The sequence below is a fragment of the Delftia acidovorans NBRC 14950 genome (assembly GCF_001598795.1).
Taxonomy (GTDB): Bacteria; Pseudomonadota; Gammaproteobacteria; order Burkholderiales; family Burkholderiaceae_C; genus Comamonas; species Comamonas acidovorans.
In genome coordinates this window covers 57,453-169,595 of sequence record NZ_BCZP01000008.1, presented here as the reverse complement: position 1 = coordinate 169,595, position 112,143 = coordinate 57,453, and the positions used below count along the sequence as shown (strand labels likewise).

At 67.7% G+C, this 112,143-nt stretch carries 104 protein-coding genes and 1 tRNA gene (2 of these 105 running past the window's edge); 43 read left to right on the top strand and 62 right to left on the bottom strand.

Going from position 1 to position 112,143, the window contains the following annotated elements:
* The 3 genes in view from DA1_RS12640 to DA1_RS12630 are tightly spaced (at most 33 nt apart) and all read right to left on the bottom strand, a layout consistent with a single transcriptional unit that may run on beyond the window.
* On the bottom strand, positions 1 to 1,587 hold the 5' portion of the coding sequence (locus tag DA1_RS12640; protein WP_034390690.1) for an acetate--CoA ligase family protein. The gene continues 516 nt to the left of window position 1, outside the view; only the first 1,587 of its 2,103 coding nucleotides appear in the window; its start codon is at positions 1,585 to 1,587; its stop codon lies beyond the left edge, outside the window.
* A gap of 4 nt (positions 1,588 to 1,591) precedes the next feature.
* Positions 1,592 to 2,383: an enoyl-CoA hydratase/isomerase family protein gene (locus DA1_RS12635; protein WP_034390688.1), complete on the bottom strand. Its 792-nt coding sequence runs from the start codon at positions 2,381 to 2,383 to the stop codon at positions 1,592 to 1,594.
* Between the two features lie 33 nt (positions 2,384 to 2,416).
* On the bottom strand, positions 2,417 to 3,394 hold the full coding sequence (locus DA1_RS12630; RefSeq protein WP_012203684.1) for a tripartite tricarboxylate transporter substrate binding protein: 978 nt from the start codon (positions 3,392 to 3,394) through the stop codon (positions 2,417 to 2,419).
* 276 nt (positions 3,395 to 3,670) lie between these two features.
* Between DA1_RS12630 and DA1_RS12625 the strand changes: the two genes are divergently transcribed.
* The 8 genes from DA1_RS12625 (at position 3,671) to DA1_RS12590 (ending at position 12,263) form a co-directional block, all read left to right on the top strand.
* A complete protein-coding gene (locus DA1_RS12625) occupies positions 3,671 to 4,459 on the top strand; it encodes an IclR family transcriptional regulator (protein WP_034390686.1) in 789 nt (262 codons plus the stop codon).
* Positions 4,460 to 4,645: 186 nt separating this feature from the next.
* Positions 4,646 to 5,590: an RNA polymerase sigma factor RpoH gene (rpoH, locus tag DA1_RS12620; protein WP_034390684.1), complete on the top strand. Its 945-nt coding sequence runs from the start codon at positions 4,646 to 4,648 to the stop codon at positions 5,588 to 5,590.
* Between the two features lie 97 nt (positions 5,591 to 5,687).
* Entirely contained in the window at positions 5,688 to 6,680 is a 993-nt protein-coding gene (locus tag DA1_RS12615) for a Bug family tripartite tricarboxylate transporter substrate binding protein (RefSeq protein WP_034390683.1), read from the top strand.
* A gap of 19 nt (positions 6,681 to 6,699) precedes the next feature.
* Positions 6,700 to 7,446: a sterol desaturase family protein gene (locus tag DA1_RS12610; RefSeq protein WP_034390682.1), complete on the top strand. Its 747-nt coding sequence runs from the start codon at positions 6,700 to 6,702 to the stop codon at positions 7,444 to 7,446.
* Positions 7,443 to 8,378 carry a fatty acid desaturase gene (locus DA1_RS12605; protein ID WP_034390681.1) on the top strand — a complete coding sequence of 312 codons (936 nt, stop codon included), beginning with the start codon at positions 7,443 to 7,445 and terminating at the stop codon, positions 8,376 to 8,378. The genes DA1_RS12610 and DA1_RS12605 overlap by 4 nt, the downstream gene beginning before the upstream one ends.
* A 15-nt stretch (positions 8,379 to 8,393) precedes the next feature.
* Positions 8,394 to 10,346 (top strand): StlD/DarB family beta-ketosynthase, encoded by a 1,953-nt coding sequence (locus DA1_RS12600; protein ID WP_034390679.1) that lies wholly within the window; start codon positions 8,394 to 8,396, stop codon positions 10,344 to 10,346.
* Positions 10,346 to 11,332 carry a DUF6999 family protein gene (locus DA1_RS12595; RefSeq protein ID WP_034390678.1) on the top strand — a complete coding sequence of 329 codons (987 nt, stop codon included), beginning with the start codon at positions 10,346 to 10,348 and terminating at the stop codon, positions 11,330 to 11,332. The genes DA1_RS12600 and DA1_RS12595 overlap by 1 nt, the downstream gene beginning before the upstream one ends.
* 235 nt (positions 11,333 to 11,567) lie before the next feature.
* A complete protein-coding gene (locus DA1_RS12590) occupies positions 11,568 to 12,263 on the top strand; it encodes a Crp/Fnr family transcriptional regulator (RefSeq protein WP_034390676.1) in 696 nt (231 codons plus the stop codon).
* On the opposite strand, the gene DA1_RS12585 is transcribed toward DA1_RS12590, so the two are convergent.
* The gene (locus DA1_RS12585) at positions 12,260 to 12,715 is read right to left on the bottom strand and encodes a helix-turn-helix domain-containing protein (RefSeq protein ID WP_034390675.1); all 456 of its coding nucleotides are present in this window, start codon (positions 12,713 to 12,715) and stop codon (positions 12,260 to 12,262) included. The genes DA1_RS12590 and DA1_RS12585 overlap by 4 nt on opposite strands.
* Positions 12,716 to 12,865: 150 nt before the next feature.
* On the opposite strand from DA1_RS12585, the gene DA1_RS12580 reads away from it, so the two are divergent.
* Entirely contained in the window at positions 12,866 to 13,261 is a 396-nt protein-coding gene (locus tag DA1_RS12580; protein ID WP_051940538.1) for a hypothetical protein, read from the top strand.
* Between the two features lie 19 nt (positions 13,262 to 13,280).
* Here DA1_RS12580 and DA1_RS12575 read toward each other — a convergent pair whose 3' ends face one another.
* From DA1_RS12575 to DA1_RS12555, 5 genes are all read right to left on the bottom strand, one after another.
* Positions 13,281 to 15,053, bottom strand: a complete 1,773-nt coding sequence (locus tag DA1_RS12575) for a putative bifunctional diguanylate cyclase/phosphodiesterase (protein WP_034390673.1) — start codon at positions 15,051 to 15,053, stop codon at positions 13,281 to 13,283.
* Complete coding sequence (locus DA1_RS12570) at positions 15,050 to 16,627, bottom strand: methyl-accepting chemotaxis protein (RefSeq protein ID WP_034390672.1); 1,578 nt, start codon at positions 16,625 to 16,627, stop codon at positions 15,050 to 15,052. Before DA1_RS12570 ends, DA1_RS12575 begins: the two co-directional genes overlap by 4 nt.
* A gap of 161 nt (positions 16,628 to 16,788) precedes the next feature.
* On the bottom strand, positions 16,789 to 17,403 hold the full coding sequence (locus DA1_RS12565; protein ID WP_034390671.1) for an SCO family protein: 615 nt from the start codon (positions 17,401 to 17,403) through the stop codon (positions 16,789 to 16,791).
* Between the two features lie 200 nt (positions 17,404 to 17,603).
* On the bottom strand, positions 17,604 to 18,293 hold the full coding sequence (locus DA1_RS12560) for an SCO family protein (protein WP_034390668.1): 690 nt from the start codon (positions 18,291 to 18,293) through the stop codon (positions 17,604 to 17,606).
* Complete coding sequence (locus DA1_RS12555) at positions 18,280 to 19,053, bottom strand: SURF1 family protein (protein ID WP_012203609.1); 774 nt, start codon at positions 19,051 to 19,053, stop codon at positions 18,280 to 18,282. The genes DA1_RS12560 and DA1_RS12555 overlap by 14 nt, the downstream gene beginning before the upstream one ends.
* A gap of 29 nt (positions 19,054 to 19,082) precedes the next feature.
* Between DA1_RS12555 and DA1_RS12550 the strand changes: the two genes are divergently transcribed.
* On the top strand, positions 19,083 to 19,325 hold the full coding sequence (locus tag DA1_RS12550) for a twin transmembrane helix small protein (RefSeq protein ID WP_034390667.1): 243 nt from the start codon (positions 19,083 to 19,085) through the stop codon (positions 19,323 to 19,325).
* A gap of 70 nt (positions 19,326 to 19,395) precedes the next feature.
* Here DA1_RS12550 and DA1_RS12545 read toward each other — a convergent pair whose 3' ends face one another.
* The 7 genes from DA1_RS12545 to DA1_RS12520 all read right to left on the bottom strand — a co-directional run bounded on the left by DA1_RS12545 (position 19,396) and on the right by DA1_RS12520 (position 25,787).
* Positions 19,396 to 20,277, bottom strand: a complete 882-nt coding sequence (locus tag DA1_RS12545) for a cytochrome c oxidase subunit 3 (RefSeq protein WP_012203607.1) — start codon at positions 20,275 to 20,277, stop codon at positions 19,396 to 19,398.
* A gap of 70 nt (positions 20,278 to 20,347) precedes the next feature.
* A complete protein-coding gene (locus DA1_RS12540) occupies positions 20,348 to 20,560 on the bottom strand; it encodes a DUF2970 domain-containing protein (RefSeq protein ID WP_013803984.1) in 213 nt (70 codons plus the stop codon).
* The gene (locus DA1_RS12535; RefSeq protein ID WP_080736797.1) at positions 20,557 to 21,177 is read right to left on the bottom strand and encodes a cytochrome c oxidase assembly protein; all 621 of its coding nucleotides are present in this window, start codon (positions 21,175 to 21,177) and stop codon (positions 20,557 to 20,559) included. Before DA1_RS12535 ends, DA1_RS12540 begins: the two co-directional genes overlap by 4 nt.
* A gap of 24 nt (positions 21,178 to 21,201) precedes the next feature.
* A complete protein-coding gene (locus DA1_RS31175) occupies positions 21,202 to 21,309 on the bottom strand; it encodes a cytochrome oxidase small assembly protein (protein ID WP_012203604.1) in 108 nt (35 codons plus the stop codon).
* A 23-nt stretch (positions 21,310 to 21,332) separates the two neighbouring features.
* Positions 21,333 to 23,003, bottom strand: coding sequence for a cytochrome c oxidase subunit I (gene ctaD, locus DA1_RS12530; RefSeq protein ID WP_012203603.1), 1,671 nt, complete (start codon positions 23,001 to 23,003; stop codon positions 21,333 to 21,335).
* 35 nt (positions 23,004 to 23,038) lie between these two features.
* Positions 23,039 to 24,220, bottom strand: a complete 1,182-nt coding sequence (gene coxB / locus DA1_RS12525; RefSeq protein ID WP_034390666.1) for a cytochrome c oxidase subunit II — start codon at positions 24,218 to 24,220, stop codon at positions 23,039 to 23,041.
* Between the two features lie 664 nt (positions 24,221 to 24,884).
* A complete protein-coding gene (locus DA1_RS12520) occupies positions 24,885 to 25,787 on the bottom strand; it encodes a class I SAM-dependent methyltransferase (protein WP_012203600.1) in 903 nt (300 codons plus the stop codon).
* A gap of 89 nt (positions 25,788 to 25,876) precedes the next feature.
* On the opposite strand from DA1_RS12520, the gene DA1_RS12515 reads away from it, so the two are divergent.
* From DA1_RS12515 to DA1_RS12505, 3 genes are all read left to right on the top strand, one after another.
* A complete protein-coding gene (locus DA1_RS12515; protein WP_034390664.1) occupies positions 25,877 to 26,611 on the top strand; it encodes a phosphoribosyltransferase family protein in 735 nt (244 codons plus the stop codon).
* Positions 26,612 to 26,663: 52 nt separating this feature from the next.
* Positions 26,664 to 27,161 (top strand): tRNA (uridine(34)/cytosine(34)/5-carboxymethylaminomethyluridine(34)-2'-O)-methyltransferase TrmL, encoded by a 498-nt coding sequence (gene trmL, locus DA1_RS12510; protein ID WP_034390663.1) that lies wholly within the window; start codon positions 26,664 to 26,666, stop codon positions 27,159 to 27,161.
* Positions 27,162 to 27,344: 183 nt separating this feature from the next.
* Positions 27,345 to 27,650 (top strand): DUF4148 domain-containing protein, encoded by a 306-nt coding sequence (locus DA1_RS12505; protein WP_013803990.1) that lies wholly within the window; start codon positions 27,345 to 27,347, stop codon positions 27,648 to 27,650.
* Positions 27,651 to 27,804: 154 nt separating this feature from the next.
* Here the strand turns inward: DA1_RS12505 and DA1_RS12500 are convergent, their stop codons facing one another.
* Together DA1_RS12500 and DA1_RS12495 are read right to left on the bottom strand one after the other, a co-directional pair.
* Entirely contained in the window at positions 27,805 to 28,269 is a 465-nt protein-coding gene (locus DA1_RS12500; protein ID WP_034390662.1) for a MaoC family dehydratase, read from the bottom strand.
* A gap of 76 nt (positions 28,270 to 28,345) precedes the next feature.
* Complete coding sequence (locus DA1_RS12495; RefSeq protein WP_012203595.1) at positions 28,346 to 28,975, bottom strand: LysE family transporter; 630 nt, start codon at positions 28,973 to 28,975, stop codon at positions 28,346 to 28,348.
* A gap of 297 nt (positions 28,976 to 29,272) precedes the next feature.
* On the opposite strand from DA1_RS12495, the gene kefC reads away from it, so the two are divergent.
* On the top strand, positions 29,273 to 31,138 hold the full coding sequence (gene kefC / locus DA1_RS12490; protein WP_034390660.1) for a glutathione-regulated potassium-efflux system protein KefC: 1,866 nt from the start codon (positions 29,273 to 29,275) through the stop codon (positions 31,136 to 31,138).
* A gap of 10 nt (positions 31,139 to 31,148) precedes the next feature.
* Here the strand turns inward: kefC and DA1_RS12485 are convergent, their stop codons facing one another.
* Entirely contained in the window at positions 31,149 to 32,039 is an 891-nt protein-coding gene (locus tag DA1_RS12485) for a LysR family transcriptional regulator (RefSeq protein WP_034390658.1), read from the bottom strand.
* Between the two features lie 106 nt (positions 32,040 to 32,145).
* On the opposite strand from DA1_RS12485, the gene DA1_RS12480 reads away from it, so the two are divergent.
* Together DA1_RS12480 and DA1_RS12475 are read left to right on the top strand one after the other, a co-directional pair.
* Positions 32,146 to 32,745 carry a short chain dehydrogenase gene (locus tag DA1_RS12480; protein WP_034390656.1) on the top strand — a complete coding sequence of 200 codons (600 nt, stop codon included), beginning with the start codon at positions 32,146 to 32,148 and terminating at the stop codon, positions 32,743 to 32,745.
* Positions 32,746 to 32,822: 77 nt separating this feature from the next.
* Complete coding sequence (locus tag DA1_RS12475) at positions 32,823 to 33,281, top strand: DUF1841 family protein (RefSeq protein WP_012203591.1); 459 nt, start codon at positions 32,823 to 32,825, stop codon at positions 33,279 to 33,281.
* A 104-nt stretch (positions 33,282 to 33,385) separates the two neighbouring features.
* On the opposite strand, the gene DA1_RS12470 is transcribed toward DA1_RS12475, so the two are convergent.
* A complete protein-coding gene (locus tag DA1_RS12470) occupies positions 33,386 to 34,060 on the bottom strand; it encodes a c-type cytochrome (RefSeq protein ID WP_012203590.1) in 675 nt (224 codons plus the stop codon).
* Between the two features lie 116 nt (positions 34,061 to 34,176).
* On the opposite strand from DA1_RS12470, the gene DA1_RS12465 reads away from it, so the two are divergent.
* From DA1_RS12465 to DA1_RS12430, 8 genes are all read left to right on the top strand, one after another.
* Positions 34,177 to 35,031 (top strand): AAA family ATPase, encoded by an 855-nt coding sequence (locus tag DA1_RS12465; protein WP_012203589.1) that lies wholly within the window; start codon positions 34,177 to 34,179, stop codon positions 35,029 to 35,031.
* An 11-nt stretch (positions 35,032 to 35,042) separates the two neighbouring features.
* A complete protein-coding gene (locus DA1_RS12460) occupies positions 35,043 to 35,753 on the top strand; it encodes a GNAT family N-acetyltransferase (RefSeq protein ID WP_034390655.1) in 711 nt (236 codons plus the stop codon).
* A gap of 31 nt (positions 35,754 to 35,784) precedes the next feature.
* A complete protein-coding gene (locus DA1_RS12455; protein WP_012203587.1) occupies positions 35,785 to 36,972 on the top strand; it encodes a vWA domain-containing protein in 1,188 nt (395 codons plus the stop codon).
* Positions 36,973 to 36,976: 4 nt separating this feature from the next.
* Positions 36,977 to 38,899 carry an autotransporter assembly complex protein TamA gene (locus DA1_RS12450; RefSeq protein WP_174549388.1) on the top strand — a complete coding sequence of 641 codons (1,923 nt, stop codon included), beginning with the start codon at positions 36,977 to 36,979 and terminating at the stop codon, positions 38,897 to 38,899.
* A gap of 2 nt (positions 38,900 to 38,901) precedes the next feature.
* Positions 38,902 to 43,236: a translocation/assembly module TamB domain-containing protein gene (locus tag DA1_RS12445; RefSeq protein ID WP_034390652.1), complete on the top strand. Its 4,335-nt coding sequence runs from the start codon at positions 38,902 to 38,904 to the stop codon at positions 43,234 to 43,236.
* 78 nt (positions 43,237 to 43,314) lie between these two features.
* Positions 43,315 to 43,389: transfer RNA gene (locus tag DA1_RS12440), tRNA-Arg, on the top strand.
* Between the two features lie 373 nt (positions 43,390 to 43,762).
* Entirely contained in the window at positions 43,763 to 45,244 is a 1,482-nt protein-coding gene (locus tag DA1_RS12435) for a tyrosinase family protein (protein ID WP_034398200.1), read from the top strand.
* Positions 45,245 to 45,253: 9 nt separating this feature from the next.
* The gene (locus tag DA1_RS12430) at positions 45,254 to 46,012 is read left to right on the top strand and encodes a copper chaperone (protein ID WP_016447904.1); all 759 of its coding nucleotides are present in this window, start codon (positions 45,254 to 45,256) and stop codon (positions 46,010 to 46,012) included.
* 19 nt (positions 46,013 to 46,031) lie between these two features.
* Here the strand turns inward: DA1_RS12430 and DA1_RS12425 are convergent, their stop codons facing one another.
* The gene (locus DA1_RS12425) at positions 46,032 to 46,484 is read right to left on the bottom strand and encodes a helix-turn-helix domain-containing protein (protein ID WP_230590714.1); all 453 of its coding nucleotides are present in this window, start codon (positions 46,482 to 46,484) and stop codon (positions 46,032 to 46,034) included.
* A 223-nt stretch (positions 46,485 to 46,707) separates the two neighbouring features.
* On the opposite strand from DA1_RS12425, the gene DA1_RS12420 reads away from it, so the two are divergent.
* Complete coding sequence (locus tag DA1_RS12420; RefSeq protein ID WP_034390650.1) at positions 46,708 to 47,367, top strand: hypothetical protein; 660 nt, start codon at positions 46,708 to 46,710, stop codon at positions 47,365 to 47,367.
* 12 nt (positions 47,368 to 47,379) lie between these two features.
* On the opposite strand, the gene DA1_RS31550 is transcribed toward DA1_RS12420, so the two are convergent.
* A complete protein-coding gene (locus DA1_RS31550) occupies positions 47,380 to 47,598 on the bottom strand; it encodes a hypothetical protein (RefSeq protein ID WP_373861022.1) in 219 nt (72 codons plus the stop codon).
* Between the two features lie 92 nt (positions 47,599 to 47,690).
* Here DA1_RS31550 and DA1_RS31545 point away from each other — a divergent pair, with 92 nt between their 5' ends.
* Complete coding sequence (locus tag DA1_RS31545) at positions 47,691 to 47,972, top strand: integrase core domain-containing protein (RefSeq protein WP_373861049.1); 282 nt, start codon at positions 47,691 to 47,693, stop codon at positions 47,970 to 47,972.
* A gap of 31 nt (positions 47,973 to 48,003) precedes the next feature.
* Here DA1_RS31545 and DA1_RS30385 read toward each other — a convergent pair whose 3' ends face one another.
* Positions 48,004 to 48,642 (bottom strand): hypothetical protein, encoded by a 639-nt coding sequence (locus DA1_RS30385; RefSeq protein ID WP_155294177.1) that lies wholly within the window; start codon positions 48,640 to 48,642, stop codon positions 48,004 to 48,006.
* 566 nt (positions 48,643 to 49,208) lie between these two features.
* On the opposite strand from DA1_RS30385, the gene yfcF reads away from it, so the two are divergent.
* The gene (gene yfcF / locus DA1_RS12415) at positions 49,209 to 49,832 is read left to right on the top strand and encodes a glutathione transferase (protein WP_034390649.1); all 624 of its coding nucleotides are present in this window, start codon (positions 49,209 to 49,211) and stop codon (positions 49,830 to 49,832) included.
* Between the two features lie 21 nt (positions 49,833 to 49,853).
* Positions 49,854 to 50,078, top strand: coding sequence for a hypothetical protein (locus tag DA1_RS12410; RefSeq protein WP_034390648.1), 225 nt, complete (start codon positions 49,854 to 49,856; stop codon positions 50,076 to 50,078).
* A 33-nt stretch (positions 50,079 to 50,111) separates the two neighbouring features.
* On the opposite strand, the gene DA1_RS12405 is transcribed toward DA1_RS12410, so the two are convergent.
* The gene (locus DA1_RS12405) at positions 50,112 to 50,645 is read right to left on the bottom strand and encodes a DUF2939 domain-containing protein (RefSeq protein ID WP_034390646.1); all 534 of its coding nucleotides are present in this window, start codon (positions 50,643 to 50,645) and stop codon (positions 50,112 to 50,114) included.
* Between the two features lie 476 nt (positions 50,646 to 51,121).
* On the opposite strand from DA1_RS12405, the gene DA1_RS12400 reads away from it, so the two are divergent.
* Entirely contained in the window at positions 51,122 to 52,729 is a 1,608-nt protein-coding gene (locus DA1_RS12400) for a methyl-accepting chemotaxis protein (RefSeq protein ID WP_034390644.1), read from the top strand.
* 95 nt (positions 52,730 to 52,824) lie between these two features.
* Here the strand turns inward: DA1_RS12400 and DA1_RS12395 are convergent, their stop codons facing one another.
* From DA1_RS12395 to DA1_RS12345, 11 genes are all read right to left on the bottom strand, one after another.
* The gene (locus tag DA1_RS12395; protein ID WP_034390642.1) at positions 52,825 to 53,856 is read right to left on the bottom strand and encodes a GGDEF domain-containing protein; all 1,032 of its coding nucleotides are present in this window, start codon (positions 53,854 to 53,856) and stop codon (positions 52,825 to 52,827) included.
* A gap of 169 nt (positions 53,857 to 54,025) precedes the next feature.
* Positions 54,026 to 55,489: an ATP-binding protein gene (locus DA1_RS12390; RefSeq protein WP_034390640.1), complete on the bottom strand. Its 1,464-nt coding sequence runs from the start codon at positions 55,487 to 55,489 to the stop codon at positions 54,026 to 54,028.
* The gene (locus DA1_RS12385; protein ID WP_034390638.1) at positions 55,486 to 56,160 is read right to left on the bottom strand and encodes a response regulator; all 675 of its coding nucleotides are present in this window, start codon (positions 56,158 to 56,160) and stop codon (positions 55,486 to 55,488) included. The genes DA1_RS12390 and DA1_RS12385 overlap by 4 nt, the downstream gene beginning before the upstream one ends.
* Before the next feature lie 60 nt (positions 56,161 to 56,220).
* Positions 56,221 to 56,625, bottom strand: coding sequence for a hypothetical protein (locus tag DA1_RS12380; RefSeq protein ID WP_012203525.1), 405 nt, complete (start codon positions 56,623 to 56,625; stop codon positions 56,221 to 56,223).
* Between the two features lie 36 nt (positions 56,626 to 56,661).
* The gene (locus tag DA1_RS12375; RefSeq protein ID WP_034390637.1) at positions 56,662 to 58,179 is read right to left on the bottom strand and encodes a phosphatase domain-containing putative toxin; all 1,518 of its coding nucleotides are present in this window, start codon (positions 58,177 to 58,179) and stop codon (positions 56,662 to 56,664) included.
* A 308-nt stretch (positions 58,180 to 58,487) separates the two neighbouring features.
* Complete coding sequence (locus DA1_RS12370; protein WP_034390635.1) at positions 58,488 to 60,050, bottom strand: Do family serine endopeptidase; 1,563 nt, start codon at positions 60,048 to 60,050, stop codon at positions 58,488 to 58,490.
* 95 nt (positions 60,051 to 60,145) lie between these two features.
* Complete coding sequence (arsC, locus tag DA1_RS12365; protein WP_034390633.1) at positions 60,146 to 60,514, bottom strand: arsenate reductase (glutaredoxin); 369 nt, start codon at positions 60,512 to 60,514, stop codon at positions 60,146 to 60,148.
* Between the two features lie 31 nt (positions 60,515 to 60,545).
* Positions 60,546 to 61,862 carry a nucleobase:cation symporter-2 family protein gene (locus DA1_RS12360; RefSeq protein ID WP_034390631.1) on the bottom strand — a complete coding sequence of 439 codons (1,317 nt, stop codon included), beginning with the start codon at positions 61,860 to 61,862 and terminating at the stop codon, positions 60,546 to 60,548.
* Positions 61,863 to 62,068: 206 nt separating this feature from the next.
* On the bottom strand, positions 62,069 to 63,454 hold the full coding sequence (locus DA1_RS12355) for an 8-oxoguanine deaminase (RefSeq protein WP_034390628.1): 1,386 nt from the start codon (positions 63,452 to 63,454) through the stop codon (positions 62,069 to 62,071).
* A gap of 111 nt (positions 63,455 to 63,565) precedes the next feature.
* A complete protein-coding gene (locus DA1_RS12350) occupies positions 63,566 to 64,474 on the bottom strand; it encodes a LysR family transcriptional regulator (RefSeq protein ID WP_012203519.1) in 909 nt (302 codons plus the stop codon).
* Positions 64,475 to 64,531: 57 nt separating this feature from the next.
* The gene (locus tag DA1_RS12345) at positions 64,532 to 66,178 is read right to left on the bottom strand and encodes an ABC transporter permease (RefSeq protein WP_034390626.1); all 1,647 of its coding nucleotides are present in this window, start codon (positions 66,176 to 66,178) and stop codon (positions 64,532 to 64,534) included.
* A 212-nt stretch (positions 66,179 to 66,390) separates the two neighbouring features.
* On the opposite strand from DA1_RS12345, the gene DA1_RS12340 reads away from it, so the two are divergent.
* From DA1_RS12340 to DA1_RS12325, 4 genes are all read left to right on the top strand, one after another.
* Positions 66,391 to 67,488 carry an ABC transporter ATP-binding protein gene (locus DA1_RS12340; protein WP_034398197.1) on the top strand — a complete coding sequence of 366 codons (1,098 nt, stop codon included), beginning with the start codon at positions 66,391 to 66,393 and terminating at the stop codon, positions 67,486 to 67,488.
* 97 nt (positions 67,489 to 67,585) lie between these two features.
* Entirely contained in the window at positions 67,586 to 68,965 is a 1,380-nt protein-coding gene (locus tag DA1_RS12335; protein ID WP_062794121.1) for a SpoIIE family protein phosphatase, read from the top strand.
* A complete protein-coding gene (locus tag DA1_RS12330; protein ID WP_034390625.1) occupies positions 68,962 to 69,594 on the top strand; it encodes a DUF6272 family protein in 633 nt (210 codons plus the stop codon). Before DA1_RS12335 ends, DA1_RS12330 begins: the two co-directional genes overlap by 4 nt.
* Before the next feature lie 37 nt (positions 69,595 to 69,631).
* Positions 69,632 to 70,018 carry a DUF1987 domain-containing protein gene (locus tag DA1_RS12325; RefSeq protein ID WP_034390623.1) on the top strand — a complete coding sequence of 129 codons (387 nt, stop codon included), beginning with the start codon at positions 69,632 to 69,634 and terminating at the stop codon, positions 70,016 to 70,018.
* A 12-nt stretch (positions 70,019 to 70,030) separates the two neighbouring features.
* Here the strand turns inward: DA1_RS12325 and DA1_RS12320 are convergent, their stop codons facing one another.
* From DA1_RS12320 to DA1_RS12290, 7 genes are all read right to left on the bottom strand, one after another.
* The gene (locus DA1_RS12320; RefSeq protein WP_034390621.1) at positions 70,031 to 70,507 is read right to left on the bottom strand and encodes a GNAT family N-acetyltransferase; all 477 of its coding nucleotides are present in this window, start codon (positions 70,505 to 70,507) and stop codon (positions 70,031 to 70,033) included.
* A gap of 14 nt (positions 70,508 to 70,521) precedes the next feature.
* Positions 70,522 to 71,271, bottom strand: a complete 750-nt coding sequence (locus DA1_RS12315; protein WP_034390619.1) for a lysophospholipid acyltransferase family protein — start codon at positions 71,269 to 71,271, stop codon at positions 70,522 to 70,524.
* A gap of 2 nt (positions 71,272 to 71,273) precedes the next feature.
* Positions 71,274 to 72,569 carry a dihydroorotase gene (locus DA1_RS12310; RefSeq protein ID WP_034390617.1) on the bottom strand — a complete coding sequence of 432 codons (1,296 nt, stop codon included), beginning with the start codon at positions 72,567 to 72,569 and terminating at the stop codon, positions 71,274 to 71,276.
* Positions 72,570 to 72,798: 229 nt separating this feature from the next.
* A complete protein-coding gene (locus DA1_RS12305) occupies positions 72,799 to 73,761 on the bottom strand; it encodes an aspartate carbamoyltransferase catalytic subunit (RefSeq protein ID WP_012203510.1) in 963 nt (320 codons plus the stop codon).
* Positions 73,762 to 73,763: 2 nt separating this feature from the next.
* On the bottom strand, positions 73,764 to 74,282 hold the full coding sequence (pyrR, locus tag DA1_RS12300; RefSeq protein ID WP_013804027.1) for a bifunctional pyr operon transcriptional regulator/uracil phosphoribosyltransferase PyrR: 519 nt from the start codon (positions 74,280 to 74,282) through the stop codon (positions 73,764 to 73,766).
* On the bottom strand, positions 74,279 to 74,737 hold the full coding sequence (ruvX, locus tag DA1_RS12295; protein ID WP_012203508.1) for a Holliday junction resolvase RuvX: 459 nt from the start codon (positions 74,735 to 74,737) through the stop codon (positions 74,279 to 74,281). The genes pyrR and ruvX overlap by 4 nt, the downstream gene beginning before the upstream one ends.
* Positions 74,734 to 75,333 (bottom strand): YqgE/AlgH family protein, encoded by a 600-nt coding sequence (locus tag DA1_RS12290; protein ID WP_012203507.1) that lies wholly within the window; start codon positions 75,331 to 75,333, stop codon positions 74,734 to 74,736. Before DA1_RS12290 ends, ruvX begins: the two co-directional genes overlap by 4 nt.
* Positions 75,334 to 75,357: 24 nt before the next feature.
* On the opposite strand from DA1_RS12290, the gene DA1_RS12285 reads away from it, so the two are divergent.
* On the top strand, positions 75,358 to 76,839 hold the full coding sequence (locus DA1_RS12285; protein ID WP_034390615.1) for a cryptochrome/photolyase family protein: 1,482 nt from the start codon (positions 75,358 to 75,360) through the stop codon (positions 76,837 to 76,839).
* 63 nt (positions 76,840 to 76,902) lie between these two features.
* On the opposite strand, the gene DA1_RS12280 is transcribed toward DA1_RS12285, so the two are convergent.
* The 6 genes from DA1_RS12280 to DA1_RS29620 are packed head-to-tail and all read right to left on the bottom strand — an operon-like array spanning position 76,903 to position 87,126.
* Positions 76,903 to 83,301, bottom strand: a complete 6,399-nt coding sequence (locus DA1_RS12280; RefSeq protein ID WP_034390613.1) for an Hpt domain-containing protein — start codon at positions 83,299 to 83,301, stop codon at positions 76,903 to 76,905.
* Positions 83,302 to 83,351: 50 nt separating this feature from the next.
* Positions 83,352 to 85,601, bottom strand: a complete 2,250-nt coding sequence (locus DA1_RS12275; RefSeq protein WP_034390611.1) for a methyl-accepting chemotaxis protein — start codon at positions 85,599 to 85,601, stop codon at positions 83,352 to 83,354.
* Between the two features lie 18 nt (positions 85,602 to 85,619).
* Positions 85,620 to 86,147, bottom strand: a complete 528-nt coding sequence (locus DA1_RS12270) for a chemotaxis protein CheW (protein ID WP_012203503.1) — start codon at positions 86,145 to 86,147, stop codon at positions 85,620 to 85,622.
* Between the two features lie 15 nt (positions 86,148 to 86,162).
* Positions 86,163 to 86,528, bottom strand: a complete 366-nt coding sequence (locus DA1_RS12265) for a response regulator (protein ID WP_013804030.1) — start codon at positions 86,526 to 86,528, stop codon at positions 86,163 to 86,165.
* Positions 86,528 to 86,926, bottom strand: coding sequence for a response regulator (locus DA1_RS12260; RefSeq protein ID WP_012203501.1), 399 nt, complete (start codon positions 86,924 to 86,926; stop codon positions 86,528 to 86,530). The genes DA1_RS12265 and DA1_RS12260 overlap by 1 nt, the downstream gene beginning before the upstream one ends.
* Positions 86,927 to 86,973: 47 nt before the next feature.
* Complete coding sequence (locus tag DA1_RS29620; protein WP_013804031.1) at positions 86,974 to 87,126, bottom strand: rubredoxin; 153 nt, start codon at positions 87,124 to 87,126, stop codon at positions 86,974 to 86,976.
* Between the two features lie 115 nt (positions 87,127 to 87,241).
* On the opposite strand from DA1_RS29620, the gene thiD reads away from it, so the two are divergent.
* Together thiD and hemL are read left to right on the top strand one after the other, a co-directional pair.
* The gene (thiD, locus tag DA1_RS12255; protein WP_012203499.1) at positions 87,242 to 88,198 is read left to right on the top strand and encodes a bifunctional hydroxymethylpyrimidine kinase/phosphomethylpyrimidine kinase; all 957 of its coding nucleotides are present in this window, start codon (positions 87,242 to 87,244) and stop codon (positions 88,196 to 88,198) included.
* A 60-nt stretch (positions 88,199 to 88,258) separates the two neighbouring features.
* A complete protein-coding gene (hemL, locus tag DA1_RS12250) occupies positions 88,259 to 89,575 on the top strand; it encodes a glutamate-1-semialdehyde 2,1-aminomutase (RefSeq protein ID WP_373681038.1) in 1,317 nt (438 codons plus the stop codon).
* A 71-nt stretch (positions 89,576 to 89,646) separates the two neighbouring features.
* Here hemL and DA1_RS12245 read toward each other — a convergent pair whose 3' ends face one another.
* The 7 genes from DA1_RS12245 to DA1_RS12215 all read right to left on the bottom strand — a co-directional run bounded on the left by DA1_RS12245 (position 89,647) and on the right by DA1_RS12215 (position 95,413).
* Positions 89,647 to 90,045, bottom strand: a complete 399-nt coding sequence (locus DA1_RS12245) for a hypothetical protein (RefSeq protein WP_034390608.1) — start codon at positions 90,043 to 90,045, stop codon at positions 89,647 to 89,649.
* A gap of 615 nt (positions 90,046 to 90,660) precedes the next feature.
* Positions 90,661 to 91,263, bottom strand: a complete 603-nt coding sequence (locus DA1_RS12240) for a DNA-3-methyladenine glycosylase I (protein ID WP_034390606.1) — start codon at positions 91,261 to 91,263, stop codon at positions 90,661 to 90,663.
* Positions 91,264 to 91,265: 2 nt separating this feature from the next.
* On the bottom strand, positions 91,266 to 91,757 hold the full coding sequence (locus DA1_RS12235; RefSeq protein ID WP_034390604.1) for a c-type cytochrome: 492 nt from the start codon (positions 91,755 to 91,757) through the stop codon (positions 91,266 to 91,268).
* The gene (gene purH, locus DA1_RS12230; RefSeq protein WP_034390602.1) at positions 91,757 to 93,355 is read right to left on the bottom strand and encodes a bifunctional phosphoribosylaminoimidazolecarboxamide formyltransferase/IMP cyclohydrolase; all 1,599 of its coding nucleotides are present in this window, start codon (positions 93,353 to 93,355) and stop codon (positions 91,757 to 91,759) included. The genes DA1_RS12235 and purH overlap by 1 nt, the downstream gene beginning before the upstream one ends.
* Positions 93,356 to 93,399: 44 nt before the next feature.
* The gene (locus DA1_RS12225; RefSeq protein WP_013804037.1) at positions 93,400 to 93,633 is read right to left on the bottom strand and encodes a Fis family transcriptional regulator; all 234 of its coding nucleotides are present in this window, start codon (positions 93,631 to 93,633) and stop codon (positions 93,400 to 93,402) included.
* The gene (gene dusB, locus DA1_RS12220) at positions 93,630 to 94,700 is read right to left on the bottom strand and encodes a tRNA dihydrouridine synthase DusB (RefSeq protein ID WP_034390600.1); all 1,071 of its coding nucleotides are present in this window, start codon (positions 94,698 to 94,700) and stop codon (positions 93,630 to 93,632) included. Before dusB ends, DA1_RS12225 begins: the two co-directional genes overlap by 4 nt.
* 143 nt (positions 94,701 to 94,843) lie before the next feature.
* Entirely contained in the window at positions 94,844 to 95,413 is a 570-nt protein-coding gene (locus tag DA1_RS12215; protein WP_230590712.1) for a hypothetical protein, read from the bottom strand.
* A 155-nt stretch (positions 95,414 to 95,568) separates the two neighbouring features.
* On the opposite strand from DA1_RS12215, the gene DA1_RS12210 reads away from it, so the two are divergent.
* On the top strand, positions 95,569 to 96,093 hold the full coding sequence (locus DA1_RS12210; protein WP_013804040.1) for a YqaA family protein: 525 nt from the start codon (positions 95,569 to 95,571) through the stop codon (positions 96,091 to 96,093).
* A 40-nt stretch (positions 96,094 to 96,133) separates the two neighbouring features.
* Here DA1_RS12210 and DA1_RS12205 read toward each other — a convergent pair whose 3' ends face one another.
* Positions 96,134 to 97,057, bottom strand: a complete 924-nt coding sequence (locus DA1_RS12205; protein WP_034390596.1) for a LysR family transcriptional regulator — start codon at positions 97,055 to 97,057, stop codon at positions 96,134 to 96,136.
* A 102-nt stretch (positions 97,058 to 97,159) separates the two neighbouring features.
* On the opposite strand from DA1_RS12205, the gene DA1_RS12200 reads away from it, so the two are divergent.
* From DA1_RS12200 to DA1_RS12175, 6 genes are all read left to right on the top strand, one after another.
* The gene (locus DA1_RS12200; protein ID WP_012203489.1) at positions 97,160 to 97,864 is read left to right on the top strand and encodes a pirin family protein; all 705 of its coding nucleotides are present in this window, start codon (positions 97,160 to 97,162) and stop codon (positions 97,862 to 97,864) included.
* 69 nt (positions 97,865 to 97,933) lie between these two features.
* Positions 97,934 to 98,632, top strand: coding sequence for a hydrolase (locus DA1_RS12195; RefSeq protein ID WP_034390594.1), 699 nt, complete (start codon positions 97,934 to 97,936; stop codon positions 98,630 to 98,632).
* 40 nt (positions 98,633 to 98,672) lie between these two features.
* Positions 98,673 to 98,945: a XapX domain-containing protein gene (locus DA1_RS12190; protein ID WP_012203487.1), complete on the top strand. Its 273-nt coding sequence runs from the start codon at positions 98,673 to 98,675 to the stop codon at positions 98,943 to 98,945.
* 124 nt (positions 98,946 to 99,069) lie between these two features.
* Entirely contained in the window at positions 99,070 to 100,968 is a 1,899-nt protein-coding gene (locus tag DA1_RS12185) for an amidohydrolase (protein WP_034390592.1), read from the top strand.
* Between the two features lie 23 nt (positions 100,969 to 100,991).
* A complete protein-coding gene (locus DA1_RS12180; RefSeq protein ID WP_174549386.1) occupies positions 100,992 to 101,435 on the top strand; it encodes a DoxX family protein in 444 nt (147 codons plus the stop codon).
* Complete coding sequence (locus DA1_RS12175; RefSeq protein WP_034398193.1) at positions 101,425 to 103,086, top strand: MFS transporter; 1,662 nt, start codon at positions 101,425 to 101,427, stop codon at positions 103,084 to 103,086. Before DA1_RS12180 ends, DA1_RS12175 begins: the two co-directional genes overlap by 11 nt.
* Before the next feature lie 50 nt (positions 103,087 to 103,136).
* Here DA1_RS12175 and DA1_RS12170 read toward each other — a convergent pair whose 3' ends face one another.
* The 6 genes from DA1_RS12170 to DA1_RS12145 form a co-directional block, all read right to left on the bottom strand.
* Positions 103,137 to 103,775 (bottom strand): response regulator transcription factor, encoded by a 639-nt coding sequence (locus tag DA1_RS12170; protein WP_034390589.1) that lies wholly within the window; start codon positions 103,773 to 103,775, stop codon positions 103,137 to 103,139.
* Complete coding sequence (locus DA1_RS12165; RefSeq protein WP_034390588.1) at positions 103,768 to 104,868, bottom strand: sensor histidine kinase; 1,101 nt, start codon at positions 104,866 to 104,868, stop codon at positions 103,768 to 103,770. The genes DA1_RS12170 and DA1_RS12165 overlap by 8 nt, the downstream gene beginning before the upstream one ends.
* Positions 104,869 to 104,930: 62 nt before the next feature.
* A complete protein-coding gene (locus DA1_RS12160) occupies positions 104,931 to 106,364 on the bottom strand; it encodes a TolC family protein (protein ID WP_034390586.1) in 1,434 nt (477 codons plus the stop codon).
* Positions 106,365 to 106,375: 11 nt separating this feature from the next.
* Positions 106,376 to 109,549: an efflux RND transporter permease subunit gene (locus tag DA1_RS12155; protein ID WP_034390584.1), complete on the bottom strand. Its 3,174-nt coding sequence runs from the start codon at positions 109,547 to 109,549 to the stop codon at positions 106,376 to 106,378.
* The gene (locus DA1_RS12150) at positions 109,546 to 110,631 is read right to left on the bottom strand and encodes an efflux RND transporter periplasmic adaptor subunit (protein ID WP_230590711.1); all 1,086 of its coding nucleotides are present in this window, start codon (positions 110,629 to 110,631) and stop codon (positions 109,546 to 109,548) included. Before DA1_RS12150 ends, DA1_RS12155 begins: the two co-directional genes overlap by 4 nt.
* 590 nt (positions 110,632 to 111,221) lie before the next feature.
* On the bottom strand, positions 111,222 to 112,143 hold the 3' portion of the coding sequence (locus DA1_RS12145; protein ID WP_034390581.1) for a Bug family tripartite tricarboxylate transporter substrate binding protein. Its footprint extends 77 nt past the window's final position; 922 of the gene's 999 nt are visible here — the last part of the coding sequence; its start codon lies beyond the right edge, outside the window — the gene reads right to left on this strand; its stop codon occupies positions 111,222 to 111,224.

The window sequence follows — 112,143 nt, the reverse complement described above, 5'->3', positions numbered from 1 at the left end:
CGTGATCTGGGACGAAAGGATCTTGAGCACCACCCGGCCGCCCAGTTCGCGCGCGGCGGCTTCGGCCTCTTCGGCGGTGCGCACCACACGCTCGGCCGCGCACGGCACGCCGAAACGGCGGAAAACGGCCTTGGCCTGCGCTTCATCGAGGCAGCCAACGGGCAGGTCCTGGTCATGCAGGGAGCCTTTTCCTACGACCAGCTCGGAAGGCGCACCCTGGAAGCCGTTGACGCGCAGCATGCCCGCCAGCGCGGCCGTGCAGCTTTCCGCCGCAGCGAAGGCCGGCACGCCGCGTTGCGTGAGCAGCGCGCCGATTTCCGGCGCATGCGGGCTGACGTAGGCCAGCACCGGCTTGTCGGAGTGGGGCAGGCAGTCCTGGATGGCACCGGCCAGCAGCTCGGGCATGGCCAGGCTGGAGGAGCCGACGATGATCACCAGCGCGTCGTAGCTGGGGCTTGCCAGCAAGGCATTGATGGCGCCGCGCAGCAGGTCGGGACGCAGGCCCGCCAGGGTCACGTCGATGGGGTTGCGGTCCAGCACGGCCTCGCTGCCGGTCTGCAGCGCGCGCAGTGCGTCGGCCGTCGCCTGGTCAGGGGCCGGCGTGTCGAATCCGGCCACGCCCAGATCGTCCGACACCAGGGTGCCCGCACCGCCGGTGGACGTCAGGATGGCGATGCGCCTGCCGCGCAGCCTGCGGCCCGTGGCCAGCGCAGCGGGCACGTCCAGCAGGTCGGCAAAGCTTTGCGCACGGATCACGCCGACCTGCCGGAACAGCGCGTCGTACATGCGATCCGCACCGGCCATGGCCCCCGTGTGCGATACGGCAGCCTTGGCGCCAGCCTCGGAGCGGCCGATCTTGAAGGCCACCACGGGCTTGCCGGCACGCGCGGCCTTCAGGCAGGCGGCACGGAACCTGGCGGGATGGCGCACCGTCTCCACATACAGCGCGATCACCTTGGTGGCCGGGTCATCGGCCAGGTGGTCGATGAAATCGGCCAGTTCCAGATCGACTTCGTTGCTGGTGGAGATGAGCTTGGACAGGCCGATGCCACGCGCGGCGGCGCGCGACAGCAGCGAGCCCAGGATGCCGCCGCTTTGCGAGACGACACCGATGCCTCCGACGGGGAACTCGTCCATCTCCAGCGCGCCCGAGGGCGACAGCACGATCCGGTCGGTCAGGTTGACCAGCCCGATGGTGTTGGGCCCCAGCAGGCGCATGCTGCCGGCCGCCTCGACCAATTGCCGCTGGCGCAGTGCGCCCTCCTCGCCCGTTTCCGTATAGCCGCTGGCCAGCACGATGGCTGCCGCGCAGCCCAGCGCCGACAGCTCCCTGACGGCCTGGTGCGCACGCTCGGCGCCCAGCAGCACGACGGCCACATCAGGCACTTCAGGCAACGAGGCCACATCGGGATAGCAGGCCAGATCGCCGATGCGCTCCACGCGCGGATTGACGGGAAGAATGCGGCCGGCAAACCCGTGCTTTTGCAGGTAGGCCACCGGACGGCCCGTGGTCTTTTTCAGGTCGGCAGAGGCGCCTATGACGGCGACGCTGCGCGGCGACAGCAGCTTGGCAATGGCTTCGCTCATGGCATCACTCCTTGCCGGCTGTCTTGGCCAGGAAGGCCTCCACCGATGCGCGGTGTTCACTGCTGGTGTAGCAGATGCCCTGGGCCTGGCTGCCCTGGGCGAAGACATCGTGCGAAGACAGCTCGAAGCTCTGGTTCAGGATGGTCTTGGTCAATGCCAGCGCGGTGGAAGAAGCCGAGGACAGCTCGCGCGCCCAGGCCTGGGCCTCTGCCACCAAGGTCTCGGCACTGGCCTGGCGGTCCACGATGCCCAGGGCCAGGGCTTCCGGCAGCTTGACCTGGCGCCCCGTGAAGATCAGCTCCTTGGCCTTGGCCAGGCCCACACGGCGCGGCAGGAAGTACATGCCGCCGCCGTCCGGGATGATGCCGCGCAGCACATAGCTCCACGCGAAGCTGGCCCATTCGCTGGCGATCACGAAGTCGCAGGCCAGCGCCGTGTCCGCCCCCAGGCCCGACGCTGCGCCGTTGACGGCGGCGATCACGGGCTTGGGCATGGTATGCAGCAGGGCCTGGACATGGTGCACGCGCTGCTGGCGCTGCCAGCCGTTGAAGCCCACCTCGCCCGCGGGAGCATTCATGCGCCTTTGCATTCCGGCAATGTCACCGCCTGCGCAAAATCCCTTGCCCGCGCCTGTCAGCACCAGGGCCTTGATGGCCTTGTCTGCCGCCACGCGCTCCAGGGCATCAATGAACTCGGTGCGCATGTCGTCACTCATGGCGTTGCGCTTGTCGGGGCGGTTCAGGGTCACGGTCGCCACCGCATCGGCGACATTCAGTTGGATCAGTTCGTAGTTCATGGCGTGCTTTGAAAGCGATCGCAGCCAGTGCGATCAATCGGGATGGATGTTGTTTTGCTTGACGATCTGCGCCCAGCGCTTTTCCTCGGCCTGCACATAGGTGTCCAGTTCCGCGGCAGGTCCTGCATTGACCATCAGGCCCTCGTGCTCCAGCTTGCGAACGAACTCCGGCGAGCGGGCCGCCTTGCGGGCCGCGGCGTTCAGGCGATCGATCACGGCGGCAGGTGTGGCTGCCGGCGCGTACAGGCCGTACCAGCTCTCGACGCGGTAGCCCGGGACGGTGACGGCGATGGGTGGCACGTTCTTGAAGGCCGCTGACGGCTCGGCCGTGGTGACACCCAGTACGCGCAGCTTGCCGTTGTCGATGAAGGTGGATACCGCCGCCGCCGTGGCGAACATCATGTCCACCTGCCCGCCCATGAGATCGGTGAGCGCCGGGCCTGCGCCGCGGTAGGGCACATGGGTGAGCCTGACCTTGGCAAGGTTGGCAAACAGCTCACCCGCCAGATGCGCCGAAGTCCCGGCGCCCTGCGAGGCATAGGTCAGCTTGTCGGGACTGGCCTTGGCGGCGGCCATCACGTCCGCCACCGTCTTGTACGGGCTGGCGGCGGGCACCACCAGCACGTTGGGGCCGCGGCCGATCAGGATCACCGGAGCAAAGGCCTTGTTGCTCCCGTACGGCAGCTTGGCCTGCAACGCCGGATTGACGGCGTGCGCGAACGAAGCCACGACCACGGAGTAACCGTCCGGCGCACTCTTGGCAACGTTGTCGGTGCCGATGATCGTGCCGGCACCGGGCTTGTTGTCCACGATGACGGGCTGGCCCAGGTCCTTGGCCATCTCGGCCCCCAGCGTGCGGGCGATCAGGTCCGTTCCACCGCCTGGCGCAAAGGGCACGACGAGGCGCACGGGCTTTTCCGGGAAGGCTGCAGATGCTGCGCTGCAGACAGTCGCGAGCACGGCAATGAACGCAATGGCCCTTGCACAACGGCGGGCGGCGAAACTGGGCATGGTGTGTCTCCTGGTTCTATGGACAGAGGTCCGGTCACTGCGCCAGCGTTGCGATGACGCTGGCGACTGGCTTGTGAAAGCTTAGGGAAACGCACCGCACTTGTGACCCCCCATATTCCAACCAGTGAAATTCCAAAGCGGGCGCGCCAGAGCCTGCGGCTGCATTTCCCTTGCATTCGGTGGAATACTTGGCTTCCATCAGGCGCCCGTACCCGGGCAGGAAGAACACAGCTTTCGACACCGGGGCAAGCGCGGTCCCCCACCAGCGGCAGCAGCATGACGAACAGGCGATCCCCCATCCTCCATGACAAGCCGGGACAGTCCCCGAGCAACCGCTCCCTGGAAAGAGGCGTCGAAATACTCCGTGCGTTCAGGCCCGGCTCGGAACTGCTGGGCAACAGCGACCTGGCGGAACGCACCGGCCTGTCCAAGGCCACGGTCACCCGGCTGACGCAGACCCTGGTCGGCTGCGGCATGCTGCAGGCCGACCACCCAAGCCGGGCCTTTCGCCTGGCCCCGGCGGTCCTGAGCCTGGCGCACGCCATGCGCACGGGCTCGACGGTGCTGTCGATTGCGGCGCCCCTGATGCGCACCCTCGCCGAGACACGCAGGATCAACGTGGGCCTGGCATGTCCCGACCGGGACGAGATGGTCTACCTGGAATCCATACGCTACAACCGCCGGATCGTGCTCAGGCATGTGGTCTCGGGGCAGCGCGTTCCCATGGAGCTGACGTCGCTGGGGCGCGCCTACCTGGCGGCGGCGCCATCGGCCAGGCGCAAGGCCTTGCTCGACAGCTTCAGGCTCAAGAGGGGCGCCCAATGGCCTGCGCTGGAGCAGCAGATCCAGGCGGCGATCAAGTCCGTGAAAAGCCAAGGCTTCTGCGCCGCATCGTGGCAGCCGGAAGTGGTTGCGCTGGCCACGCCGCTGGTGACACCCGATGCCATCTATGTCCTGAACTGCAGCGTCTCCACCACGGAGCCTTTGCCGGCCATCGTGCAGGAGCTGCACCCGGCCTTGCTGCAACTGGGCCGGCAGATTGAAAGCCTGCTGGAAAAACTGTAATGCTCTCCCAGCAATATGCGCCCACCGCTGGCAAGCAGGGTTTCCAAAAATCGCTCAGACTAGGCACAAACGACTTTTGGCACTCCAAAAATGAGTGCAACCGTCTGAAAAACCCACGGAACTTTGGCTTTAGCACTCGGTCATAACGAGTGCTAATATGAAGGAATGGAAGAAAGGAACTCTGCAATGACAAACGCCTCCGGCTCCATTGCGACCACCTTGGCACCCGCTAACCCCTGGGCCCTGGTGCCGCCTCTGGGCAATCTGGATGCCTACATTTCCGCGGTCAACCGCCTGCCCATGCTCACCCTTGAGGAAGAGCAGGACTACGCCCGCAAGCTCAAAGAACACAGCGATCTGGACGCCGCAGGGCGTCTGGTGATGTCCCACCTGCGCCTGGTGGTGTCCATCTCGCGCCAGTACCTGGGCTACGGCCTGCCGCACGGCGACCTGATCCAGGAAGGCAACGTGGGCCTGATGAAGGCCGTCAAGCGCTTCGACCCCGATCAGAACGTGCGCCTGGTGAGCTACGCCATGCACTGGATCAAGGCCGAGATCCACGAGTACATCCTGAAGAACTGGCGCATGGTCAAGGTCGCCACGACCAAGGCCCAGCGCAAGCTGTTCTTCAACCTGCGTTCCATGAAGCAGGGCCTGAAGTCCGACGCCGCCATGGCCGAGGACGGCGCCATGCTGCGTGACACGCTGACCTCGGGCGAGATCGACGCCGTGGCAGAGAAGCTCAACGTCAAGCGCGAAGACGTCATGGAGATGGAAACGCGCCTGGCAGGTGGCGACGTGCTGCTGGACCCCTCGCCCAGCGACGATGGCGAGCAGGCCTTCGGCCCCATCGCCTACCTGGCCGATGGCGCACACGAACCCACGGCCATGATCGAGTCGCGCCAGCGCGACCACCTGGCCACCGACGGCATTGCCATGGCGCTGGATTCGCTGGACGACCGCAGCCGCCGCATCGTCGAGGAGCGCTGGCTCAAGGTCAACGACGACGGCTCGGGCGGCATGACGCTGCATGAGCTGGCCGCCGTGTATGGCGTGAGCGCCGAGCGCATCCGCCAGATCGAGGTGGCTGCCATGAAGAAGATGAAGAAGGCCCTGGCCGAGTTCGCCTGACAGCCTGACGACCTGGGCTGACAGGCCGCTTCACGACAAACCCGGATAATCTCCGGGTTTTTTATTGTCCGCAGCCTTTGCGGCCCCCACGTACCCCATGCCCGCCAGCGCCATCTCGCCACTACGCCGCCTCTTCGCCAATGCCTTGGCCACCGCCCTGGCCTCGGCCCTGCTGCCTTGCGCTGCCGTGGCGGGCGACAACTGGCCCAGCAAGCCGCTGCACCTGATCGTCGGCTTTCCCGCAGGATCTTCCCCGGACCTCACGGCGCGCGCACTGGCCGAGCCGCTGGAAAAGCGTCTGGGCCAGCCCGTCATCGTCGAGAACAAGGTGGGCGCAGGCGGCAACATCGCAGGCGAGCAGGTGGCCCGTGCGCGCGACGGCCATACCTTCAGCGTGATGATCAACGGCAACCTGACGATTGCCCGCCTGCTCAACCCCGCCGTGCGCTACGACCCTGTGAAGGACCTGCAGCCCGTCAGCCTGATCGGCGTGGCGCCCCTGGTGCTGGTGGCTCCGGCTGGCGCGCCCGAAGGCCGGGCCTTCCTGGAGGCCGCTGCCCAGGCCGGCAGCCGCTGGAGCTACGGTTCCCCAGGCGTGGGCACGGTGGGCCACCTGGGCATGGAGCTGCTCAAGAGCCGCTCCGCGCTCAGGCCCGAACACATTCCCTACCCCGGCTATCCGCAGGTGTTCAACGCCATCCAGGGCGGCGACCTGCAGCTGTCCATGCTGCCGCCCGCACTGGCCATGGCCCAGGTGCAGGCCGGCAAGCTGCGCGGCGTGGCCGTGACGTCGGCCGCGCGCAGCCCGCTGGCGCCGGGACTGCCCAGCCTCAAGGAGCTGGGCGTGGGGGATTTCGATCTGGAGATCTGGAACGCCGTGGCCGCGCCCAAGGCCATGCCCGCCGCCCATGTGCAGAAGCTGGCCGAAGCGGTCAGCGAGATCGTGCGCTCGCCCGAGATGCGTGCACGCCTGGCCGCCCAGGGCTGGCAGGCTGTCGGCAGCTCACCCGAGGGCCTGGCCCTGCGCATACGCCAGGACGTGACGGCACTGGGCCGCATCATCCGCGAACAGGGAATCCACGCGCAATGACGTGCTCGATCACACTGCCATGACCGCTGCCCAAGCCTTCACCGAACTCAACGCCTGGCAGGTCATGGCCTGGGGCCTGCTCTTCTTCGGCGTGCTGTACACGACCGGCGGCTGGGGCATGACGGCGCTTACGCGCTGGCTGCAGCGGCGCGGCGTGGGCCGCGTGCTGGACACGCGCCCGCTCAAGCCCGATCAGTTGCGCCGCGAATGGCGCCAGTCGCTGCATTCGGTGCTGATCTTCGGCATCGGCATGATCGTGCCCTGGGGCCTTCTGCAATTGGGGTGGGCGCGGCTGGAGCCCGATGCAGGCCCCTGGCGCATTGCCATCGAAATCGCGGTGCTGCTGATCTGGAACGATGTGCATTTCTGGATCAACCACCGCCTGCTGCATACGCGGCTGCTGGGGCGCTTTCATGGTGACCACCACCGCTCCATCGTCACCACGCCGTGGTCCACCTACAGCTTTCATCCCATCGAAGCGCTGATGCTGGGCAACGTCATCCTGCTGCCCATGGTGGTGCATGACTTCAGTTTCTGGTCGCTGGCCTCGGTGCCGGTACTCAGCCTGCTGCTGAACGTCATAGGCCACTCCAACTATGACTTCTTTCCCGGGGTGTCCGACACGCATGCGCTGGCCGCCAGCCGGCGCCACCATCTGCACCATGCCCGGCCCAATGGCAACTACGGCTTTGCGCTGGCCTTCATGGACCGGCTGATGCGAACGCGCGTAGCACTGCCCGCCACGGCCCGGCCCAGGACGGAATGAGCCGACCACCTGCTCGCCACGCCCAGCCATGGCTGCCCCGGCTGCGCCACTGGCGCGACCTGCAGTCGCTGGCCTATCTGGTGGCGCTGCCGCTGATCGTGTGGTGGCAGTGGCAGCACGGCTGGAACCTGTGGCTCTACGGGATCGAGCTGTTCCTCACGCTGGGCGTGGGCGTCATCCACCACAACCACACGCATTTGCGCATGTGGCGCGGGCGCTGGGCCAACCGCTTCACCGACTACTGGCTGACCCTGCTGCAGGGCCACCCGACCTTTGTGTTCTGGCCCGCCCATGTGGCCAACCACCACCGCTTCCGCCACGGCCCGCGCGACATGGCACGCACCTACCGCTTCGGCGGCGACCACAACCATCTGCCGGGCTACCTGCTCCACCCGCTGCAGGCCGGCTGGGTGCTGTACCCGCTGTTCCTGCGCTGGCTGGGCCAGCTGCGGCGGCATTGGCCCGGTGCCTTTCGCTACTGCATGGGCCAGTACCTGCTGTGGCTGGGCAGCTGGGCACTGCTGCTGTCGCTGGATTGGCAAAAGGCCTTGCTGCTGGTGATCGTTCCCCAGTTGCATGGCCTGCACTGGCTGCTGGCCACCAACTACCTGCAGCACGCCCATGCCGATGGCCGGCCGCTGACGCGCGGCCAGCGGATGGACAGCGCCACGCCACTGAACTACGCACGCAATTTCGAGGGCTGGGTCAATCCGCTGCTGTTCAACATCGGCCTGCACACGGCCCACCACGAGCGGCCCCAGGCCCACTGGTCCGAGCTCACGCGCCTGCACAGCGAACACTATCGCCAGCGCGTGACACCTGCGCTCAACGAAGGCGGACTGCTACCCTACATGGCCCGCGTCTTCGTGCTCGGCACGGTCTGGCCGCCGGCGCGCACGCGTGCGCAAATGCCTCCCGGAACATACGACTGATACGACCCTGAACCCATGCCCGTCGCCTATTCCAACGTCTATCTGCATGCCGCAGGCATGTTCCTGCCCGGTGAACCCGTGGACAACGCAGGCATGGATGCCTACGTGGCGCCGCTCAACCGCCTGTCCGAGCGCCTCAAGCGCCGCATCCTGGCCGAGAACGGCATTGTCCAGCGCCACTACGCCATAGACGCCGAAGGCCGCACCGTCCACAGCAACACGGCCATGGCCGCCCAGGCCATCCATGACTGCCTGGCACAGGCCGGGCGTGCGCTGGGCGATGTCGGCTTCCTGGCCAGCGGCTCGTCGGGCGGCGATGCGCTCATGCCCGGCTTTGCCAACATGATCCAGGGCGAGATGGCCGCGCCGCCCATGGAGACCCTGTCCGTGCACGGCGTCTGCGCCGCCAGCGTGGGCGCGCTGCAGGCAGCGGCCCAGGCCGTGGACCGCGCGCCCGACTTGCTGGCCCTGGCCGTGGCCAGCGAAATGCCCTCGCGCCTGTTCAAGCGCTCGCGCTTCGCGGCCCAGGGATACAACACGGATTTCGACGCCCACTTCCTGCGCTGGATGCTGTCCGATGGCGCAGGCGCCGTGCTGCTGGGCGGCCCGCAGGCCCTGCCCCAGGCGCCCGGCCTGCGCCTGAAGCTGCGCTGGACGCACCTGCGCAGCTTTGCGGGCGACTACCCGGTCTGCATGCAGCTGGGCCTGACGCCCGACCGCGCCACCAGCCACCTGGACTTTGCCGCCTGGGGCGATGCCGAGGCCGCAGGCGCGCTGTCGCTGCGCCAGGACATCCGCCTGCTGCCGCACCTGTTCGATGTCTGCATCCACGAATACGCCCACCTGGCCCACACGGGCTGGGTGCCCGGGCGCGGCATCGACCATTTCCTGTGCCACTACTCGTCCGAGCGCTTCATCCCCGTGGTCGATGAGCTGCTGGGCAAGGCCCAGCTCGGCATCCCGCGCGAGCGCTGGTGGAGCAACCTGGCCTGGCGCGGCAACACGGGCGCGGCCTCCATCTTCGTGATGCTGTCCGAGTTCCTGCGCACGGAATCGGCACGCCTGAAGCACGGCGATACCGTGCTGTGCTTCATTCCCGAATCGGGCCGCTTCACGGCCGGCTACATGCTGCTGGAAGTGGAGGATGCGGCCCAGGCTCCCGCCGCCACCCTGGCCAAGGCCACAGCACGCAGTGCCACCGCCGAAGCTCCCGCTGCCCCGGACCTGCTGCCCGATGTCTCCACCATCGCCCCGCCCCACGACCCGAACCAGGCCCCGGCCACGCTGGCGCCGCTGCTGACCGAACTGGCCAGCCTCTGGCAGGACTACCGCTCGCGCGTGTGGCGCACGCCGCTGCTGCAGCGCATACGCACAGGCAGGCTGCAGACCGCCGACTACGTGCGCTGGATGAGCCACTGGGTTCCCCAAGTGCGCGAGGGCAGCCTGTGGATGCGCGAGGGCGCGGCCTCGCTGACCGGCGAGCACGCGGCGCTGGCCGCGCTGATCGACGTGCATGCGGGCGAGGAGCAGAACGACTTCCGCATCCTGCACGAGGACTACCTCAAGGCCGGCGGCACCGAGACCGACCTCACCCGCCTGCGCCGCAACCCCGGCGGCGAGGCGCTCAACGCCTACCTGCACGGCCTGGCCGCCACGCCCAATCCGATCGGCCTGCTGGGCGCCATCTACATCATCGAAGGCACGGGCCAGCGCATCGTGCCCAGCCTGCTGCCGCTGCTGCGCGCCAGCCTGCCGCTGCCGCCCGATGCCTTCCGCTTCCTGGAATACCACGGAGCCAACGACGAACACCACCTGGAGCGCTGGCTCATGGCCGTGCAGATGGTGATGGCGCTGGACGGCACAGACGGCAGCGGGGGCACGGCGGCGCAGGCCATCGTGCGCACCGCGCGCCACACGGCGGCGCTGTACCTGATGCAGTTCGAGCATGTCCTGCCCGAGGAGCACTGATGCAACCACCAGACTTTATCGAACCGCCCCACGACGAGCGCGACCCCAGCCCCTGGCGCGCGCTGTACCTGGACCAGAGCACGCCGCTGCCCGACGACGTCAAGGCCGCCTGGCTGCGTGACTGCAGCAGCGGCTCGCGCCAGTACCTGCTGCCCTTCCTGCGGCCGCTGGCACGCACCAGCATCGTGCTCATCCAGATCCTCAAGGTGCTGCTGCCGCGCAACTGGGCGCACTCCAGGCTGCTGCACCGGTTGCTGGCCTTCAGCATGAACCGCTTCGTCTCGCCCGAGGCCAACTGGCTCATCCTGCGCCATTTCCACCTGGGCTCGCAGATCCTGGCCTTTGTCGCGGCCAACGCGCCCACGCCCGTGTCCACCACACCGCTGGAGCCGGACAGCATCGACGACATCAAGGACGACCTGTTCCTCAGGCACGACCTGAACCTGTTCAACTTCGTCATCCGCCTGAACAACGCGCTGCGCGCCGCAGGCCAGGAACTGCAGCCCGTGGCCGAGCCCGACTTCGCCATGCTGCGCAACCCGCCCCTGCGCCTTGAGGACATGCCGCGCGGGCGCCTGAACCTGCTGGACCTGCAAAGCGCCATCGAGGTCTACACGCCCGTCTACCAGCTGCTGCTGACCGACAACGACTTCTGGCGCGCCAGCAACTCGCTGCAGCTGGACGAGACCGTGGCCATCTATGCGGCCAAGATCCTCGCCTCGCCCGAGCATCTGGTCATGCTCAACAACAAGCACCCGCTGGTGCCCCTGTCCACCCTGCGCGCCGGCCACCGCCTGGTGCTGCACGGCCTGTCCACCGAAATGCTGCACTGCCTGCTGATGAAGGTCGCCAGCGGCGACATCCCGCTGCCCGCACGCGAACTGGCACGCATGCGCGAGGCTGCCCGCGCGCACGGCAGTGGCAGCAGTGGCAGCAGTGACAGCAGCGGCAGCGCCAACAACGCCGACAGCACCGCAGCCGTCTGACCCAGGTCAAGAAACAGCGGCAGATGGCCGCCATCCCGCGCGAAACGCGTTACATCGCGTTGCATTCAACGGCATAGCCCGCTAGCCTGCACGGCTTCTCCCGGGGCGCGCCGCCCGGGTCCACTGCCGGTGCCCTGGGTGGCTGTCTGCCCGCCCAGGCAGCGGCGCATCCTAGCCTGCGTGCCCCATGCCATCGTCGTCCTCCACGCCTTCAGCGGTTCGCTGCAGCGAATGCATGCGTTCGTCCCATTGCCTGCTGGGCCAATTGCCCGAGCCCGCATTCCAGCAATGGCTGCCGCATATCCGCGAACGCGGCCTGGCCAAGGGCCAGAAGCTCCAGGCACAGGGCAGCGTCGCCCATGAATTCCAGGTGATCAAGATCGGCTTCGTCCTGGCCATCCGCCGTGGCGGCGACGGCGTGCAGCGGCCCGTGGCGCTGTTCGGCAACGGCCATGCGCTGGGCAGCCCGGGCTGGCTGCAGCAGCCCTCGGCCATGCACTTCGAGGCACTGGGCCCGGGGCGCATCTGCTGCGTGGACATCGCCACCATCACGCGCCGCGGCCTGGTCGATGCCGCCTTCGTGCGCGCGCTGGCCACCAGCTACACCTGCAACAACGCCCTGCTGGCGGAATGGGCCCACATCGTCCGCATCCCCGGCGTGCTGCGCCAGCTGGCCGCCACCCTGATGCAACTGGCCGCGCTGCAGTCAAGCCTGCTCGTGCGCCTGCCCAGCCAGGGCGCACTGGCCGCCCTGCTGGCCACCACGCGCGAAACCATCGCGCGCAGCCTTGTGCGCCTGGTGCAGCTCGGCGCGCTGGAGCGGCCAGATCGATGGCATTGCGTGCTGCAGCCTGCGGTGTTGTTGAGGATCAGTGGGGCGGGTGTGCAGGATGGAGGCGGCGAAGGGCAGACGGCCAGCAAAAAAGACTAGTCTTTTCCAACGTTCTTATGGCCTCCCAACGCCTGCTCCAACCGCTCGATACGGTGAAGAAGTTCTCCGTACCTGGTCTCTGTCTGCGCCTCGAACTCAAGCACCATCCGGCGAAACAGCTGCTCTGGCGCCAGTCCGGTTCTGGCAAGGATTTCCCCCCATCGCCTTGCCGTATCCGCGGTGGCTCGCAAGACCAGATTTGACGCAGGCTCGCCCCCACTGGGCGCTTTTTCATTCTCCGGCGACTCTGTTCCGCTGAGCAACCACTCCAGATCCACAGCGAGCGCGGCAGCCAGGCGCTTGGCAACGTCCGGGCGCGGCTTGGCCCTCCTGGTCTCGTAACGGCTGATCTGTGTGGCGGCAATATCGCTGGCCACGGCCAGTTCGACCTGGGTCAGGTGCAGACGGCTTCGAGCGTCTGCCAGACGGTTCGCGAAATCGGGATTTCCCATGAAGGATTGAAAAAGGCTATCAAAGACTAGTCTTTTGATGTACTATGCATTCACACTCGACAGCAGTCACTGTGCGAGCCCGCTTGCAAGATCCGTATTGCTCAAACACACGGATCTGCTGATTCGCGCCCTTTCAGAAGGAACGAAACCATGTCGGATGATGGCATATCGGCGCCTGCCCGCCAGGCGTGTGCAAGCCCGCCCCCGCAGCCTGTGTTCAACGCCGAGGACCTGGCGTCCGATGCGCTATGCCATATGGAAGCGGCGCTGGCCGTGCTGGAAGTGCACGCGCAGCAGTGCCAGTACCCGGACGTGCATGGCGCGCGCGATTTGCTGCGCAGCTACTACGACACGGCCTATGGCCACATGAACAACGAGCCCCTGCCAGACATGGAGGCTGTGGTACTGCCCAGAATGTCTTCGGACCTGGACCGTGCCGTGGGAATCCTCCAGCGCGTGAACGGCGACGACAGGGATGACCTCATGCTGCACGCCGTCAATCATCTGTTGCGCGCTGCGCGCAGGCATCTCCAAAGGCAGGCCTGAACCAGGTTCTGTTCACACCCTAAGCCACCCCCGCCTGCTGCGCCAGCAGCGTCGCCACGGGCCTGTGGATCAGCGCAGGAATCTGCTCTGCCGGCATGGCGCGGGCGAAGAGCCAGCCCTGGTAGGCGTCGCAGTCCAGGATGCGCAGCAGGCGCAGTTGCTCGGCCGTTTCCACACCTTCGGCGACCACCTGCAGGCCCAGGGTTCGGGCCAGCGCGATCACGGCCTTGACGATCTTGGCGTCGGCCGGGCTGTCGAGCATGGGGCCGATGAAGGTGCGGTCTATCTTCACGCGCGAGACGGGCAGATCGCGCAGGTGGGCCAGCGAGGAGTAGCCGGTGCCGAAATCGTCCAGCACCACGCAGACGCCGGCCGCCAGCAGGCTGCCCAGCAGCTCGCGCGCCTGCAGAGGGTCGGTCATGGCGGCGGACTCGGTGACTTCCAGTTCCAGCAGGTGCGGCGGCACGCCATGCCGGGCCAGGCTGGCCATGAGGCGCTGCTGCAGGTCGGCCTGGCGCAGTTGCTGGGCCGAGAGGTTGACCGCCACGCGCAGCGGCATGCCTGCGCGCAGCCAGTCGCCGGCCTGGCGGCAGGCAGCATCGATCACCCATTCCCCCAGCGCCAGGATCAGCCCCGTGGATTCGGCCACGGGCACGAAGCGTTCGGGCGAGACCCAGCCCATCTGCTCGTCGTTCCAGCGCAGCAGGGCTTCCACGCCCTGGACCTGGCCGCCCAGCACCTGCACCTGGGGCTGGAAGTGCAGGCTCAGCAGGCCCCGGTCCAGGGCACGCTTGAGGCGTTCGTGCAGCAGCACTTTCTCGGCCATGGCCTCGCCCATGGCGCAGGCATAGCGCGCATAGGAGGAGCGGCTGCGCTGCTTGGCGTCGTACATGGCCATGTCGGCATAGCGCATGAGGGTGGCCGCATCGCCCGCGTCCTGGGGATAGAAGGCTGCGCCCACGCTGGCACCGAAGTTCAGCGCGTAGTGGCCTATGGTGCAGGGCCGGCACAGCTCGTGCAGCAGCGCGTCGATGCGCTGGCGCAGATCGGGCTCGTTGCAGGGCTGCAGCAGGGCGGTGAACTCGTCACCGCCCATGCGCGCCAGCGTGGCCGAGCCGCCCAGCGCGACCTGCAGGCGGCGCGCCACCTCCTTGAGGACCTGGTCGCCCACGTCGTGGCCATAACCGTCGTTGATGGCCTTGAAGTTGTCGAGGTCGAGCAGCAGCAGCGCAAAGGACGCGGGGCCGGCGCCCGATTCAGCCTGCGCCTGCGCTTGCGAGATCGCCTGTTCCACCTGCAGCCCGAACTGCCAGCGGTTGAGCAGGCCGGTCAGCGTGTCGTGGGTGGCGTGGTAGTGCATGCAGGCTTCCATCTGGCGCAGCTGCGACAGGTCGCGCACAAAGGCCACGGCCACGCCACTGCCGTGCGGCGAGTGGCCCAGGGCGATGTCCACCGACAGGCGCTTGCCGTCCTTGCGCAGCAGCCACAGGTCCCGCCCCTGGCCCATGGGCCGGCGCGCGGGCTGGGCGAAGTAGGACTGCAGTTGCGGCCCGTGGGCCGCCTGCGCCTCGGCCGGCAGCAGCATCTGCAGCGAGTGGCCCAGCAATTCGGCGGCGCCATAGCCGCTCATGGCCTGCATGGCGGGATTGGCCAGCAGGATGCGGCCGCTGCGGTCCACAAGCAAGATACCGTCGGGCGCGGCCTCCATGGCCACGCGCTTGAGGTCTTCGTCCAGCGCCTCGCCCGGTGCGGCGGGATCACAGGCAACCATGCTCCAGCCCGCCGCCATCATGCGGACGCCCCGTTGCCGTGAAAGACCGATGCCGCCGCCTCCAGCGCCTGCGCCTGTCCGGCCAGCAGCTGTGCGTGCCCGATGGTGTTGCGCGCCAGGGCAGCATTGTGCTGGGTCATCTGTTCGAGCTGCTGCACGGCGGCCTGCACCTGCTGCACGCCGCCGGCCTGGGCTTGGCTGGCGGCCTGCATGCCTTCGGCCAGCACCAGTTGCTCGCGCATATCGGCCTGCACGGCCAGCATGGCCTCGCCCACTTCACGCGCCATGGCGCAGCTTTGCGCCACCTGCTGCTGCGATGCCTCGATCAACGCCTTGATCTGGCGCGCGGCGTGGGCGCTGCGCTGGGACAGGCCGCGCACCTCGTCGGCCACCACGGCAAAGCCCTTGCCGTGTTCCCCCGCGCGTGCCGCCTCCACGGCGGCGTTGAGCGCCAGCAGGTTGGTCTGGAAGGCGATGCCGTCGATGAGCGAGCTGATCTGCCCCACCTGGTCGCTGGTCTGGGCCACGCCGCGCATGCCCTGGTCCAGCTGCACGACCATGCGGCTGCTCCGCCCCGCCATGTCCACGCCGTGCCGCGCGCGGGCGGCGGCCTCGCCGGCCTGGGCGCTGCTGCGCTCGATGGCGCTGGCCAGGGCCTGCATGGCCTGGGCCGACTGCTCCAGGCTTGCGGCCGCGGCCTCGGTGCGGTCGCTCAGTTCGGTACTGCCCTGCTGCACGGCCAGCGCGCAGCGGCGCACCTGGTCGCTCTTGCCCTGGATGTCGCCGACCAGGGAGACCAGGTTGAGCCCGGTCTGCCGCACGGCGCTGCCGATGGCACCGATCTCGTCCGTGCGCTGCAGGAACCGTGCATCGGTCTGCTGCCCGCTGGCCACGGCCTGGGCCTGACCGCGCAGCGCCGCCAGGGGCATGAGCAGCCGGCTGCGCAGCCACTGCCCGGCCGCCACGCAGGCCAGGCTCCAGATCAGCCAGGCCGGCCAGACCTGCGCCAGCGGCACGGCCGATGCCTGCAGCGCGGGTGACCACAGCCCGGCCGACCCCAGCAGCCACAGGCCGGCCACCACGGCCTGCACGCGCCAGGCCAGTGGCCGAAAGCGCCACCACCGCTGCAGTGCGCCCACGGCGCCACGCCCCACGGGAAAGCCCCGGTGCAGGCCAAGCGAGCGCACGCCGGCATTGATCTGTTCATAGAGCGCCGCATGCTGCTGTACCTCGCGCGGCTCGGGCCGGGTGCGCACGGACAGGTAGCCGACCACGGCGCCCGCATGGCGTATGGGACTGGCGTTGGCGCGCACCCAGTAGTGGTCGCCGTTCTTGCGCCGGTTCTTGACCAGGGCGCTCCAGGGAAGCCCGCGCTGGATGGTGGACCACATGTCGGCAAAGGCGGCGGCCGGCATGTCGGGATGGCGCACGATGCTGTGGGCCTTGCCGTAGAGCTCGGCGGCCTCGAAGCCGCTGACGCGGATGAAGGCATCGTTGGCATAGACGATGCGCCCCTTCAGGTCGGTGACGGAAAGAAGCGTCTCTCCTTCGCTCAGAGGGTACTCACGCTGGGTGACGTACACGTTTCGCCGCATGGATCAGGTCTCTCGGAGATGGGCGGGGCGTCGGCATGACACCCCCAGGCGGGGCCCACTCTAAGCAGTCCTGAGGCGATGCACATCAGGGATGGTGTGCTGCAGCGCACCTAAACGCAGTCAATGTGACGGGGGTCACATTGGCTGCGGCGCGCGCAGGATCAGGAACGCTTTTCCTGCAGCAGGGCCTTGACGTCGGCGCCCAGCACCTGCGGGCCGCCGCCGTATCGCTCATACACGCGCAGGCGGCCGGCCGTGTCATAGACATAGCTGCCGGCCGAATGGTCCAGCGTGTAGGTGCCTTCGGTCTTGCCGGGCACTTTCTTGTAGAAGAGCTTGAAGTCCTTGGCCACGGCCGCCGTCTCGTCCGGTGTGCCGTGCAGGCCGACGAAGCCGGGGTCGAAATTGCCCAGGTAGGCCTTGAGCACCTCGGGCGTGTCGCGCTCGGGGTCCAGGGTGACGAAGACGCCCTGCAGCCTGTCGCCATCGGCGCCCAGTTGCTGCTTTACCTCGACCAGCTCCTGCAGGGTGGTGGGGCAGACATCGGGGCATTGCGTGTAGCCGAAGAAGACCACAACGACCTTGCCCGCGAAGTCCTTGATGCTGCGCTGCTTGCCGTCCACATCGCGCAGGGGAATGTCCTTGGCGTACTCGGCGCCCGTGACATCGACACCCTGGAAACTGGTCTTTGCCTCGCGCGAGCATCCGCTCAGCGCCAGGGCGCCCCATGCCATGGCGGTCAAGCCCAGAACGCGCAGCGCTGTCCGTTTGTTCATGCTTCCTCAACAAGGTAGTTGCCGCAGGCTGCGTGGCCGCAAAGGCTGCGCGCCGGCCCGGGCTGGAAAGGGAAAAGGCGAAAGCGTCCGCTGAAGGCGCTTTCGCACAGCCGCAAACCATAACCCATAACCGCAAGACCCCGGCGCTGCGGGGCCTGCCTGCCGGCCTACCAGGGCCTGCCAGGACCTACTGGCCAGCCTTACTCGCCGTCGCCCGGGCGCCCTGCCGTGTCCCAGGAAGCCGATGCACGCAGCAGCCGGTCCAGGTCGCGCTTGGCCTTGCCGGCATCGGCCATGCCAAGGCCCGCGGGCATGCGCATCATCCAGTGGCCCTGCGGGTCCACCACGTACAGGTGGTCCTGCAGCGCATGGCCGGGCGTCGGCTGCAGCCAGCCGCGCAGCACGGCCTCGGGCACGCGCAGCACCGTGGCCTGGGCCAGCGCGGGGCGCAGGTGCGCGGGCACGGGTGCGTCGTCGGAGATGAGCCAGACCCGGTCCAGCCGGTCCTTTTCGCGGCCCAGGGTTTCGCGCAGCTGGCGCTGCAGATAGAGATGGCTCTCGCAGGCGCTGCCGCAGGCACCGCCCGCCACGCTGAGAAGCAGCCACTGGCCCTTGAGCGACTGCAGCGGCAGCGGCGCGCCGTCCAGCGTGGTGGCCGTGGCCGAAGGCAGGGCCGGCTGGGCCGCGATCAGCTCGCCAAAGCTGCGCTGCTGGCCAGGCCGCAGCACGTAGTAGGTGAAATAGGAGGCCACCACGGGCGCGGCGCAGACCGCGAACACGGCCAGCATCTTCCAGCGGCCGCTGCGCGTGCGTTGCGCGCCGGCAAGGGCCGGCTGCAAGGGTGGCAGGCCATGGACAGTCATCTCCAGGGGAGTCTCAGGAGCGGGCATGGCGCGGACGGACAAAGCGTCGGACGATTTGGAACCAGACATACAAAAGCGTGATCAGGGCCGCAAGTCCAAACCATTGGAACGCATAGCCATGGTGTTTCTCGACACCGGCCGTCACAACGGGCCAGTCGCGCCGCAGGCCTTCGCTGGCTTCGCCAGTCTGCAGCAGGCTCCATTCGCGCAGCGGCAGCCCGGAGGCCACGGCCCATTCGGCAATGTCCACATTCTGTCGGATGCGCGACTTTTGCCCATCAGGGTCTGCCCCTGCACGACCGAATTCGTAGAGCCGGGACGGCGCGGCCTCCATGCGCCCCTCAACGGTCACCAGGCCTTCGGGCGTCTGCACCTCGGGCAAGGCCGTGCGGTCCAGGAAGTTGCGCGGCACCCAGCCGCGCTGCACGGCAATCACCACATCCTCATGCGGCGCGGCCAGCCGCAGCGGCGTGAGCACAAAGAAGCCCGGCTGGCCCTGCATCTGGCGGTTGTCCAGGTACAGCGACTGCCCGGCAATCCAGTGGCCCTGCAGTCGCACGGGCCGGTGCAGCCAGGGCGCCGCCTCGGTGTTCAGGGCAGCACCGGGTTGCATGGGCGCCAGCTGCGCGTTGTCCAACGGCGGCAGGCCCTGCTGGCGCTGCACGGCATCGAACAATTGCTGCTTGTAGGCCGCCCGCTGCAGTTGCCAGCGGCCCAGGGACAGTGTGATGGCCACGCCGATCAGCGCGGCCAAGGTGATCAGTACAAACCGCCAGCGGTCTGGCATTCTGGAAACACGCACCGGATAATCCACCCATGAAATTCGTGATCGTTCTCGCCCTGCTGGCCATTGTCGCCAGTCTGGGCAGCGCCTTGTTCTTCATGATGCGCCGCAATCCCGAAGACCAGGAGGGTCCGGGCGACGACAGGCGCCGCAGCCGCGCCATGTTCCGCGCACTGGCGCTGCGCGTGGGCCTGTCCATCGCGCTGTTCCTGTGCGTGCTGCTGGCGGCCAAGCTGGGCTACATCCATCCCACCGGCTGGACCGCCGGGCAATAGACAAGCCCCCTGCCCCCGCAAACAAAAAGAAGCGCCCAGGCGCTTCTTTTTGCATGGGGCGGGCAGGCCCTCACATCCAGTACACGAGGACGTAGAGGAACAGCCAGACCACGTCCACGAAGTGCCAGTACCATGCCGCGCCCTCGAAGCCGAAATGCCGCTCGGACGTGAAGTGCCCCGCATGCAGGCGCATGGTGATGAAGAACAGCATCAGCATGCCCACAAAGACGTGGAAGCCGTGGAATCCCGTGAGAAGGAAGAAGGTCGAGCCGAACACGCCCGAGGACAGCTTGAGGTTCAACTCGGTGTACAGGTGGTAGTACTCGTAGCCCTGCACGCACAGGAAGACGAAGCCCAGGACCACCGTCATCCACATGAAGGCGATGGTGCGGGCGCGGTGGCCGGCCTGCAGCGCATGGTGGGCGATGGTCAGCGTCACGCCCGAGGTCAGCAACAGCGCCGTGTTGATGGTGGGCAGCCAGAACGGGCCCACGGTCTGGAAGGGCTCGACGCTGTTGGCCGGCGAGGCCGTGGCGCCCGCTGCCATGCTGGGCCAGACGGCTTTGAAGTCGGGCCACAGCAAGGCGTTGTCCAGGCTGCCCAGCGCGGGCACCGAATGCGAGCGCGCCCACCACAGGGCGGTGAAGAAGGCGCCGAAGAACATCACCTCGGAGAAGATGAACCAGCTCATGCTCCAGCGGAAGGACAGGTCGATCTTGCGCCCGTACTTGCCCGACTCGCTTTCATGCGCGGCTTCCCGGAACCAGAAAAAGAGCACGGCCAGCCACCAGACCAGGCCAAGGCCCAGGCTGTACATGCCCCATTCATGCCCATTGATCCAGTTGCCCGCGCCCAGGATCACGAAGAACAGCCCCGCCGCCGCCATGACGGGGTGGCTGGACTCGGCCGGCACGTAGTAGTAAGGCGTTTTGCCGTGGGTGGTTGCACTCATTGCTCAGCTCCTGAAATTCTTGGTTCTCGGTTTCCCGTCTATCACTCTCTGTCCCCGATGGCCGCGCCGCTCAGACCACGAGCTTGACCAGCGCGATCAATCCCAGCACCAGCACGAAGATGGCCGCCAGCCCCACTGCAATCACATGCAGCGGCGTGATGCGCTCCCCGTCCTGCTGGTACTCGCTTCCCCTGCGCACGCCGAAGAGCGACCAGGCCACGGCGCGCACCGTGCGCCACACGCTGGGCGGGCGGCGCGGCTCCCGTGGCTGCGGCGCATTCATGAGGCGGGCTCCTGCTTCGGCCCTGCCGCCACCGGCGCCCCGCCCGTGGGTGCGGCCGGCGTCCTGCCGCCCACCTCGAAGAAGGTATAGGACAGCGTGATCGTGGTCACATCCTTGGAGATGCGCGGATCGATCACGAAGGCCACCGGCCACTCGCGCTTTTCCCCTGGCTCCAGCGTGTACTGCGAAAAGCAAAAGCACTCCAGCTTGTTGAAATGCGCGGCCGCCTGGCGTGGCGCATAGCTCGGTATCGCCTGGGCCGCCATGCGGCGGTCCTGCACATTCTGGAATTCGTACATGACCGTGGCCAGCTCGCCCGGATGGACCTGGATGGAGCGCTGCGCCGGCTTGAAGTCCCAGGGCCCGCGCGCATTGGCGTCGAACTCCACGGTGATGGTGCGGCTCTTGTCCACCTGCGAGTTGGCGGGCAGCTTCACATCGCGCCCGGCCGTGCCGTTGCCCGGCACCTGGCGCTCGGACAACGACAGGATGTTGATGCCCGTGAGCTCGCAGATGTGCTTGTAGATGGGAATCAGCACGTAGCCGAAGGCAAACATGCCCAGCGCCACCACGGCCAGCTTGCCCACCATCTTCGCGTTTTCACTGCGCACGCTCACGGACGTCCCTCCTGTTGCCTGCCCTCAATGGAGCACGGTGATCTTGATCACGAAGCCGGCCAGAAAGACCAGCGCCACCGATACCAGGATCAGCGCCAGCCGCAGGTTGGCTTTTCGTTGCTGTGCGTCCATGTGCATCTCCCTTGGGGCTTGCATCAACCGATGATGCGGGTGGCGGTGGCATCGAGCTTGGGCGGCGTCTCGAAGGTATGGAACGGCGCCGGCGAAGGCACTTCCCACTCCAGGCCCTCGGCGGCCTCCCAGGGCTTTTGCGGCGCCTTCTCGCCCTTGCCGCGCATGGCGGGCACGACGACGAAGAGGAAGAAATACACCTGCATCAGGCCAAAGCCCAGCGCGCCCAGCGAGGCCACCATGTTGAAGTCGGCGAACTGCATGGGGTAGTCGGCATAGCGGCGCGGCATGCCGGCCAGGCCCAGGAAGTGCATGGGGAAGAAGGTGACGTTGAAGAAGATCAGCGAGCCCCAGAAGTGGATCTGGCCGCGCGTCTCCGAATACATCACGCCGGTCCACTTGGGGGCCCAGTAGTAGTAGGCCGCGAACATGGAGAACAGCGATCCGGCCACCAGCACGTAGTGAAAGTGGGCCACCACGTAGTAGGTGTCCTGCAGCTGGATGTCGATGGGCGCCATCGACAGGATCAGGCCCGTGAAGCCGCCCATGGTGAACACGAAGATGAAGCCCACCGAGAACAGCATGGGCGTCTCGAAGGTCATGGAGCCGCGCCACATGGTGGCCACCCAGTTGAAGATCTTCACGGCCGTGGGCACCGAGATCAGCATGGTGGCGTACATGAAGAACAGCTGGCCCGTGACGGGCATGCCGGTCGTGAACATGTGGTGCGCCCACACGATGAAGGACAGGATGGCGATGGACGAGGTCGCATACACCATGGAGGCATAGCCGAACAGCTTCTTGCGGCTGAAGGCCGGCACGATCTGGCTGATGATGCCGAAGGCCGGCAAGATCATGATGTAGACCTCGGGGTGGCCGAAGAACCAGAAGATGTGCTGGTACATCACCGGGTCGCCGCCGCCTGCGGGGTTGAAGAAGCTGGTGCCGAAATGGCGGTCCGTCAGCGTCATGGTGATGGCGCCGGCCAGCACGGGCATGACGGCGATCAGCAGGTAGGCCGTGATCAGCCAGGTCCAGGCGAACATGGGCATCTTCATCAGCGTCATGCCGGGCGCGCGCATGTTGAGCACGGTGACGATGATGTTGATGGCGCCCATGATGGAGCTGGCGCCCATGATGTGCATGGCCAGGATGGAGGTGTCCATGGACGGGCCCATCTGCAGCGTCAGCGGCGCATACAGCGTCCAGCCTGCGGCGGGGGCACCACCGGGCATGAAGAACGAGCCCACCAGCATCAGGCCGGCCGGGATCAGCAGCCAGAAGCTGAAGTTGTTCATGCGCGCGAAGGCCATGTCGGAGGCGCCGATCTGCAGCGGCAGCATCCAGTTCGCAAAGCCCACGAAGGCCGGCATGATGGCGCCGAACACCATGATCAGGCCGTGCATGGTGGTCAGCTGGTTGAACAGCTCGGGGTTGACGATCTGCAGCCCGGGCTGGAACAGCTCGGCGCGGATCAGCAGCGCCAGCACCCCGCCCACCATCAGCATGGTGAACGAGAACAGCAGGTACAGCGTGCCGATGTCCTTGTGGTTGGTGGCGAACATCCAGCGCCGCCAGCCCGTGGGCGTGGCGTGGTGGTGATGGTCGTCATGCCCGTGTCCATGCTCGTGCTCATGCGCATGTTCGTGGCCCTCGCCCGCAGGGCTGTGGATGGGGGGAAGTACGGCGCTCATGCTGTTATCTCCAATCGCTCATCTGTCTTGCGGGCTCACTGGCCGGGGAACTTGCCGGTGCGGGCGGCCACGAACTCGGCCGGCTGCACCAGCTGGCCGGTCTTGTTGGACCAGTGGTTCTTGGCAAAGGTGACCACGGCGGCCAGCTCGGTATCGCTCAGCTGCTTCCAGGCGGGCATGGCGCCGTTGGCACGGCCTTCCAGCACCACATGCATCATCTCGGCCGTGGGACCCAGGACCACGGGGCTGCCGTCCAGCGCCTTGATGGGACCGGCGCCCTTGCCGTTGGCCTGGTGGCAGGCCGCGCAGTTGGCCGCATAGACCTTCTCGCCGCGAGCGATCAGGTCTTGCAGGGACCAGACCTTGCTGGGATCGTCCTTCTTGGCGGCGGCGATCTTCTTTTGCTCGTCCACCCAGGCCTTGTAGCCGTCGCTCGACAGCACCTTCACGTGGATGGGCATGTAGGCATGCTCCTTGCCGCACAGCTCGGCACACTGGCCGTAGTAGTCGCCGGTCTTTTCTGCACGGAACCAGGTGTCGCGCACAAAGCCCGGGATCGCATCCTGCTTGATGCCGAAGGACGGCACCATGAAGGAGTGGATCACGTCATTGGCCGTGGTGATGATGCGCACCTTGCGGTCCACGGGCACGACCAGCGGGTTGTCCACCTTGAGCAGGTAGTCGTTGGGTGCCTTGGAGACATCGCCGCTGTCGGACAGCGCGCGGTGGCTGCTGTCCAGCGTGGAGATGAAGCTCAGGCCCTCGCCTTCGCCGTTGATGTAGTCGTAGCCCCATTTCCACTGGTAGCCCGTGGCCTTGATGGTGACATCGGCGTTGGTGGTGTCCTTCTGCGCCACCAGCACCTTGGTGGCCGGTAGCGCCATGAGCACGACGATGATGAAGGGCACGATGGTCCAGACCACCTCGACCGTGGCCGATTCGTGGAAGTTCGCCGCCTTGGCGCCGCGCGATTTGCGGTGCTTCCAGATCGAATAGAACATCACGGCGAACACGCCGATGAAGATCACCGTGCAGATGATCAGCATCATCCAGTGCAGGTAATGCTGCTCATGCGCGATGCGCGTGACCGCCGGATGAAGGTTGAGCTGATTGACGGCCGGGCCGCCTGGCAGATCTGTCGTCGCATGCGCAAGGGAGCCTCCCCCTGCCACACTCATCAAGCCCCAGAGAACCAGCTTGGTGGAAATGCTTTTCATAGTTTTCACTTACATCTAAGCCTCGGGTTATCCACTCGCTCCGCTGCGCCGGCGTGGGGGCCGCGCAGCCAGACCGTTCAACGCCTGCCCAAAGGGCAACTCCCGGCCTCAACTGTCCGAGCATGCATGAAAGCGCCGCAGATGTGCCTGCGCGCAATCACCAATAGCGTGCCAGCCGGCATCAACGGCAGCTCGGACGTGGGACCAGGATTCGGGCGTACAGCCATCCCCGCCTGCGCCTGCAGGCGCATGAATTCGGAGGACAGCAGCAAGGTGGACGGAAGAATGCGCGCACGCCGGCCATTCAGGGCATGTGTGCCATGGGGGCCGGGAGCGGATTGGAAAAGGGGGCGCATGCGGCCCGGCATGCGGCACAGAAGAGGGGACAGCAGGGACAGAAAGACCAGTGCCCGCTCCCAGAGGAACAGGCACTGCTGCAGCCGGTGATGATCAAACTCGTGGGCGGGCCGCTCCTGGATGGGTCGGCCCGTTCTCGTTCCCGTGGCAAAACGAAACACCAAATCGTCTCCCCTTTCGGCCTGCGGACCGCTGGTCTTTTCCCGGCCCGGGAAAGCGAGCCCAGGGAAAAGCTGTTGTCTCTGTCAGCTCGGGAAAAGTGTAGACGTTTTTGTTTTCGATCAATGACCGGAAAGCGACATTGGGGCTATCGCAAACCCGTGTTGCGCGGCTGGCGCAGCATGCTGCGCATGTCCTCCAGCGATACGGCGCTGCTGGACTCCAGGCGCACGCGCGGCTGCGGCTTGTAGGCGTGGCCGTAGACGATCTCGAAGGTCAGCGCCAGCTGCCCGTCGGGGCCGGCCAGGCGCTCGCGCAGGGCATCGTGCAGGCGCTGCTGCCAGCGGCGGCCGCGCAGGGCGGCAAAGCGCTGCGGATGGAAGTTGCGGCCCAGCTCGCGCAGCTCCTGCAGCAGCCGCTCGGGCGTGGCAAAGGTCAGCGTGATGTGCTCCATGTCCATCACCGGCTCGCTGAAGCCTGCGTGCACCAGCATGTCGCCCCAGTCATGCATGTCGGTGAAGGCCTGGCCGGCGGGCGGCCAGCCGAGCTGGGCGTAGATGGCGTGCAGCTCGCGCAGCGTATCGGGCCCCAGGCAGGAGAACATCACATAGCCGTCCACGGACAGCGCCTGGTGCCAGCGCGTGATCAGCGCCTGCGGGTCGGCCTGCTGGTGCAGGGCCATGTTGGCCCACAGCATGTCCACGCCGGCAGGTTCGGGCTCGCCGAAGCGCGTGGCGCCCCCGGTCCAGCGCGCGGGCTGCCACCAGCGCGCGCCCAGCTGCTCGCGGGCGGCGGCCTCATGCAGCGGCGAGGCTTCATAGACCAGGCATTCGGACTGCGCATAGCGCTGGCGCAGCAGCGCATGGGCCTGCAGGCCGCCGCGCACGGGCTGCCAGTGGCACCAGCGCTGGGGCGGCTTGACGATCCAGTCCAGCCGCTCCTGCATGCGGCGCGCCACCTCCTCATGCAGCCACGGCGAGGCCGCAGGCGCGGCCTGCTGCCAGCGCAATGCGGCGGCCGGATCGATGGTGGGGGGCAATTCGTGGGACATGGCTGGGCGGGGAATCCGGGCTCCTCGAAAGACAGGCGCCCGGCCCCGGAGCAAAGGGGTGGCGGACGCGGCGCGAGTATATTGACTCCATGCCCAACCTGCCTGCGTCATGGCTTTCGCACTGGCATGCCGGCCTGCCCAGCCAGTGCGCCGTCTGCCGCCGCTGGCCGGCGCAGCGCCTGTGCCAGGACTGCCGCTTGCGCTGGGTCAGGCCGCTGGCGCGCTGCGGGCTTTGTGCCATGCCGCTGCCAGCGGGGCACGGCGCCAGCGGCGGCCAGCAGGTCTGCGGCGCCTGCCTGGTCAAGCCCCCGCCACTGACGCACTGCCTTGCCGCGCTGGACTACGCCTATCCCTGGCACACGGTGATCGGCGACTTCAAATTCCGGGGAGACACCGGCCTGGCACGCAGCCTGGCCGCCCTGCTGCTGGAGCAGCACGGGGCGCGCGAGCAACTGGAGCAATGCGATCTGCTGCTGCCCATGCCCCTGTCTGCCCAGCGCCTGCGCGAACGCGGCTTTCACCAGGCCCTGGTGCTGGCCCGTGCGCTGTCCGGCCCATCCACCCGCGGCAAGCTGCGGCACCAGGCCGTGCAGCGCGCCCACACGGCACAGGCCCAGCATGACCTGCCGCGCGCCCTGCGCCTGCGCCAGCTGCGCGGGGTCTTCGCGGTGCCGCCGGCGCAACTGCCCCATGTGCGCGGCCGCAAGATCCTGCTGATCGACGATGTAATGACCACGGGCGCCAGCCTGCATGCGCTGGCCACCTGCCTGCGGCGTGCAGGCGCGGCCGAGGTCAGCGCCCTGGTGCTGGCGCGCACGCCCTGATCGTGGGGATTCGGGGCCCGGGGGCATAGGCCGCCGCGAGACAATACGGGCCATGTTCCATATCGTTCTCGTCGCGCCGGAGATCCCGCCCAATACCGGCAATGTGATCCGTCTGGCCGCCAACACCGGCTGCAGCCTGCACCTGATCGAGCCGCTGGGCTTTTCCATGGAAGACCGCCTGATGCGCCGCGCCGGCCTCGACTACCACGAGTACGCGCCCGTGCGCCGCCATGCCGACTGGCAGGCCTTCCTGCAGGACTGCCAGCCGGACCGCCAGCGCATGTTCGCCATGACCACGCACAGCAGCAGTCCCGCCCACGCCATCGGTTTCCAGCCTGGCGACTGGCTGGTGTTCGGCTCCGAAAGCAAGGGCCTGCCCGCCGAGGTGCGCGAGCAGTTCCCGCCGCAGCAGCGCCTGCGCCTGCCCATGCTGCCGCAGCAGCGCAGCCTGAACCTGTCCAATGCCGTGGCCGTGACCGTGTTCGAAGCCTGGCGCCAGCAGCAATTCATGGGCGCTGCCCTGGCCGAGGGAGCAGCCGGCGCGGCCTGAGCGATCGGCCGGACCGGGCGAAAAGTTCCCGGCCGATTGTTTCAACAGCTGAAAAAGCGCATTGCCAATCCAAGGGTTTTTCCCGATTCCAAGCCGTCCTACATTTGAGTCATGGGCTCTACGTTACCAAGCGATTTCCGCAAAGAACGCCCTGTCCCAGAAACAAAACAAAGGACTTGAATCATGAAGAACACCCGCCGTTTTGCCGTCCTGGCCGCCCTCTCCATCTCCGCCATCGCCGCCCAGGCTGCCGGCTTCGACTACGCCGACAACAGCAGCTACCCGCCCGAAGTGAAGACCCAGAGCACGCTGACACGTGCCCAGGTCATGGCCGACCTCAAGGCCGCCCAGGCCAATGGCACCATGCCCTCCGTCGCCGAAGGCTACCTGCCCATCCAGAACACTGCCACCGCCACCGTGAGCCGCGATGAAGTGCGCCGCGAAGCCGCCGCAGCCGAGCGTTCGGGCCAGCTGAACTTCGGCGCCTGAGCCTCAGCCCCCCGCAACCGCTGCCACCACGCAGCCAGCCCGCAGGTGCCCCCTGCGGGCTTTTTTCATCGCCGGGCCGCCCCAAGATGAAAAGCGCCCCCTTGGGGGGCAGCGGACCTTGCGTAGCAAGGGTAGCGTGGGGGTCAGTTTTGATTCAGGCCTTGGCGCCGTAGTTGCGGGCCACGGACTCGGCCACGCAGGCGGGCTTGTCGGCGCCTTCGCGCTCCACGGTCACCAGCCAGGTCATCTGCAGGCCACCGGGCTCGATGGGCTCGGCGGCCTGCAGCGTCAGGCGCGCACGCAGGCGGCTGCCCACGGGCACGGGAGAGGTGAAGCGCACGCGGTTGAGGCCGTAGTTCACGCCCATTTGCGCGCCTTCGATGTGAAAGCAGTTCTGGAAAAACTGGGGGATCAGCGACAGCGTCAGAAAGCCGTGCGCAATCGGCGCGCCGAAGGGGCCCTTGGACGCGCGCTCGGGGTCCACATGGATCCATTGCTGGTCGCCCGTGGCATCGGCGAACAGCTGCACCTGCTGCTGGGTGATGGTGATCCAGTCGCTGACGGCGACTTCCTGCCCCACGCAGGCACGCACTTCGGAATAGGAATGGAAGGTTTTCATGCCCCAAATGGTAGGGGCCGGTGCCGCGCGCTCCATGTCGGGCGCGCGACAGGCTAGGGTTAGCCCAGGGAGGGGCTCAGCGCGAGGCGCGCTGCACGAAGAACAGCCCCGTGCCCACGGCCATCAGCAGCGCGCCGAAGACCCGGTTCTGGCTGCGCACCGCACGCGCGCTGCGCATGAAGCCGCGCAGCGCGCTGGCGCTGGCCGCATAGCCGTGCATGACCATGGTGTCCACGGCCAGCATGGTGGCGGCCAGGATCAGCAACTGCAGCCACAGCGGGCGGCTGGTGGTCATGAACTGGGGCAGCACGGCCACCATGAAGATGATGCCCTTGGGATTGGTGGCATTGGTCAGGAAGCCCGTGAGCACGCGGCGGCGCACGCTGAGCTCGGGCATGGATTCCTGCGTGGCCAGGGGCGCGGCACCCGAGCGCCATTGGCTGATGCCCAGGTAGATCAGATAGCAGGCGCCGACGATCTTCACGGCGTTGAATGCCCATTCGGAGGCCAGCAGCAGCGAGCCCACGCCCGCACCGGCGATCAGCAAGATGGTCAGCAGCCCCAGCTGCAGCCCGAAGATGGTGGCGCTGCTCTTGCGCACGCCATACGACAGGCCATGACTCATGGACAGCACGGCGCCCGAGCCCGGGGAGACCGCAATGATCCAGCAGGCCACAAAGTAAGCGATCCAAGTGTGCCAATCCATGCCAAACACCTTAAAAATACGGAGCAGGCCGGCATCTTAAAACTGTGCAGACGATGTGGCGCACTGCCGCAGCAAAGCCGGATGGGGCGATGAAGCATTCGGTGGCATTTTTCATCGCCGGGCCGCCCCAAGATGAAAACGGCCCCCTCGGGGGGCGCCCGGCCAGGGGCAGCGGACCTTGCGCAGCAAGGGGAGCGTGGGGGGCATTTTTAACCCTGTCAGAAAGCTGACCCAGCTGTGAGAGTGACACAATCAATCACCCCAGGGTAAACACCAAATCCAAGATCCCAAGCTCCCATGGAACACAGCGCCCCCATCTGGCTGACCTACGGCTTTCTCTATCTCACCGCCGCCGTGCTGGCCGTGCCCATTGCGCGTGCCCTGGGCCTGGGCGCCATCATTGGCTACCTGGGTGCCGGCATTGCCATGGGCCCCTGGGGACTGTCGCTTGTCAGCAATGTGGATGACATTCTTCATTTCGCCGAGTTCGGCGTGGTGCTGATGCTCTTCGTGATCGGGCTGGAGCTGCAGCCCAGCCGCCTGTGGGAGCTGCGCCGGCCCATCCTGGGATGGGGGCTGGCGCAGATGCTGGCCTGCACGGGCGTGCTGTTCCTGGCGGCCTGGGCCTTCGGCTTTTCCTGGCGCGTGAGCCTGATCGCGGGCATGGGCCTGGCCCTGTCGTCCACGGCCATCTGCCTGCAGGTCATGGCCGAGCGCAACCTCATGCGCACGCCCAGCGGCCAGGCCAGCTTCTCCATCCTGCTGTTCCAGGACGTGGCCGCCATTCCCATCCTGGCGCTGATCCCCATCCTGGGCGCGGTCAAGGCTGCCAATGCCACGCACACCGACAGCCACCTGTGGCTGCAGGTGCTCAAGACCGTAGGCACCATCGCCGCCGTGGTGGTGGGCGGCCGCCTGCTGCTGCGCCCCCTGCTGCGCTGGATAGCGCGCAGCCGCACGCCCGAGATCTTCACGGCCACCTCGCTGCTGCTGGTGGTGGGCATTGCCATGCTGATGGTGCAGGTGGGCCTGTCCATGGCGCTGGGAGCCTTCCTGGCCGGCGTGCTGCTGGCCGACAGCGAGTACCGCAGCGAGCTGGAGACCAACATCGAGCCCTTCAAGGGCCTGCTGCTGGGCCTGTTCTTCATGGCCGTGGGCATGAGCATCGACTTCGGCGTGCTGCTGCGCGCGCCCTGGGCCATGGCGGCCATGGTGCTGGGCTTTCTGGCGCTCAAGGGCGCCGTGCTCTACACCCTGGCCCGCGTGCTGAAGCTGCCCTGGCGCGAGCGCCCGGTGTTCACCCTGCTGCTGGCCCAGGGCGGGGAGTTCGCCTTCGTGGTGTTCCAGACGGCGGCGCAGTACAAGGTGTTCCACCACAGCATCTCGTCCATGCTGGTGGCCGCCGTGGCCCTGTCCATGCTGATCGGCCCGCTGGTGCTGGTGCTGATGGACAAGCTGCTGCTCAAGCGCTTTGCCGACATGAAGGATTGCCAGGTCGACGGCGCGGGCCAGACTGCCAGGCCCCATGAAATATCGGAGCCGCAGGACGCGCAAATCATCATTGCGGGCTTTGGCCGCTACGGCCAGATCGTGGCACGCGTGCTGCTGACCCAGGGCGTGCCGGCCACCATCCTCGACCACAGCGTGGAGATGCTGGAAGTGGCCCACACCTTCGGCTACCGCGTGTTCTTCGGCGATGCCACGCGCATGGACCTGCTGCGCATTGCCGGCGCGGACAAGGCGCGGGTGCTGGTCATCGCGGTGGACTCTTCCGAGCAATCGCTGAAGATCGCCGCCCGCGTTCGCAAGCGCTTTCCGCATCTGGAGATCGTGGCCCGCGCGCGCGATATGGCCCACTGGTACCAGTTGCGCGACCTGGGCGTGCACCATGTCGAGCGGGAAGTCTTCGAGTCCAGCCTGGTCTCGGCGCGCACCGTGCTGGAACTCGCAGGCCACAGCCCTGCCGAGGCCCAGCGCACCACCACGCGCTTTCGGGAGCACAACCTGGAGCTGATCGAGCGCATGTACCCCCACCACAAGGACCAGGCCCAGCTCATTGCCGTGGCCAAACAGGGCCGCCAGCAACTGGTCGAGCAGATGGCCAAGGAACGGCAGGAGGCCCAGGCGCAGCAGGAGAAGGACCAGGCGCCGCCCGGCCCCTGAAAACCGGGCCTCAGGCCGCGCCCAGCGTCCGCACCATGTGGTCCACGAACTGCGCCAGCTTGGGCAGCTGGCGGCGGTCCGGCAGATAGACCAGGTGCACCGGTCGCGGCAGTGGCACGCAGTCCTGCAGCACGGGCACCAGCCGGCCCGCGGCCAAGTCGGCGGCCAGCAGCACCTCAGGCTGCAGGATCAGGCCCAGGCCGCGCAGCGCCGCATGGCGCAGCCCGTCGCCGCTGTTGCAGCGCAGGCGGGCGTCTTCGGGCCACTGCACCGAACCCGAGCCGTCGCCGCGCAGAATCCATTCCGATCGGCGCTGCCAGACCGCGTAGCTCAGGCAGTCATGGCGCGCCAGATCGTCCACGCCACGCGGATGCCCGCGCCGCCGCAGGTACGAGGGCGCCGCCGCAATCACCATGCGATAGGGCTGCAGCGGCCGCGCCACCAGGCCTTCGCCGCCCACGGGGCCGATGCGCACGGCCACGTCGATGTTCTCGCCCACCAGGTCGGCCATGCTGTCGCTCAGTTGCAGGTCCACGCGCACCAGCGGATTGGCCAGCTGGTAGTCGGCCACCAGCGGCGCGATCACATGGTTGCCCAGCGTGGTCGGCGCGCTGATGCGCAACAGGCCCTGGGGTGCGCTGCGGCTGCGCTCCACGGCAGACTCGGCCCAGCGCAACTGCTCGAAGACCTGGCGGCTGTCCTCGTAGAAGCTGCGGCCCACCTCGGTCAGGCTGTGGCGCCGCGTGGTGCGCTGCAGCAGGCGTGCGCCCAGGTGGGCTTCCAGTTGCTGCACATGCTTGCCCACCATCACGGCCGAGATGTCCAGGCGCCGCGCGGCCTGGGCAAAGCTGCCGTCCTCGACCACGGCCATGAAGACCTCCATATTGCGCAGCTTGTCCATGGATTGCTAACCAATGCTTAGTAGTACAAAAAGACTTCGCTACTTTATGGCATAGGCAATTTGCAAAACACTGGAGGCCTGTTCACTCCTTCCGAAAGAAAACCGCATGAAGATCCTGCTCATCGGTGCCACCGGCACCATTGGCCGCGCTGTCCACGCCTTGCTGGCCCCGCGCCATGACATCGTCACCGTGGGCCGCAACAGCGGCGACCTGCGCGCCGACTTCACGCAGCCCGAGACGCTGCAGAAAATGTTCGAAGCCGCCGGCCAGGTGGACGCCATCGTCAGCACGGCCGGCAAGCTGCATTTCGGCCCGCTGTCCGAGATGACGGCCGAGCAGTTCAACTCCGGCCTGCAGGACAAGCTGCTGGGCCAGGTGCGGCTAGCCCTGCTGGGCCAGCGCTGGCTGCGCGACGGCGGCTCCATCACGCTGACCAGCGGCGTCGCCGCCACCGAGCCCATCCGCCACGGCGCCAATGCATCGACGGTGAATGCCGCCCTCCACGGCTTCGTCACCGGCGCTGCGGTCGAACTGCAGCGCGGCCTGCGAATCAATGCCGTGAGCCCCACCCTGCTGACCGAATCGGCCCAGGCCTATGGATCTGTTTTCCCCGGCTTCGAGACCGTGCCCGCCGCCCGCGTGGCCCTGGCCTACCAGCGCAGCGTGGAAGGCGCCCAGACCGGCAGGGTCTTCGAGGTGCTCTGACCTCTTCTTGCGGCGGGCTCTCGGCAAAGTCCTTGCGTGCCCGCCCAAAAGGGCTGCGTGCTACGCTGCGCGCCACCATGTTCAACCCCACCCAAGCCGATGTGCGGCGCTTTTTCTGCGGCGTGCGCACCAAGATGCTGAACGGCGCGCCGATGGAGGCCATAGAGACGCTGGCCAGCCTCTGGATTGCCGAGCATCCCGAGTATTTCGATGACCTCGCCGACGTGGACGCCGCCCTGCTGCGCGACTACGACGCCACGCCCGGCGTGACCAATCCTTTCCTGCACCTGTCCATGCACCTGTCCATCAGCGAGCAGTGCAGCATCGACCAGCCGCGCGGCATACGCCAGGCCGTGGAGCTGCTCAGCCGCCGCCTGGACTCGCTGCACGACGCCCACCACGCCACCATGGAATGCCTGGGGCAGATGCTCTGGGAAAGCCAGCGCTCGGGCCGCCCCCCGGATGGAGAGGCCTACATTGCCGCCGTGCAGCGCCGCGCCACCAGCGACGGCGCCAAGGCCACGGGCGGCGCATAGTTCCGGCCGTTCAGCGCCTCAAGACAAAGCCCGAAACAAAGCTCGAAACAAAGCCCGAAAAAAGCCCGCAATTGCGGGCTTTTGCTTTGGAGGAAAGGCGCGACCTACTGCGATTTCTGGCCGAGGCGGAAATGGGGCTGGGGCAGGGTCTGCAGCTCGCCATCGAGGCTGCCGATGTAGTTGGCCAGCGCCTTGAGTTCGCTGTTGGTGAACTGCTTGGCAATGCCGGCCATCACGCCGTTGCTGCGGCCGATGTGGGGGTTGCCTTCGGTCTTGTAGGACTTGAGGGCAGAGTACAGATAGTCCGCATACTGGCCCGCCACCTTCGGGTAGCTGGGGTCGATGGGCTTGGAAAAACCCTGGCCGTGGCAGGAGACGCAGGCCCCTTTTTGCAGCAGCGCGGCAACCTGGGTGCTGGGCTCGCGGACCTTGGCGTCGGCGGCCTTGGCCACGCCATGCTCGGCGTAGTAGGCGGCCACGTCGGCCATGTCCTGCTCGGTCAGCGGATCGGCGATGCCGCGCATGGTGGGGTGCTTGCGCTCGCCCTTCTGGTAGGCCTGCAGCGCGGCCACGATGTAGGGTGCGCCCTGTCCTGAAATCTTGGGGACCTTGTACACCTCGGGGAAGCTGGCCTGGTAGCCCTGGATGCCATGGCAGCCAATGCACATGGCGATCTTCCCCTCCCCTGCCTTTGCGTCACCTTTGCTTTGCTGGGCCTGTGCCACAGGGGTCACAGATGCGACAGTCAGCGCCAATACCGTGGTCAAAGTTTTTATCATTTTGCGCGCACAATCCTTCAAGAGTTCTGACGGATGCCTACTGCTGAGCGGGTAGCGCGAACGATTATGGCAGTCACCGTCAAGCGTCCCCATCAATACTTACGCTGATACCGCCCATGAAATTTCAAGGTTCCGAGAACTACGTCGCCACCCAGGATTTGATGCTCGCGGTGAATGCCGCAGCCACCTTGCAGCGCCCGCTGCTGGTCAAGGGAGAGCCCGGCACGGGCAAGACCATGCTGGCCGAGGAAGTGGCCGCAGCGCTGGACATGCCGCTGCTGCAGTGGCACATCAAGTCCACCACCAAGGCCCAGCAGGGGCTGTACGAATACGACGCCGTCAGCCGCCTGCGCGACTCGCAGCTGTCCGACATCGACGGCGGCGAGCGCGTCAAGGACATCCACAACTACATCATCAAAGGCGTGCTGTGGCAGGCCTTCACGGCAGACCGGCCCGTGGCCCTACTGATCGACGAGATCGACAAGGCCGACATTGAATTCCCGAACGATCTGCTGCGCGAGATCGACCGCATGGAGTTCTACTGCTACGAGACGCGCGAGATGATCCGCGCCAAGCACCGGCCGCTGGTGTTCATCACCTCCAACAACGAAAAGGAGCTGCCCGACGCCTTCCTGCGCCGCTGCTTCTTCCACTACATCAAGTTCCCCGACGCCGACACCATGCGCCAGATCGTGGCCGTGCACTTCCCCAAGCTGCAGGGCGAGCTGCTGACCGCCGCGATGAAGGTGTTCTACGACGTGCGCAACCTGCCCGGCCTCAAGAAGAAGCCCTCCACCAGCGAGCTGATCGACTGGCTCAAGCTGCTGGTGGCCGAGGACATTCCCGTGGAGTCTCTGCAGACCGCCGAGGGCAAGGTCGCCGTGCCGCCGCTGGTGGGCGCCCTGCTCAAGAACGAGCAGGATGTGAGCCTGTTCGAGAAGCTGGTCTTCATGAACCAGCGCAACCGCTGAGGCCTGCGCCCATGCCCCATCCCGAACACACCAACGACACGGGCGTGCCGGCCCTCACCGGCCAGGTGACGACCATTCCCGTGGCCGGCGCGGTGGCGCACCAGGGCTTTGTGCGACCCGTGGTCATGCGCTTCAACGGCGTGCGGCTGGAGCCCCTGGCCCTCGCCCATGAAGCCGGGCTGCGCGAGGCCGTGCAGGACGGCCAGCTGTGGCGCATCCGCGTGACGTCCGCGCCGGAGCCCGGTGATGTGCGTGCCTATATCGAAGCCGCGCTGGAGCAGCGCAGCCAGGGCAAGCGCTTCGCCTTTGCCGTGCTGGACGACGACAGCGGCAAGGTGCTGGGCACCAGCAGCTACCACGACATCCTGCCCGAGGTGCGCCGCGTGGAGATCGGCTACACCTGGTACGCGCGCAGCGTGCAGCGCACCCATGTCAACACCTCGGCCAAGCTCATGCTCATGGGCCATGCGTTCGACACGCTGTCCTGCCATGTGGTGGGCTGGCGCACGGACTGCTTCAACTTCGCCAGCCAGCGCGCCATCGAGCGCCTGGGCGCCAGGAAGGACGGCGTGATCCGCGGCCACGCGCTGCGCCGCGACGGCACCATCCGCGACACCGTGATGTACAGCCTGCGCAGCGGCGAATGGCCCGAGTCGCGCGCCCAGCTGCTGGACCAGTTGCAGCGCCATTCGGACGGCAGCACCGCCGTGGCGCGCACATGAGGGCGCGTACGCCGGGCCTTCGGGAGATGCCATGCTGATCGACTTCTTCTACACCATGCGCGCGGCCAAGCTGCCCGTCTCGGTCAAGGAGTTCCTGACCCTGCTGGAGGCACTGCAGGCTGGCGTGGTCGGCCCCAAGAGCGACGACGCCTGGAGCCTGGACGACTTCTACCACCTGGGCCGCACCGTGCTGGTCAAGGACGAGAAGCACTACGACAAGTACGACCGCGCCTTTGCCGCCTACTTCAAGGGCGTGGAGATGGTGGCCGACCTCACGCGCGAAATTCCCCAGGACTGGCTGAAGAAGCTGCTGGAGCGCGAGCTCTCGCCCGAGGAAAAGGCCGCCATCGAGGCCATGGGCTGGGACGAGCTGATGGAGACGCTCAAGAAGCGGCTCGAAGAGCAAAAGGAGCGGCACGAAGGCGGCAACAAGTGGATAGGCACGGGCGGCACCAGCCCCTTCGGCCACGGCGGCTACAACCCGGCCGGCGTGCGCATCGGCGGGCCGGGCCGCAACAAGAGCGCCGTCAAGGTCTGGGAGCAGCGCGCCTACCGCGACTACGACGACACGCAGGAACTGGGCACGCGCAATATCAAGGTCGCGCTGCGCCGGCTGCGTAAGTTCGCGCGCGAAGGCGGCGAGCTGGAGCTGGACCTGCCCGACACCATCCGCAGCACGGCCGCCAACGCGGGCTACCTGGACATCAAGATGATCCCGGAGCGCCACAACAACGTGAAGGTGCTGCTGCTCATGGACGTGGGCGGCACCATGGACGAGCATGTGCAGCGCGTGGAAGAGCTGTTCTCCGCCGTCAAGAGCGAGTTCAAGCACCTGGAGTTCTACTACTTCCACAACTGCGTCTACGACTTCATGTGGAAGAACAACCGCCGCCGCTTCGCCGAGAAGTTTCCGACCTGGGACATCATCCGCAAGTACAACAAGGACTACAAGCTGATCTTCGTGGGCGACGCCACCATGAGCCCCTACGAGATCCTGCAGCCCGGCGGCAGCGTGGAGTACATGAACGAGGAGCCCGGCGCCGAATGGCTGCAGCGCCTGACGCATGCCTTCCCGCGCTTTGCCTGGATCAACCCCGAGCCGCCCGGCGTCTGGCAGTACCGCCAGAGCATCAGCATCATCCAGCAGCTCACGGGCAACCGCATGTACCCTTTGACACTCAAAGGTCTGGAAGACGCCATGCGCCTGCTGTCAAAATAGGCCGATGCCCAAGCTCCCCCCCGCGACAGCGCCGGCCCGAGGGCCGGCGTTTTTGTTTCTGTTGAGTGCAGCCCTGATGCTCGGTGGCTGCAGCCTCCTGCCGTCCAAGAATGATGACAAGGACACGGACCCGTCGCTGATTGCAGCGACCGGCGACCCGGCCTTCTCGCTCGTCGTCGATGCGCCCAAGGAAGTGCGCGAGCTGCTGGAAAAGCACCTCGAACTGCGCCGCTACCGCTACCAGAGCGATCTGCAGCGGCGCGAACTCACGCGGCTGCTGGGCGCCACCGACGCCAACGTGCGCGACCTGATCGGCACGCTGGGCTACTTCAGCCCCACGGTCACGGTGGAGATCAAGGAAACGCCCGAATCCGAAGAGGCCCCGCTGCAGGTCACCGTCAAGGTGGACCCGGGCGAGCCCGCCACCATTGCGCGCAGCCAGGTACGCTTTGCGGGCGTCAATGCCGATGATCCCGACGGCGCCTCCCAGCGCGCCACCATCGAAGAGGACTGGCCGCTGCAGCCCGGCCAGCGCTTCAGCCAGGCCAACTGGAGCCAGGCCAAGAGCCAGGGCCTGCGCACGCTGCAGTCGCGCCGCTACCCGCTGGCGCGCATCGACTCCAGCCTGGCCGACATCGACGCCGACACGCATGAGGCCGATGTCAGCGTGGCCTATGCGCCCGGCCCGGCCTACACCTTCGGCCCGCTGCGCATCGAAGGCGCCCAGCGCTACGACCCCGTGGGCACGGCCCGCATCGCACGCCTGCCCGAGGGCGAGGAATACGACCAGACCGCCCTGGTCGATGCCCAGCTGCGCCTGGCCAGCAGCGGCTACTACGACTCCGTCTTCCTCACGCTGGCCAACGTGCCCCAGCAGGGAGAAAGCGCCGCCGAGGATGAGGAGGCCATCAAGCGCAAGGGCGCCCAGGTCACCACGCCCGTCATCGCCCAGGTGCGCGAGGCCCAGATGCAGAAATGGGTCTTCGGCGTGGGCATGAGCACCGACACCGGCCCGCGCCTGAGCGTGGACCACATCCACAACCGCCTGCCCTGGCTGGGCTGGCGTGCCGTCACGCGCATGCGCTTCGACCGCAAGAACCCGCTGATCTCCACGCAGTGGACCGCCCTGCCCGATGAAACCCTGTGGCGCTGGTTCACCACGGCCAAGGCCGAGCGCGCGCCCTCGGGCGACTTCGATGTCAACAGCCTGCAGCTGCGCGCCGGCCGCACCAAGTCCGAAGACCACATCGACCGCAACTACTACCTGCAGTACGACTACGCCAAGACCCAGGGCGAGGGCGCGCCCCCGTCCAGCTCGTCGGTCACGGCCAACTACGGCTGGACCGGGCGCTACTTCGACAGCACGCTGGCGCCCTCCTCGGGCTTCGGCTTTGCCTGGGAAGTCGGCGCGGGCACCACGCTCACGCCCCAGCGCACGCCGTTCGGCCGCGTCTCGGGCCGCTGGCTCAGCCTGATTCCCATCGGCGAGGTCGATCCCGAGACCAAGCGCCGCAGCCGCCTGGCGCTGCGCGCCTCCGGCGGCGCCGTGCTGGCCCGCAAGGATGTCGACCTGCCCGTCACCCAGCTGTTCATCACGGGCGGCGACAACACCGTGCGCGGCTACGGCTACCAGAGCATCGGTGCACGCACCGACAGCGGCAAGGTCATCGGCGGGCGCTACATGGCCGTGGGCAGCATCGAGTGGCAGCGGCCCATCGTCATCAAGGGCAACACGCAGGACTGGGAGCACGCCGTCTTCCTGGACGCTGGCACCGTGGGCGATGCGCCCGACTCCATGTACATGCGCGTGGGCGTGGGCACCGGCCTGCGCTGGCGCAGCCCCGTGGGCCCCGTGCAGGCCGACATCGCCTGGGGCGCCCAGGAAAAACAGCTGCGCCTGCACCTGCGCCTGGGCTTCAACTTCTGACCATGGTGGATTCCCGCTTGAATACCCCTGCCTCCTCCGCCGCGCCAGATCAAAGCCCCCAGGCGTCCCCTCCCCAGCCGGCGCCCCCGCCCGTGCCCCAGCGCCGCCGCTGGCTGCGCGCCCTGCTCTGGTTCTGCCTGGTCCTGGTCCTGCTGCTGGCCGCCCTGCTGGGCTCCGCCTGGTGGTGGGCCGGCCGTGCCGATTCGCTGGCCTACACCCTGCAGCGCGTGGCCGGCTGGCTGCCCGCAGGCCAGAGCCTGCAGGCCAAGGAAGTCACCGGCACCGTGCGCCAGGGCGGGCGCATCGGCTGGCTGCAATGGCAAAGCCCCACTATGAAGGTCGAGCTGCGCGACGCCACCATTGGCTGGCAATTGCGCCCCCTGCTGTCGCGCACCGTGCGCCTGGGCGAAGTGCGCATCGCCGAGCTGAACATTGCCAGCACGCCCGACCCCGAGGACAAGAAACCCGTCGAGCCGCTGCAGCAGATCGTGCTGCCCGTGAAGATCGACGTGCCCTTCCATGTGGAACGCATCGTCTGGCAAGGCCCGCCCCAGGCCGAGGTACTGGGCCTGCAAGGCCACTACGTCTATGACGGCAGCGAGCACCAGCTGGACGTGCGCGACCTGCAATGGGCCGATGGCAACTACCAGGCCAGGCTGCGCCTGCAGGCCCGTGCGCCCATGGCCATCCAGGCCCAGCTGCAGGGCGACCTGCAGGCGCCTGCCCTGGCTTCGGACGACGAGGCCTCCACGGCCAAGGCCCCCAAACCTGCACCGCTGGCCGTGCAGGCCAAGGCACAGATCGACGGCACCCTGGCCACCGCCGCTGCGCAACTGGGCATCAAGCTCCAGGTTGATGCCAAGCCCGGGACGGTGTCCGAGGAAGCATCTACCCCTCCCGCTGTACAGAAATCCGCCAAGGCCGATGGCAAGAACGGCAAGGCCAGGGAGCGCAAGGAAGCCGCCCCCGTGTCCGAACCCATGCATGCGGACATCGAGGCCAGCATCCGGCCCTGGCAGCCCCAGCCGCTGCAGACCGCGCGTGCCCAGCTCAGCCAGATCGACATCGCCGCCTTCTGGCCCCAGGGACCGCGCACCCGCATCAGCGGCGAATTGCAGGCCGGGCCGGATGGCAAGGCAGCTGATACAGCCCAGGCACCAGCCACGGAACAGGCATCGGACCAGGCACCAGGCTCGGCCATCGCCACCACCGCCTGGCAGCTGACGACACGCCTGAACAATGCCATGCCCGGTCCCTGGGACCGCCAGCGCCTGCCGCTGGACCAGATCGAGGCCGCGGTGCGCTATGACGGCCAACAGTGGCTGCTGGAGCAGGCGCAGATCGCCATAGGCTCGGGCAGCATCGACGCCCAGGGCCGATTCGAGCCCGCCACCAAGGTCTTCGAAGGCCAGGCCAAGGTCCAGCGCCTGGATCCCGCCGCGCTCTACAGCATCCTGGAAGCCGCACCGCTGCAGGGCGAGCTGCGCGCCAGCACCACGGCAGAGCAGCAGGTGGACTTCAGCGTGGACATCCAGGCCGCAGCTGCGCCCGCAGGCGGCAAGCGCCAGCCCCTGCGCATCGAGAAACTCGCCACCAAGGGCCGCTGGGCCCAGCCCGTGCTCTCGCTGGAGAACCTGCAGCTTGATGCGCTGCAGGCCTCGGTGCGCAGCCGCAGCCTGCAGTTCGACACCGAACAGCAAAAACTGCAGACCGTGCTGAAGGCCGAGCTGCCCGGCGCCGAGCTCTCGCTGGACGGCCACATCAGCCCCGCCGCAGGCCAGGGCAGCAGCCAGCTCAAGCTGTCGTCACTCACCGCCCTCACGCAATGGCTGCGCAAGCTGCCCGGCATGAAGGACCCGCTGGCCGGCGCCCTGATCGAAGGCCAGGCCCAGCTGGACGCCAGCTGGCGCGGCGGATGGGGCGCACTGCAAAAGCGCATGAAGGCTGCCGTGGGCGACCCGCTGCCCGCCAGCGGCCTGCAACTGCAGGCCGACCTGCAGGCCGCCAAGCTGCGCTACCTGCCCGCCAACACGCCGCCCGAGCAGGCGCTGGAGCTGCCCGAACTGCACCTGGCCCTCAAGGGCTCGCCCGAGCAGGCCAGCCTGACCCTCACCGGCCAGGCGAAGCGCGGCACGCAGACCGCGCAGATCGACACGGCCCTGCAGGCAGGCCTTGCCACGGCGCGCGGTGCGGCGCCCCTGGACTGGCAGGCCAGCATCGACAAACTGCAGGCCCGGTTGAATCCGGGCCAGGACCTGCCCGGCCCGTGGCAGGTGCAACTGGCGGGCAAACAGCCCGTGCAGATCGCCCAGCGCACCACGGGCCGTACCGTGCTGTCCACCACCTTCACGGCATCGGCCGGCAGCCTGCAGGTCACGCCGCCCACGCTGGCCCAGCGCCGCGCCAATGCCGAGGCGCCGCAGCCCGTGCTGCTGGCCTGGGACGACACCCGCGCCACCCAGGGCGGCGACGGCCGCTGGGCCCTGCGCAGCACCGGCCGCGCCCAGGCCCTGCCGCTGGCCTGGGTTGATGCCCTGTCCATGGCCGAGGAGCCCCCGCTGGCCGCCATGGGCCTGAGCGGCGACCTGAGCTTCAACGCCCGCTGGGACCTGGACACCACCGGTCCCGCGCTCAAGGCCGAACTGCTGGTCGAGCGTGCCGCCGGCGACCTGCGCCTGGCCGTGGAAGACGGCTCGGGCACCACCGTCATCCACACCACCGGCCCGCGCTCCAGCAAGCCCGGTGAGGTGCGCACCCGTACCGTGCGCGGCGCCGGCATGCGCGCCCACATCAAGCAGGCCCGCCTGAGCGTGCGCGCCCAAGGCGACGACGTGCAGGCCAAGCTCGATTGGGACAGCGAACGCGCCGGCACCCTGACCGCCCAGCTGGGCACGCGCCTGGCCCAGCAAAACGGCACCTGGACCTGGCCCGAGAAGGCCCCGCTGTCCGGCCAGATCGACGCCCGCATGCCCGACATCGGCATCTGGGCGCTGTTCGCCCCGCCCGGCTGGCGCGTCACCGGCTCGCTGCAGGCCAAGGCCGAGATCAGCGGTGACCGCCAGAACCCGCAGTGGCAGGGCAATCTCTCGGCCGACGGCCTGAGCATCCTGTCCGCGCTGGACGGCATCGACCTGCAAAACGGCGTGCTGCGCGCCCGCCTGCAAGGCAACCGGCTGGACCTGACCGAACTGCGCATGCAGGGCGGGCGCGGCAGCAATGCGCGCATCCTGGGCTACAGCGGCAACCTCACCACGGCACCGCGCGAAGGCGGCGAACTCACGGGCTCGGGCTTCGTGCGCTGGGACCCGCCCAATGCCGATGGCAGCAACTCCGGCCTGAGCATGGACCTGCGCGCCCAGGCCACCCGGTTGCAGGTGCTGGTGCGCGCAGACCGCCAGGTCAGCATCTCCGGCGGCCTGCAGGCCAAGCTGGAGCAAGGGCAGTTCACGCTGCGCGGCGACCTCACCACCGACCGCGCCACCATCATCCTGCCCGAGGAATCCGCCCCCTCGCTGGACTCCGACGTGGTCGTGCACTCGGCCGCCTCGCGCAAGGCCGAGCAGGAAGCGGCGCGCAAGCAGCAGCAGGCCGACCGCAAGGCCCAGGCCCGCGCGGAAACCATCAAGCTGCCCGACATCCTCGTCAAGCTCGACCTGGGCCGCGACTTCGCGCTGCAGGGCTACGGCATCACCACCCGCCTGGAAGGTGCGCTGGAAGTTCAAGGCCCCACCGTGGCGGGCGGCCCGCCGCGCATCACCGGCGAGATCCGCACCGTGCAGGGCCGCTACCGCGCCTGGGGCCAGTCGCTGGACGTGGAGACCGGCCTCATCCGCTTCAACGGCCCCTACGCCAACCCCTCGCTGGACATCCTGGCGCTGCGCCCCAACATCGCCGTGCGCGCAGGCGTGCAGGTGCAGGGCACGGCCAATGCCCCGCGCGTGCGCCTGTACTCCGACCCCGAAATGCCCGATGCCGAAAAGCTCTCCTGGGTGGTCATGGGCCGCGACCCCGCCACGGGCGGCGCCGAAAGCGCCCTGCTCCAGCAGGCCGCGCTGTCCCTGCTCAGCGGCGGGCGCAACAACAGCGGCAAGATCGCCAGCAACCTGGGCCTGGACGAAATCGGCTTCAAGGGACCGGGCGGCGAAGGCTCCACCGGCGCCGCCCTCACCCTGGGCAAGCGCCTGTCCAGCGATCTCTACGTCACCTACGAGCAAAGCCTCTCGGGCGCCATGGGCACGCTGTACATCTTCTACGACCTCTCGCGCCGCCTCACCCTGCGCGGCCAGACCGGGGAAACCAGCGCGCTGGACCTGATCTACACCGTGCGCAAGGACTGACGCCCCAGCGCCCCGCATGCCGCCCTCCCGGCGGTACGCGGGGCGGGTCCGGCGTGGGTTTACAATCGCCGTTTGCTCCTCTCCGTAGTTCAATGGATAGAACGGGCGCCTCCTAAGCGCCAGATACAGGTTCGATTCCTGTCGGAGGGACCAACCGGACGTCGTGAAGACGCTCAGGACATCACAAACCCGCATGCTCACCGGCATGCGGGTTTTTTGTTGCCCGGCGGGGTCCAAGCCTGCCGTCTTCTGCAGTTTCTCAGTCCATCCTTGACGATTCCATGCAAGAAAACGGAAATCCAGTCTCCATTGCAAAAGCACAAATCCAGTCAATTAGACCAACACACGTCATTGGTCAATACCTGAAATCAGTCAATTCCCAACCATTGCGGCATCCGCAATGGAAAACGCACTCTCAATATCAAGAAACCCCACTCAGGCAAACCCAATAAAAAGAAACAATATCTTGCAAAACCCAATCCGCCTTCATACACTCCAGTCTCCAACTTTCATGGAGGAGAACGCAATGACTGGAATTCGTCGTGATGTCAATCAAGGTGGAACTGTCTGGAATGAAACTCTGATCTGGTATTCCAAGGCCGTGGGGCATCTTTACTCTCTCCCCATTACGGACAGGACCAGCTGGAGATATCTTGCCGCCATTCATGGCATCAACAAGAGTGGCTGGATCAGTGCCGGCGTGCTTTCGGCAAAGGACCCTTTGCCGCCCACCTCCGAAACCGAGGAGATGTGGGACCAATGCCAGCATGGCACCTGGTACTTTCTTCCCTGGCATCGCGGCTATCTCGCCGCATTCGAAGCCATTGTGGCGAAGACCGTCAAGGAGCTTGGCGGCCCTGCGGACTGGGCGCTTCCCTATTGGAACTACCTGAATTCCAGCAATCAGGCCGCACGCAACATACCCCAGGCTTTCCTGGAAGAGAAATTGCCGGATGGTTCTCCCAATTTCCTGGCCAAGGCCAGGCGCAATGGGTCAAAGCGCCTGGGACCAACGCCTGACATTCCCCGTGATATCACGCTGGGTTGCCAGGACTACCACCGCTTCACCAGCGCTCCCGGCACCTTGGAATACGGCGGAGGCATCACCGCCTTTTCCCATGACGGCAGCGACACTGGCGCCATTGAATCCAATCCGCACAATCTGGTTCACATCATGGTCGGCGGACTGCAGGAGCCCTATGGATTCATGTCAGACCCCGACTATGCCGCTCTGGACCCGATTTTCTGGGTGCACCATTGCAATGTGGACCGGCTTTGGGCCGCCTGGCTGACCCAGCCCGGCAATATCCAGGACAACAGCGCCGCCTGGAGCAACGGCCCTGCCGGCCGCGGCTTCGTCATGCCGGACACCGACGGAAAGCTGGCCTCCTATGATCCGGGTGAAACCCTGCCGGGCGGTGCGCTGGCCCCTGACTATGACAATCTGACCAGCGGCACGGGCGCCACCATGCTCACCGCCAGCACGGCAGGCCTCACACCGCAGGAGATCGACATGCCCGCAGAATTCTCGACGGTCCCGCCACCCGCGCCGCGTGTACTGGGCTCCAATGCGGAACGGGTCATCGTGGGCCGCACGCCGCAGCTGACCACCGTATCGATCGCGGACCCCGGTGCAGCAAAGGTCGAGTTGCTGCAGGCAGGCGCCGCGCTGCCGCGGCCACAGCGCTACTTTCTTCACCTGGAAGGCATTCGCGGCAATGCGCCCAGCGGCGTGCTGACGGTATCCATCGGCTCGCCCGGAGCGGCGGCACGGCATGCCGACACCGTGGCGCTGTTCGGATTGGCCAAAGCCTCGGCCAGCGATGGACCGCATGGAGGCAACGGACTGGGTGCCACCATCGACATCACCGATGCCACGCAGGCCATCCTGGACGCAGGCGGCAGTCTGGACCAGTTGAACGTGGCCATCGAACAGCCCGAAGCCGATCCCGGGCGTGAAATCACCGTGGACCGCGTGAGCGTGGTCGCACAGGACGCCACCCGCTAAGGCCCGCGTATGGACGCGCTGCTGAGAGACCTGCGGACCGCTCCCGCGCCAGCACTGATGGCCGTGTCGGGGGCAGGCTTCATCAGCCTGGCCATCAGCCCGCCTGCCACGCCCGGCCTGTCGCTGTGCGGCTCGCTGTCCTCGGTCACGCTGGCCGACCTGTCGCCGCTGGTGCTGGACGGGCACACGCTCGGCATCCTCGGTGTGGCATGGCTGGCCATGGTTCTGGCCATGATGCCGCTGCTGGCACTGCGGCAGGTGCGCCACGCCATGCGATCGAGCGTGGCCCGCCGGCGCCTGCTGGCGGCGGGCCTGCTGCTTGCGGGCTATGCGCTGGTGTGGATGGCGGCCGGGCTGGTCATGGTGCCGCTTGCCGCCCTCTTGCACGCAGCAGCGCATCCCGCGCTCATTCTTGCCTGCATTGCCGTGGCGGTCCTGTGGAGTTCATCGCCCGCAGGAACGCGCGCCCACAATGCCTGCCACAGGCTGTACCCCGTGGCCGCCAGCGGCCCGACGGCCAACCGGGACAGCCTGCAGCACGGACTGCGAACCGGCGTGGCATGCGCCACGGCATGCTGGCCGTGGATGCTGGCGCCCTTCGCCTTTCCCGCGGCCTGGCACCTGCCGGCCATGGCTGTTGCAGCGGTTTTGCTCTTTGTGGAGCGCACCGGCCCATCGCTGCGGCCTGCCTGGCGCCTGCCCTATGTGTTGCGGCGCCTTCTGCACGGCAAGCCGCGCACGTCGCTGGGCCGGGCGACAAGACACTGAACCTTGTGGAGGGTGAGCCTCACCCCCGCCCGGCCAGCTCCGCCACCCCTCGCACCAGCGCACGCCCAGCGTCCGTCGCCTTGCCGTAATGCGCCAGCAGTGCCTGCACATCGGCGTCGGGCGCATGGGAGCGCAGGGACAGCAGCACGTAGCCGATATCGACGCCGGCAAGGTGCAGTTGCTGCAGCGCCATGGCGTCGGGGACGAGGGCGCCGGACTCGAATTGCTGCAGGACCTGTTTGGCTTGGCCAGCCTTGCGGGCGAGTTCGGCTTCGCTGAGGTTCAGGCGCTGGCGCTCCTGTTGCAGGCGGGCGGCGAGGGTGGGTTCAGGGCGCTCATGCTGGATGGCGTTCGGGTCAAACAAACGTTGACCTGTCAGCAGGTAGGCGACGTCCACTCCCTGCTCGGCGACCGCCATGAGGTAACCCGCATCTGGCTTTCTGACGCCCTTCTCATAGTTGAGCTGAGACATCTTTGACACTCCCGCGATAGCGCCAAACGCCTCCTGACTGAGGCCGAGCCTATTCCTTTCCTCCGTCAGGCGCGCAGAGAAGTCAAACATTTTTTATATAAACTATTGACGATCAAATTTTTGTTTGATAATCTATGGAGCGTTGTCACTACAAGCGCCAAATACTACCTGACCACTCAGGCGGCTCCTTTGCTGCGCCCTGTACGTTGCTCGAAGGAGGTCCATGAAGCACGCTGCCGCAAAACCATCGCGCAAGAAGCTCGCCAAGGCGGACCGCGCGCTGTTCCTGCAGGCCGCTGAAGCACTCAAGCAGGCCGCGATGACCGACGAGAAGCACCGGCACAGCGGGGAATCCGACCGCCTGCTGCGCATTGCCAGCGATGTGGCACGCCACGCGGCGCAGCCCGGCTCGACGTGCGATCTGCAGAACACGGCGTTTGATGTGGCCGCCTGCATCAATTCGGCGCGGCTGGTGCCCGGCGATGCGGAGTCCGGCCCACGCACTCGCCTGCTGGCAGAAGCGGCCCAGGCGCTGGCGCAGATATCAGAGACGCCGGTGGACGGGATCGTGTTTCCGCGCACCACGCTGTATGAATTGCAAGCCAGGCTGGACACCGGCGCAACGCCATCGCAGTGGCGCGAACTGGCCCGCGAGGCCAACTACGAGGTCCAGCAGTTGGCGCAGGTGCTGATGCAAATGGGCGACCACCAGAACACGGAGAGCCATATCGTGGCGCACGGCATGGCGGCACGCATCTCGCAGTTGTCGGAGATCGTTTACGTGGCAGCCGCCCTGCATGGCGAGCACCGTGATGAATGGGGCTCGCAGACCCTTCGTGACGTGCGCGATGTCTTTGAAGGCGGCATGGGCCGCCTGGGATGAGCGGGGCGCAGCTCAGCTCTGGACGACGACGTTCTCCAGCCTCAACACGGCTTCGCGCACCTCGCCCAGGCGCGTGTCCTGCGCTTCAGGCGCATCGTCAGGGCCAGACACCGAGTGACTGGCAACCAGCGCGACTCGTTCAATGGAGCAGGCCGGGAGACGTTGTTCGTGGCTATCGACGCCCACGCGCGCATCGCCCGCACCGCCATACATCCCGACGAGAAGAAGCACGAAACCATCGCGTTCCTGCACAGCACGGTGGCGCACTAGGCGCAACTGGGAGTGCTCCTCAAACGATTGCTAATTGACAACGGCGCAGCTTTCTGGTCCAAGGATTTTCCTGCGGCCTGTATAGCCTTGGGTGCGCCGCACAAGTTCACCAAGCCGTATCGGCCGTAACCAATGGCAAGGCCGAGCGGTTCATCCAATCGGCGCTGCGCGAGTGGGCCTATGGGTGGACGTATCAGAACTCAGCCGAGCGAGCCAATGCCCTGGCGAGCTGTCAGCACTACTACCACAGGCACAGGTCGCACAGCGGTATCGTTCACATCGCTTCGATGTCCAGGTTCAAATTTGCAAATAACCTCTTGACGGTTTGCAACTAGATAGTGGATGATTTTTTCAAACTATCTTTGCTTAATACTGAGGTGGATAACAGCAGCAATCATTAGCAATATCATGCTGCCACGCAGGATAGCTATCTGGATCCCTGAGACAGCACATAATTGCGCCACAACAAGTTCCATTAACTGATTGGCAGCGGATATCACAACAGCCATAAGTTCCTGATGCAGTCTGAGACTTCAGGAGCTTAGGACTTTCCAAGCTCAAATCGCAAATTTTTCTAGGCATATTTTTCAAATATTCCTCTTCTTCACGGATATCGGCGATGGTCACCTCGACCTGCATCTCGTCAGATGAATCATCCAATTTGAAAAAGGCAGGAACTGATTTTTCAACAACCGCAAAAACATCACGCCTGGACAACCAGGCTTCAGCGCTCTCCACACCCGAATATAAAGTCGCAGATATGCTGTAATTTTTAAGACCATTCACTTGAATAGTTCTTATTACATATTCTATGGCGACAATCATTCCTCCTTGACTGGATGTGAGCTTTATCGATTCTCCCAAACCTACGACGGCACTTCTTTTCACCACCTCACCTTTGAAATTGGTGGATATTTTCACCTGCACGACCTCTTCATTTGCAAGGACGGCACCGGGAAAAATCGCAATCAATAATGTAAAGAAAAAAGCAAGCAAACCTTTCATAATATCCTCCAAGAAATATTAACAATCACGGAAATATTGCCTATCAGCCCACAGAAATAAAAGAAAATTCTTATTTAAATGAACTGCAAGCATGAGCCCATCAGCCTTCAAGAGGGAAAATGGGCCAAGCAATCTGACCCTGAAAATCCGGATTAAAAAAGTTGAGAGCCAGAGAATCAAATTCACCAAAATCCAAATCCCAGGATAGGCGGCTTTTTTCTGGCATGACTATCCGCAGAGAGCGGAACGGCGCAGCTGGAGTCAGCGCATGGCTACTGATGGTTTTGAGGGGCGAACCCCAATGTGTTATGCGCAAATTCTATAGATCAATTAAATCCATGTAAATAAGCTATCGTAAGTTTAAGAGTTTTCCTAGCCTTCCGACCGATGCTGCCTTGCCATGTGCAGTACACGTCAACTGTCAAAGCTCATGGCGTGGGACAGTCGGCGAAGCTGGCTTGGACAACCGGAGTCACAAGGGGACAGACTGCCTACTGAGCCATAGACCCGGGCACTCGGCTACCATCAGTGCCCCAATCACTGATGCAGTCTCCCGAAAGGCCCTCATGCTGCTTTACGCCGATTCGCAATTCGCCTCTCCCTATGCCATGTCCGTGTTCGTTGCGCTGAAGGTCAAGGGGATTGACTTCGAGCTGCGCACGCTGGACCTTTCGGCGGGACAGAACATCGGGGCGGACTATGTGGCTGCATCGCTCACTGCGCGCGTTCCCACGCTGGTGGATGGCGACTTCAGCCTGTCGGAGTCGTCGGCGATTTCCGAGTATCTGCAAGAGCGCTTTGGCGGCGCCCCGCTCTACCCCCAGGATGCGCAGGCGCGCGCCCGTGTGCGCCAGGTCCAGGCCTGGCTGCGCAGCGATCTGATGGCACTGCGCTCGGAGCGCAGCACCGAAGTGGTGTTCTACCGCCCCACGCCCACGCCGCTGTCGGATGCGGGCCAGGCCGCGGCGCGCAAGCTGTTCTCGGTGGCCGGTGCCTTCATCCGCGCGGAAGATGACCACATTGCCGGCCCATGGTCGATTGCCGATGTGGACCTGGCGCTGATGCTCAACCGCCTGGTGCTCAACGGCGATGCCGTGCCCGCGCCGCTGGCCGCCTATGCGCGCCGGCAGTGGCAGCACCCCGCCGTCCAGCAGTGGCTGGCCCTGCCCCGCCCGCCCCTGGCAGGCTGATCCGAACGGATACGCCAGGCCATGGACAGCCTTTTCTACATGGGCGTGCGGATCACGCCCGCATCACTTCCCAGCGATGCCTCGCCAGGCGCCTGGCTGCCGCGCGCCACCTTGCTGGAGGTGGCCAGCGGCAAGGCCCTGGAGGCCATCACCGATGACCAGCCCTGCGATACGCAGCCAGAGGCCGATGCCCGCGCGCTGCGGCTGGGCAAGCGCCATGTGATGAAGGTGCTGCATCAAGGCTGAGGGACCGGGGTGCAGGCGGCCTGCCCGCGCCCCTCAATCCATCTTCACGGCCACCAGCCGCCATCCCATCAGGCCTTCTCGCCGGAAGATGAAGCCGCCCGGCTCGCCGCGCGGGTGCACGAAGACCTTGGACCAACCCTGGTACTCCACTGAGTAGTCCTTGCGCGGCGGCCCGCCCTGGGTGTCCACGCCCACGCCTGCGGCGGCCACGTCCGTGGGTTTGCCGGGCTTGCCTTTTTCCAGCATGAGCATGACGCCGTCGGGCGAGACCAGCGCCTCGGTGAACTGGCTGACCAGGCCCTGGGCCAGTTGCTGGCCAAAGCCGGCCAGGGGGTTGGAGGCGCTGTCGCCCGAGCCGCCCATCTGGGATTGCAGCCTGGCCATCATCTGGCCCTTGATGCTTTCGCGCAGCGCGGGAAAGTCCACGTAGCCGGACAGGGCCTGGGCATCGCGGCGCTCCACGGCCTTGCCGATCTGGTGCAGGGCGATGTAGGGCGATGCGTAGAGCAGTCCGGCCGCAGCCACGCAGAGGGCGGCCAGCGCGCGGGCAAGGGTTTTGGGTTTCATGGATCTCTTTCGTGAAGGCAGGCCAGGGGCCTCGCGCAAGCGCGGATGAACGCGCATGCACAGCGCATAAAGGCGGATTCTAGGCGGGCCGTTCGGCGCCGCAGCCACTGCCAGGGCCGTTGCCGCCTGTATTTTTCATAGCGAAACAATAGCGAAGCAATGCGCAGAGAACCCCTATCAGGCCAAGGCCAATGCCTGAAAAACTGGTATTGCCTGGCCCATTCGATTCATACTATAGTTTGTAACAAATAGTTTACAAACCAATACAACATGGATCGCCATTGGCCACGCTGGCCATCAGCAAGCCAGCATCGCCGTTTCCGGATGCCTGTGAGCATTTGTGCAGACCGGGCATTTCCCGTTAATGAAATCTCATTTTCATTACCGATTCCGTTGTGAGAGATGCGAGTCATCACGGGGCGGCCTGACAACGCAAGTACCCACCAACCATCCGCAATGCATGCAAAGGACGCAGTATGAATAATTTCAAGTTATCGACTCGCCTAACCGCCTTGATTGGTTTTCTCTCACTGCTCATGATCGTGATCGGCGCTTTTGGGCTATATGGAATCAGCGAGTCCAACCGCCGATTCAAGGTGGTCTATGAAGAGCGCCTGGTCGCACTGGGCGATCTGCTGGAAGTGCAGCGCCTGCTACTGCGCAACCGCAATGCGGTCTCGGGCGCCATTGCCGTGCACCTGCCCGAGTACACGCAGCAAAAGCAGCAGGAGATACAGACCAACATCAACGACGTGAACAAGTTCTGGACCTCGTTCCGCCAGACCCGGATGACGGAGCAAGAGGCGCAGCTGGCCGACCGCTTCGAGGCCGTGCGCGCGCTGTTCCTGCAGGGCTTTCTGAAGCCGGCCCAGCAGGCGCTGCAGTCCGGGGACCTGGCGCTGGCCCGGCAACTGCTGATCGACAAGGACGAGGCGCTGTACGCGCCGCTGCGTGATGTGATCGTGCAGCTGACCGCCCTGCAGACCCGCATCGCCAAGGAGGAGTACGAGGCCGCGCAGTCGCTGTACCAGATGATCTTTGCCGTGGCCGTGGGCTCCATCATCGCGGGCGTGCTGCTCGGGGTGCTGCTGGGCTGGTCCATCATCCGCAACATGGCGCGGTCGCTGCGCCTGGCCATCCATACGGCCGATGCCGTGGCGGCGGGCGACCTGACACGGCACATCGATGTGCGCGGCAAGGACGAGGTGTCCATGCTGCTGCGCGCGCTGCAGACCATGCAGGAGGGGCTGCGCGGCGTGGTACGCCAGGTGCACCAGGGATCGGTCAGCGTGGCAGCGGCCAGCGGGCAGATCGCGCAGGCCAACCAGGACCTGTCCTCGCGCACCGAAAGCCAGGCCAGCGCCCTGCAGCAGACGGCCGCCTCCATGGAGCAGCTCAGCTCCACCGTGCGCCAGAACGCCGACAACGCGCAGATGGCCAACCAGCTGGCGCTGGGTGCCTCCACCGTGGCCGAGCAGGGCGGCGAGGTCGTTCGGCAGGTGGTGGACACCATGCGCGGCATCAGTGATTCCAGCCGGCAGATCGCCGACATCATCAATGTGATCGACGGCATTGCCTTCCAGACCAATATCCTCGCGCTGAACGCGGCCGTGGAAGCCGCGCGTGCGGGCGAACAGGGCCGGGGCTTTGCGGTGGTGGCCACCGAGGTGCGCGGCCTGGCCAGCCGCAGTGCCGAGGCCGCCAAGCAGATCAAGCAACTGATCACCGACAGCGCCAGCCGCGTGCACAACGGCAGCGCGCTGGCCGACCAGGCCGGCACGACCATGGCCGAGGTGGTGGACGCCATACGCCGCGTAACGGATCTGATGGGCGAGATCAGCGCCGCCAGTTCCGAGCAAAGCTCGGGCGTGGCGCAGATCGGCCAGGCGGTCACGCAGATGGACCAGGCCACCCAGCAGAACTCGGCACTGGTGGAGGAGATGGCCGCCGCCGCCTCCAGCCTGCGCGGCCAGGCCGGCGACCTGGTGCGCACGGTGGGCGCCTTCAAGCTGGAGGCGGCAAGCGGCCATCAGCATGCCGCCGTGGAGCTGCAGCGCAGGCAGCCCATGCTGGCAGCAGGTTGAGACGGAAAGAAAAAAGAGCGCGCGCGAGAAGCAGCGAGACAGGCCGGAGCAAGGCAGCAACAGGTCTTGGCCGCCGGGCCAGGCCTGCGGCTGGCTCAATGCAGCGCGTTGCCCCTGGCTTCGCGGCTGCGCGCCATCTTGACGCGGTACATGGCCGCATCGGCCTTTTGCAGCGCGTCGTCGGCGTCAATGGAGTCCGGCCGCAGGCAGACCACGCCCACGCTGGCGCCGCCGTAGTCCAGCGTCTTGCCATCGGGCAGATCGACCTGGAAGGCCGAGGCATCCGACAGGCGCTGCTGCAGTTCACGCGCCACGGCATCGGCCTCGCTGCCGAACAAGGGCCCCACGCCGATGAAGACGAACTCGTCCCCGCCAAAGCGAGCCAGCATGTCGGCGCTGCGCAGGTGGGCGGACAGGCGTTCGCCCATGGCACGCAGCAGCGCGTCGCCGGCCTCGTGGCCGTACTCGTCGTTGACGTTCTTGAAGCGGTCCAGGTCGATGAAGCCCACCACCACGCATTCCTGGCTGCGGGCGCAGCGTGCAATGAGCCGGCCCAGCTCGTCGGTGAGGCAGCGCCGGTTGGGCAGGCCGGTCAGCGGGTCCAGCAAGGCCAGCGCCGCCAGCTCCCGGTTGGTCCGGTTCAGGCTGGCGATGAGCTGCTCGCGCTCCACGCGCTCGGCAATCAGGTTGGCGAACAGGCGCAGCATGCCTTCGGCCTCGCTGCTCAGGGCCTGCGAGGATTTGCTGGCCGCGCACAGCGTGCCATAGAGCTGGCCATCCGAAAAACGCACGGGCGCGCTGGCGTAGGTGCGTATGCCCAGTTCACGCGCGGCCTCGGAGTCTCCCCAGCAGTCGCCCACATCGGGCGTGTACATGCGGCCCTCGTCCAGGGCGCGCTTGCACAGCGTGTCGCCCCAAGGAACGACCAGGCCCTCGGGAATCTGCATCTCGCTCGCGTTACGTGCGTAGAGCACGCGCTGCTGGCCCTGTTCTTCGTTGATGGTGGTGAGATAGGTGGACTCCAGATGCGTGCTCTCTTCGAGCATTTGCAGCAGGGGCCGCGTCAACTCTTCCAACGAATGCGCCTGGGTCACGGACTGGGACAGGCGCTGGACAAGGGACTCCATGAAATACCTCTCGAAATAACTACGGATGCAGACTGCCCGCGCGCCTGATGAGGGAATGGGAAGGCAGGCGGGCCGGCACCAATTTGGGGATTGTGACCCGGCCGGACGCAAGCGGGAAGCATTCCCGCCGCGCGCTACATGCTGATACGTCTGCGCGCCACGGCCGCTGTCAGCGGCCCGACACGGGCGGCCACATCACCTGCACGCGCAGGCCGCCCAGCGTGGGCGAGCGGTCCAGCAGCAGGCGAGCACCGTGGCGCTCGGCAATGGTCTGCACAATGGCCAGGCCCAGGCCGCTGCCCTGCGCCTGCTGGCCCGCAGAAGCCGCTGAAGGTCCACGCACAAAGCGCCGCAGCACCAGTTCGCGCTCGCTTTCGGCAATGCCGGGGCCCGAGTCCTCGACCACCAGCGCGCGGCCCTGGGCATCGCTGCGCCAGCCGACATCGACGCGGCCGCCTTGCGGAACGTACTTGACGGCGTTGTCCAGCAGGTTGCGCACCAGCATCTGCAAGGACTGTGCGTCGCCCGCCACGGCAAAGGACTGCCGCAGTTGCGGGGACTCGCTCAGGCCCATGTCCAGGCCGTGCTGCTGGGCGGCCACGGCCTGGTCTGCCAGGGCCTGCTCCACCACTTCGCGCAGGTCCACGTCGGCAGGTGCGGCCGCGGCAGCGTCGTGCTGCCCCTGCATGCCTTGCACGCCTTGTGCCGTGCCTTGTACCGTGCCTTGGGCTTCCTGCCGCGCCAATGTCAACAATTGTTCGACGAGCCGTGTGGCCCGGTCTATGCCGGCCGAAAGACGCTGCACGGCCTCGTCATGCGCGGCCGCATCGGGCGCGCGCTGCAAGGCCACCAGTTGCAGCTTGAGCGCGGCCAGCGGAGAGCGCAGCTCGTGCGCGGCGTCGGCCACGAAGTGCTGCTGCGCCTCGAAGGCCTGGCCCACGCGCTGCAGCAGCGCGTTGAGCTCGGCCACCAGGGGCCGCACCTCGTCGGGCAGGCCCTCGGCAGGCACGGGGGCCAGGTCCTGCGGGCGGCGCGTGGCCAGCTCGCGGCGCACGCGCTGCACGGGCGCCAGCGAACTGCGCACCACCCACCACACGGCCAGCGCCAGCACGGGCGCCAGCAAGGCGATGGGCAGCAGGCTTTGCCAGGCGGCATCGCGCGCCAGGGTGCGGCGCACGCGCATGTCCTGCGCCACCTGGATCACCTGCGAGCGCGTCTGCAGCGAGAACACGCGGTATACGGTGCCGCGCGCGGGCACATCGGCAAAGCCCAGCACGGCCATCTGCGGCAGCGCGGCGCCCAGGGCGGATTCAAAAATGCGCAGGCCTTCGTTGGTCCAGACCTGGACGATGAATTCGTGGTTCTCGTCCTCCGGCGGCGTGCCCTGGGGCCTGCCGCGCGCATCCACCGGCAGGCCGGCGCGCAGCGCAAAGGCGGTCTGCTGCATCTGGTAGTCGAACAGGGTGTCGGTCTGCAGCAGCGCATTGCGGTAGGCCAGCAGGCCCTGCAGCAGCGCCGTGAGCACGATGGCCGCGCCCAGGAACAGGAGCAGCCGCGTGCCCAGTGCACCGGGCAGGCGGCTGCGCGCCCGGGCGATAAGGGAGGAAACAAGGGAGGAAGCCGGCGCCTTCATGGCTTGGGCACCATGTAGCCCACACCGCGCACATTGAGGATCAGCCCCGCGCCCAGCTTCTTGCGCAGGCCGTGGATGTAGACCTCGATGGCATTGCTGCTGACCTCGTCGCCCCAGCCGTAGAGCTTGTCCTCGATCTGCTGGCGCGACAGCGTGCTGCCCGGGCGTGCCAGCAGCGTCTCCAGCACCGCCCATTCGCGGCCCGAGAGCACCACGTCGCGCCCATCGACGCTGGCCTCGCGCGTGGCGGGATTGAGCCGCACGCCCTCGCGCTCGTACAGCGGGTCGGACCCGCCAGAGGCACGCCGCGCCAACGCGCGCAGGCGCGCGAGCAGCTCGTCCAGGTCATAGGGTTTGACCACGTAGTCATCGGCCCCCGCATCCAGCCCGGCAATGCGGTCGCGCACGGCATCGCGCGCCGTGGCCACCAGCACCGGCGTGCGGTCGCGGCGCCCGCGCAGGCGGCGCAGCACCTGCAGGCCATCCTGCCCCGGCAGGCCCAGGTCCAGCAGCACCATGTCATAGCCATGGCCGCCACCCGGGCCGGGGCACAGGGCCGCATCGGCCTGCAGGCCGTCACGGACCCAGTCCACCGCATGGCCCTCGCCGCGCAGCAGGGTCTGCACGGCCTCGCCGATCATGGCGTCATCTTCAACAAGCAGTAAGCGCATGGTTGAAGAATAGCTCCCTGGAAGGCTGGCTCAGTTGGCGACTCAGGGGGTGAGCGGCGGCTACACCGCCGCTTCAATCTTAGGCATGGCCATCCGGGCCTTGGTCAGCGCCATGCCCAGGTTGGCCGTGCGCCGGCAAACGAAGACGGCCACGTAGTCGGGCATGAGCTTGCCGCGCAGGAAGACGTGGATGAGGTTGTCGCTGTTGACGATGAGCTCCTGGAAGTAGTGGTGGCCGTCGTCCTTGAGGCCGCGCGACTTCTTGAACAGGCTCTCGATCATCGAGACATTGGGGCCGTTGAACAGGTCGGCCGTGGCGGCGGCCACCAGGTCGATGACTTCGCGCGGATGCGAGTCCACCGTGCGGATGGCCAGCAGCATGCCGGAGGCGGCATCCACGTAGCCGATGGCCAGGCACTCGGGCACGGACCCGGCCACCTCGCTCAAAACGTTATCCAGGCTCATTGCAGCTTTCCTTTTTTTGTGAATGGATGTGATCGGTCAGCCCATCTTCAGCAGCAGTGCCACTTCGTACGCGTAGAGCAGGTCCTCCTGGGCCTGGGACTGCACGTACTGGGCGTCGATGAGGCGCACGCGGCGCAGCGCCTCGTCGGCGGTGAGGCCCTCGCGCACCAGCCATGCGGCCAGCACCGTGCCCGTGCGGCCCAGGCCGGCCAGGCAGTGCACGGCCAGCACCTCGCCCGCGCGCAGCATGGCCGACATGCGCGCCAGCAGCATCTGGATCTGGGCCACCGTGGGTGATTCGTGGTCGCGCACCGGCAGGTGCAGGTTGCGCAGGCCGTGCTGCTGCAGCGGCTCTTGTGGCAGGTCGTTTTCGGTCAGCGTGATCAGCACGGTGACGCCGCAGCCGCGCAGGGCCTTCAGGTCAAAGTCCATGGACTGCACCACGCCGGGCTGCGGCGCACCGGCCAGCCGGCCCGGCACCAGCCAGGCAAAACCGTTGGGGCCGCGGCTGGCGGGCACGGCCTGCGGGTCGGCGGCCAGCGGCTGCCAGTCCACCAGCACGGCGGGATTGACGGCGCGCGGCCGGGCAGCGGCAGCGGCAGTGGGTGTCGGTGCGGGTGCGGGTACCGGCGCAGGCATGGATGCAGGCACGGGCACGGGCACAGGCTCAGGTGCAGGCATGGGCTCGGACGCAGGCTCGGCGGCCACTGCATCCGACAGAAACTCGGAGATCGCGGCCACGGCCGCTGCAGGCAGCGGAGGAGGCAGGGGCACGCCCTCCTCCAGGTCTTCGGCCCGCGCATCGGGAGAGGCCACGGCACAGCTGCCGGTGCGCAAGAACTGCTGGCCCGCCAGCGACAGCGGTGCACGCAGAAAGGCTTCCATGGATTGCGCCTCGGCGATGCGGCCGCCGGCCAGCAGCAGCATGTCCTGCGCCACGGCCTGTGCGTGCTGCTGGTGGTGCGTGCTCATCAGCACGGCGGTGCGCTGACCCACCTGGCGCAGCAGTTCCAGCAGCACGAAGGCCTCGTAGCCCTCCAGCTCGGCCGTGGGCTCGTCCACCATCAGCAGCGCCGGCTCGGCCAGCGCCTCGCGCAGGATGGCCACGGCCCGCTGCTGCACGGCAGACAGCTCCAGCGCGGGCTGGTCCAGCATCAATCCCAGCTCGGGGAAGCCAAAGGCCTGCACCTGGGAGCGGCACCAGTCGCGCAGCTCATGCGGCACCAGCTTGAGACGGGGGCGCGCCAGCTCCACGATGGCATCGAAGGTGCTGGCCATCATCAGCCTGGCCTGCTGCTGCACCAGGCGCGGCGCCTGCATGCCGCTGCTCCATGGCTGGCCCGCGTAGCGCGTGCTGCCCCAGCGGCGAAAACGCGGATTGGCGGCATTGAGATCGGCCAGCGTGCGCAGCAGGGTGGATTTGCCCGATCCCGAAGGCCCCAGCAGAACGGTGACGCCCCGGGCGGGCAGTGCGAAGTCCACCTCAGCCAGGATGACGCGCGCACCGAACGATGCGCCCAAACCCGCCACCTGCAAGCTGTAGTCCTGATTCAAAGCCGTGCCTTTCCTGTGATGCGTTGCGCCCCCAGGGGCCGTATTCCGTGAATCAAGACGGTCAGCGCACGCCTCGATGGGCCGGCAGTCTAAGCGGTTTCCCTTACATCAATCCGTCACAAAAAGAAACATTACTAACGCAAACGGGCGTTATTTCACACGATACAACCATCACATTGGCATACCGATCCTTGGACCGCTGGCATTTTTCTCTGGGTTTTCCCAAAGCGATAGCCCCGGCGCATTCACGCCGGGGCCGTGCGATCAATCAAGTGTGTGGATGCTTCTGGTCCCTTACCTCCTTTCACTTACCCGAGACGTACGGGGACAAAGATCCTGTTGCCATCGCGCCAGATCAGCACGGCCACGGTCTTGCCGGCCTTGGCCATGGCGGCACGCACGGCCTCGATATCACCGGCAGGCGTGCCATTGATGGACAGCAGCACATCGCCCTGCGTGATGCCGGCCTCGGCCGCCGGGCCTGCGGCGTCGGCCACAACCAGGCCGTCCTTCACGCCGATCTGCTGCTTTTCCTCGGGCTGCAGCGGGCGCAGGGCCAGGCCCAGCTTGCCCTTGCCGGCGTCGGGCTTGTCCTTGGCCACCTTGGCGGCCTTGTCGCTGGCATCGCCCAGCACGGCGCTGAGCGTGCGGGCCTCGCCGTTGCGCCATATCTCCAGCGTGACCTTCTGGCCCGGCAGCGCCTGGCCCACAAAGGCCGGCAGATCGCCCGATCCCACGATGGGCTGGCCATCGATCTTGCGCACCACGTCGCCGGGCTCCAGGCCCGCCTTGGCGGCGGGGCCGCTCTTGTCCACGCTGGACACCAGGGCGCCTTCGGGACGGTCGAGCTTGAAGGAATCGGCAAAGGCCTGGTTCACCTCCTGCACGGCCACGCCCAGCCGCGCATGCTGCACCTTGCCCGTGGCCACGATCTGCTGCTGCACGCGCGTGGCCACCTCGATGGGAATGGCGAAGGACACGCCCTGGTAGCCGCCCGAGCGCGAGTAGATCTGGCTGTTGATGCCCACCACCTCGCCGCGCGCATTGAACAGCGGGCCGCCCGAGTTGCCGGGGTTGATGGCCACGTCGGTCTGCAGGAAGGGCACGAAGGAGTCGTCAGGCAGGGTGCGGCCCTTGGCGCTGACCACACCGGCCGTCACGCTGCTCTCGAAGCCGAAGGGCGAGCCGATGGCCAGCACCCAGTCGCCCACGCGCAGGTCGGCCGTCTTGCCCAGCGATACGGTGGGCAGGTTCTTCGCCTCGATGCGCAGCACGGCCACGTCGGTCTTGGGATCGGCGCCCAGCACCTTGGCGCTGAACTCGCGCCGGTCGGTGAGCTTGACAGTGACTTCCTTGGCGCCGCGCACCACGTGGGCGTTGGTCAGGATCAGGCCGTCGCTGGAGACGATGAAGCCCGAGCCTTCGCCGCGCGTGGGCACATCGCGCTGGGGCTGGCCCTGGCCCATGCCCGGCATGCCGGGCACGCCGAAGCGGCGGAAGAATTCAAAGAACGGATCGTTGGGGTCCATGCCCTGCAGGCCCTGACCTTGGCCCTGGCCTTGCCGTGCAGCGGCCTCGTCGCCATCCTCGCCCATGGCACGCGAGCTGCCGACCACGCTGATGTTGACCACGGCCGCGCCGTTGCGCGCCGTGATGTCGGCAAAGTTGGGCGCCGCCACGGCGGCGGCGGGGGAAGCTGGAGAAGCGGTAGAAGCAGGCTGTGCTGCAGGCGCAAACAGCGACGTGGCGGCACGCGCATCGCCATGCACCACACCAACCAGACCGGCGCCCGTGGCGCCCAGGGCGCCGATGGCACCTGCGGCCACCAGGGCCAGCACCAGACGGCGGGGAGTGGACAGAATCTTGTTCATCGCAGACCTTTCCTCAAAAGCAGCGTTCCTTGCTGCGTTGGGGAGAAGTCTGAAGGGGCAGACTTAGGCGAGGCTTAGAACCCTCGCCGTGCATCTCAGATCAGCGCCAGCACCTTCTCCGGCGGACGGCACAGCGCCGCGCCCTTGGGCGTGACGACGATGGGGCGGTTGAGCAGCACGGGGTGCTCGGCCACGGCGGCGATGAGCTGCGCATCGCTGACGGATGCATCGCCCAGGCCCAGCTCGGTGTAGACGGCTTCCTTGCTGCGCAGCAGCTCGCGCACGGGCACGCCCAGCCGCCGGACCAGGGCCTGCAGTTGCTCAGCGTCCAGGGGCTGGGCGATGTAGTCGACGATGGTCGGCTCCACGCCGTTGTCGCGCAGCAGGGCCAGCGCGCCGCGCGAGTTGCTGCAGCGGTTGTTGTGGTAGATGGTGATGTCGGTGCGGGGTGCGGTGGTGTTCATGGGCCGCAGTGTAGGCCCATGAAAATGCGCATCAGGCCACGGCTTCCTCGGGATGGGCATCGACCTCGCGGCCGGGCAGCAGCAGGTTCAGCCCCACCGCGACCAGGGCGCCGACGGTTATGCCCGAGCCGAAGACTTCGCGCACGAAGGCAGGCATGCGGGACAGCAGGTCCGGGCGCACCGTGACCGCCAGGCCGCAGCCCAGCGAGACCGCGATGATCAGGCTGGCGCGCCGCGAGTGCTCGGCGCCGCTGAGCATGCGGATGCCGGCAGAAATGATCATGGCAAACATCATCAGCCCCGCGCCGCCGAGCACGGGCTGCGGAATCGTCACCACCAGTGCGCCCAGCACGGGAAAGAGTCCGGCCAGCAGCAGCATGACGCCCGTCAGCATGACCACGTGGCGGCTGGCCACGCCGGTCAGCGAGACTACGCCCACGTTCTGGGCGAAGGTGGACAGCGGAGGGCTGGACATCACGGCGGCGAAGGCCGAGCCCACGCCATCGCACAGCATGCCGCTGGACAGGCGCTTGCCGTCGATGCGCGTCTGCGTGGCCGCGCCCAGGGCCATGAAGGTGCCCGTGGTCTCGACGATGGTCACCAGAAAGGCGATGGACATGGCGACGATGCCGGCCACCGGGAACGTCATGCCGAAGGTCAGCGGTTGCGGGATGGCGAAGACCGCGGCCTCGCTCACCTGGGTGAAGTCGATAAGGCCCAGCGCCAGGCACAGCACATAGCCGCAGGCGATGCCCAGCACCACGGCCGAGGCAGAGACGATGCCCCTGCCCCACTGCACGAAGCCGATCACCAGCACCAGCACGAAGCCGGCGATGGCCAGGTGGCCGATCGCGCCGTAGTCGCTGCGGCCCATGCCGCCCGCAGCCCAGTCCACGGCGACGGGGGTCAGCGACAGGCCGATCATGGTCACGACCACGCTGGTCACGGTGTGCGGAAAGAAGCGGCGGATCACGGGCATGAAGTAGCTGCCCACGATCATCACCAGCGACCCTACCAGCGAGGAGCCCAGGATGCCGGCCACGCCATGCTCCAGCCCCACGCTGATGCCCGCGCCCACGAAGGCGAAGCTTGTGCCCATGACGCAGGGCAGCCGTATGCCCACGGGCCCCACCCCCCTGCACTGGACGATGGTGACCACGCCCGAGCCCAGCAGCGCTGCATTCACCAGCGCCACGATCTGGTCGGCCGGCAGCTTGAGCGCCCCGCCGAAGACCAGGGGCACGGCGATGATGCCGCCCAGCGCCGCCAGCAGGTGCTGCAGCGACAGAAGCACCGTGGTGATGAGCATTGGCGGACGGTCTTCCACCTTGTAAAGCAGTTGTTCCATTGTCTTGTCTCCTTGTGTCCTGGCCGTCGGCCTCTTCAGAGGCGCTTGTATGTATGTCGGGGCAGTGGTGCCGGAAAAGGGTGGGGGTCCTGAAAGTGCTGTCCGGGTCTTCGAGCCTCCTGGAGATGCTTCGGGGAAATGGCGCAGGGCGGCAGGTCGGCACCCGCGATGGCCTGGGTGCCGGCCTGCCGCGCTGCAGGGATATGTCAGTGGCCCGCTGCGCGCTCGAACAGCGTGCGGGCCAGTTCGCGGTGGCGTGTCAGCACGCGCGGCAGGTCGGCCGTGAGCAGGTGGCCGTCGCGGACCACGACGCGGCCGTTGATGACGCTGGTGGACACGTCGGTGGGCGTGCAGAACACCAGCGCGGCCACGGGGTCATGGCCTGCGCCCGCGTAACCCACGCCCGACATGTCGAAGGCCACGAAGTCGGCCGACATGCCCGGCGCCAGCGCGCCGATGTCGTCGCGCCCCAGCACGCGCGCGCCGCCCAGCGTGGCGATCTCCAGCGCCTCGCGCGCGCCCATGGCGGCAGGGCCGTGGCCCACGCGCTGCAGCAGCAGGGCCTGACGCGCCTCGCCCAGCATGTGGGCGCCGTCGTTGGAGGCGCTGCCGTCCACGCCCAGGCCCACCGGCACGCCCGCATCGCGCATGGTGCGCACGGGTGCGATGCCCGAGGCCAGGCGCATGTTGGAGCACGGGCAATGCGCCACGCCCGTGCCCGTGCGCGCGAACAGCGCAATGCCCTCGGCATCGAGCTTGACGCAGTGGGCATGCCAGACATCGGGGCCGACCCAGCCCAGGCTTTCTGCGTACTGCGCGGGAGTGAGGCCGAATTTCTCGCGCGAGAAGGCGACGTCGTTGTCGTTCTCGGCCAGGTGGGTGTGCAGCGACACGCCGTGCGCACGCGCCAGCACGGCGGACTCGCGCATCAGCTCGCGCGTCACCGAGAACGGCGAGCACGGCGCCAGCACCACGCGCAGCATGGAGTGGCGTGCGCTGTCGTGGTACTGCTGGATCAGGCGCAGGCTGTCGCGCAGGATGGCTTCCTCCTCCTCCACCACCGCGTCAGGCGGCAGGCCGCCCTTGCTGCGGCCCAGGCTCATGGAGCCGCGCGCCGCATGAAAGCGCATGCCCATCTGCTGCGCCGCGGCGATGGAGTCATCCAGCCGAGCGCCATTCGGATACAGGTACAGGTGGTCGCTGGTGGTGGTGCAGCCCGACAGCATCAGCTCGGCCATGGCGGTCTGGGTGGAGACGTGGATCATCTCCGGCGTGAGGTGCGACCACAGCATGTACAGGTTGGTCAGCCACGAGAACAGCTCCGCATCCTGCGCGGCCGGCACGGCGCGCGTGAGGCTCTGGTACATGTGGTGGTGCGTGTTGACCAGGCCCGGCATGACCACGCGGCCGCGCATGTCCAGCACCTGGGCAGTGCCGTCGTCCACCATGCGGCGGTACTGCGGCGGCAGATCGGCCGTGGTGCCCACCCATTGCACGGCCGGGCCGTCGGCCACCAGGGCGCCGTCGCGGATCTCGCGGCGCTGCGCATCCATGGTGACGAGTACATCGGCGTTCAGTGCGATCAAGGTCATGGCGTTCTCTTCTTCGAAATGGAAAAGCCGCCAGTCTAGGAAGGACAAGCCATTGCCGATAGCGCTGAATTCCGCCCGATGTGTCCACAAAAAGTGGACAGTGCCGAAGACTTACCGCCCCCCGGCAAACAGCCTTGCCAGCGCCTGGCCGATGGACTGGGCCATCAGCTCCCCCGCCGCGCTCAACTGCCCCCTGGCCCGGCCGGTCAGCACCAGCGTCTGCCGCCGCAGATGCGCATCGCGCAAAGGCACGAAGACCAGGGCATTGCGGCTGCGCTCTTCCATCACGTCCAGCGGGTTGAGCAGGGCAATGCCCTCGCCCAGCATGACCAGGCGCTGGATCAGCGCCATGGAGGTGGACTCGGCCACGGGCGTGACCTCGATGGCGTTGCGCGCAAAGGCTTCGTCCAGCAGGCTGCGGATGGACAGCGGCGGCGCGGGCAGGATGAGCGGATGGCCTATGCACTCGCTAAGCAGCACCGACGATTGGCGCGCCAGCGCATGCCGCGGCGGCACGATGGCGCCGATCTGCCATTCGCTGGTGGCCAGCGCGCGCAGCGCGGGGCGTTCGGACAGGTCGTAGGCCAGGCCCAGGTCGGCGTCGCCGCCTTCCACGGCGGCCGCGATGTCGCTCAGGGGCAGGTCGATGATGCGCACCACGATGCCCGGGTGGCGCTGGCGGAATTCATGCACCAGCGAGGGCAGCAGCGAGCCGGCCAGCCCCGTGGTCGCGGCCACGGTGATCTCGCCGCTGCGCGCGCCCTGCAGTTCGGCAATGCGCTCGCGCAGCGCAGCATGCTCGCGCAGCGTGGCGCGCACATGGGCCAGCACCATCTCGCCCGTCGGGGTGAGGCGCAGGCGCTTGTGGATGCGCTCGAACAGGGGCGTGCCCAGCTCGGCCTCCAGGTCGAGGATCTGGCGGTTGACGGCCGTGGGGGCCACGTGCAGATGTTCGGCCGCCTTGCGGATGGAACCGCGGCGGACCACTTCGTCGAGATAGCGCAGGACTCTGGCGTGCATGGCGCGAGCGTAGCCGGCTTTGCCAGGCCGCGCTTTGCAGCACCCGGCAGCGCAGGCTCAGCGGGCAGTGCCCGGGCGCTCGGCGCGCAGCGTGCGGCTGAGCATGATCACGGGGATCAGGCCCACCAGCACCAGGGCCAGCGACGGCAGGGCGGCCTCGCCCAGGCGTTCGTCGCGCGCGAGCTGGTAGGCCACGACGGCCAGGGTGTCGCTGTTGAAGGGGCGCAGCACCATGGTGGCGGGCAGCTCCTTCATCACATCGACGAAGACCAGCAGCGCCGCCGCCGCCGTGGAGCGCCTGAGCAGCGGCCAGTGCACGCGCGACAGCATGCCCCAGGCGCCCGTGCCCAGCATGCGGGCCGAGTCGTCCAGGCTGGGCGCGATGCGCGCATAGCCGCTTTGCATGGACTGCAGGGCCACGGCGCAAAAGCGCACCAGGTAGGCCCAGACAATGCCCACGGCGGTGGCCGTGACCAGGCCGGCAACGCCCCATTCGGGCCGCACCTGCTGCACCCAGCCCACGGGCAGCAGCAGGCCGACGACGACGACGGCGCCCGGCACCGCATAGCCCAGGCTGGCCAGTTGCACCACGCCGCGCGTGACGGCCGACTCCTTGTGGCGGCGCACGGCAAATGCCAGGGCCACGGCGATGATCACGGCCAGCACCGAGGTGATGGTGCCCAGGCGCACGCTGTTGAGCGCCCAATCGAGGAAGCGGTCCCAGGGCAGCACCGACCAGTCGGCCGCCAGCGGGCGCAGCATGAAGAACACGGGCGCCACAAAGCCCATGAGCACGGGCAGCAGGCACACCAGCCAGGCCAGCGCGCAGCGCCAGCCGCGCAGGCGCAGCGGCTGCGCCTCGGCCGAGCTGGCGCGGCCCGTGCTGCCGGTGACGAAGCGCATGCGCCGCTGGGCGCGCAGCTCCAGCTGCAGCAGCAGCACCACCAGCACCAGCAAAAAGGTCGCCAGCTGCGCGGCGGCAATGCGGTTGTCCATGGACAGCCAGGCCTTGTAGATGCCCGTGGTGAAGGTCTGTATGCCGAAGTAGCTGACCACGCCGAAGTCGGCCAGCGTCTCCATCACCACCAGGGCCACGCCAGCGGCCACGGCCGGGCGCGCCAGCGGCAGCGCCACCGACCAGATGCGCCGCGACAGCGGCGCGCCCATCAGGCGCGCGGCCTCCATCAGGTGCGCGGCGCGCTCGCCCAGCGCGGTGCGCGCCAGCAGGTAGACATACGGGTAGAGCGAGAAGATGAAGACCCAGACCGCGCCGCCCAGGCTGCGCACCTCGGGCAGGAGCCGGCCTTCCAGGCCATAGGTGTCGCGCAGCCAGGTCTGCAGCGGGCCGCTGAACTGCAGGAAGTCGGTATAGGCATAGGCCGTGACATAGGCCGGCATGGCCAGCGGCAGCAGCAGCAGCCATTCGAGCTGGCGCCGGCCCCGGAAGTCGAACAGCGTCACGGCCGCCGCCGTGCCCGTGCCCACGATGGCCGCGCCCAACGCCACCAGCAGGCCCAGCCAGACCGTGGTCCACAGGTAGCCGGGCAGCACGGTGGCCGCCATCTCGCGCAGGATGGAGCCGGCCAGGGCATCGCCCTGCCCCACGGGCAGCCAGGAGCCGAGCACGGCCAGCACGGGCAGCATCAGCACCAGGGCCAGCAGGAGCAGGGGAAGGGAGCGGAGTACGGACGACAGACGGCGCAAAGCGGAGGTCTCGGCTAGAGGATGAGGGGGAGGATCTGGCTGCCGGGCTATGGAACGGGCCGGGATCCGCGGCTGCCACCGGCCTGTGGGCCGATGTGCCGCCGAGACCGGACGTGCCTGCAGGCTGCTGGAGTCGGCGGGCTCCGGGCATGCCCCTGGCCCGCCAATGCAAATGCGAATTCTATTCATTTGCGCGGTTCTACAATCGCCGCATGTTTTTGACCGTCTCCCAACTCGAGGTGCGCTACCCGGGCCGCGACAGGCCTGCCGTGCAGGGCGTCACGCTGAATCTGGCCGCTGGCGACATCGGCGTGCTCATCGGCCCCTCGGGCTGCGGCAAGACCACGCTGCTGCGTGCCGTGGCGGGCCTGGAGCCCGTGAGCGGCGGCGAGATCCGCATCGACGGCCAGCTCGTGGGCAGCGCGGATTTCTCGCTCCCTCCCGAGCAGCGGCGCATCGGCATGGTGTTCCAGGACTATGCGCTGTTCCCCCATCTGAACGTGGGCCGCAACGTGGCCTTCGGCATCCACCATCTGCCCAAGGCGCGCCAGGCCGAGCGCGTGGCCGAGGTGCTGGAGCTGGTGGGCCTGGCCGGCAGTGCAGGGAGGTTTCCGCATGAGCTGTCGGGCGGCCAGCAGCAGCGCGTGGCGCTGGCCCGCGCGCTGGCGCCCAGCCCGCAGCTGATGCTGCTGGACGAGCCCTTCTCCAACCTCGACGTGGACCTGCGCGAGCGCCTGGCGCATGAGGTGCGCGGCATCCTCAAGGCTGCAGGCGCCACGGCCCTGTTCGTCACGCACGACCAGCTGGAGGCCTTTGCCATCGGCGACATGATCGGCGTGGTCTACCAGGGGCAGCTGCAGCAGTGGGATGACGCCTATTCGCTGTACCACCGCCCTGCCACGCGCTTCGTGGCGGACTTCATCGGCCACGGCGTCTTCGTGCCGGCCACGCTGGCGCCTTCCGGGGCCGGTGGCGTGGTGGCGCGCACGGCGCTGGGCGATCTGGTCGATCCGGCCACCTGCCCGCTGCCTGCGCAGTTTCCGGGCGGCGAATGCGATGTACTGCTGCGCGCCGACGATGTGGTGCACGACGATGCCTCGCCCGTGCAGGCACGCATCCTGCGCAAGGCGTTTCGCGGCTCGGAGTTCCTCTACACGCTGGAGCTGGCCAGCGGCCACAGCGTGATGGCCCATGTGCCCAGCCACCACGACCATGCCGTGGGCGAGTGGGTGGGAATCCGGCTCGACATGAATCACGTGGTCGCCTTCCCGCGAGAAACACAGGGCGCCCCGCAGTCCGCTGCAGCCTGAACCAGCGGCGTCCGCCGCGCCGTCCGGGCTTTGTCATTCGACGGTCACGGGTGGAACCCAGAATCAGTCACATCTTGTGACAATTCAAGGCCACCCCATGTTTGCTCTGGACCCCTCCTCCACGCAGCACCCTGCAGCGGATCAGCTACCTGACCCTGCACCCGTTCCCGCGCTGGCCCCGGCGCCCGCCGCGCCGCGCCTTGTGGCCCGTGCAGGCCAGCTCAGCCAGCCCACGGCACCGATCCCCCCCGAGGCCAGCAACGAGGATGTGCACCGGCTGTTCAGCGAGCAGCCCATGCTCGAAACCCTGGCCGTGGTGGCCGATGACCGGCCGCTGGGCCTGATCAACCGCCAGCGCTTCATGGAGCAGTACGCGCGGCCCTTTGCGCGCGACGTGTTCGGCCGCCGCAGCTGCCTGGTATTCACCGACACCGCGCCCATGGTGGTGGCGGCCGGCCTGCCCATCGACCAGCTGGTGCAGCAGGCGCTGGCCAGCGGCAGCCGCGTGCTCAAGGACGGCTTCATCACCGTGGAGGAAGGCCGCTACGCAGGCATAGGCACGGGCCACGCGCTGATGGCCGCCATGTCCGACATCGAGGCCGACAAGACGCGCCAGCTCATGGCCAGCATCGACTACGCCAGCCTGATCCAGCGCTCGCACCTGCTCGAATCCGACCGCGTGCTCGCCAGCCAGCTGGCCGACCACGGCCTGCTGTGGGAGCCGCGCGACGTGGTGGGCGGCGATGCGTACTTCTTCCGCGCCACACCGCAGGGCCTGCTGGGCTGCATGTTCGACTGCACGGGCCACGGCGTGCCGGGCGCCTTCATGACGCTGATTGCACTGTCCTTTCTCGAACAGGCCGTGGCGCCTGCAGGTATCGGCACCGGCACCGGCGCCGCCATCGACCCCGGCGCCCTGCTGGGCCAGATGAACCGCTACATCAAGCGCGTGCTGCAGCAGCGCAGCCGCGACGTCCAGCCCGCCTGGGGCGCACCGGCAGCGCCCGCCGATGGCCTGCCCGCCGAAAAAGCCTCCAGCGACGGCCTGGACGCCGCGCTGTTCCTGCAGTCGCCCTGCGGCACGCAACTGCGCTTTGCCTCGGCCCGGCTGGACCTGCTGGTGGCGCCGCCCGGCGTGCAGGAGGCGGCCCAGGTGCAGATCCATGCCGGCGACAAGCTGGGCATAGGCTATGCGACCACGCCCGACGACGCGGCCTGGAGCACGCAGGAGCTGGAGGTCGCGCCCGGCTCGCTGCTGATGGTGGCCACCGATGGCGTCATCGACCAATTGGGCGGCCCGCGCCAGATCGCCCACGGCAGAAAGCGCCTGGCGCGCTTCCTGCACGAGCAGCACGACCGCCCCGCCGCCCAGGCCTGCGCCGAATTCCGGCAGGCCTTTGCCCAGTGGCAGGGCACGCAGCGCCGGCGCGACGATGTCTCGCTGCTGGTGTGGCGCAACCAGGCCCTGCAGCCATGAGCCCGTCCGAATTCGCGCACCTGCGCGCCCAGGCCGAGCACAACGGCCTGCTGCTGTACTACGCGGGCACCTTCAACCCCAATGTGATCCAGGCGGCGGCCGACACGCTCAAGTGCCGGCTGGCCAGCGAGGACGGATCGAGCAGCGCCAAACGCAAGCTGTTTTCCACCTTCATCGAAATGGCGCAGAACGTGCTGCACTACGCGGCGCCGCTGCCTGCCTCTGACGCCGGAGCCAGCCAGGCACTCGGCGAACCCGTGGCACAGGGCGCCATCGGCGTGGGCCGCATCGATGCACCGGCCGGCGCCCCGGACGCGGGGGCCGATCAGGCGCAGGCGCGCTTCTGGATTGCCTGCAGCAACGCCGTGCGCCGCGAACATGTGCCGCGCCTGGCCGCCAAGCTGGATGCCGTGCGCGCCATGAGCCACCCCGAAATCAAGGCCGCCTACAAGGCCCAGCTGCACAACACCGACCACAGCGCCAGCGATGACATCAGCCGCGGCGCGGGCCTGGGCTGGCTGACCATTGCGCGCGACGCCTCGGCACCGCTGCAGTACCACATCGCCACGGGAGAGGACGCCGCAGATACCGCGCCCCATGCCGTGTTCCACGTCAAGGCGCTGATCTGAGCGCCGGGACCCCTTCCCGAATCCGAATGACGCCGCCATGCAAGCACTGAAATCCGAACGCACTTCCGTCACGCCCGAAGTGGTCTTCTCGCCGGCCGAGCAGCTTTTGCGCATCGAAGGCGAGTGCTATCCAGAAAACCCGCTGCCCTTCTTCACCCCCCTGCTGGCCATGCTGGGCCAGTACTTAGAGGCCAGCCAGCCCGCACGCTTCGTGGCCGAGGTGAAGCTGCAGTACATCAACAGCGCATCGACCATGGGGCTGCGCTCGCTGTTCGAGCTGCTCGACCATGCAGGCAGCAAGGGCACGGACATCCGCGTGCTCTGGGCCTTCGACGAGGAAGACGACGCCATCGAGGAACTGGGTGCCGACCTGGTGGAGGACTTCGCCAACCTGGTGCTGGAGCGACAGCCCTACAGCAACTGAGGGGCCGGCCTTTCAGGCCAGCGGCTTGCCCATGAGCACCGTGGTCAGGCCGCAGTCCCATTCCTCGTCGGGATAGGTGTCCAGCGTGGCGTAGCCCTGCGCCGTGTAAAAGCCCAGGGCCTGGGTGTTGAAGCTGTCGGTCTCCAGGCGCACCTGGGCGTGGCCGGCGGCGCGCAAAGCCTGCTCGGCATGGGCCAGCAGCGCACGGCCCACGCCGCGCCCCTGCCAGGCCGGCAGCACATGCAGGGCGCCGATGAAGTCATCCACCCAGTCCACGAAGCCGGCGACCACGCCATCGCACTCGGCCACCCGGAAAAGGTGGCCGCGCGACTGCACGTACTGCGCGGTCTTGCCGGAGGCGCAGAACTGCGCATGCTTGTCCGCCGTCAGCTGGGGCTTCCAGGTGCTGTCGTAGGTGGCCCAGAGAACGGCGTTCAGGGCGGGAAGGTCATCAGGCCGCGAGGGCCGGAGCGTGAGAGTGTCAGTCATGTCGCTGGCAGCGTTCAGGCCTGGCGCAGCCGGTCCACCTCGGCATGCAGGTCCTGCGACCAGACGCGGCGGTCGCGGCCTTCGGCCGTCTGCGGCTGGCCATAGTGGACGACGGCCACCAGGTCGTCGGCGCACAGCGTGCGCCAGATGGAGCCCAGCAGGGTTTCATCGCCCTCGTAGCTGGGCGCGTGGCTGATCTGGCCGGTGGCGCCGTCGATGAAGCGCAGGCCCACGGGCAGCACGGGCGCATCGATCTGCACGGCCGCCTGCAGCAGGTTGGCATGAAAGGGCAGCAGCTTGCGGCCGTCGCCCGTCGTGCCTTCGGGGAAGATGGCCAGGATCTCGCGGCGCTGCAGGGATTCCTCCATGCTCTGCACCATGCGCCGGGCATCGCGGCGCGAGGTGCGCTCGATGTACAGCGTGCCCGCCGCCGTGGCCAGCGTGCCGATCAGCGGCCAGCCCTTGACGTCGGACTTGGAGATGAAGCGGCAGTGCCGCGCCGCATGCAGCACGGGAATGTCGAGCCAGGAAATATGGTTGCTGACCATGAGCATGGGGCCCTGGCGCGGCGGCTCGCCCTGGATCTCCAGGCGCACGCCCGCATGGGCCAGCAACTGCAGGGCCCAGGCCTGCACATGGGCGTGCTGGCGCGCCTCGGGCAGCTGCGGAAAGCGCAGGGCCACGATCCACAGCCCCTTGCACACATGGCCGAACAGGCGCGCTGCGCGCAGCGTGGCGCGCCCTCCCCTGCGCAGACGGCTCATGTTCAGCGGCGTTCGAATGCCACGCGGCCATCGACCAGCGTGCAGCGCACGCGGGCCGGCAGCTCGTAGCCGCCGAAGGGCGTGCTCTTGCCCTGGCTGGCCAGTTCCTGGGGCTTCACGGTCCAGGCCGCCTGCGGATCGACGATGCACAGGTCGGCCACGCCGCCCTCGGCCAGACGGCCCAGTTGCTCCTGCAGCTCGCCCAGCGCCGATCCCAGCACCTGCACGGGCGATGCCGTGATGGCGGCCAGTGCGCGGTTCAGGGGCACACCGCTTTCCTGCGACCACTTGACGGCCAGCGACAGCAGCAGCTCCACGCCCGTGGCGCCGGGCTCGGCCTCGGCAAAGGGCAGGACCTTGGCGTCTTCATCGACGGGCGTGTGGTCGGAGACCAGGGCGTCGATGGTGCCATCGGCCAGCGCGGCAGACAGCGCATCGCGGTCGCGCTGCTGGCGCAGCGGCGGCGTGACGCGCGCGCTGCTGTCGAAGTAGCCGATATCGGTATCGGTCAGGTGCAGCGAGTTGATGGACACGTCGGCCGTGACCTGCAGGCCTTCGGCCTTGGCACGGCGCACCAGTTCCACGCCTGCGGCGCTGGACAGGCGGCACAGGTGCACGCGCGCCTGGGTGCCGCGCATCAGCTCGAAGATGGTGTGCAGGGCAATCGTCTCGGCCGCCACGGGCACGCCGGACAGGCCCATGCGCGTGGCCAGCGGGCCGCTGGCGGCCACGCCCTTGCCCAGGTACAGCTCCTGCGGGCGCAGCCACACGGTGTAGCCGTAGGTGGCCGCATACGCCAGCGCGCGCTGCAGGGTCTGGGTGCTGGTCATGGGCACTTCGGCCTGGCTGAAGCCGATGCAGCCGGACTCGGTCAGCTCGGCCATCTCGGTCAGCACTTCGCCCTTGAGACCCAGCGTCAGCGCGCCCAGTGGGAACAGGCGCGACTGGTGCAGCTTCTCGGCGCGGAACTTGAGCATCTCCACCAGGCCCTGCTCGTCGAGAACGGGGTCGGTGTCGGGCGGGCAGACCAGGCTGGTCACGCCACCGGCCACCGATGCAGCCATCTCAGACTGCAGCATGCCTTCGTGCTCGTGGCCGGGCTCGCGCAGGCGCACGGCCAGATCGACCAGGCCCGGCAGCACCCAGCAGCCGGCGGCATCGATCTCGCGTTCTGCGGCAAATCCCTCGGGCGCCTTGCCGATGGCCAGCACCTTGCCGCCATCGATGGCCACGTCGGCCTGCTGGTCCAGGCCCCGTGCCGGGTCCATCACTCGGCCGTTGCGGATGAGTATCTTCATGGTTTGCTACCCCGTAGACCGCAGGCGGCGCATGGGCTGCGGCCTGCGGCGATCAAAAACATTTGCATTCACAAAAAGCGCCTGGACTCAGTCCAGGACACCGGGCATGGAAAAAGCATGGCCCATCTCAGGGACGCCGAGCAAAGGCCGCCCTGCAGCGAGGGCGTCGTCCCCCTCCCGCGTAGCGAGAGAGGGGGAAGCGACGCAGTCGCTCAGGGGGTGCTTCATTTCAAGCCTCGTTGCCGGCCACTATCGACATGACGGCCATGCGCACGGCGATGCCGAACGAGACCTGCGACAGGATCACGGCCTGCGGGCCATCGACCACTTCGGAGTCGATCTCCACGCCGCGGTTGATGGGGCCCGGGTGCATGACGATGGCGTCCGGCTTGGCCAGGCGCAGCTTCTCGGCCGTGAGGCCGAAGCTCTTGAAGTATTCCTGGCTGGACGGCAGCAGGGCGCCGCTCATGCGCTCGTTCTGCAGGCGCAGCATGATGATCACGTCGCAGTCCCGGATGCCCTCTTCCAGCGTGTGGAAGACGCGCACGCCCATCTGCGCCAGGTCCGGCGGCACCAAGGTGCGCGGGCCGACGACGCGCACTTCGGCCGCGCCCAGCGTGGTCAGCGCATGGATGTCGGAGCGCGCCACGCGCGAGTGCAGCACATCGCCCACGATGGCCACGCGCAGGTTGGCGAAGTCCTTCTTGTAGTGGCGGATGGTGTACATGTCCAGCAGCCCCTGCGTGGGGTGGGCGTGGCGGCCGTCGCCGGCATTGACCACGTGGACATGGGGCGCCACATGCTGGGCGATGAGGTAGGGCGCACCCGACTCGCTGTGGCGCACGACGAAGATGTCGGCGGCCATGGCCGAGAGGTTGGCGATGGTGTCCAGCAGCGATTCGCCCTTGCTGGCCGAGCTGCGCGCGATGTCCAGGTTGAACACGTCGGCCGACAGGCGCTTGGCCGCGATCTCGAACGTGGTGCGCGTGCGCGTGCTGTTCTCGAAGAACAGGTTGAACACGCTCTTGCCGCGCAGCAGCGGCACCTTCTTGACCTCGCGGTCATTGACGCTGACGAAGTTGGCCGCCGTGTCCAGGATGTGGGTGAGGATGTCCTTGGACAGTCCTTCGGTGGACAGCAGGTGGATCAGTTCGCCGTTCTTGTTGAGCTGGGGATTGCGCTTGTACAGCACGGTCAGGCCTCTTGGATGCGGAATTGGAAGACGCCGGCGTCATCGCGCGCCAGCGACAGCAGGCGGTCGGCCGGCAGCGCGATGCGCGCGGCGGCAAAGTCGGCCTGGAAGGGCAACTCGCGCCCGCCCCGGTCCACCAGCACCGCCAGGCGCACGCAGGCCGGGCGGCCGTAGTCATAGAGTTCGTTGAGCACGGCGCGCACGGTGCGGCCGGTGTAGAGCACGTCGTCCAGCACCAGGATGTCGGCGCCGTTGACGTCAAAGTCGATCTGCGTCTGGGCGCTGGTGGCCATGCCGCGCTGCGCGAAGTCGTCGCGGTGCAGGGCCGAGGACAGCACGCTGGGGTTGCCGGGCAGGTTCAGGTCCTTGTGCAGCCGCTCCACCAGCCAGGCGCCGCCCGAGGTGATGCCGGCCAGGCGGGTTTCAGGCCCCATGAGGCTGCGCACGCCGCGCAGCAGTTCGCGGTACAGGGCCTCGGCGTCCAGCACCAGGCTGCCGGCTCCCGCAATGGATTCACTCATGGAAGACTCCTCAAAAACTGTTCAAGAATGATGCAGGCCGAGGCCGCATCGGCATCCCTTGCGCCACCGGCCAGGGCCTCGGTGGTGCTGTAGCGCTCGTCCACCTCATAGACAGGCAGGCCGAAGCGGCTCTTGAGCTGGCGGCCGAATTTCTTCGCCCGCGCCGTGTTCTCGTGCGCATTGCCGTCGGGGTGGTAGGGAACGCCGATGACCAGCGCATCGGGCTGCCACTCCTTGATGCGCTCGCCGGCCTGGGCCAGGCGGGCCTCGCCAGCCTCGGCGCGGATGGTGGGCAGCGGGTTGGCCGAGCGCAGCATGCGCGTGCCCACGGCACAGCCCGTGCGCTTGGCCCCGAAATCGAAGGCCACGAAACTCTGGAAATGGGAGGGAACGGTGGGCGGCACGGCCGTGCCGGCTGCCGCTGCTGCCTGGGACTCGGGAGCGGGCAGGCTCATGCACGCCCCGCTTCGGGCGAGATCATCCAGCGCTGCAGGCCCAGCAGGCCCAGGGCGCGGTCATAGCGGTCGTCGACCGGGGTGTCGAAGATGACGTTGGCGTCGGCACCCACCGTGAGCCAGGCGTTTTCGGCCAGCTCCGACTCCAGCTGTCCCTCGCCCCAGGACGCGTAGCCCAGGGTGACCAGCAGGCGCTTGGGGCCTGCGCCGTCGGACAGGGCTTCGAGCACGTCCTTGGAGGTGGTCATCTCCAAGCCGCCGGGAATGGTCATGGTCGAGGCGTAGGCGGACTCGTCGTCGGGCGCGCCTTCGATGACCATGGGGTCGTGCAGCACAAAGCCGCGATCGGTCTGCACGGGTCCGCCGTTGAAGACACGGTTGCCGCGAAGGTCCTCGCGGCCCAGGGCCAGATCCACCTTTTCCAGCAAGCCTTCCAGCGTAAGCTGCGAGGGCTTGTTGATAATCAGACCGAGCGCACCGCGCTCGCTGTGTTCGCACAGGTAGATCACACTGCGCGAGAACGCTTCGTCTTCCAGGCCAGGCATGGCAATCAGGAAGTGGTGCGTCAGATTGATAGGCGCAGTTTCAGCAGACATAACCACGGATTTTACCGGCGATCCATGCCACCTTCTTACCCTGTGGGCTTGGTCTGGCTGCGGCGCGACCTGCGCCTGGCCGACCACGCCGCCCTCTACCACGCGCTGCGCCAGTGCAGGCAGGTGCATTGCGTGTTCATCTTCGACGACGACATCCTCGCCCCCCTGCCCCGTGCAGACCGGCGCGTGGAGTTCATCTGCCAGAGCCTGAGCGGGCTGGACGATGCGCTGCGCGAGGCCTCGGGCCGCGCCGACACCGGCCTCATCGTGCGCCGTGGCCGGCCCGCTGAGCAGATCCCGGACCTGGCCCGGCAGCTCGGCGCCCAGGCCGTGTTCTGCAACTGGGACGACGAGCCCGACGCCCTGGCCCGCGACGCCCGCGTGCGCCAGGCCCTGGCCGCCGAGGGCGTGGCCCTGCACAGTTTCAAGGACCACATGGTCTTTGCGCGCGACGAGGTGCTGACCCAGGCCGGCGCGCCGTTCTCGGTGTTCACCCCGTACAAGAACGCCTGGCTGCGCCAGATCACACCCTTCTTCCTGTCCGCCTATCCCAGCGAGCGCGACCTGCCCGAGCGCCTGGCCCCGCGCCCCGAAGGCGAACGCCGCCCCGTGCCCACCGCAGCCGACCTGGGCTTTGAGGCCGGCACGCTGGACGGCCTGCGCCTGCCCACGGGCTGCGCCGGCGCCGAGGAACTGCTGGCCGACTTTCTGCCGCGCCTGCCGCGCTACAAGCAGGCGCGAGACTTTCCCGCCGTCAAGGGCCCCAGCTACCTGAGCGTGCACCTGCGCTTCGGCACGGTCTCCATCCGCCGCCTGGCAAGGCTGGCCTGGGAGCAGACGCAGAGCCAGCCCCATGATGCCGAGGGCGCCGCCACCTGGCTGTCCGAGCTGATCTGGCGCGACTTCTATTTCCAGATCCTGGCCCACCATCCGCACGTGGTGCACGCCAGCTTCAAGCCCGCCTACGACGCCATCGTGTGGGATACCGGCCCCGAGGCCGATGCGCTGTATGCCGCCTGGTGCGAGGGCCGCACCGGCTATCCGCTGGTCGATGCCGCCATGCGCCAGCTCAACACCACGGGCTATATGCACAACCGGCTGCGCATGGTGGCGGCCAGCTTTCTGGTCAAGGATCTGGGCATAGACTGGCGCCGGGGCGAGGCCTGGTTTGCGCGCCAGCTCAACGACTTCGACCTGGCGGCCAACAACGGCGGCTGGCAGTGGGCGGCCTCCACGGGCTGCGATGCCCAGCCCTGGTTCCGCATCTTCAACCCCATCACGCAAAGCCAGAAGTTCGATGCCGATGCGCGCTTCATCGAGCGCTACGTGCCCGAACTGGCCCGCCTGCCCGCCGCGCTGCGCCACGCGCCCTGGCAGGCCCGGCCGCTGGAGCTGGCCGAGGCCGGCGTGGTGCTGGGCACGGACTACCCCCATCCCGTGGTGGACCACGCAGCCGCGCGCGAGCGCACGCTGGCCCGCTACGGCGTGGTCAAGCAGGCCAGCTGAAAAACCTGCTGGAATAAAAAAAGAGCAGCGGATGCTGCTCTTTTTTGTTCAGGCCACCAGCCTTCAGGCCCCTTCGCCCAGGGGCTCGTTGTCCACCTGCTGCGCCTGCAGCGACTGCGGCGCCAGCGGGCCGCCGCTGATGCTGCCGCCCTGCAGGGAGTAGTGCTGGATCAGGCCCAGCAGTTCCTCGTCCGAGTAGGGCTTGCCCAGGTAGTGGTTGGCTCCCAGCTGGCGCGCCATCTCGCGGTGCTTCTGGGCGATGCGCGAGGTGATCATGACCACGGGCAGGTCGCGCAGGGCCTCGTCGGCGCGGATGTTGCGCAGCAGGTCGAAGCCGTCCATGCGCGGCATCTCGATGTCGGACAGCACCAGGGTGGGGCGCTCCTCGGCCAGGCGTTCCATGGCCTGCAGGCCGTCGGCCGCCAGGGCCACGCGGTAGCCTTCGCGCTGCAGCAGGCGCTGGGTGACGCGGCGCACGGTGATGGAGTCGTCCACCACCAGCACCAGCGGCACCGAGGCCGGCCCTGCGCTGGCCAGCACGGCTTCGCCGTCGCCCTGGCCTGCGGCGCGCTCGGCCTCTTCGGTCCGGGCGCGCACCTCGTCGCCATAGACGTTGGCCAGCGCCACGGGGTTGTAGATCTGCACCACGGCGCCCGAGGCCAGCACCGACATGCCGGTCAGGCCGGGCAGGCGGGCCAGCTGGGGGCCGAGGTTCTTGATCACCACTTCCTGGTTGCCCAGCACTTCGTCCACGTGCAGCGCGATGCGCTGCGCCGCGCTGCGCAGGATGACCACGGGCCGGGTGCGGCCCACGGTTTCCTCGCTGCGCAGCGAGGACTGCCACAGCGCGCCGGCCCAGTAGAAAGGCAGGGTCTCGCTGCCGTCTTCGAAGCTGTGGCTGGCATAGGCCTGCTGCAGCAGCTCCAGCGGCGCGCGGCGCACGATTTCCACCAGGCTGGCGGGCACGCCGACCAGCAACTGGCCCGCGCGCAGCATGACCACCTGGGTGACGGCGGTCGTCAGCGGCAGCACGAGGCGGAAGGCACTGCCCCGGCCCGCCTCGCTGTGGGTTTCGATGCGGCCGCCCAGCGCGTTGACTTCGGAGCGCACCACGTCCATGCCGATGCCGCGCCCGGCCACGCCGGTCACCTCGGTGGCCGTGGTGAAGCCGGGCTCGAAGATCAGGCGGCCGGCGTCCTGCTCCGTCAGCGTCTGGTCCTCGGGCCACAGGCCCTGGGCCACGGCCTTGTCGCGGATGCGCTGCAGGTTCAGGCCGGCGCCATCGTCCTCCACCGACAGCGCCACGTCGTTGCGCTCCTGGCTCAGGATGATTTCAATGGTGCCCATGGCGGGCTTGCCTGCGGCGGCACGCTGCTCGGGCGACTCGATGCCGTGGGCCACGCAGTTGCGCAGCAAGTGCTCGAAGGCCGGCATCATGCGGTCCAGCATGCCCCGGTCCATTTCAATGGTGCCACCCAGGATGTTCAGCCGCACCTGCTTGCCCATCTCCTTGGAGGTCTGGCGGACCACGGCGTACAGGCGCTCGGCCAGGGAGTCGAACTCCACCATGCGCGTGCGCAGCAGGTCGCGCTGCAACTCGCGGGCCTGGCGGCCCTGGGCGACCAGGTCGTCCTCGGCGCCGGCCATGTCGCGCTGCAGGTTGCGCTGCACGGTGGCCACGTCGTTGACCGACTCGGCCATCATGCGGGTGAGTTCCTGCACGCGCGTGAAGCGGTCGAACTCCAGCGGGTCGAAGCCCACGGCCGAGTCCTTGGACAGGGCCAGGCGCGACTGCATCTGGCTCTCGGCCTGGACCTCGATGTCGCGCAGCTGCATGCGCAGGCGCTCCAGGTTGCCGGCCAGCTCGTCCAGCGAGCCACGGGCCTGGGCCAGGCGCGCATCGACACGCGAGCGCGCAATCAGCACCTCGCCAGCCTGGCTGATCAGGCGGTCCAGCAGCTGGGCGCGCACGCGCACCGTCTGCTGGGCACCGGCGCGCAGCGGCGCAGTGACAGGCGCTGGCACAGGGGCCGCGGCCGCCGGTGATCCAGCCGCTGCCGATGCGTCGGAGGCCGCAGCCGCTGCGGGCTCGTCGTGGGAGATTTCATCGCCCAGGTCCAGCGGCGCTTCCTGCGCCTGCTCACCGGCCACGCGCAGCACGTCGAAGCCGGCCTGCAGCGCGTCGAAGCTGCCCAGCAAGGGCTCGATCTGCTCGGCGGTCGGAGATTCGCCATCGACCCGCTCCACGGCAGATTCAAGGCGGTGGGCCATCTCGCCCAGGCGCATGGCGCCCGCCAGCCGGGCACTGCCCTTGAGCGTGTGCAGGGCGCGCAGGGTTTCGTGGCGCGCCTCGTCCAGCGAGGGCCGGCCATGCCAGCGGCGCAGCGCGGCGCCCAGGCGGGGCAGCAGCTCGATGGCCTCTTCCTCGAAGATGGGGAACAGGTCGGGATCGACCTCGTCCAGCGCATCGATGTCATCGTCCAGGTCGCTGCCCACGGCCACGGCATGGGCGATGGCCTCGTCGATGCGGCGCTGCAGCTCGGCTTCGTGGCGCGCATCGTTGACCAGGGGGCGCATGGAGTAGGCCAGGGGCGCCACCGACGGTGTCTGCGCCTGGGCACCGGCGTCGAGCACGGCGTCCGTGCCATGGCTGGCTTCCTGAGGCTCCAGTTGGTCCAGTTGGTCCAGCTGCTCCAGCGCGTCCAGGCGGCTGTCCGGCGCGTCTGCGGCCTCGATGTCCAGCGCCAGCAGCGCCTGCAGGGCTTCTTCCACGCCCGGCTGGGGCGTCTTGAGGAAACCGGCGGCGAACTGGTGCAGCAGGCGCTGCACTTCGTCGGAGGCCGCCACGCAGGCGGCAACCTGGTCGGGCGTGCCACAGCGCTGCGGCTGCAGATGGGTCAGCGTATGTTCCAGCAGGCGCGCCAGATCCGACAAGGCCTTGAAGCCCACGGTGGCCGAGCTTCCGGCCAGCGAATGCGCAAAGGCGACGGCGTCGTCGGGCACGGGCTCGCCGGGCTCGGTCGCCCATTGCTGCAGCGTCAGGTCCAGGCGGCGCGACCATTCGTCGGCCTCGTTGAGGTAGACGTTGTACAGCGGCGCACTGATGCGCAGGCCATCCACGACCTTGAAGCCATCGGCGTCGATGCCGGACAGATCCTCGTCGCCGGACTCTTCGGCCTGCGGGGTTTCTGCCTCGGGCACCTCGAGCGCCTTGACCGACTCGACTGCGTCGGATGCTTCAACCGCTTCAACCGCTTCTGGCGCTTCAACCGCCTCAACCGTTTCTGGCACCGCGATCATCTCGATCGCTTCGGCGGGTGCCGCTGCCGGTGTCAGGCCCAGATCCAGGTCCAGCCCCTCGAAAGGCGCCAGGGGCACGGCGGCTTGCGGTGCTTCAGTTTCAGTTTCAGTTCCAGCTTCGGCCTCGATGGCTTCGGCTTCGATGGCGACGGCCTCGGGCAACGCGGGCGGGTCGCCCGCGACGACGGCCAGGGCCTCCTGCTCGCTGTCGCGCATGGCAGCTTCGAAGGCCGCAAAGTCCAGTTCCTCGACGGCGTCGGTGGCCAGTTCGGCAGGCGCCTCGGCGGCTTGCGGCGTCAGTGTCTCCAGCGATTCCTGAGGCGCGGCGGCCGAAGGCTGGGGGTCCGGTTCCAGCAGGTCGAAGTCCAGCGCAAAGTCCAGCTCGCCAGAGGTCTGGACGGGCTGGACGGGCTGGGCGGGCGTGGCCTGCTCGGGCACATCCAGGTGTTCTGCCTGCGGCTCCTGGGCCACGGGCGCGAATTCCTCGATTGCGGCGGGTGCGGGTGCGGGCTCGAGTTCGGGTTCGGGCTGTGCGAGGGGCTCGGCACGCGGTGTGCGCGGCACCAGGGCCACGTCGGCGCGCAGGCCTTCCAGGCGCATGGCATCGGCCGCAGCGCGGAAAGGCGTGGCCTGCCAGGCGTCGGCCTGGTGGCGCTCTATGGCCGAAGCCCAGGCGCCAAAGGCGCGCAGCGCATCGCTGGCCAGCTCCTGCATGGGCTGGGGCATGGCCTTTTGCTCGGCCAGCCAGGCGTTGAGCATCTGCTCCATGGCCCAGCCGGCTTCGCCGAATTCATCCAGGCCCACCATGCGCGAACTGCCCTTGAGCGTATGGAAGGCGCGGCGCAGCGTGGTCTGCTCGCTGAGGTTGCCCGGCTCATCGGCCAGGGCGCGCAGGGCCTGCAGGCCGTTGTCCACCACCTCGCGGGCCTCTTCCAGGAAGATGCCCAGCAGTTCGTCGTCCGAGTCTTCTTCCGAGACCGACAGGCCGGCCGGCGGGGGCACGGGCTCGGACACGGATGCAGAGACGGATTCAGAGACGGTTTCAGGCGCAGATTCGGCTGCGGGCTCTGGCTCGGCCAGGGACTGGTCCAGCTGGAAGACCGGCTCGGCCGGCGCTTCGAGGGCCTTGGCGAATTGCGCCAGTTCCGCGGCATCGGCCAGCGCGTCCTGCTCGGCGGCCGCGGGCTGCGCCAGCGGCTCGGTCGCGATGTCCACGGGAGCCGGGGGCGGCGGGGGCGGCGTGGTGGGCGCGGCAAATTGCGGCTCGGCGATGGCGTCCTGCGGCACGGGCAGCGGCTGGGCCACGGCAACGGCTTCGCGCTGCGGCGGCACGGCGGCGGTGTCCAGGGCGGGCAGTTGCTCGGGCGCCTTGCCCGCATCATCGGCCCGGTGGCCGCGACGGCCCATGAGGATGCGCAGGCCGCCTTCGGCCTCGTCATAGACGAAGAGCTTGCGCGCCATGCTGCGCTGGTAGCTCAGCATGTCGATCAGAAAGCCCATGGCGCCCAGGCTGTTGCCCAGTTTCTCGAACACCTGGGGACGTTCTGCGTCGTCGATCTCACCCAGCACCAGCCGTTCCACGGTCTCGCGCATGCGCTGCATGGCCTGCGTGGCCTGGTCCAGGCCCAGCACGGACAGCACGCCGCGCATCTGCGCCATCTGGCCCGAGACGGGTGCCAGCACGGTGGCATCGGCAGGATTGCGGAAATACTGGTCCAGGTGCCGCTCGGCCTCGGCCAGCGTGGCACGCAGCTCGCCCACGACCGAACCCATGGTCTGGTGGTCGCTGGCCTGGCGGTACAGCTCCTCCATCCAGGGCTCCAGCGGACGCGCGGGCGCGCCCTGCAGGGATTCCTCCAGGCGCTGGACCAGGTTGGCGGACTGCTCGGCCAGTTCCTCGTCGCCCATGTCCATGGTGGCAAAGGCCGCCTGCAGGTAGAGCACGGAGGTGGCCACTTCCATGGCCAGTTCGGCCGGTGGCGGCTCGCCGATGCGGGCCACGGTTTCGGCCACCTTGATCAGCATGCGCGCCAGGCCATGGCTGGCCGGGTGCAGCTTGACCAGGGATTCAGCCACCTGGGCGAACTGGTCCACCACGGTCTTGGTGCGGGCACGGTCGCCGCCGGCAAGGGCGGACCAGGTATCGGCTGCCGTGGTGATGCGCTTGCGCGCCTGCACCAGCACCGCCGGGTCGTAGCGGCCAAAGCGTGTCTGCTGGTAGTCCACCTGGGGCTGGGCCTGCATGCCGTAGGCCTGGCGCACCGCCTGCAGGGCGGCGCCAGCCTGCTCGGCAGGGCGGGCCTGGGCGCAGAAGAACAGCAGGTCCTGCAGCAGCCGCGCAGGCGGCGTGCGGTCGCCCTTGGCCATGGCCGCGTACTGCATGAGCACGCGCGAGGCCATGCGCTTGACGTACAGGTCGACCACGATCATCCCGCGCGACTGCGCGTCGAAGAAGCCGGCCGCCACCTTCCAGAAGCTGCGCGCGGTGACATCCTCGGTCTGGCCCACGGCAAAGCGCAGGCACAGGTCGCGCATCTGGGCGGCGGCCTCGCGGTCGTCGCTCTTGACCATGCGCAGCACCACGCCGTCGAGCAGGGCCCGGGCATCGGGGCCGTAGGCCAGCGGCTCGGGCTGGCGCGCCCACTCGGGCTCGCGCGCGCGGCGCTCGGCAGGCCACAGGTCGGCCGGATGCACCTTGTCGTTGCCGGCCAGCGCCTGGGTGTCACGGTATTGGGGAAACAGGGCCACGGCCGAGACGGTCTTGCCGGCCAGCACGGTTTCCAGGTATTCGATGAGCGCGAAGCTGGCACGCTCCAGCGTGGCGGCGGCCTGGTCGGTGCACAGCTCGGGGCGCTGCACAAAGCGCTGCACGGCGCTTTCCATGCCGCGCAGCACCAGGGCCGGAGAGCCCAGCCCCACCATTTCGAGGGCGCCGCAGGCCTGGTGCAGTTGCTGGCGGGCGATGCGCAGGGCCGAGGTGTCAAGCTCCTCAAGGTCCGAGGCGCGTGCCGCATCGGCATCGCGCACGAAACGGGCCACCGCCTTGCTCGCCCCTTCCAGCGACTTGCGCAGCTCATCGAGCACCCAGGCCAGCGGGCCCAGGTCCTGTTCGGTGTGCGCGGCCTGCGCCGCGCCCGTTTGCGATTCGTCAACCACTGACATGGACAGTTCCCCAAGCCCCTAGGGCCTGTGCATAGCTATGTTGGACCGGGTCAGGCAATCTTGAAACGCGCCACCGACTGGCGCAGTTCCTCGGCCATGTGCGAGAGTTCGCGCACCTGCTGTGCCGTGGTGCGCGTGCCTTCGCCCGTCTGCTCGGTCACCGCGAAAATGTGCTGAATGTTCTCGGCCACGTCGTTGGCCAGAACGGCTTCGCGCGAGGTGGACGAGGAGATCAGCTCGATCAGCTCGGCCAGATGGCGCGACACGGAGTCGATCTCGGTCAGCGCGGTGCCGGCGGAGTCGGACAGGCGGGCCCCCTCGACCACACCCTGGGTGGAGCGCTCCATGGCGGCCACGGCATCCTGGGTGTCGGTCTGAATCGCCTTCACCAGCGCCGCGATCTGGCGCGTCGCGTCGGCCGAGCGTTCGGCCAGGCGCTGCACTTCTTCGGCCACCACCGAGAAGCCGCGACCGGCTTCACCGGCCGATGCGGCCTGAATGGCGGCGTTCAGCGCCAGCACGTTGGTCTGCTCGGTAATGTCGGAAATCAGCTCGGTGATTTCGCCGATCTCCTGCGAGGATTCGCCCAGCCGCTTGATGCGCTTGGAGGTTTCCTGGATCTGGTCGCGGATGGAGTTCATGCCGCCGATGGCGTTCTGCACGGCCTTCAGGCCCAGGTCGGCAGCTTCCAGCGACTGGCGCGCCACCTGGGCAGATTCCTGCGCCTGGGTGGAGACCTCGTTGATGCGGCCGGCCATGTCCAGCACGGAGCGGCCGGTTTCGCGGATCTCGCGCAGCTGTTCGGTCGATGCGGCCAGCAGCTCGGTGGAGTTGGCATCCACCTCGGCCGTGGTCTGCGCCACGCGCGTTGCCGTGTTCTGCACGCTGCCCACCAGGGCGCGCAACTCTTCCACCGTGTAGTTCACCGAGTCGGCGATGGCGCCGGTGATGTCCTCGGTCACGGTCGCTTCCTGCGTCAGATCGCCCTCGGCCACCGACTGCAACTCGTTCATCAAACGCAAAATGGCGGCCTGGTTGGCGTCGTTGATGCGCTTGGCTTCATGCTCCTGCACGCGCGACTCTTCCTGGCGGCGTTCGGCAGCTTCCTGGCGCAGGCGGCTGTCGAGCAGCTGCACGCGGGACAGGCCCACACCGCACAGCAGCACCAGCACGGTGGCCAGGGCCAGCAGGCCCATGGGCAGCGAGCCGATGCCGGCGCCGCTTTGCAGCTTGGTCTGCAGGTCTTCCAGCTGGCGGCGCAGCGGTTCGCTGTCGGCGTTGATGGCGGTCTGTGCCTCGCGGGCGGAGACCAGGCCCTGCAGGTTGCCCAGAATGGCGCTGGCCTCGGTGCGGGTCTCTTCGTAGAGCTTGATCAGTGCCTCGATCTGCTCGCGGGTCTGGGCGTCGCGCGTGGGGGGCAGGCGCAGTTCGCTGCTGCCGCCCAGCAGGCTTTCGGAGATTTCCTTGAACGAGTTCAAGTCCTTGCCCAACAGGAACACGGCCTCGGGGCTCACGCCTTCGGCGGTCTGGAATTCGTTGGCCGACTTGCCGATACGCTGGGTCAACATCACCAGCTGGCCTGCGGCCGAGATCTCGGCGGGGCTGGCGCCCTGCTGCAGCTTGAGCGAGGAGATGGTTTCGGCGATCTCCAGCAGGTCCGAGGACTGGCGGTTGATGGTGCGCAGCGCGTCGCCGACCTGGGTCAGGATCTGCTTTTGCTCCATCACCACCTTGGCGCTTTGCTCGGCGCGTTCCATCAGCGGCATGATCTGGCCCAGCTCGTCGGCATAGGCGCCGCCCAGCGGGCGCACGCCCATGGAGTCATCGCCCGCGGTGATGGCGCGCACGTTGCGCGCCAGCACGCCCGCACTGTCTTGCACGTCCGCAAACGAAGGTGCCGCGCCGGTCAGCGCCTGCGACACCGACTTGGCAAGGCGCTGCGACTGCATCAGGGCCTGGCCGGTGGCGGCCAGCTGCTGCGCCGAGCCGTCCGCCTGGCGCAGAGCCCATGCCGCCGCCAGCACCAGGGCCAGCACGGAAACGCCCAGCAGCGTGGACAGCGTGCGCTGGTGGCGCGCGGCAGGCGCGCGGCCCAGCAGCGGCAGGACCACCGTTTCCTGGTCCAGGACTGCGCCGGCGTCGCCCGGCATGGCGTCGGGCGCGCCCTGCACGGTCATGGACGCATCGAGTGCGTACATATCCTGGGAGACGGTGTCTCCGAGCATGCTGTTGTCCGCGCCCGAGCCGGAGTCGGCCGGCTTGCGTTGGAAGCGATTTGCAAGACGTTGCAAGAATGACATGGGACGACCTTCAGAAACTCAGGCGCGAATGCTCAGAAACTCGGAGGTTTGGGACAGGCGCTGCAATTGCAGCTCCTGCCAGCGGTGGCCCGCTTCATCGATATGCACGGGGCCGAAAAAGGCGGGGGATTGCTCGGGCGCGGGCTCGGTGCGCACAAAGGCGTCGGCGCTGCGCAGGCCCTGCAGGCGGTCCACCAGCAGGGAGGCGTTCACCTCCAGCGCGGCATTGAAGGCCAGCAGGCTGGACTCGGCCAGCGCCGGTTCGCTGCGCGCCACGCCATGGCCCAGCAGGCTGGCCAGGTCGATCACCCCGGCCAGGGTGCCGCGCAGGTTGGCAATGCCCAGGAACCAGGGCTTTGTATAGGGCACGGGCTGTACGCCGGCCCAGGGAAAGATCTCGCCGGACTGGCCCAGCGGCATCAGGTAGTTGCGCCCGCCGGCCTGGACGGCCAGCCAGGCCGCCACCTTGACGCCTTCGCTGCGTGCGGCCTGGAGACGGCCGGCCAGACGGGATTGCAGATCGCGCAGTGCTTCACGGTTCGCCATGGCCAGCGCACCGCGTCAGTTCAGCGCCGCGATCTTGGCCTGCAGCTCGCCTGCATCCACCGGCTTGGTGATGTAGTCACGCGCGCCCTGGCGCATGCCCCAGACCCGGTCGGTTTCCTGGTTCTTGCTGGTGCACATGATGATGGGCAGGTCTGCGTACAGCGGGTCGCGCGTGATGGCGCGCGTGAGCTGAAAGCCGTTCTGGCCGGGCATGACCACGTCCATCAGGATCAGGTCGGGCCGGTCTTCGGCCAGGCTGCGCAGGGCTTCCTCGCCGTTCTCGGCCGTACGTACCTGCAGTCCCTGCTTTTGCAGCATGTCGGACAGAAACATCAGTTCGGTCTTGGAATCGTCCACGACCAGGACTTTGCGGATGGGCATCAAAGTGCTCCTATGGTTTGCTTGCCGAACTGCTCCACGGCCTGCAGCAGCTGGTCTTTGGTGAAGGGTTTCGTGAGGTAGTCCTGGCAGCCCACCATGCGCCCGCGCGCCTTGTCGAATACGCCGTCCTTGGACGAGAGCATGACCACGGGCGTATCGGAGAAGCGCGCGTTGCGCTTGATGATGGCGCAGGTCTGGTAGCCGTCCAGCTTGGGCATGAGGATGTCGCAGAAGATCAGCTGGGGCTGATAGTCGTTGACTTTGGACAGTGCGTCGAAGCCGTCGTCGGCCAGGAGCACTTCGTGCCCGCCCTGTTTGAGGAAGATTTCTGCGCTGCGGCGGATGGTATTGCTGTCATCCACCACGAGTACGCGCAAGGGTGCGCCCGATGTCGTCACTGAGAAACCTCCCGGAAATGTATGAGTCGGCGCGGGTGGTCCCGCGCTCAGATTTCGACCATCTCAAAGTCTTCTTTACGTGCACCGCATTCGGGACAGGTCCAATTCATGGGCACGTCATCCCAACGCGTCTGGGGTGCGATGCCATGCTCGGGGCAGCCTTGCGCCTCGTCATAGATCCACCCGCAGATCAAGCACATCCAAGTTTTAGGGTCGGTCACAGCTTAAAGGGCCTTCACATAGAATGCAACGATTGTATCTAGTCATAACCACCCGCCACGGCCTTCGCTGGCGGGGCGCAAACTGGGCTGAGCCATGGCATTGAACCCCTCCAACTCCCCCAGTCCCGACACCGAATTGGTGGACGAAACCGCTCCCGTATGCGTGCTGGTCTTCAACGCCAGCGACCCCAGCGGAGCAGGTGGCCTGTCGGCCGACATCGCCACCATCGCCTCGGTCGGCGGTCATCCGCTGCCCGTGGTCACGGGTGCCTACGCACGCGATTCGGCCAAGATCTTCGAGCATTTTCCCTTTGACGACGAGGCCGTTGCCGAGCAGGCGCGCGCCGTGCTGGAGGACATTCCCGTGTCCGCCATCAAGGTCGGCTTCGTGGGCAGCCCGGGCAACCTGGCGGCGATCGCCGAGATAGCTTCCGACTATCCCGACATCCCCATCGTCTGCTACATGCCGGACCTGTCGTGGTGGGAGGAAGACCCGCTCGACCAGTACATGGACGCCCTCAAGGAGCTTGTGCTGCCGCAAACCTCGGTGTTGGTTGGAAGCCACAGTACGCTGTGCCGCTGGCTGCTGCCCGACTGGAGCAACAGCCGCAGCCCCACGGCGCGCGACATCGCCATGGCGGCCGAGGCCCTGGAAGTGCCCTACGTGCTGGTCACCGGCATCCCCCTGCCCGACCAGTTCGTGGACAACGTGCTGGCCACGGCGCAGTCCGTGCTGGGCAACAGCAAGTACGAGATGTTCGACGCCACGTTCACCGGCTCGGGCGACACCCTGTCGGCCGCGCTGGCGGCCCTGGTGGCCAGCGGCAACGACCTGGGGCTGGCCACGCAGGAGGCGCTGGAGTACCTGGACCGCAGCCTGGACAGCGGCTTTCGCCCCGGCATGGGCCACTTCATCCCGGACCGCATGTTCTGGGCCCAGCCTGAGCCCGAGGACGAAGACGCCGAGGCCGCCGAGCCGCTCACCGAGCTTGACGCCGACACCCAAGCCATCGAAGGCTTCGTGATGCCGCCCCATGACACCAAGCATTGAGGCAGGCCACCCCCTGAGCGGCTGCGCCCTTGCTTGGCGCCTCTGGCTTGTACCCCGCACATGGCAGACTCCTGCACTATGACCACTGACCTGAATATTCCCCTGTTCGAACGCGCCAAGGCCGTGATCCCCGGCGGCGTGAATTCACCCGTGCGCGCCTTCAACGCCGTGGGCGGCACGCCGCGCTTCGTGCGCCGTGCGCAGGGCGCGCATTTCTGGGACGAGAACGCCCAGCAGTTCACCGACTACATCGGCTCCTGGGGTCCGATGATCCTGGGCCACGGCCACCCCGAGGTGATGGCCGCCGTGCAGGCCGCCGCGCTGGAAGGCTTCTCCTTCGGCGCCCCCACGGAGCGCGAGGTCGTGCTGGCCGAGAAGATCCTCTCGCTCATGCCCTCCATGGACATGGTGCGCATGGTCAGCTCGGGCACCGAGGCCGGCATGAGCGCGCTGCGCCTGGCGCGCGGCTTCACGGGCCGCAACAAGATCATCAAGTTCAACGGCTGCTACCACGGCCATGCCGACGCGCTGCTGGTCAAGGCCGGCTCGGGCCTGGCGACCTTTGGCGCCTCCTCCTCGGCCGGCGTGCCGCAGGACGTGGTCAAGGACACCGTGGTGCTGGAATACAACGACGTGGGCCAGCTCGAGGAGGCCTTCGCCCAGTTCGGCGACCAGATCGCCTGCGTGATCATGGAGCCCATTGCCGGCAACATGAACTTCGTGCGCGCCAGCGTGCCCTTCACGCGCCGCATCCGCGAACTCACGCGCGAGCATGGCGCGCTGATGGTCTACGACGAGGTGATGACCGGCTTTCGCGTGGCCCTGGGCAGCGCCCAGAGCCTGTACGCCCAGCAGATCGAAGGCTTTGCGCCCGACATCACCGTGCTGGGCAAGGTCATCGGCGGCGGCATGCCCATGGCGGCCTTCGGCGCGCGCCGCGAGATCATGGAAAAGCTCTCGCCCCTGGGCCCGGTCTACCAGGCCGGCACCCTGTCGGGCAACCCCATTGCCACGGCCTGCGGCCTCAAGACGCTGGAGCTGATCAGCGAGCCGGGATTCCACGACGCCCTGCACGCGAAGACCGGCCGCCTGATGGCCGGCTTCAAGGCCGAAGCCGACGCCGCTGGCGTGCCCTTCAGCGTGGACCACCAGGGCGGCCTGTTCGGCTTCTACCTGCTGCCCGAACTGCCCAGCACCTGGACCGAGGTCATGAAGACCGATGGCGCACGCTTCAACCGCTTCTTCCACGGCATGCTGGAGCGCGGCCACTACTTTGCGCCCGCCCTGTACGAGGCTGGCTTCGTGAGCGCCGCGCACACGGACGCGGACATCGACAAAACCATCGAAGCCGCGCGCGAAGTGTTCAAGACGCTCTGATATCCGCAGATATCTTCCCTTGCACGCCAACGCCACCAACGCCGTGATCCGGCGCTGGCGTGCAGGTCACATCACTCGTCGTCGCCCTGGTCCACGAACTCCACCAGCTCCGGCAGCATCTCCAGCTGCTGGATGGCGTCCTTGAGCCGCAGGCCAAAGCGTGATTCCGGCCGTCCGAAAGCGCCCTGCGCCAGCCGCAGCGCCGCCGTTGCCTTGATCCACTCCACCTCGAAGGCATAGCGGTCCGCATGCTGCTGGACACTCATGCGCTTGATGTGCTCCAGCGCCAGTTCCACGGCGCAGTCCACATCGATTTCACTGTCGTCCCTGTCGGGATCGTCGACCATCAGATCGATCAACTGCTGCAGCGTGCTCTGCACCAGCCCCAGCGAGGCGTGCATGGCCTGCTGCCAGGTGGGCAGAAGGGGTGGTTGGGGAGAGGTCGCCTGTGCGGCGGTGAGAGGGTGCATGTCTTGGTTCCCATATGAATCAAGAGAGCCACTCGTCACCCTACGACAGGCAACGGGTGGACGGGATGTTCGTAACACGGATACGGCCGTGCGACCATCCTTGCGGGTAGGCCCATCCCGTCCAAAACCGTTGGAGACAGGCGCGCACTAACGCATCTGCCCCAGGTATCTGGACATGACAAGACCCCCTTCAAGGTGGGGGCCGCACCTCCGTATCCGTGGTGTTACGACACACCAAGCCTTTCGGCCTGCGACAAGTGTAATGGCTGGGTATTGCAAACAAGGCCGAGCGCAGCGACGGCCCGCCCCCACTCCCCGTATGTCAGCGCCTGCGTCGGGCCGCCTGCGGGGTTGCAGTCCTGCCGAAGGACAGGACTGCCTCGTCATCTGACTCGCCGTGATTGTTTGAACGTAGCGCGCAGCGCGAAGTGAGTTCTGCGGCGAACCCCGCAGGCGGCCCGACGCAGGTTGCCCGCAGCGAAGCGGAGGGTCGCGGACATTCGGGTCGCCTTCTTTGGCCACCTTTCTTGGCGATCAAGAAAGGTGGTCGGCCGCCGGGCCGAGACCCGGCCTCGAAAAACAACCACCCGGCAGGGTCAAAAACCAGACCTCAGCTCAAGCACCAAGCAGAAACGCACCCCGCGCCCGCTCCACCTCATCCCTCACCACACACCCCAAAGCATGGTCATTGACCAACCCCATGGCCTGCATGAACGAGTAGACAGTCGTAGGCCCCACGAACTTCCAACCGAGCTTCTTCAGCTCCTTGGACAGCGCCCGAGATTCGGCCGTCTCGGACACGGGCCCGCCACCGGTCACGGGTGCAGGCGCATGGCGCCAGAAGAAGGCCGACAGCGAGCCTTGCGCCTCCACCATCTCCAGCGCCCGCTGCGCGTTGTTGATCACGGCCTCGATCTTGCCGCGATGCCGCACGATGCCCGCATCGCCCAGCAGCCGCAGCACGTCGTCTTCGGTGAAGCGCGCAACCTGGTGGAAATCGAAGCCCGCAAAGGCCGCGCGGAAGTTCTCGCGCTTGTTGAGGATGGTCAGCCAGCTCAGGCCGGACTGGAAGCCTTCGAGGCTGAGCTTCTCGAACAGGCGCCGGTCGTCGGTGACGGGAAAGCCCCATTCACGGTCGTGGTAGGCCAGGTAGTTGTCCGTGGCGGCGCACCAGTGGCAGCGCGGCCGGCCGTCAGGGGCGGTGAACAGGCGGGACATGGTCAGGACTTCCCGGGTTCGGGAGAGGGGAGGGACAGCAGCCAGGCCGCCATCTGCAGGGATTGCGCCGTATCGAGGTGCGGGTGGCGCGGCATGATGGCGCGGCCCCATTCGCCGGCCCCGCCCTCGCGGATCTTGCGCGCCAGGTAGTCGGCGGCATCTTCGCGGGCCCGGTAGCGCTCGGCGATCTGCTGGAAGGACGGGCCCACGTAGTTGCGCACCAAGCCATGGCAGCGCAGGCAGTCATTGCCTTCCACCAGGGCCTTGCCGGCGGCCAGCTGCGCGTCGGCTGTCACGGCAGCGGCGGCCGGCGCCGCATTGGCCGCCGCCGTGGTGACCCCGACAGCCGGCCCGCGCATGATGCGCCAGCCGATGTTGAAGACACCCAGCGCCACCAGCAGCATGAAGACCACGAGCGCCCAGCCCAGCCAGCGGGGCCGGTGGGGGGCGTCGTCGCCCTCGTCGTCTGCGTCAGGAGGCAGTTGGCCGGCCATCAGTGGCGGAAGTGGCGCACGCCGGTGAAGACCATGGCGACGCCGCGCTCGTTGGCGGCGTCAATGACTTCCTGGTCGCGCATGGAGCCGCCGGGCTGGGCCACGCAGGTGGCGCCTGCGTCAACGACCACGTCCAGGCCGTCGCGGAAGGGGAAGAAGGCATCGCTGGCCACGACCGTGCCCTGCAGGCTCAGCTTGGCGGCCTCGGCCTTGATGGAGGCGATGCGTGCCGAGTCCAGGCGGCTCATCTGGCCTGCGCCCACGCCCATGGTCATGCCGTTCTTGCAGAACACGATGGCATTGCTCTTGACGTACTTGGCGACCTTCCAGGCGAACAGCAGGTCCTGCAGTTCTTCGGGCGTAGGCTGCTTGACGGTGACGACCTTGAGGTCGGCCAGGGCCAGTTCATGGTTGTCGGCGGTCTGCAGCAGCAGGCCCGAGCCGACGCGCTTGGCGTCCATGGCGTTGCGGCCCTGGTCCCAGGCGCGCTCTCCACCGGCCGGCAGGGCGATCTTCATCAGGCGCACATTGACCTTGGGCTTGAAGATTTCCAGCGCCTCGGCCGTGAAGTCGGGGGCCATCAGCACCTCGACGAACTGCTTGACCACGGCCTCGGCCGCCGCCTTGTCCACCGTGCGGTTGAAGGCGATGATGCCGCCGAAGGCGCTGGTGGGGTCGGTCTGGAAGGCCTTGGCATAGGCTTCGTGCGCGTCCTTGCCCACGGCCACGCCGCAGGGGTTGGCGTGCTTGACGATCACGCAGGCCGGCTGCTCGAAGCTCTTGACGCATTCCCAGGCGGCGTCGGCATCGGCGATGTTGTTGTACGACAGCTCCTTGCCCTGCAGTTGCTCGCCCGTGACCAGGGAGCCGGGAGCCGGATACAGGTCGCGGTACAGGGCGGCCTGCTGGTGGCTGTTTTCGCCGTAGCGCAGGTCCTGCACCTTGGTGAAGTGGCCATTGCTCTGGCCGGGGAAGGGGCTGCGCTCGGGCACGTAGGTTTCGGAGAGCTTCTCGTCCTCGAACTTCACGCTGGACAGGTAGTCGCTGATGGCGCCGTCGTACTGGGCGATGCGGTTGAAGGCGGCCACGGACAGCGCAAAGCGCAGCTTGTCGGACAGCTTTCCATTGGCCTTGAGTTCACCCAGCACGGCCTCGTACTGGCCGGCGTCGGTGATCACGCCCACGTCGGCCCAGTTCTTGGCGGCAGAGCGCACCATGGCCGGGCCGCCGATGTCGATGTTCTCGATGGCGTCGGCCAGCGTGCAGCCGGCCTTGGCCACGGTGGCCTCGAAGGGGTAGAGGTTCACCACCAGCAGGTCGATGGTGTCGATGCCGTGCTCCTTGAGGGCCGCCATGTGGGCGGGCAGCTCGCGGCGCGCCAGCAGGCCGCCGTGGACCTTGGGGTGCAGGGTCTTGACGCGGCCGTCCAGCATTTCGGGGAACTGGGTGACTTCGGCCACCTCGGTCACGGGCAGGCCGGCCTCGGCCAGCAGCTTGGCGGTGCCGCCGGTGGACAGCAGCTTGATGCCCAGGGCGTGCAGGCCTTGGGCGAATTCGACGATACCGGTCTTGTCAGAGACGGAGAGCAGGGCGTTCATGGGCGTCAGTGCAGGGAGTTTGAAGAAATGGAGATTCGTGCCGCTCAGAGCATGTCGTGCTCGAGCAGCTTCTTGCGCAGCGTGTTGCGGTTCAGGCCCAGCCAGTCGGCAGCACGCGACTGGTTGTTGTCGGCCTGGGTCATCACCACTTCCAGCAGCGGCTTTTCGACCAGGTGGATCAGCATGTCGTACATGCCGTTGGGCTTTTCGCCGTCGAGATCGCGGAAATACCCCTCCAGGCTTTCACGCACGCATTGTTCGATGTTCTGGTTGCTCATACTGTCATTCCTGCGGGCTCTCCGAATTCGGCGCTTGTGGCGCCGGCATCGATGGCGGCCGGTATCCGGTCCATCTGTGCGCCCAGGGCGTCCAGATAGTCGGCCACGGCCTGCCATTGCACCGCGCAGTCCTCGATGGTGTTGATGTGTTGTCTGAATGCTTCACCGCCCGGCAGGCTGCGCATGTACCAGGCGATGTGCTTGCGCGCGCTGCGCACGCCGGTGCCCTCGCCGTACAGGCTGTAGTGGTCCTGCAGGTGGTCCAGCAGCAGCCGGCGCAGCTCGGCCACCAGCGGCGGGGCCATGTGCTCGCCCGTGGCCATGAAGTGCGCGATCTCGCGGAAGATCCACGGCCGGCCCTGGGCCGCGCGGCCGATCATCACGGCATCGGCGCCCGTGTAGGCGAGCACGTCGCGCGCCTTCTCGGGGCTGGTGATGTCGCCATTGGCCACCACGGGCACGCGCACCGCCGCCTTGACGGCAGCGATGGTGTCGTACTCGGCAAAGCCCTTGTAACCCTGCTCGCGCGTGCGGCCGTGCACGGTGAGCATCTGTATGCCCACATCCTCGAAGCGGCGGGCCAGCACCACGGCGTTCCTGTGCGCGTCGCACCAGCCGGTGCGCATCTTCAGCGTGACGGGCACGCCGTGCGGGGCGCAGGCCTCTACAACAGCCTGGGCAATCTCCACGGCCAGGGCCTCGTTCTGCATCAGGGCCGAGCCGGCCCATTTGTTGCAGACCTTCTTGGCCGGGCAGCCCATGTTGATGTCGATGATCTGGGCGCCGCGGTCCAGGTTGTAGCGCGCGGCCTCGGCCATCATCTCGGCGTCCGTGCCCGCGATCTGCACCGCGATGGGGCCGGGCTCGCCTTCATGGTTGGCGCGGCGCGAGGTCTTGAGGCTGTTCCACAGGTCTTTGCGCGATGTCACCATCTCGCTGACCGCGTAGCCCGCGCCCAGGGCCTTGCACAGCTGGCGGAACGGCCGATCCGTCACCCCGGCCATGGGGGCGACGAACAGGCGATTGGCCAGGGCATGGGGGCCTATGGACAGGGGTGGGGAGGACATCGGAAAAGCCGGAGAAAATGCGCGCGCCGAGCACAAAACGGGCGGCAACAAAGGACCAAGATTGTACCTGCCCAAATTTTCAGCAGGGCTAAAACCGGGCCGTCAAGACGGCCAAGCAGCGAAAACAAGACACCGCGCAGTTTTCATGGTGTGGGCACGAAGGTGCGCACCTGGCCCGGAACGGCTTGCAGCCCGTAGGCACCGAGCCGGCCCTGCCACCAGCGGCGGTTGAATTGCACGTCGGGAGAGACCTGGTCGTCGGGCATGGGTCGCAGGCCGACCTTCTGCAGCCCGGCTTTCGGCTGCCCGGCTGCCTGCAGCCCAGCTGTCTGCGGCCTAGCCTCCAGTCCCAGGTCCAGCGCCTCGCCGTCAGCCAGCGGGCCGCGCACCACGGCCATGGCCTTGCGCCCGTCGGTCACCCAGGCGTCCAGCACCAGGGCCGGGCCGGGCTCGGACCCGGCCAGGCTCACGCAGCCTTGCAGACGCGGCTCCAGGCCCAGCGGCTCCAGCTCGCGCTGCAGTTGCTCCAGCCTGTCGCCCACGGCCGGGTCCGGCAGGGTGCAGCCCTTGGCCTGCAGCGCCTTGCTCCAGGCGGAGGGCGGTGCAGCCTCCTGGGTGGGCGACGCCTGGGCAGCGGCCTGAGCCACCACGGTGGTGTCCTTGCCTGGCGGTGGCTGCAACGCAGCGCAGCCGGCCAGGCCGGCTGCTGCCATTCCCAATGCCGCCCATCCCGCCCATCCTGCAATCCGCCCTGTCTGCATGACGCCCCCTGTTCTTTGTGGTTCTGGAACAGGCCTCACGATAGCTTCAGGCCGACAAGGCGTCAGCCAGCGCAGACCTACACTTGGCAGCACCTATGGAATTCTGGATCCATCAATTGCTGGGCTGGCTGGCGCTGCCGCAGTTCGGCCTCAGCACCGTGTTCATCGTGGCCCTGATTTCGGCCACGCTGCTGCCGCTGGGCTCCGAGCCTGCGGTGGTCGGCCTGCTGCAGCTCAACCCCGATCTGTTCTGGCAAACGGTCTTCGTGGCCACGGCCGGCAATACGCTGGGCGGCGCCATCAGCTGGTGGATGGGCCTGGGTGCGCACAAGGCCTGGCGCGCGGCCCGCGAGCGGCGGCGCGCCGGACTGCCCGAGGATCTGCGGGCCAAGCCGCCCCGCGCCCTGTCCCGCCACGAGCGCCGCGCCCGCGTGTGGCTGCGCCGCCTGGGCGCCAAGGCCTGCCTGCTGAGCTGGCTGCCCGTGGTGGGCGATCCGCTGTGCGCCGTGGCCGGCTGGCTGCGCCTGCCGTTCTGGCCCTGCGTGTTCTACATGGCCATCGGCAAGTTCCTGCGCTATGTGGTGATGACGGTGGTGCTGCTGCAGTTGCTGCCGGCCTCCTGGGCCAGCTGAGGCCGAAGCCCTCCCACCGAAGCCCTCCCCTTTTTGCGATCTACGCCTGCGGCTCACGCGCCCAGGGCGCCAGCGCGAAGTGCGCGGCCAGGAAATCGATCAGCGCCTGCACGCGCGCCGGCCGGGCACGCCCCGGTGGCGTGACGATGTGCAGGGCGATGGAGGGCACCTGCCAGTCATCCATGCAGGTCTGCAGCGCACCCGATTGCAAATCTTCCCAGGCCAGGAACTCGGGCTGCAGGGCCAGGCCCAGCCCGGCGCGCAGGGCCGGCGCCAGGCCCTCGGCATTGTTCACGCGCATGGCCGTGGGAACGACCTGGGCGAACTCGCCGCGGCGCGCATGCACGAAGCGCCAGGCCTCGCCCAGGCGGCTGTGCACATAGCGCAGCGCGCGGTGCTGCGCCAGCTCGCGCGGATGGGTGGGGCGGCCGTGGCGCTCGAAGTATTCGGGTGATCCCACCAGCAGCAGGCGCACCGTGCACAGGCGCCGCGCCAGCAGGCTGGAGTCGGGCAGCGAGGAGATGCGCAGCGCGATGTCGAAGCCCTGGGCCACGACGTCGATCAGCTCGTCGCTGAAGTGCAGGTCCAGCGTGACTTCCGGGTGCTCGGCCATGAAGGCTGGCACGGCCGGCGCCAGGTGCGAGATGCCGAACGACATGGGCGCCGCAATGCGGATGGGGCCGCGCAGGCTTTTGGACTGCTCGCTGATCTCGGCCTCCACGGCCTCGCCCTCGGCCAGGATGCGCGCGGCACGCTCCAGCGAGGCCTGGCCGCTGGCCGTCAGCGACATGCGCCGCGAGGTGCGGTGGAACAGGCTGGTCTTGAGCCGCGTCTCCAGCCGCGTGATGGCCTTGGAGATGGTGGGCTGGGAGACGCCCAGGTCGGCGGCGGCCTTGGCGAAGGAGCCCGTCTCGGCCACCTTGGCGAAGACGGCCCAGGCTTCGAGGTCAGGAAGTCTTGGCATGAAAGTTTTGGAATAGATGTCTTTGCATATTTTCTATTCTCTTCTTGATCGGCAAAACATAAAGTTCATCCATCGCAACACACAACGCAGCAGGAGAACACCATGATCGAACGCCGTCCCTTCCAAGCCCTTGGCGGTGCCAACCACGGCTGGCTCGATGCCAAGCATCACTTTTCCTTCGCCGGCTACCACGATCCGGCCCGCATGGGCTGGGGCGCGCTGCGGGTGTGGAACGACGACACCATCGCCGCCGGCACGGGCTTCCCGCCCCATGCCCACGCCAACATGGAAATCATCACCTATGTCCGTGAAGGCGCCATCACCCACCAGGACAGCCTGGGCAACAAGGGCCGCACCGAAGCGGGAGATGTGCAGGTGATGAGCGCGGGCACCGGCATCCGCCACTCGGAATACAACCAGGAAAAGGACACGACGCGGATCTTCCAGATCTGGATCATGCCCGACGAGCGCGGCCAGCAGCCCCCGTCCTGGGGTGCCAAGCCCTTCCCCAAGGGCGAGCGCTCGGGCAGCTTCGTGGCCCTGGCCAGCGGCCTGCCCGGTGACGAGGACGCCCTGCCCATCCGCACCGCCGCCCGGGTGCTGGGCGCCACGCTGAAGGCCGGCGAGAGCACGGAGTACCGCATCGGCCGCGACCGCCTGGGCTACCTGGTGCCGGCCAGCGGCTCGGTGCAGATCGACGGCGTGACGCTGCAGGAGCGCGACGGCGCCGCCATCAGCGATGTGGACAGCTTCCGTGTGACGGCCCTGGCCGACACCGAGCTGGTGCTCGTCGACACGGCGCGCTGAAGCGCCCTGCCCGCCTCTTCCCAAGAAAACATTTCCCGTACCCCGTCCAACCCCTCACAGGAGATCACCATGACCGACCGCAAGTACCTCGAAGTCCTGACGCCCGCCAACAGCCAGATCATCTTCATCGACCAGCAGCCCCAGATGGCCTTCGGCGTGCAGTCCATCGACCGCCAGGTGCTCAAGAACAATGTGGTGGGCCTGGCCAAGGCGGCCAAGGCCTTCGGCATTCCCGCCACCATCACCACGGTGGAGACGGGCAGCTTCTCCGGCCACACCTATCCCGAACTGCTGGCGGTGTTCCCCGAGCACCAACTGCTGGAGCGCAGCTCCATGAATTCCTGGGACGACCAGAACGTGCGGGACGCACTGGCCAGGAACGCCGCCCAGGGCCGCAAGAAGATCGTGGTCTCCGGCCTGTGGACCGAGGTGTGCAACACCACCTTCGCCCTGTCGGCCCTGCATGACACGGACTACGAGATCTACATGGTGGCCGACGCCTCGGGCGGCACGTCGCTGGACGCGCACAACTACGCCATGGACCGCATGGTGCAGGCCGGCGTGGTGCCCGTGACCTGGCAGCAGGTGCTGCTGGAATGGCAGCGCGACTGGGCCCGCCGCGAGACCTACGACGCGGTGATGGACATCGTGCGCGAGCATTCCGGCGCCTACGGCATGGGCGTGGACTATGCCTACACCATGGTGCACAAGGCGGCCGAGCGCGTGCAGCATGGCGAGACCGTGGGCCCGAACCCCGCCAAGGTCTGAGCACCAGCGCCGCCGCCGGCCCCGTCCACGGAGTGACACCATGAAGCTCTACGCACTTTCCCTTGGGGCCGGCCTGCTGGTCGGTGTGGTCTACAGCCTGCTGCAGGTGCGCTCGCCCGCACCGCCGCTGGTGGCCCTGGTCGGCCTGCTGGGCATCCTGGCCGGCGAGCAGATCGTGCCCGTGGGCCGGCATCTGCTGCAGGGCATGGACCTGCGCAGTGCCTGCAGCAAGACGCAGGCCACCGAGCATGTGCTGGGCCAGCTGCCCGGCCGCAAGAACGCCGATGCCGATGCCGATCGGCACCACGGCTGACCCCTCCCCCTCTCTCCAAGAAAACTGCACCATGACCACGCGCAGAAAAGTCCTGGGCTCCGCTGCCACCCTTGCCATGGGTGGACTGCTGGGTTGCACCACCAACGCTCGCCAAGGAGCCTCCATGTCCGATTCCACGCCCGAAGTCATCTTCCACAACGGCCGCTTCACCACGCTGAACAAGGCCAAGCCCACCGCCACCGCCGTGGCCGTGAAGGACGGCCGGTTCATCGCCGTGGGCTCGGACGCCGAGGTGCTGGCCCTGGCCGGCAGCGGCACGCGCCGCATCGATCTGCAGCGCCGCAGCGTGCTGCCCGGCCTGTTCGACAACCACACGCACGTGATCCGTGGCGGCCTGAACTTCAACCTGGAGCTGCGCTGGGACGGCGTGCGATCGCTGGCCGACGCGCTGGACATGCTCAAGCGCCAGGTGGCCATCACGCCTGCGCCGCAGTGGGTGCGCGTGGTCGGCGGTTTCACCGAGCACCAGTTCGTGGAAAAGCGCCTGCCCACCATCGACGAGATCAACGCCATCGCGCCCGATACGCCGGTCTTCCTGCTGCACCTGTATGACCGCGCCCTGCTCAACGCCGCCGCCCTGCGCGCCGTGGGCTACACCCGCGACACGCCCCAGCCCGCAGGCGGCGAGATCACGCGCGATGCCAACGGCAACCCCACGGGCCTGCTGCTGGCCAAGCCCAACGCCACCATCCTCTACAGCACGCTGGCCAAGGGCCCCAAGCTGCCGCTGGACTACCAGGTCAATTCCACGCGCCACTTCATGCGCGAACTCAACCGCCTGGGCGTGACCGGCGTCATCGATGCGGGCGGGGGCTTTCAGAACTACCCCGACGACTACGACGTGATCCAGAAGCTCAGCGACGCCAACCAGATCACCGTGCGCCTGGCCTACAACCTGTTCACGCAAAAGCCCAAGGAGGAGAAGGCCGACTTCCTCAACTGGACGCAAAGCGTGAAGTACAAGCAGGGCAACGACTATTTCCGCCACAACGGCGCGGGCGAGATGCTGGTGTACTCGGCCGCCGACTTCGAGGACTTCCGCCAGCCGCGCCCCGACATGCCGCCCAGCATGGAAGGCGACCTGGAGGAAGTGGTGCGCGTGCTGGTGCAGAACCAATGGCCGTGGCGCCTGCATGCCACCTATGACGAGACCATCTCGCGCGCGCTCGATGTGTTCGAGAAGGTGCACCGCGACACGCCCATCGACGGCCTGAACTGGTTCTTCGACCATGCCGAGACCATTTCGGACAAGTCCATCGACCGCATTGCGGCGCTGGGCGGCGGCGTGGCCGTGCAGCACCGCATGGCCTACCAGGGCGAGTATTTCACCGAACGCTACGGCGCACGCGCCACCGAGGCCACGCCGCCCGTCAAGAAGATCCTGGAGCGCGGCGTGAAGACCTCGGCCGGCACGGACGCCACGCGCGTGGCCTCCTACAACCCCTGGGTGTCGCTGTCGTGGATGGTGACGGGCAAGACCGTGGGCGGCCTGCAGATGTACCCCCAGCGCAACCTGCTGGACCGCGAGACCGCGCTGCGCATGTGGACCGAGAACGTGGCCTGGTTCTCCAACGAGGAAGGCCTGCGCGGCCGCATCCAGGTGGGCCAGCTGGCCGACATGATCGTGCCCAGCAAGGACTATTTCGCCGTGCCCGAGGACGAGATCTCCTTTCTCACCTCCGACCTCACCGTGGTGGGCGGCCGCGTGGTCTATGGCGCAGGCCCCTTCCAGCAGCATGACGACAACCCGCTGCCGCCGGCCATGCCCGACTGGTCCCCCGTGCGGCGCTTTGGCGGCTACGGTGCCTGGGGCGAGCCCGAGGGCGCGGGCAGGAACTCGCTCAACCCCGCGCGCTACCGCAGCCTGGCGGCGGCCTGCGGCTGCGGCACCAGCTGCGGCATGCACGGCCACAGCCATGCCAACGCCTGGGCATCGAACGTGCCGACCTCGGACCCCCGAAGCTTCTTCGGCGCGCTGGGCTGCTCCTGCTGGATGGCCTGAGGAGCACACGCATGACACCCGCCATGACCCAAGCCAGTACTTTCTCCGGCCGCCTTGCGGCCACCGCACGCCCGGTGTTCGGCAGCCAGGCCGTGCGCCTGGTGGCCTACCTGGGCCTGTGCGCCGCCTATCTGCAGGGCGGCCTGGTCAAGCTCACCGACTTTCCCGGTGCGCTGGGCGAGATGGCCCACTTCGGCCTGTCGCCGGCACCGCTGTTCGCGGTCCTGGTGATCGCGCTGGAGCTGGGCGCCTCGGCCATGATCATCACCGGCCGGCTGCGCTGGCTGGGCGCCCTGGCGCTGGCCGCGTTCACGCTGCTGGCCACCTTCGTCGCGCTGCGCTTCTGGGAGCTTCCTGCAGGGCAGGAGCGCTTCATGGCGGCCAATTCCTTCTTCGAGCATCTGGGCCTGGTCGGCGGCTTTCTGTTCGTCGCCTGGCATGACCTGGGAGAGCGCCATGACCGCTGATTCGTCCCGGCCCGCAGCCACTGCCTCCGGCAGCTTCGCGCCGCTGCGCCAGCCCGTGTTCGCGGTGCTGTGGGCGGCCACGGTGCTGGGCAATATCGGCAGCTTCATGCGCGATGTGGCCAGCTCCTGGATGGTGACCGAGCTGTCGGCCAGCCCGGCCGCCGTGGCCCTGATCCAGACGGCGGCCACGCTGCCCATCTTCCTGCTGGCGATTCCGGCCGGCGTGCTGTCCGACATCCTGGACCGCCGGCGTTTCCTGATCGGCATCCAGATCCTGCTGGCCGCCGTCAGCGCCAGCCTGCTGCTGCTGGCACGCACCAACACGCTGACGGTGGAGTACCTGGTGGCGCTGACCTTCGTGGGCGGCATAGGCGCGGCGCTGATGGGGCCGACCTGGCAATCCATCGTGCCCGAGCTGGTGCCGCGCAGCGACCTCAAGAACGCGGTGGCGCTGAACTCGCTGGGCATCAACATCGCACGCGCCCTGGGCCCTGCGGCCGGCGGCCTGCTGCTGGCCAGCTTCGGCGCGGCGGCGGCCTACGGTGCAGACGTGGCCAGCTATGTGTTCGTGATCGCCGCGCTGGTCTGGTGGAAGCGCCCCAAGGCCGAGGCCTCGGCCCTGAACGAGCAGTTCTTCGGCGCCTTCCGCGCAGGCCTGCGCTATGCCCGCTCCAGCCGCGAGCTGCATGTGGTGCTGCTGCGCGCCGCCGTGTTCTTCCTCTTCGCCAGCTCGGTGTGGGCCCTGCTGCCGCTGGTGGCGCGGCGCATGCTGGGCGGCTCGGCAGGCTTTTACGGCGTGATGCTGGGCGCCGTGGGCGCAGGCGCCATCCTGGGTGCGCTGGTGCTGCCGCGCCTGCGCAAAAGGCTGGATGCCGATGGCCTGGTGCTGCTGTCCTCCGTGCTCAGCGCCGCCGTGATGGCCGCGCTGTCCACCGCGCCGCCGCAATGGGCCGCCGTGCTGCTGATGCTGGTGCTGGGCCTGGGCTGGATCATTGCGCTGACCACGCTCAACGGCGTGGCCCAGGCGGTGCTGCCCAACTGGGTACGCGGCCGCGGGCTGGCCATCTACCTGATGGTGTTCAACGGCGCCATGGCGGGCGGCAGCCTGGCCTGGGGGCTGTTCGCGCAGGGCGTGGGCATTCCCACGGCGCTGCTGATCGGCGCGGCGGGCCTGGTGGCGATCTCGCTGGTGTTCCACCGCATCAAGCTGCCCACGGGCGAGGCGGACCTGCAGGCCTCCAACCACTGGCCCGAGCCGCTGCTGGCCGAACCCGTGGCCCATGACCGTGGCCCGGTGATGATCCAGGTGGAGTACCAGGTGCGCCGCGACGACCTGCCAGCCTTCATCGAGGCCATGCAGCATGTCGCACGCGAACGCCGCCGCGACGGCGCCTATGCCTGGGGCATCGCCGAGCACACGGGCGAGCCGGGCCGGGTGATCGAGTGGTTCCTGGTGGAGTCCTGGGCCGAGCATCTGCGCCAGCACCAGCGCGTGTCCAAGGCCGATGCCGATCTGCAGGCCCAGGCGCTGCGCTTTCATATCGGCCCCGGGCGGCCCGTGGTCCACCACTTCCTGGCGCTGGATGCCGCCAGTGCCGCCAGTGCCGCGAGCGGGCCTGCGCAGGCACCGGCGCACGGCCACGCCCACTGAAGCGTTGCGGCAGGCCTGCCCCTGGCATGCGCCCGGCCTGCCAGGACACCTCAGCGGATATCCAGCCGCTCCAGCGCACGCACCAGGTCGGCCAGCGTGCGCACCTGCATCTTGCGCATGGCCTGGCCACGCCGCACCTTCACCGTGATTTCGCTCACGCCCAGGTCCGCCGCGATCTGCTTGTTCAGCAGGCCGCGCACCACGCCCACGACCACTTCCTGCTCGCCCGGCGACAGCGATTGCCAGCAGGCGCGCAGCGCCTGTTCGCCGGCCTCCAGCGCGCGGCGCTGGCGGTCCAGGGCAATGCCCTGCTGGATGGCGTCCAGCAGGTCCTGGTCGCGGAAGGGCTTGGTCAGGAACTCGATGGCGCCGGTCTTCATGGCCTCCACGCTCATGGGAATGTCGCCATGGCCGGTGATGAAGATGGTGGGCAGCTTCAGGCCCATCTCCAGCATCTGGCGCCGGAAGTCCATGCCGCTTTGGCCCGGCATGCGGATGTCCAGCACCAGGCATGCAGGCCCCGCGGGCGGCTGCCGCTGCCAGTGACCCAGAAACTCGCGCGTGGCGCCGAAGGCACGCACGCACAGCCCTACCGAGGCCAGCAGGTCCTCGATGGCGGCACGCACCGAGGCGTCGTCATCGACGATGTAGACAAGTGCCTCGGCTTCGGCCGTGGAGGGTTCAGCCATGGCGCAATCCCGTGGAAGACCTGTCGCCCGTGGCCGGGGCGCAGGCAATGGTGATGTGAAAGACCGTGCCGCCGCGCATGTCCTCGCGGTCCGTGGCCCAGATGCGGCCGCCGTTGGCCTCGGCCATATGGCGGCAGATGTTCAGGCCCAGGCCCATGCCGTCGGGCTTGGTGGTCCAGAAGGCATCGAACAGGTGGGTGCGGGCCAGGGGCGACAGGCCTTCGCCCGCATCGGCCACGGTCAGCACCAGTTGCTGGCCCAGGCCCTGGGTGGTGACGGTGATGCGCCGCTGCGCGGCCGGCGTGCCCTGCATGGCATCCATGGCGTTGAGCAGCAGGTTGGCCAGCACCTGCTGGATGTGCACGCGGTCGGCCCAGGCCGGCTGCAGCGCGGGCGCCAGTTGCAGGTCCAGGGCCACGCCGCGCCGGTCCAGCTCGGCGTCCGACAGGCGCGCCATCTCGCGCACGGCGTCGTTGAGGTCGAAGGACTGGCGGCTGGGCGCCTCGCCGCGCGCCATGCTGCGGATGCGGGCAATGACATCGCTGGCGCGCTGCGCATCGCCCAGGATGCGCTCCAGCGCCTGGCCGGCCTTGGCCAGATTGGGCGGCTCCTGGGCCAGCCAGCGCTGGCAGGCATTGCCGCTGGTGACGATGGCCGCCAGCGGCTGGTTGACCTCATGGGCGATGGAGGCCGTCAACTGCCCCAGGCTGGTGGTCTGGGTGATGCGCATCAGCTGGGTGCGCGCCTCATGGGCCGCGTTCTGGGCCGCCACCATCTTCAGGCCCAGATAGGCCGTGATGGCAATGGCCAGGATGCTGATCACCATGTTGATCAGTCCGGTGCGATAGGCACCGGCAGGCGTGAGCGCAAAGCTGGCCAGGGTCAGCACGATGCACAGCGCCGTGAGGCCGATGACCACGCGCGGGCTGAACCAGCGCACCGCCACCAGGATGATGGCGGTATGGAACACGGCGGCCGCCACGGCGTAGTCGGTCAGCGTGTCCAGCGCGAAGATCGCGGCCATGGCGACGCCCATGGCCGCCAGGATCAGGGCCCGGGGCCAATGGGGAAAGCGGCGCAGAGCGGTGGTCATGGCGTGCAGGGCTGCGATGAGGGCGTGTCGATTGTGTCGCAAGATGCCCTGCCCTCCCGCGATCAGAGGGCGGGGCGCCGGCCCACGCTCAGTTGGAGCTCCACCGTGGCCTTGGCCAGCTCGGTCTCTGCCTCCAGCGATCCCAGGTAGGCCTCGTCGGCCGAGCGCTGGGCGGACAGCAGCTCCAGCAGCGAAGCCTCGCCATGCCGGTAGGACAGGCGTATGCCCTCGAGCACGCGCTGTGCATCGCGCAGCACGCCGTCGCGGTAGCGCTGCACGTTCTCGCGCGCGGCGGTCAGGCGAAAGCGCGCGCCGCGCACATCGGCCTCTGCCCGGTTCTGGGCCTGCTGCAGGGCCAGCATGGCCTGGGTCACGGCCACCTCGGCCTGCACCAGATCGCCCCGGTCCAGGCGCGACAGCGGCAGCGGCACGCTGACCGAGACCGACAGCGTGCGCGAGCGCCCGCCGCCATCGAAGGGATTGCCCTGGGCATCGGTGCCGGCCGCCGTGGACGGCACGGCGGCCATGCCCACGGCCAGCGTGGGATTGACCCAGCGGTTGGCCCGGGCCAGGCCCGCGTTGTCGCGCGCATGCTCGAGCGCCGCCTGGGCGATGCGCACCTCGGCGCGCGACTGCAGCGCCTGGGCGACCAGGGCATCGGCATCCTCCAGCCCCGAGTCTTCGGCCAATTCCATGAAGCCGCATTGCAGCGTGTCGCTGGCAAAGACTTCGGACAGGCGGCGCCCCAGCGGGACGGACAGCGCCAGCCGCGCGGTCTGCGCCTCGGCGCGCGCCTGCACCACCTCGGCCTGGAAGCGGTCGCGCTCCACGCGCGACTGCAGCCATTCCACGCCGCCGATGTCGCCGGCCTTGCGCCGCAGCTCGTTGGCCTGCACCACATCGCCCAGCGCCTTCAGCGTCTGCTGCTTGCGCTCCAGCGCCAGCGAGTCGCGGCAGGCCTGGGTGTAGTCCTGGGCGGCATCGGAGAACAGCTGGCTGCGCACGCCTTCAAGGCCGGCCTCGGACAGGCGCACCTGGCTGCGTGCGGACTGGATGCGCGCGGCGCGCTTGCCGCCCGTCTCCAGCTCCATGCTGATCTCGTAGTTGCGCGTGGTGGGCCGGGGCTGGCCGGTGCGCACTTGCTCGCGCGAGGCGCCCAGCGTGAGGTTGGGGTCGGGGCGTATGCCGGCGATGCCGATGCCGGCACGCGCGGATTCCACGCCCTGCTCCTCCGAGCGCAGCAGCGGGCTGTGCTGCTCCACGGCGTTGAGGTAGTCGGAAAAGCGCAGGCCGGCAGGTGCCGCCGTTGCAGCTGCAGTTGCTGTTGCTGTTGCTGTTGCTGTTGCTGTTGCTGTTGCTGTTGCTGTTGCTGTTGCTGTTGCTGTTGCAGTTGCTGTGGCTGCAACGGCGGACGGCGCCGTCTGCGCCTGGGCTGCGGCGCCAAGGCACAGCAGCAGGGCCAGGGCCTGCCTGGGGAAGAAAGGGGTCGTTTGCATGGCGACTCGCATCAATGGGGTTGGCTCGTTGCGGTGCGATGCCCACCCTCGTCCTCGGCGGCATCCAGATCGCCGCTCTCACAGCGTTCAGCGGCGCGGCGCTGGCGGCGCTCGGCCGCGCGGGCGGCACGGGCCTCGATCACGTAGTAGAGGTTGGGCAGCAGCAGCAGGGTCAGCAAGGTGGCGCTGAACAGGCCGCAGACCACGACCGTGGCCAGGGGCCGCTGCACGTCGCTGCCCAGGCCCGTGGCCAGCATGGCCGGCGTGAGGCCGAAGGCGGCGACGGTGGCCGTCATCAGCACGGGGCGCATGCGACTGGAGGCGCCTTCGAGCACGGCTTCGCGCAGGCCCAGGCCGTCCTCGCGGCGCAGGCGGTTGATCTGCGAGACCATGAGCACGCCCGAGAGCACGGCCACGCCGAACAGCGCGATGAAGCCCACGGCGCTGGAGACGTTGAGCGTCATGCCGCGCAGGTGCAGGCCCGCAAAGCCGCCGATCATGGCCAACGGCACCACGCCCAGCACCAGCAGCGGCTGGCGCATGTTGCCGAACTCGCCGAACAGCAGCACCAGCATGATGCCCAGCGTCAGCGGCAGGATCATGAGCAGCCGCGCCTCGGCACGCTGCAGGTTCTCGAACTGGCCGCCCCACTCGATGTGCAGCTTCTGGCGGTCGTAGTCCAGGTGCTGGTCGATGGCGGTGTGCGCATCCTTGAGGAAGCCCGCCAGGTCGCGGCCGCGCACATTGAGCTTGACGAGGATGTGGCGCTCCCCGCCCTCGCGCACGATGACGCTCTGGCCCACGGTGGTGGTGATGCGCGCCACGTCGGCCAGCGGCACCTGGGCGCCATTGGCGGCCGACAGGCGCAGCGCGCCGATGGCCTCGGGGCTGCTGCGCGTGTCGGGCGTGAAGCGCACGGCCATGTCGTAGCTGCGCTCGCCCACGTACAGCTGGCCGATGGAGGCCCCGCCCACGCCGGTGGAGATGAGCTGCGCCACGTCGGAGGCATTGATGCCGTAGCGCGCGGCAGCGGCGCGGTCCAGCGCAATGCGCAGGTTGGGCAGCGGCGGCTCCACGTCCACGGCCACGTCGGCCGCGCCGGGCACTTTCTCCAGCACGGCCACCAGGGCATCGGCCACGCGCCGGTCTTCGGCCAGGTCCTGGCCGAAGACCTTCACCGTGAGGTCGCTGTGCGCGCCGGACAGCTTGTCCTGCACGCCGTCGATCATGGGCTGCATGAAGCCCACGGAATAACCGGGCAGCTGGTCGAAGCGCGCGGCCATCTTCGCGATCAGCTGCTGCTTGGTCAGGCCCGACTTCCATTCGCCATAGGGATGCAGGCCCACGCTGGCCTCGATGTGCGAAGGCGTCCAGTAGTCGGTGCCGTCATCGTTGCGCCCGGTCTGGGTGACGATGTAGGAGACCTCGGGGAACTCCAGTGCGGCGCTGCGCAGCGCGTCGGCCATGTCGCGCGCCTTGTCCAGCGTGATGCCGGGCGGCATCTGCACCTGCAGCCAGATGGAGCCTTCGTCCAGGTACGGCAGGAAGTCGCGGCCCATGGTGCCGGCCAGCACGCCCAGCGCCAGCAGCGATGCCGCCACGGCCCCCGCCAGCCAGCGCACGCGGCCCACGGCCACGCCCAGGAAGCGGTCATAGCCCACGCCCAGCCGATGCAGCACGGGGTTGTGGAAGATCCTGCGCGGCCTGCGGAAGGCCAGCCAGGCCAGGGCCGGCGTGAGCAGCAGGGCCACGGCCAGCGCCCCGACCAGGGCCGCGCCCACGGCGCTGGCCATGGGCGAGAACAGCTTGTACTCGATGCGCTCGAAGGCGAACAGCGGCAGGTAGGCGGCCGCGATCACGCACATGCCGAAGAAGATGGGCCGCGCCACCTGCAGCGTGGCCGTGATGGCGTCCCTGGGCGTGAGCGGCCGGTTCTGGTCGGCCTCGCGGCGCCGCAGGATGTTCTCGACCACGACCACGGCCCCATCCACCAGGATGCCGAAGTCGATGGCGCCCAGCGACAGCAGGTTGGCCGGAATCTTCGCGTGGTGCATGAAGATGAAGGCCAGCAGCAGCGCCATGGGAATGGTCAGCGCCACGATCAGCGCCGCGCGCGGGCTGCCCAGGAAGACCAGCAGCACCAGGGTGACGACGATCAGGCCTTCGGCCAGGGTCTTGCCCACGGTGTGGGTGGTGCGCTCGATCAGCGTGGTGCGGTCCAGGTAGGGCACGACCTTCACGTCGGGCGGCAGCAGCTTGCCGTTGAGCTCCTCCACGGCGGCGTGGATGCCCTCCAGCGCCTGCGAGGGGTTGGAGCCTTTGAGCAGCAGCACGATGCCCTGCAGGGTGTCGGAGTTGCCGTCCTTGCCCAGGATGCCGCGCCGCTCCACGTTGCCGTAGGTCAGCCGCCCCAGGTCCTTGACCAGCACGGGCGTGCCGCTGTCCGTGGTCTTGACGACCACGTTGCCCATGTCGTCCAGCGAGCCCAGCAGGCCCACGCCGCGCACCACATAGGAGACATCGCCCCGGTCGATGACGCTGCCGCCGCCGCTGGCGTTGTTGGCATTGATGGCCTCGATCACCTGGGACAGCGCCAGCCCGTACTGCAGCAGCCGCGCCGGGTCCAGCTCCAGCATGAACTGCGTGGTCAGGCCGCCGAAGTTGGTCACGTCCACCACGGACTGGGCCTTCTTCAGGCGCGGGATCACCACCCACTGCTGCAGCTCGGACAGCTCGCGCAGGCTGCGCACGGGGCTTTCCAGCGTGTAGCGGTAGACCTCGCCCGTGGGCGAGCTGTAGGGGTCCAGCCCGGCGCGGGCACCATAGGGCAGCGTGACCTCGTCGATGCGCTCCTTCAGGCGCTGGCGCGCCCAGTAGCCGTCCACGCCGTCCTCGAAGACCACGGTGATCAGCGACAGCGCGAACAGGCTGCGCGAGCGCAGCACGTGCATGCCGGGCGTGGCCAGCAGGGCACGCTCCAGCGGGATGGTGATCTGCTGCTCTATCTCCTCGGCCGCCAGGCCTGGCACCTGGGTGACGATCTGCGAGGTCACGTCGGCAATGTCGGGATAGGCCTCCAGCGGCAGCTGCTTCCAGCTGAACACGCCATACAGGGCCGCGAAGCAAAAGACCAGCCAGACCACGCCGCGGCGCGAAAAGCCGATGTTGACGATGCGCTCGATCATTGCAGCAGCACTCCCCCGTTGACCACCACGCGCTCGCCGGCCGCCAGGCCCGAGAGGATCTCGGCCTGGCCGTCCTGCTGCGCGCCGACCTGCACGTCGCGCGGCTCGAAGCGCCAGCCGCCCTTGTCCACGAACACGCGCGTGCTGACCTGGCCCTGCAGCAGGGCCGCGGCCGGCACCATCACGGCCTGGCGCGCCGGGGCGTCGAAGCCCACGCGCGCAAACATGCCGGGGCGCAGCCGCCCTTCGGGGTTGTCCACGGCCACGCGCACCTTGACGCTGCGCGTGGCGGTGTCCACCAGCTCGCCCACGTACTGCACGCGGCCCTGCAGCTGCAGGTCGGGATAGGCGGCCAGCGCGATGTGGGCCTGCTGGCCCACGTCCACATGGGCCAGGTCGCGCTCGCTGACGCTGGCGCTGAGCCAGACCTTGCGCAGGTCGGCCACGGTCATGACGGAGGCATTCACATCGTTCCAGTAGCCGCCCTGCGAGCCCGCCATCTCGACCACGCGGCCGCTGATGGGCGACTTGACCACGTAGCTGCCGCGCGAGCCTTCCTGCACGGCCGCACCCAGCTGGGACAGGTGGTCGGAGGCGGCGCGCGCATCGGCACCTGCTGCGGCCAGCGACTGCTGCGCGGCCTCGTAGTCCTTGCGCGCGGCGATCTCGGCATCGAACAGCAGCTTCTGGCGGTCGAACTCCTGGCGCGCGTGCAGCAGCGCGGCCTGGGACTTGGCGTGCTCGGCACGCACGCTGGAGATCTCGGAGGAGTCCATGGTGATCAGCGCATCGCCGGCCTTCACCGCATCGCCCAGCTGGTGGTGCAGGCGCACCAGGCGGCCTGCCACGGGCGGCGTGATGCGGACCAGCTTTTCAGGCTCGGCCTCGATGGTGGCGGGGGCCGACAGGCGGGTCTGCAGCGGCTGCAGCGCGATCTCGGCCACCTGCAGGCGCTCGCGCAGCGGCGAGCCTTCGGGCACCACGATGAGGTTGCCTTCGCGGCGCACGGGAGCCGGCTGCGGAGCGGTGGTGGCTGCATGCGCGGCTGCCGTGGGCTCGGCCGGGCCGTTGCAGGCGGCCATGGCCACGCTGATCAGCAGCCCGCCCACAGGCCATGCAGCCGCCAGCAAGGGATGGCGCTGGTGCAGGCCATGTGGTCGGTCATGGGGTCGGCCATGTGGTTGGCCATGGGGTCGGCCTGGTCGTTCAGAAGCGAGAAAGCGGGTCATCCTGAGGTCTCCGGGCGCCACGGACCCGCGCAGACCTCTCGCCCCTTCAGGCGATCACAGGCCTCCGCCCGGGTCCGGGCAGATCAAGAAATGGAAGAAGGGAAAGACGGGAAGGGGCGGCGCGGCAGCGCCTGGCAGGATCGGGATCGGGATCGGGATCGGGATCGGGGTCCATGGGGTACTCCTTTGCGTGTGGGTGGCGCAGTCCCCGTGCAGGCCGGGAGCCCTGTTTGCTGCAGTGCAATATGTGCCCGGAATTATCTAAGGCGAAAGTGCCTGCGGCCAGCCTTTGTTGGGAAGGCTGGCCTGTTCATTGGTGGATGCGGGATATACCTTCGTATAGAAGATGGCCGGCACAAGGCCCATCGGCCCGGCCCGGACCGGAAAGAAAAAAGCCGCCAGCGCGGAGCGGGCGGCTTGCGGGCGATGGCCTGCGGGAAAGCTCAGTCCACTTTCAGGCCGATGGCTTTCACCAGTTCGCCAAAGCGCTCGCGCTCGGTGGCGTGGTGGTCGATGAAGGCCTTGCGGCTCAGGGGCGCGGGCGTGGCGCCCAGGGTGAGGATGACGTCGTTGACGTTCTTTTGCTCCAGCGCCTTGGCCACGGCAGTGCGAACGGCCTCGATCACGGACTCGGGCGTGCCCGTGGGCGCGTAGATGCCGAACAGCGTGTCCGCATCAAAGCCCGGCAGGCCGCTTTCGGCCAGCGTGGGCACGTTGGGGTACTGCGGCGAGCGGTGCGGGCTGCCGATGGCCAGCAGGCGCAGCTTGCCGGCCTCCACCTGCTTGAGGCCCGGACCCGGGTCGAACCAGAACTGCAACTGCCCGCTGAGCACGTCGCTGAGCGCCGGGCCCGCGCCCTTGTAGGGGGCGTGCACGGCATCGACACCGGCCATGCGCTTGAACATCTCGCCGGCCAAATGGGGCGAGCTGCCCTGGCCCGGCGAGCCGTAGGACAGCTTGCCGGGGTTGGCCTTCAGGTGCTTGATGAAGTCGGCCACGTTGGTGGCGGGCACGGCGGGATTGGTCTCCAGGAACACATGCACGCGCGCCACGGCAGCCACGGGCGTCAAATCCTTTTCGGGATTGAAGGCCAGCTTGCTGTAGATCATCGGGTTGATGGTGATGGCCCCGCCCGAGCTCAGCAGCAGCGTGTAGCCATCCTTGGGCGCGCGCACGGTTTCGCTGATGCCGATGTTGCCGCCCGCACCGGGCTTGTTGTCCACCACCACCGACTGGCCCAGCACCTGGGACATGGTGGGCGTGATGGCGCGCGCCAGCACATCGGCCGCGCCGCCGGGCGCGAAGTTCACCACCAGGCGCACGGGACGCTCGGGCCATTTGTCGCCGGCCTTCTGTGCCAGCGCG

Excerpts from the sequence above, each read along its gene's own strand:
- DA1_RS12635 (WP_034390688.1), bottom strand. The coding sequence starts at position 2,383 with ATGAACTACGAACTGATCCAACTGAATGTCGCCGATGCGGTGGCGACC.
- DA1_RS12630 (WP_012203684.1), bottom strand. The coding sequence starts at position 3,394 with ATGCCCAGTTTCGCCGCCCGCCGTTGTGCAAGGGCCATTGCGTTCATT.
- DA1_RS12625 (WP_034390686.1), top strand. The coding sequence starts at position 3,671 with ATGACGAACAGGCGATCCCCCATCCTCCATGACAAGCCGGGACAGTCC.
- rpoH (WP_034390684.1), top strand. The coding sequence starts at position 4,646 with ATGACAAACGCCTCCGGCTCCATTGCGACCACCTTGGCACCCGCTAAC.
- DA1_RS12615 (WP_034390683.1), top strand. The coding sequence starts at position 5,688 with ATGCCCGCCAGCGCCATCTCGCCACTACGCCGCCTCTTCGCCAATGCC.
- DA1_RS12610 (WP_034390682.1), top strand. The coding sequence starts at position 6,700 with ATGACCGCTGCCCAAGCCTTCACCGAACTCAACGCCTGGCAGGTCATG.
- DA1_RS12605 (WP_034390681.1), top strand. The coding sequence starts at position 7,443 with ATGAGCCGACCACCTGCTCGCCACGCCCAGCCATGGCTGCCCCGGCTG.
- DA1_RS12600 (WP_034390679.1), top strand. The coding sequence starts at position 8,394 with ATGCCCGTCGCCTATTCCAACGTCTATCTGCATGCCGCAGGCATGTTC.
- DA1_RS12595 (WP_034390678.1), top strand. The coding sequence starts at position 10,346 with ATGCAACCACCAGACTTTATCGAACCGCCCCACGACGAGCGCGACCCC.
- DA1_RS12590 (WP_034390676.1), top strand. The coding sequence starts at position 11,568 with ATGCGTTCGTCCCATTGCCTGCTGGGCCAATTGCCCGAGCCCGCATTC.
- DA1_RS12585 (WP_034390675.1), bottom strand. The coding sequence starts at position 12,715 with ATGGGAAATCCCGATTTCGCGAACCGTCTGGCAGACGCTCGAAGCCGT.
- DA1_RS12580 (WP_051940538.1), top strand. The coding sequence starts at position 12,866 with ATGTCGGATGATGGCATATCGGCGCCTGCCCGCCAGGCGTGTGCAAGC.
- DA1_RS12575 (WP_034390673.1), bottom strand. The coding sequence starts at position 15,053 with ATGATGGCGGCGGGCTGGAGCATGGTTGCCTGTGATCCCGCCGCACCG.
- DA1_RS12570 (WP_034390672.1), bottom strand. The coding sequence starts at position 16,627 with ATGCGGCGAAACGTGTACGTCACCCAGCGTGAGTACCCTCTGAGCGAA.
- DA1_RS12565 (WP_034390671.1), bottom strand. The coding sequence starts at position 17,403 with ATGAACAAACGGACAGCGCTGCGCGTTCTGGGCTTGACCGCCATGGCA.
- DA1_RS12560 (WP_034390668.1), bottom strand. The coding sequence starts at position 18,293 with ATGCCCGCTCCTGAGACTCCCCTGGAGATGACTGTCCATGGCCTGCCA.
- DA1_RS12555 (WP_012203609.1), bottom strand. The coding sequence starts at position 19,053 with ATGCCAGACCGCTGGCGGTTTGTACTGATCACCTTGGCCGCGCTGATC.
- DA1_RS12550 (WP_034390667.1), top strand. The coding sequence starts at position 19,083 with ATGAAATTCGTGATCGTTCTCGCCCTGCTGGCCATTGTCGCCAGTCTG.
- DA1_RS12545 (WP_012203607.1), bottom strand. The coding sequence starts at position 20,277 with ATGAGTGCAACCACCCACGGCAAAACGCCTTACTACTACGTGCCGGCC.
- DA1_RS12540 (WP_013803984.1), bottom strand. The coding sequence starts at position 20,560 with ATGAATGCGCCGCAGCCACGGGAGCCGCGCCGCCCGCCCAGCGTGTGG.
- DA1_RS31175 (WP_012203604.1), bottom strand. The coding sequence starts at position 21,309 with ATGGACGCACAGCAACGAAAAGCCAACCTGCGGCTGGCGCTGATCCTG.
- ctaD (WP_012203603.1), bottom strand. The coding sequence starts at position 23,003 with ATGAGCGCCGTACTTCCCCCCATCCACAGCCCTGCGGGCGAGGGCCAC.
- coxB (WP_034390666.1), bottom strand. The coding sequence starts at position 24,220 with ATGAAAAGCATTTCCACCAAGCTGGTTCTCTGGGGCTTGATGAGTGTG.
- DA1_RS12520 (WP_012203600.1), bottom strand. The coding sequence starts at position 25,787 with ATGTCCCACGAATTGCCCCCCACCATCGATCCGGCCGCCGCATTGCGC.
- DA1_RS12515 (WP_034390664.1), top strand. The coding sequence starts at position 25,877 with ATGCCCAACCTGCCTGCGTCATGGCTTTCGCACTGGCATGCCGGCCTG.
- trmL (WP_034390663.1), top strand. The coding sequence starts at position 26,664 with ATGTTCCATATCGTTCTCGTCGCGCCGGAGATCCCGCCCAATACCGGC.
- DA1_RS12505 (WP_013803990.1), top strand. The coding sequence starts at position 27,345 with ATGAAGAACACCCGCCGTTTTGCCGTCCTGGCCGCCCTCTCCATCTCC.
- DA1_RS12500 (WP_034390662.1), bottom strand. The coding sequence starts at position 28,269 with ATGAAAACCTTCCATTCCTATTCCGAAGTGCGTGCCTGCGTGGGGCAG.
- DA1_RS12495 (WP_012203595.1), bottom strand. The coding sequence starts at position 28,975 with ATGGATTGGCACACTTGGATCGCTTACTTTGTGGCCTGCTGGATCATT.
- kefC (WP_034390660.1), top strand. The coding sequence starts at position 29,273 with ATGGAACACAGCGCCCCCATCTGGCTGACCTACGGCTTTCTCTATCTC.
- DA1_RS12485 (WP_034390658.1), bottom strand. The coding sequence starts at position 32,039 with ATGGACAAGCTGCGCAATATGGAGGTCTTCATGGCCGTGGTCGAGGAC.
- DA1_RS12480 (WP_034390656.1), top strand. The coding sequence starts at position 32,146 with ATGAAGATCCTGCTCATCGGTGCCACCGGCACCATTGGCCGCGCTGTC.
- DA1_RS12475 (WP_012203591.1), top strand. The coding sequence starts at position 32,823 with ATGTTCAACCCCACCCAAGCCGATGTGCGGCGCTTTTTCTGCGGCGTG.
- DA1_RS12470 (WP_012203590.1), bottom strand. The coding sequence starts at position 34,060 with ATGATAAAAACTTTGACCACGGTATTGGCGCTGACTGTCGCATCTGTG.
- DA1_RS12465 (WP_012203589.1), top strand. The coding sequence starts at position 34,177 with ATGAAATTTCAAGGTTCCGAGAACTACGTCGCCACCCAGGATTTGATG.
- DA1_RS12460 (WP_034390655.1), top strand. The coding sequence starts at position 35,043 with ATGCCCCATCCCGAACACACCAACGACACGGGCGTGCCGGCCCTCACC.
- DA1_RS12455 (WP_012203587.1), top strand. The coding sequence starts at position 35,785 with ATGCTGATCGACTTCTTCTACACCATGCGCGCGGCCAAGCTGCCCGTC.
- DA1_RS12450 (WP_174549388.1), top strand. The coding sequence starts at position 36,977 with ATGCCCAAGCTCCCCCCCGCGACAGCGCCGGCCCGAGGGCCGGCGTTT.
- DA1_RS12445 (WP_034390652.1), top strand. The coding sequence starts at position 38,902 with ATGGTGGATTCCCGCTTGAATACCCCTGCCTCCTCCGCCGCGCCAGAT.
- DA1_RS12435 (WP_034398200.1), top strand. The coding sequence starts at position 43,763 with ATGACTGGAATTCGTCGTGATGTCAATCAAGGTGGAACTGTCTGGAAT.
- DA1_RS12430 (WP_016447904.1), top strand. The coding sequence starts at position 45,254 with ATGGACGCGCTGCTGAGAGACCTGCGGACCGCTCCCGCGCCAGCACTG.
- DA1_RS12425 (WP_230590714.1), bottom strand. The coding sequence starts at position 46,484 with ATGTCTCAGCTCAACTATGAGAAGGGCGTCAGAAAGCCAGATGCGGGT.
- DA1_RS12420 (WP_034390650.1), top strand. The coding sequence starts at position 46,708 with ATGAAGCACGCTGCCGCAAAACCATCGCGCAAGAAGCTCGCCAAGGCG.
- DA1_RS30385 (WP_155294177.1), bottom strand. The coding sequence starts at position 48,642 with ATGAAAGGTTTGCTTGCTTTTTTCTTTACATTATTGATTGCGATTTTT.
- yfcF (WP_034390649.1), top strand. The coding sequence starts at position 49,209 with ATGCTGCTTTACGCCGATTCGCAATTCGCCTCTCCCTATGCCATGTCC.
- DA1_RS12410 (WP_034390648.1), top strand. The coding sequence starts at position 49,854 with ATGGACAGCCTTTTCTACATGGGCGTGCGGATCACGCCCGCATCACTT.
- DA1_RS12405 (WP_034390646.1), bottom strand. The coding sequence starts at position 50,645 with ATGAAACCCAAAACCCTTGCCCGCGCGCTGGCCGCCCTCTGCGTGGCT.
- DA1_RS12400 (WP_034390644.1), top strand. The coding sequence starts at position 51,122 with ATGAATAATTTCAAGTTATCGACTCGCCTAACCGCCTTGATTGGTTTT.
- DA1_RS12395 (WP_034390642.1), bottom strand. The coding sequence starts at position 53,856 with ATGGAGTCCCTTGTCCAGCGCCTGTCCCAGTCCGTGACCCAGGCGCAT.
- DA1_RS12390 (WP_034390640.1), bottom strand. The coding sequence starts at position 55,489 with ATGAAGGCGCCGGCTTCCTCCCTTGTTTCCTCCCTTATCGCCCGGGCG.
- DA1_RS12385 (WP_034390638.1), bottom strand. The coding sequence starts at position 56,160 with ATGCGCTTACTGCTTGTTGAAGATGACGCCATGATCGGCGAGGCCGTG.
- DA1_RS12380 (WP_012203525.1), bottom strand. The coding sequence starts at position 56,625 with ATGAGCCTGGATAACGTTTTGAGCGAGGTGGCCGGGTCCGTGCCCGAG.
- DA1_RS12370 (WP_034390635.1), bottom strand. The coding sequence starts at position 60,050 with ATGAACAAGATTCTGTCCACTCCCCGCCGTCTGGTGCTGGCCCTGGTG.
- arsC (WP_034390633.1), bottom strand. The coding sequence starts at position 60,514 with ATGAACACCACCGCACCCCGCACCGACATCACCATCTACCACAACAAC.
- DA1_RS12360 (WP_034390631.1), bottom strand. The coding sequence starts at position 61,862 with ATGGAACAACTGCTTTACAAGGTGGAAGACCGTCCGCCAATGCTCATC.
- DA1_RS12355 (WP_034390628.1), bottom strand. The coding sequence starts at position 63,454 with ATGACCTTGATCGCACTGAACGCCGATGTACTCGTCACCATGGATGCG.
- DA1_RS12350 (WP_012203519.1), bottom strand. The coding sequence starts at position 64,474 with ATGCACGCCAGAGTCCTGCGCTATCTCGACGAAGTGGTCCGCCGCGGT.
- DA1_RS12340 (WP_034398197.1), top strand. The coding sequence starts at position 66,391 with ATGTTTTTGACCGTCTCCCAACTCGAGGTGCGCTACCCGGGCCGCGAC.
- DA1_RS12335 (WP_062794121.1), top strand. The coding sequence starts at position 67,586 with ATGTTTGCTCTGGACCCCTCCTCCACGCAGCACCCTGCAGCGGATCAG.
- DA1_RS12330 (WP_034390625.1), top strand. The coding sequence starts at position 68,962 with ATGAGCCCGTCCGAATTCGCGCACCTGCGCGCCCAGGCCGAGCACAAC.
- DA1_RS12325 (WP_034390623.1), top strand. The coding sequence starts at position 69,632 with ATGCAAGCACTGAAATCCGAACGCACTTCCGTCACGCCCGAAGTGGTC.
- DA1_RS12320 (WP_034390621.1), bottom strand. The coding sequence starts at position 70,507 with ATGACTGACACTCTCACGCTCCGGCCCTCGCGGCCTGATGACCTTCCC.
- DA1_RS12315 (WP_034390619.1), bottom strand. The coding sequence starts at position 71,271 with ATGAGCCGTCTGCGCAGGGGAGGGCGCGCCACGCTGCGCGCAGCGCGC.
- DA1_RS12310 (WP_034390617.1), bottom strand. The coding sequence starts at position 72,569 with ATGAAGATACTCATCCGCAACGGCCGAGTGATGGACCCGGCACGGGGC.
- pyrR (WP_013804027.1), bottom strand. The coding sequence starts at position 74,282 with ATGAGTGAATCCATTGCGGGAGCCGGCAGCCTGGTGCTGGACGCCGAG.
- ruvX (WP_012203508.1), bottom strand. The coding sequence starts at position 74,737 with ATGAGCCTGCCCGCTCCCGAGTCCCAGGCAGCAGCGGCAGCCGGCACG.
- DA1_RS12290 (WP_012203507.1), bottom strand. The coding sequence starts at position 75,333 with ATGTCTGCTGAAACTGCGCCTATCAATCTGACGCACCACTTCCTGATT.
- DA1_RS12285 (WP_034390615.1), top strand. The coding sequence starts at position 75,358 with ATGCCACCTTCTTACCCTGTGGGCTTGGTCTGGCTGCGGCGCGACCTG.
- DA1_RS12280 (WP_034390613.1), bottom strand. The coding sequence starts at position 83,301 with ATGTCAGTGGTTGACGAATCGCAAACGGGCGCGGCGCAGGCCGCGCAC.
- DA1_RS12275 (WP_034390611.1), bottom strand. The coding sequence starts at position 85,601 with ATGTCATTCTTGCAACGTCTTGCAAATCGCTTCCAACGCAAGCCGGCC.
- DA1_RS12270 (WP_012203503.1), bottom strand. The coding sequence starts at position 86,147 with ATGGCGAACCGTGAAGCACTGCGCGATCTGCAATCCCGTCTGGCCGGC.
- DA1_RS12265 (WP_013804030.1), bottom strand. The coding sequence starts at position 86,528 with ATGCCCATCCGCAAAGTCCTGGTCGTGGACGATTCCAAGACCGAACTG.
- DA1_RS29620 (WP_013804031.1), bottom strand. The coding sequence starts at position 87,126 with ATGTGCTTGATCTGCGGGTGGATCTATGACGAGGCGCAAGGCTGCCCC.
- thiD (WP_012203499.1), top strand. The coding sequence starts at position 87,242 with ATGGCATTGAACCCCTCCAACTCCCCCAGTCCCGACACCGAATTGGTG.
- hemL (WP_373681038.1), top strand. The coding sequence starts at position 88,259 with ATGGCAGACTCCTGCACTATGACCACTGACCTGAATATTCCCCTGTTC.
- DA1_RS12245 (WP_034390608.1), bottom strand. The coding sequence starts at position 90,045 with ATGCACCCTCTCACCGCCGCACAGGCGACCTCTCCCCAACCACCCCTT.
- DA1_RS12240 (WP_034390606.1), bottom strand. The coding sequence starts at position 91,263 with ATGTCCCGCCTGTTCACCGCCCCTGACGGCCGGCCGCGCTGCCACTGG.
- DA1_RS12235 (WP_034390604.1), bottom strand. The coding sequence starts at position 91,757 with ATGGCCGGCCAACTGCCTCCTGACGCAGACGACGAGGGCGACGACGCC.
- purH (WP_034390602.1), bottom strand. The coding sequence starts at position 93,355 with ATGAACGCCCTGCTCTCCGTCTCTGACAAGACCGGTATCGTCGAATTC.
- DA1_RS12225 (WP_013804037.1), bottom strand. The coding sequence starts at position 93,633 with ATGAGCAACCAGAACATCGAACAATGCGTGCGTGAAAGCCTGGAGGGG.
- dusB (WP_034390600.1), bottom strand. The coding sequence starts at position 94,700 with ATGTCCTCCCCACCCCTGTCCATAGGCCCCCATGCCCTGGCCAATCGC.
- DA1_RS12215 (WP_230590712.1), bottom strand. The coding sequence starts at position 95,413 with ATGGCAGCAGCCGGCCTGGCCGGCTGCGCTGCGTTGCAGCCACCGCCA.
- DA1_RS12205 (WP_034390596.1), bottom strand. The coding sequence starts at position 97,057 with ATGCCAAGACTTCCTGACCTCGAAGCCTGGGCCGTCTTCGCCAAGGTG.
- DA1_RS12200 (WP_012203489.1), top strand. The coding sequence starts at position 97,160 with ATGATCGAACGCCGTCCCTTCCAAGCCCTTGGCGGTGCCAACCACGGC.
- DA1_RS12195 (WP_034390594.1), top strand. The coding sequence starts at position 97,934 with ATGACCGACCGCAAGTACCTCGAAGTCCTGACGCCCGCCAACAGCCAG.
- DA1_RS12190 (WP_012203487.1), top strand. The coding sequence starts at position 98,673 with ATGAAGCTCTACGCACTTTCCCTTGGGGCCGGCCTGCTGGTCGGTGTG.
- DA1_RS12185 (WP_034390592.1), top strand. The coding sequence starts at position 99,070 with ATGTCCGATTCCACGCCCGAAGTCATCTTCCACAACGGCCGCTTCACC.
- DA1_RS12180 (WP_174549386.1), top strand. The coding sequence starts at position 100,992 with ATGACCCAAGCCAGTACTTTCTCCGGCCGCCTTGCGGCCACCGCACGC.
- DA1_RS12175 (WP_034398193.1), top strand. The coding sequence starts at position 101,425 with ATGACCGCTGATTCGTCCCGGCCCGCAGCCACTGCCTCCGGCAGCTTC.
- DA1_RS12170 (WP_034390589.1), bottom strand. The coding sequence starts at position 103,775 with ATGGCTGAACCCTCCACGGCCGAAGCCGAGGCACTTGTCTACATCGTC.
- DA1_RS12165 (WP_034390588.1), bottom strand. The coding sequence starts at position 104,868 with ATGACCACCGCTCTGCGCCGCTTTCCCCATTGGCCCCGGGCCCTGATC.
- DA1_RS12160 (WP_034390586.1), bottom strand. The coding sequence starts at position 106,364 with ATGCAAACGACCCCTTTCTTCCCCAGGCAGGCCCTGGCCCTGCTGCTG.
- DA1_RS12155 (WP_034390584.1), bottom strand. The coding sequence starts at position 109,549 with ATGATCGAGCGCATCGTCAACATCGGCTTTTCGCGCCGCGGCGTGGTC.
- DA1_RS12150 (WP_230590711.1), bottom strand. The coding sequence starts at position 110,631 with ATGGCCGCCTGCAACGGCCCGGCCGAGCCCACGGCAGCCGCGCATGCA.